Source organism: Mesorhizobium humile (assembly GCF_033977215.1).
GTDB classification, from domain to species: domain Bacteria; phylum Pseudomonadota; class Alphaproteobacteria; order Rhizobiales; family Rhizobiaceae; genus Mesorhizobium; species Mesorhizobium humile.
In genome coordinates, this window is record NZ_JAVIIV010000017.1 from 1 (window position 1) to 111,457 (window position 111,457).

Annotated in this window: 108 protein-coding genes and 1 tRNA gene (1 of these 109 cut by a window edge); 58 read left to right on the forward strand and 51 right to left on the reverse strand. The window is 63.9% G+C overall.

The window, feature by feature from the left end; all coding sequences use genetic code 11:
• Positions 1-154: 154 nt before the first annotated feature.
• From RFM52_RS22895 to RFM52_RS22905, 3 genes are all read right to left on the reverse strand, one after another.
• Positions 155-397, reverse strand: coding sequence for an AbrB/MazE/SpoVT family DNA-binding domain-containing protein (locus tag RFM52_RS22895; RefSeq protein ID WP_320294877.1), 243 nt, complete (start codon positions 395-397; stop codon positions 155-157).
• A 61-nt stretch (positions 398-458) separates the two neighbouring features.
• The gene (gene scpA, locus RFM52_RS22900) at positions 459-2,582 is read right to left on the reverse strand and encodes a methylmalonyl-CoA mutase (protein WP_320294878.1); all 2,124 of its coding nucleotides are present in this window, start codon (positions 2,580-2,582) and stop codon (positions 459-461) included.
• Positions 2,579-4,021, reverse strand: coding sequence for a methylmalonyl-CoA mutase subunit beta (locus RFM52_RS22905; protein ID WP_320294879.1), 1,443 nt, complete (start codon positions 4,019-4,021; stop codon positions 2,579-2,581). Before RFM52_RS22905 ends, scpA begins: the two co-directional genes overlap by 4 nt.
• 250 nt (positions 4,022-4,271) lie before the next feature.
• Between RFM52_RS22905 and RFM52_RS22910 the strand changes: the two genes are divergently transcribed.
• Entirely contained in the window at positions 4,272-5,795 is a 1,524-nt protein-coding gene (locus RFM52_RS22910; protein WP_320294880.1) for a helicase HerA-like C-terminal domain-containing protein, read from the forward strand.
• Between the two features lie 25 nt (positions 5,796-5,820).
• Here RFM52_RS22910 and RFM52_RS22915 read toward each other — a convergent pair whose 3' ends face one another.
• The 6 genes from RFM52_RS22915 to RFM52_RS22940 all read right to left on the reverse strand — a co-directional run bounded on the left by RFM52_RS22915 (position 5,821) and on the right by RFM52_RS22940 (position 11,014).
• The gene (locus tag RFM52_RS22915; protein ID WP_320294881.1) at positions 5,821-6,738 is read right to left on the reverse strand and encodes a MurR/RpiR family transcriptional regulator; all 918 of its coding nucleotides are present in this window, start codon (positions 6,736-6,738) and stop codon (positions 5,821-5,823) included.
• A gap of 9 nt (positions 6,739-6,747) precedes the next feature.
• Entirely contained in the window at positions 6,748-7,806 is a 1,059-nt protein-coding gene (locus RFM52_RS22920; RefSeq protein WP_320294882.1) for a C45 family peptidase, read from the reverse strand.
• Complete coding sequence (glnQ, locus tag RFM52_RS22925; protein ID WP_320294883.1) at positions 7,796-8,524, reverse strand: glutamine ABC transporter ATP-binding protein GlnQ; 729 nt, start codon at positions 8,522-8,524, stop codon at positions 7,796-7,798. The genes RFM52_RS22920 and glnQ overlap by 11 nt, the downstream gene beginning before the upstream one ends.
• Positions 8,521-9,177: a glutamine ABC transporter permease GlnP gene (gene glnP, locus RFM52_RS22930; RefSeq protein ID WP_320294884.1), complete on the reverse strand. Its 657-nt coding sequence runs from the start codon at positions 9,175-9,177 to the stop codon at positions 8,521-8,523. Before glnP ends, glnQ begins: the two co-directional genes overlap by 4 nt.
• Before the next feature lie 94 nt (positions 9,178-9,271).
• Positions 9,272-10,024 (reverse strand): glutamine ABC transporter substrate-binding protein GlnH, encoded by a 753-nt coding sequence (glnH, locus tag RFM52_RS22935; RefSeq protein WP_320294885.1) that lies wholly within the window; start codon positions 10,022-10,024, stop codon positions 9,272-9,274.
• Positions 10,025-10,186: 162 nt separating this feature from the next.
• Positions 10,187-11,014, reverse strand: a complete 828-nt coding sequence (locus RFM52_RS22940; protein ID WP_320294886.1) for a beta-keto acid cleavage family enzyme — start codon at positions 11,012-11,014, stop codon at positions 10,187-10,189.
• 79 nt (positions 11,015-11,093) lie between these two features.
• Here RFM52_RS22940 and RFM52_RS22945 point away from each other — a divergent pair, with 79 nt between their 5' ends.
• Positions 11,094-11,984: a MurR/RpiR family transcriptional regulator gene (locus tag RFM52_RS22945; RefSeq protein WP_320294887.1), complete on the forward strand. Its 891-nt coding sequence runs from the start codon at positions 11,094-11,096 to the stop codon at positions 11,982-11,984.
• Positions 11,981-13,306 carry an aspartate aminotransferase family protein gene (locus tag RFM52_RS22950; RefSeq protein WP_320294888.1) on the forward strand — a complete coding sequence of 442 codons (1,326 nt, stop codon included), beginning with the start codon at positions 11,981-11,983 and terminating at the stop codon, positions 13,304-13,306. Before RFM52_RS22945 ends, RFM52_RS22950 begins: the two co-directional genes overlap by 4 nt.
• 21 nt (positions 13,307-13,327) lie before the next feature.
• On the opposite strand, the gene RFM52_RS22955 is transcribed toward RFM52_RS22950, so the two are convergent.
• Entirely contained in the window at positions 13,328-13,978 is a 651-nt protein-coding gene (locus RFM52_RS22955; protein WP_320294889.1) for a LysE family translocator, read from the reverse strand.
• Positions 13,979-14,003: 25 nt separating this feature from the next.
• Positions 14,004-14,627 (reverse strand): FMN-binding negative transcriptional regulator, encoded by a 624-nt coding sequence (locus tag RFM52_RS22960; protein ID WP_320294890.1) that lies wholly within the window; start codon positions 14,625-14,627, stop codon positions 14,004-14,006.
• Between the two features lie 77 nt (positions 14,628-14,704).
• On the opposite strand from RFM52_RS22960, the gene pdxR reads away from it, so the two are divergent.
• Positions 14,705-16,132 carry a MocR-like pyridoxine biosynthesis transcription factor PdxR gene (gene pdxR / locus RFM52_RS22965; RefSeq protein ID WP_320294891.1) on the forward strand — a complete coding sequence of 476 codons (1,428 nt, stop codon included), beginning with the start codon at positions 14,705-14,707 and terminating at the stop codon, positions 16,130-16,132.
• 14 nt (positions 16,133-16,146) lie between these two features.
• Here pdxR and RFM52_RS22970 read toward each other — a convergent pair whose 3' ends face one another.
• Complete coding sequence (locus RFM52_RS22970) at positions 16,147-16,968, reverse strand: L,D-transpeptidase (protein WP_320294892.1); 822 nt, start codon at positions 16,966-16,968, stop codon at positions 16,147-16,149.
• Between the two features lie 172 nt (positions 16,969-17,140).
• The gene (locus RFM52_RS22975; protein ID WP_320294893.1) at positions 17,141-17,806 is read right to left on the reverse strand and encodes a haloacid dehalogenase type II; all 666 of its coding nucleotides are present in this window, start codon (positions 17,804-17,806) and stop codon (positions 17,141-17,143) included.
• 152 nt (positions 17,807-17,958) lie between these two features.
• Here RFM52_RS22975 and RFM52_RS22980 point away from each other — a divergent pair, with 152 nt between their 5' ends.
• Both RFM52_RS22980 and RFM52_RS22985 read left to right on the forward strand, forming a co-directional pair.
• Entirely contained in the window at positions 17,959-18,837 is an 879-nt protein-coding gene (locus RFM52_RS22980; RefSeq protein ID WP_320294894.1) for a branched-chain amino acid aminotransferase, read from the forward strand.
• Positions 18,838-19,047: 210 nt separating this feature from the next.
• A complete protein-coding gene (locus tag RFM52_RS22985) occupies positions 19,048-19,650 on the forward strand; it encodes a superoxide dismutase (RefSeq protein WP_217576125.1) in 603 nt (200 codons plus the stop codon).
• Here the strand turns inward: RFM52_RS22985 and RFM52_RS22990 are convergent.
• Entirely contained in the window at positions 19,604-19,894 is a 291-nt protein-coding gene (locus RFM52_RS22990; protein ID WP_320294895.1) for a hypothetical protein, read from the reverse strand. The genes RFM52_RS22985 and RFM52_RS22990 overlap by 47 nt on opposite strands.
• 12 nt (positions 19,895-19,906) lie before the next feature.
• Here RFM52_RS22990 and RFM52_RS22995 point away from each other — a divergent pair, with 12 nt between their 5' ends.
• A complete protein-coding gene (locus tag RFM52_RS22995) occupies positions 19,907-20,344 on the forward strand; it encodes a c-type cytochrome (RefSeq protein ID WP_320294896.1) in 438 nt (145 codons plus the stop codon).
• 9 nt (positions 20,345-20,353) lie between these two features.
• Entirely contained in the window at positions 20,354-21,301 is a 948-nt protein-coding gene (locus RFM52_RS23000) for a cytochrome c (RefSeq protein WP_320294897.1), read from the forward strand.
• A gap of 28 nt (positions 21,302-21,329) precedes the next feature.
• Here RFM52_RS23000 and RFM52_RS23005 read toward each other — a convergent pair whose 3' ends face one another.
• Together RFM52_RS23005 and RFM52_RS23010 are read right to left on the reverse strand one after the other, a co-directional pair.
• The gene (locus tag RFM52_RS23005) at positions 21,330-21,719 is read right to left on the reverse strand and encodes an SET domain-containing protein (protein WP_320294898.1); all 390 of its coding nucleotides are present in this window, start codon (positions 21,717-21,719) and stop codon (positions 21,330-21,332) included.
• A gap of 97 nt (positions 21,720-21,816) precedes the next feature.
• A complete protein-coding gene (locus RFM52_RS23010; protein WP_320294899.1) occupies positions 21,817-23,928 on the reverse strand; it encodes a S9 family peptidase in 2,112 nt (703 codons plus the stop codon).
• A gap of 119 nt (positions 23,929-24,047) precedes the next feature.
• On the opposite strand from RFM52_RS23010, the gene RFM52_RS23015 reads away from it, so the two are divergent.
• The 3 genes from RFM52_RS23015 (at position 24,048) to RFM52_RS23025 (ending at position 25,235) form a co-directional block, all read left to right on the forward strand.
• Positions 24,048-24,392: an SH3 domain-containing protein gene (locus tag RFM52_RS23015; RefSeq protein ID WP_320294900.1), complete on the forward strand. Its 345-nt coding sequence runs from the start codon at positions 24,048-24,050 to the stop codon at positions 24,390-24,392.
• A 151-nt stretch (positions 24,393-24,543) separates the two neighbouring features.
• Positions 24,544-24,852 (forward strand): hypothetical protein, encoded by a 309-nt coding sequence (locus tag RFM52_RS23020; protein ID WP_320294901.1) that lies wholly within the window; start codon positions 24,544-24,546, stop codon positions 24,850-24,852.
• Positions 24,810-25,235 carry a Ros/MucR family transcriptional regulator gene (locus RFM52_RS23025; protein WP_027164827.1) on the forward strand — a complete coding sequence of 142 codons (426 nt, stop codon included), beginning with the start codon at positions 24,810-24,812 and terminating at the stop codon, positions 25,233-25,235. Before RFM52_RS23020 ends, RFM52_RS23025 begins: the two co-directional genes overlap by 43 nt.
• A 79-nt stretch (positions 25,236-25,314) precedes the next feature.
• Here RFM52_RS23025 and RFM52_RS23030 read toward each other — a convergent pair whose 3' ends face one another.
• Together RFM52_RS23030 and RFM52_RS23035 are read right to left on the reverse strand one after the other, a co-directional pair.
• Positions 25,315-25,743 carry a SufE family protein gene (locus RFM52_RS23030; protein ID WP_320294902.1) on the reverse strand — a complete coding sequence of 143 codons (429 nt, stop codon included), beginning with the start codon at positions 25,741-25,743 and terminating at the stop codon, positions 25,315-25,317.
• 239 nt (positions 25,744-25,982) lie between these two features.
• The gene (locus RFM52_RS23035) at positions 25,983-26,375 is read right to left on the reverse strand and encodes a DUF5330 domain-containing protein (RefSeq protein ID WP_320294903.1); all 393 of its coding nucleotides are present in this window, start codon (positions 26,373-26,375) and stop codon (positions 25,983-25,985) included.
• A gap of 556 nt (positions 26,376-26,931) precedes the next feature.
• Between RFM52_RS23035 and RFM52_RS23040 the strand changes: the two genes are divergently transcribed.
• Both RFM52_RS23040 and RFM52_RS23045 read left to right on the forward strand, forming a co-directional pair.
• Positions 26,932-28,668, forward strand: a complete 1,737-nt coding sequence (locus RFM52_RS23040) for a sensor histidine kinase (protein WP_320295039.1) — start codon at positions 26,932-26,934, stop codon at positions 28,666-28,668.
• Positions 28,643-29,434: a peptidoglycan-binding domain-containing protein gene (locus RFM52_RS23045; RefSeq protein ID WP_320294904.1), complete on the forward strand. Its 792-nt coding sequence runs from the start codon at positions 28,643-28,645 to the stop codon at positions 29,432-29,434. The genes RFM52_RS23040 and RFM52_RS23045 overlap by 26 nt, the downstream gene beginning before the upstream one ends.
• A 22-nt stretch (positions 29,435-29,456) precedes the next feature.
• On the opposite strand, the gene RFM52_RS23050 is transcribed toward RFM52_RS23045, so the two are convergent.
• Both RFM52_RS23050 and RFM52_RS23055 read right to left on the reverse strand, forming a co-directional pair.
• Complete coding sequence (locus RFM52_RS23050) at positions 29,457-29,747, reverse strand: type II toxin-antitoxin system RelE/ParE family toxin (protein ID WP_320294905.1); 291 nt, start codon at positions 29,745-29,747, stop codon at positions 29,457-29,459.
• Positions 29,740-30,000 carry a type II toxin-antitoxin system ParD family antitoxin gene (locus RFM52_RS23055; protein ID WP_320294906.1) on the reverse strand — a complete coding sequence of 87 codons (261 nt, stop codon included), beginning with the start codon at positions 29,998-30,000 and terminating at the stop codon, positions 29,740-29,742. Before RFM52_RS23055 ends, RFM52_RS23050 begins: the two co-directional genes overlap by 8 nt.
• 140 nt (positions 30,001-30,140) lie before the next feature.
• On the opposite strand from RFM52_RS23055, the gene RFM52_RS23060 reads away from it, so the two are divergent.
• Positions 30,141-30,488, forward strand: coding sequence for a DUF1491 family protein (locus tag RFM52_RS23060; RefSeq protein ID WP_320294907.1), 348 nt, complete (start codon positions 30,141-30,143; stop codon positions 30,486-30,488).
• A 5-nt stretch (positions 30,489-30,493) separates the two neighbouring features.
• Here the strand turns inward: RFM52_RS23060 and RFM52_RS23065 are convergent, their stop codons facing one another.
• The 5 genes from RFM52_RS23065 to RFM52_RS23085 form a co-directional block, all read right to left on the reverse strand.
• Entirely contained in the window at positions 30,494-31,501 is a 1,008-nt protein-coding gene (locus RFM52_RS23065; RefSeq protein WP_320294908.1) for a DUF2336 domain-containing protein, read from the reverse strand.
• A gap of 401 nt (positions 31,502-31,902) precedes the next feature.
• Positions 31,903-32,451: a DUF1254 domain-containing protein gene (locus RFM52_RS23070; RefSeq protein ID WP_320294909.1), complete on the reverse strand. Its 549-nt coding sequence runs from the start codon at positions 32,449-32,451 to the stop codon at positions 31,903-31,905.
• A complete protein-coding gene (locus tag RFM52_RS23075) occupies positions 32,444-33,028 on the reverse strand; it encodes a DUF1214 domain-containing protein (RefSeq protein WP_320294910.1) in 585 nt (194 codons plus the stop codon). Before RFM52_RS23075 ends, RFM52_RS23070 begins: the two co-directional genes overlap by 8 nt.
• A gap of 80 nt (positions 33,029-33,108) precedes the next feature.
• The gene (locus RFM52_RS23080; protein WP_320294911.1) at positions 33,109-35,265 is read right to left on the reverse strand and encodes a transglycosylase domain-containing protein; all 2,157 of its coding nucleotides are present in this window, start codon (positions 35,263-35,265) and stop codon (positions 33,109-33,111) included.
• A 169-nt stretch (positions 35,266-35,434) separates the two neighbouring features.
• Complete coding sequence (locus RFM52_RS23085; protein ID WP_320294912.1) at positions 35,435-36,073, reverse strand: TetR/AcrR family transcriptional regulator; 639 nt, start codon at positions 36,071-36,073, stop codon at positions 35,435-35,437.
• 110 nt (positions 36,074-36,183) lie between these two features.
• On the opposite strand from RFM52_RS23085, the gene RFM52_RS23090 reads away from it, so the two are divergent.
• The 3 genes from RFM52_RS23090 (at position 36,184) to RFM52_RS23100 (ending at position 40,705) form a co-directional block, all read left to right on the forward strand.
• Complete coding sequence (locus RFM52_RS23090; RefSeq protein WP_320294913.1) at positions 36,184-38,595, forward strand: GcvT family protein; 2,412 nt, start codon at positions 36,184-36,186, stop codon at positions 38,593-38,595.
• 12 nt (positions 38,596-38,607) lie between these two features.
• A complete protein-coding gene (locus RFM52_RS23095) occupies positions 38,608-40,161 on the forward strand; it encodes a trimethylamine methyltransferase family protein (protein WP_320294914.1) in 1,554 nt (517 codons plus the stop codon).
• A gap of 157 nt (positions 40,162-40,318) precedes the next feature.
• Positions 40,319-40,705 (forward strand): DUF3168 domain-containing protein, encoded by a 387-nt coding sequence (locus RFM52_RS23100; RefSeq protein WP_320294915.1) that lies wholly within the window; start codon positions 40,319-40,321, stop codon positions 40,703-40,705.
• 82 nt (positions 40,706-40,787) lie between these two features.
• Here RFM52_RS23100 and RFM52_RS23105 read toward each other — a convergent pair whose 3' ends face one another.
• Positions 40,788-41,174 (reverse strand): ester cyclase, encoded by a 387-nt coding sequence (locus tag RFM52_RS23105; RefSeq protein ID WP_320294916.1) that lies wholly within the window; start codon positions 41,172-41,174, stop codon positions 40,788-40,790.
• 253 nt (positions 41,175-41,427) lie between these two features.
• On the opposite strand from RFM52_RS23105, the gene RFM52_RS23110 reads away from it, so the two are divergent.
• The 13 genes from RFM52_RS23110 to RFM52_RS32970 all read left to right on the forward strand — a co-directional run bounded on the left by RFM52_RS23110 (position 41,428) and on the right by RFM52_RS32970 (position 56,848).
• The gene (locus RFM52_RS23110) at positions 41,428-41,727 is read left to right on the forward strand and encodes a hypothetical protein (protein WP_320294917.1); all 300 of its coding nucleotides are present in this window, start codon (positions 41,428-41,430) and stop codon (positions 41,725-41,727) included.
• Between the two features lie 64 nt (positions 41,728-41,791).
• The gene (locus RFM52_RS23115; protein WP_027164846.1) at positions 41,792-42,457 is read left to right on the forward strand and encodes a response regulator transcription factor; all 666 of its coding nucleotides are present in this window, start codon (positions 41,792-41,794) and stop codon (positions 42,455-42,457) included.
• Between the two features lie 22 nt (positions 42,458-42,479).
• A complete protein-coding gene (locus tag RFM52_RS23120; protein WP_320294918.1) occupies positions 42,480-43,868 on the forward strand; it encodes an ATP-binding protein in 1,389 nt (462 codons plus the stop codon).
• A 128-nt stretch (positions 43,869-43,996) separates the two neighbouring features.
• Positions 43,997-44,434: an RT0821/Lpp0805 family surface protein gene (locus RFM52_RS23125; protein WP_320294919.1), complete on the forward strand. Its 438-nt coding sequence runs from the start codon at positions 43,997-43,999 to the stop codon at positions 44,432-44,434.
• A gap of 116 nt (positions 44,435-44,550) precedes the next feature.
• Positions 44,551-45,687 carry a c-type cytochrome biogenesis protein CcmI gene (gene ccmI / locus RFM52_RS23130; protein WP_320294920.1) on the forward strand — a complete coding sequence of 379 codons (1,137 nt, stop codon included), beginning with the start codon at positions 44,551-44,553 and terminating at the stop codon, positions 45,685-45,687.
• A gap of 4 nt (positions 45,688-45,691) precedes the next feature.
• Positions 45,692-46,135 (forward strand): cytochrome c maturation protein CcmE, encoded by a 444-nt coding sequence (ccmE, locus tag RFM52_RS23135; protein ID WP_320294921.1) that lies wholly within the window; start codon positions 45,692-45,694, stop codon positions 46,133-46,135.
• 62 nt (positions 46,136-46,197) lie between these two features.
• The gene (locus RFM52_RS23140) at positions 46,198-48,183 is read left to right on the forward strand and encodes a heme lyase CcmF/NrfE family subunit (protein WP_320294922.1); all 1,986 of its coding nucleotides are present in this window, start codon (positions 46,198-46,200) and stop codon (positions 48,181-48,183) included.
• The gene (locus RFM52_RS23145) at positions 48,180-48,644 is read left to right on the forward strand and encodes a cytochrome c-type biogenesis protein (RefSeq protein ID WP_320294923.1); all 465 of its coding nucleotides are present in this window, start codon (positions 48,180-48,182) and stop codon (positions 48,642-48,644) included. Before RFM52_RS23140 ends, RFM52_RS23145 begins: the two co-directional genes overlap by 4 nt.
• 415 nt (positions 48,645-49,059) lie before the next feature.
• Positions 49,060-50,616, forward strand: a complete 1,557-nt coding sequence (locus RFM52_RS23150) for a Do family serine endopeptidase (RefSeq protein ID WP_320294924.1) — start codon at positions 49,060-49,062, stop codon at positions 50,614-50,616.
• 367 nt (positions 50,617-50,983) lie between these two features.
• Positions 50,984-51,658: a response regulator transcription factor gene (locus RFM52_RS23155; protein WP_040991372.1), complete on the forward strand. Its 675-nt coding sequence runs from the start codon at positions 50,984-50,986 to the stop codon at positions 51,656-51,658.
• 132 nt (positions 51,659-51,790) lie between these two features.
• Positions 51,791-53,269 carry a sensor histidine kinase gene (locus RFM52_RS23160; RefSeq protein ID WP_320294925.1) on the forward strand — a complete coding sequence of 493 codons (1,479 nt, stop codon included), beginning with the start codon at positions 51,791-51,793 and terminating at the stop codon, positions 53,267-53,269.
• 115 nt (positions 53,270-53,384) lie between these two features.
• Positions 53,385-56,360 (forward strand): bifunctional [glutamine synthetase] adenylyltransferase/[glutamine synthetase]-adenylyl-L-tyrosine phosphorylase, encoded by a 2,976-nt coding sequence (locus tag RFM52_RS23165; protein WP_320294926.1) that lies wholly within the window; start codon positions 53,385-53,387, stop codon positions 56,358-56,360.
• A gap of 311 nt (positions 56,361-56,671) precedes the next feature.
• Positions 56,672-56,848: an exopolysaccharide production repressor protein gene (locus RFM52_RS32970; RefSeq protein WP_488253812.1), complete on the forward strand. Its 177-nt coding sequence runs from the start codon at positions 56,672-56,674 to the stop codon at positions 56,846-56,848.
• 279 nt (positions 56,849-57,127) lie between these two features.
• Here the strand turns inward: RFM52_RS32970 and RFM52_RS23170 are convergent, their stop codons facing one another.
• Positions 57,128-59,449, reverse strand: coding sequence for a PAS domain-containing sensor histidine kinase (locus tag RFM52_RS23170; RefSeq protein WP_320294927.1), 2,322 nt, complete (start codon positions 59,447-59,449; stop codon positions 57,128-57,130).
• Between the two features lie 297 nt (positions 59,450-59,746).
• On the reverse strand, positions 59,747-62,392 hold the full coding sequence (pepN, locus tag RFM52_RS23175; RefSeq protein ID WP_320294928.1) for an aminopeptidase N: 2,646 nt from the start codon (positions 62,390-62,392) through the stop codon (positions 59,747-59,749).
• A gap of 154 nt (positions 62,393-62,546) precedes the next feature.
• Here pepN and RFM52_RS23180 point away from each other — a divergent pair, with 154 nt between their 5' ends.
• A complete protein-coding gene (locus RFM52_RS23180) occupies positions 62,547-63,494 on the forward strand; it encodes a DMT family transporter (protein ID WP_320294929.1) in 948 nt (315 codons plus the stop codon).
• A 4-nt stretch (positions 63,495-63,498) separates the two neighbouring features.
• Here RFM52_RS23180 and RFM52_RS23185 read toward each other — a convergent pair whose 3' ends face one another.
• The 3 genes from RFM52_RS23185 to RFM52_RS23195 all read right to left on the reverse strand — a co-directional run bounded on the left by RFM52_RS23185 (position 63,499) and on the right by RFM52_RS23195 (position 66,013).
• The gene (locus tag RFM52_RS23185) at positions 63,499-64,311 is read right to left on the reverse strand and encodes a helix-turn-helix domain-containing protein (protein ID WP_320294930.1); all 813 of its coding nucleotides are present in this window, start codon (positions 64,309-64,311) and stop codon (positions 63,499-63,501) included.
• A 90-nt stretch (positions 64,312-64,401) separates the two neighbouring features.
• Positions 64,402-65,328, reverse strand: a complete 927-nt coding sequence (locus RFM52_RS23190; RefSeq protein WP_320294931.1) for a uracil-DNA glycosylase — start codon at positions 65,326-65,328, stop codon at positions 64,402-64,404.
• A gap of 46 nt (positions 65,329-65,374) precedes the next feature.
• Complete coding sequence (locus tag RFM52_RS23195) at positions 65,375-66,013, reverse strand: hypothetical protein (RefSeq protein ID WP_320294932.1); 639 nt, start codon at positions 66,011-66,013, stop codon at positions 65,375-65,377.
• A 251-nt stretch (positions 66,014-66,264) separates the two neighbouring features.
• Here RFM52_RS23195 and RFM52_RS23200 point away from each other — a divergent pair, with 251 nt between their 5' ends.
• Together RFM52_RS23200 and RFM52_RS23205 are read left to right on the forward strand one after the other, a co-directional pair.
• Complete coding sequence (locus RFM52_RS23200; protein ID WP_320294933.1) at positions 66,265-67,944, forward strand: electron transfer flavoprotein-ubiquinone oxidoreductase; 1,680 nt, start codon at positions 66,265-66,267, stop codon at positions 67,942-67,944.
• A gap of 143 nt (positions 67,945-68,087) precedes the next feature.
• Positions 68,088-68,690: a DUF922 domain-containing protein gene (locus RFM52_RS23205; protein WP_320294934.1), complete on the forward strand. Its 603-nt coding sequence runs from the start codon at positions 68,088-68,090 to the stop codon at positions 68,688-68,690.
• A 30-nt stretch (positions 68,691-68,720) separates the two neighbouring features.
• On the opposite strand, the gene RFM52_RS23210 is transcribed toward RFM52_RS23205, so the two are convergent.
• The 5 genes from RFM52_RS23210 to RFM52_RS23230 form a co-directional block, all read right to left on the reverse strand.
• Positions 68,721-69,725, reverse strand: a complete 1,005-nt coding sequence (locus RFM52_RS23210; RefSeq protein WP_320295040.1) for an endonuclease/exonuclease/phosphatase family protein — start codon at positions 69,723-69,725, stop codon at positions 68,721-68,723.
• 128 nt (positions 69,726-69,853) lie between these two features.
• Entirely contained in the window at positions 69,854-71,311 is a 1,458-nt protein-coding gene (locus RFM52_RS23215) for an AMP nucleosidase (protein WP_320294935.1), read from the reverse strand.
• Positions 71,312-71,648: 337 nt separating this feature from the next.
• Positions 71,649-71,843 carry a hypothetical protein gene (locus tag RFM52_RS23220; RefSeq protein ID WP_320294936.1) on the reverse strand — a complete coding sequence of 65 codons (195 nt, stop codon included), beginning with the start codon at positions 71,841-71,843 and terminating at the stop codon, positions 71,649-71,651.
• 65 nt (positions 71,844-71,908) lie between these two features.
• Entirely contained in the window at positions 71,909-72,043 is a 135-nt protein-coding gene (locus RFM52_RS23225; RefSeq protein ID WP_320294937.1) for a hypothetical protein, read from the reverse strand.
• 197 nt (positions 72,044-72,240) lie between these two features.
• The gene (locus RFM52_RS23230; protein WP_140807574.1) at positions 72,241-72,582 is read right to left on the reverse strand and encodes a DUF2147 domain-containing protein; all 342 of its coding nucleotides are present in this window, start codon (positions 72,580-72,582) and stop codon (positions 72,241-72,243) included.
• Positions 72,583-73,019: 437 nt separating this feature from the next.
• Between RFM52_RS23230 and RFM52_RS23235 the strand changes: the two genes are divergently transcribed.
• Both RFM52_RS23235 and RFM52_RS23240 read left to right on the forward strand, forming a co-directional pair.
• Entirely contained in the window at positions 73,020-73,286 is a 267-nt protein-coding gene (locus RFM52_RS23235) for an SEL1-like repeat protein (RefSeq protein ID WP_320294938.1), read from the forward strand.
• A 416-nt stretch (positions 73,287-73,702) separates the two neighbouring features.
• Entirely contained in the window at positions 73,703-74,824 is a 1,122-nt protein-coding gene (locus RFM52_RS23240; protein ID WP_320294939.1) for an ABC transporter substrate-binding protein, read from the forward strand.
• A 124-nt stretch (positions 74,825-74,948) separates the two neighbouring features.
• Here the strand turns inward: RFM52_RS23240 and RFM52_RS23245 are convergent, their stop codons facing one another.
• The 3 genes from RFM52_RS23245 to RFM52_RS23255 form a co-directional block, all read right to left on the reverse strand.
• Entirely contained in the window at positions 74,949-76,913 is a 1,965-nt protein-coding gene (locus tag RFM52_RS23245) for an acetyl/propionyl/methylcrotonyl-CoA carboxylase subunit alpha (protein ID WP_320294940.1), read from the reverse strand.
• A 142-nt stretch (positions 76,914-77,055) separates the two neighbouring features.
• Positions 77,056-77,586 (reverse strand): O-acetyl-ADP-ribose deacetylase, encoded by a 531-nt coding sequence (locus RFM52_RS23250; RefSeq protein ID WP_320294941.1) that lies wholly within the window; start codon positions 77,584-77,586, stop codon positions 77,056-77,058.
• 2 nt (positions 77,587-77,588) lie between these two features.
• Positions 77,589-79,196: a carboxyl transferase domain-containing protein gene (locus RFM52_RS23255; protein ID WP_320294942.1), complete on the reverse strand. Its 1,608-nt coding sequence runs from the start codon at positions 79,194-79,196 to the stop codon at positions 77,589-77,591.
• Positions 79,197-79,292: 96 nt separating this feature from the next.
• On the opposite strand from RFM52_RS23255, the gene RFM52_RS23260 reads away from it, so the two are divergent.
• Entirely contained in the window at positions 79,293-79,547 is a 255-nt protein-coding gene (locus RFM52_RS23260; protein WP_320294943.1) for a type II toxin-antitoxin system HicA family toxin, read from the forward strand.
• Entirely contained in the window at positions 79,544-79,912 is a 369-nt protein-coding gene (locus RFM52_RS23265; protein WP_320294944.1) for a type II toxin-antitoxin system HicB family antitoxin, read from the forward strand. The genes RFM52_RS23260 and RFM52_RS23265 overlap by 4 nt, the downstream gene beginning before the upstream one ends.
• Here RFM52_RS23265 and RFM52_RS23270 read toward each other — a convergent pair.
• From RFM52_RS23270 to RFM52_RS23280, 3 genes are all read right to left on the reverse strand, one after another.
• Positions 79,909-81,072 (reverse strand): isovaleryl-CoA dehydrogenase, encoded by a 1,164-nt coding sequence (locus RFM52_RS23270; RefSeq protein ID WP_320294945.1) that lies wholly within the window; start codon positions 81,070-81,072, stop codon positions 79,909-79,911. The genes RFM52_RS23265 and RFM52_RS23270 overlap by 4 nt on opposite strands.
• A 49-nt stretch (positions 81,073-81,121) precedes the next feature.
• A complete protein-coding gene (locus RFM52_RS23275; protein WP_320294946.1) occupies positions 81,122-81,769 on the reverse strand; it encodes a TetR/AcrR family transcriptional regulator in 648 nt (215 codons plus the stop codon).
• 581 nt (positions 81,770-82,350) lie between these two features.
• Complete coding sequence (locus RFM52_RS23280; protein ID WP_320294947.1) at positions 82,351-82,632, reverse strand: acylphosphatase; 282 nt, start codon at positions 82,630-82,632, stop codon at positions 82,351-82,353.
• Positions 82,633-82,779: 147 nt separating this feature from the next.
• Between RFM52_RS23280 and RFM52_RS23285 the strand changes: the two genes are divergently transcribed.
• Entirely contained in the window at positions 82,780-83,268 is a 489-nt protein-coding gene (locus RFM52_RS23285) for a MarR family winged helix-turn-helix transcriptional regulator (protein WP_320294948.1), read from the forward strand.
• A gap of 66 nt (positions 83,269-83,334) precedes the next feature.
• Here RFM52_RS23285 and RFM52_RS23290 read toward each other — a convergent pair whose 3' ends face one another.
• Complete coding sequence (locus tag RFM52_RS23290) at positions 83,335-84,447, reverse strand: pyridoxal phosphate-dependent aminotransferase (RefSeq protein ID WP_320294949.1); 1,113 nt, start codon at positions 84,445-84,447, stop codon at positions 83,335-83,337.
• A 920-nt stretch (positions 84,448-85,367) separates the two neighbouring features.
• On the opposite strand from RFM52_RS23290, the gene RFM52_RS23295 reads away from it, so the two are divergent.
• The gene (locus tag RFM52_RS23295) at positions 85,368-87,044 is read left to right on the forward strand and encodes a tetratricopeptide repeat-containing sulfotransferase family protein (protein WP_320294950.1); all 1,677 of its coding nucleotides are present in this window, start codon (positions 85,368-85,370) and stop codon (positions 87,042-87,044) included.
• Positions 87,045-87,345: 301 nt separating this feature from the next.
• Here RFM52_RS23295 and RFM52_RS23300 read toward each other — a convergent pair whose 3' ends face one another.
• Positions 87,346-88,503, reverse strand: a complete 1,158-nt coding sequence (locus tag RFM52_RS23300) for a porin (protein WP_320294951.1) — start codon at positions 88,501-88,503, stop codon at positions 87,346-87,348.
• Positions 88,504-88,952: 449 nt separating this feature from the next.
• Between RFM52_RS23300 and RFM52_RS23305 the strand changes: the two genes are divergently transcribed.
• The 4 genes from RFM52_RS23305 to RFM52_RS23320 all read left to right on the forward strand — a co-directional run bounded on the left by RFM52_RS23305 (position 88,953) and on the right by RFM52_RS23320 (position 91,874).
• Positions 88,953-89,043, forward strand: a tRNA-Ser gene (locus RFM52_RS23305).
• Between the two features lie 94 nt (positions 89,044-89,137).
• Entirely contained in the window at positions 89,138-89,389 is a 252-nt protein-coding gene (locus RFM52_RS23310) for a GIY-YIG nuclease family protein (protein WP_320294952.1), read from the forward strand.
• Positions 89,390-89,487: 98 nt separating this feature from the next.
• Complete coding sequence (locus RFM52_RS23315) at positions 89,488-90,552, forward strand: porin (protein WP_320294953.1); 1,065 nt, start codon at positions 89,488-89,490, stop codon at positions 90,550-90,552.
• Between the two features lie 245 nt (positions 90,553-90,797).
• Positions 90,798-91,874, forward strand: a complete 1,077-nt coding sequence (locus tag RFM52_RS23320; RefSeq protein WP_320294954.1) for a tyrosine-type recombinase/integrase — start codon at positions 90,798-90,800, stop codon at positions 91,872-91,874.
• Positions 91,875-91,973: 99 nt separating this feature from the next.
• Here RFM52_RS23320 and RFM52_RS23325 read toward each other — a convergent pair whose 3' ends face one another.
• Positions 91,974-92,849, reverse strand: a complete 876-nt coding sequence (locus RFM52_RS23325; RefSeq protein WP_320294955.1) for an alpha/beta fold hydrolase — start codon at positions 92,847-92,849, stop codon at positions 91,974-91,976.
• 224 nt (positions 92,850-93,073) lie between these two features.
• The gene (locus RFM52_RS23330) at positions 93,074-95,113 is read right to left on the reverse strand and encodes a lytic transglycosylase domain-containing protein (protein ID WP_320294956.1); all 2,040 of its coding nucleotides are present in this window, start codon (positions 95,111-95,113) and stop codon (positions 93,074-93,076) included.
• 253 nt (positions 95,114-95,366) lie between these two features.
• On the opposite strand from RFM52_RS23330, the gene dapA reads away from it, so the two are divergent.
• The 3 genes from dapA to RFM52_RS23345 all read left to right on the forward strand — a co-directional run bounded on the left by dapA (position 95,367) and on the right by RFM52_RS23345 (position 97,669).
• The gene (gene dapA, locus RFM52_RS23335; RefSeq protein WP_320294957.1) at positions 95,367-96,248 is read left to right on the forward strand and encodes a 4-hydroxy-tetrahydrodipicolinate synthase; all 882 of its coding nucleotides are present in this window, start codon (positions 95,367-95,369) and stop codon (positions 96,246-96,248) included.
• Between the two features lie 151 nt (positions 96,249-96,399).
• Positions 96,400-96,879, forward strand: coding sequence for an SsrA-binding protein SmpB (smpB, locus tag RFM52_RS23340; RefSeq protein ID WP_127877696.1), 480 nt, complete (start codon positions 96,400-96,402; stop codon positions 96,877-96,879).
• Between the two features lie 46 nt (positions 96,880-96,925).
• Positions 96,926-97,669 carry a glycoside hydrolase family 25 protein gene (locus tag RFM52_RS23345; protein ID WP_320294958.1) on the forward strand — a complete coding sequence of 248 codons (744 nt, stop codon included), beginning with the start codon at positions 96,926-96,928 and terminating at the stop codon, positions 97,667-97,669.
• Here the strand turns inward: RFM52_RS23345 and RFM52_RS23350 are convergent.
• Positions 97,638-98,294 carry a uracil-DNA glycosylase gene (locus RFM52_RS23350; RefSeq protein WP_320294959.1) on the reverse strand — a complete coding sequence of 219 codons (657 nt, stop codon included), beginning with the start codon at positions 98,292-98,294 and terminating at the stop codon, positions 97,638-97,640. The genes RFM52_RS23345 and RFM52_RS23350 overlap by 32 nt on opposite strands.
• A gap of 12 nt (positions 98,295-98,306) precedes the next feature.
• Positions 98,307-98,888, reverse strand: coding sequence for a LabA-like NYN domain-containing protein (locus RFM52_RS23355; protein ID WP_042637844.1), 582 nt, complete (start codon positions 98,886-98,888; stop codon positions 98,307-98,309).
• 305 nt (positions 98,889-99,193) lie between these two features.
• Here RFM52_RS23355 and rpoZ point away from each other — a divergent pair, with 305 nt between their 5' ends.
• From rpoZ to RFM52_RS23375, 4 genes are all read left to right on the forward strand, one after another.
• Positions 99,194-99,595 (forward strand): DNA-directed RNA polymerase subunit omega, encoded by a 402-nt coding sequence (rpoZ, locus tag RFM52_RS23360; RefSeq protein WP_320294960.1) that lies wholly within the window; start codon positions 99,194-99,196, stop codon positions 99,593-99,595.
• A 124-nt stretch (positions 99,596-99,719) separates the two neighbouring features.
• Positions 99,720-101,951, forward strand: a complete 2,232-nt coding sequence (locus RFM52_RS23365) for a RelA/SpoT family protein (protein WP_320294961.1) — start codon at positions 99,720-99,722, stop codon at positions 101,949-101,951.
• 102 nt (positions 101,952-102,053) lie between these two features.
• Entirely contained in the window at positions 102,054-102,632 is a 579-nt protein-coding gene (gene pyrE / locus RFM52_RS23370) for an orotate phosphoribosyltransferase (protein WP_320294962.1), read from the forward strand.
• Positions 102,633-102,707: 75 nt separating this feature from the next.
• Positions 102,708-103,091, forward strand: coding sequence for a VOC family protein (locus RFM52_RS23375; protein ID WP_320294963.1), 384 nt, complete (start codon positions 102,708-102,710; stop codon positions 103,089-103,091).
• Here RFM52_RS23375 and RFM52_RS23380 read toward each other — a convergent pair.
• Positions 103,084-103,599, reverse strand: a complete 516-nt coding sequence (locus tag RFM52_RS23380) for a GNAT family N-acetyltransferase (protein WP_320294964.1) — start codon at positions 103,597-103,599, stop codon at positions 103,084-103,086. The genes RFM52_RS23375 and RFM52_RS23380 overlap by 8 nt on opposite strands.
• A gap of 213 nt (positions 103,600-103,812) precedes the next feature.
• Here RFM52_RS23380 and RFM52_RS23385 point away from each other — a divergent pair, with 213 nt between their 5' ends.
• The 6 genes from RFM52_RS23385 (at position 103,813) to RFM52_RS32860 (ending at position 107,532) form a co-directional block, all read left to right on the forward strand.
• Entirely contained in the window at positions 103,813-104,400 is a 588-nt protein-coding gene (locus RFM52_RS23385) for a DUF2062 domain-containing protein (RefSeq protein ID WP_320294965.1), read from the forward strand.
• Positions 104,397-104,810, forward strand: a complete 414-nt coding sequence (acpS, locus tag RFM52_RS23390; RefSeq protein ID WP_292315576.1) for a holo-ACP synthase — start codon at positions 104,397-104,399, stop codon at positions 104,808-104,810. The genes RFM52_RS23385 and acpS overlap by 4 nt, the downstream gene beginning before the upstream one ends.
• Positions 104,811-104,889: 79 nt before the next feature.
• On the forward strand, positions 104,890-105,639 hold the full coding sequence (gene lepB / locus RFM52_RS23395) for a signal peptidase I (RefSeq protein ID WP_320294966.1): 750 nt from the start codon (positions 104,890-104,892) through the stop codon (positions 105,637-105,639).
• Positions 105,626-106,360 carry a ribonuclease III gene (gene rnc, locus RFM52_RS23400; protein ID WP_430699242.1) on the forward strand — a complete coding sequence of 245 codons (735 nt, stop codon included), beginning with the start codon at positions 105,626-105,628 and terminating at the stop codon, positions 106,358-106,360. Before lepB ends, rnc begins: the two co-directional genes overlap by 14 nt.
• Positions 106,345-107,277 carry a GTPase Era gene (gene era / locus RFM52_RS23405; protein WP_320294968.1) on the forward strand — a complete coding sequence of 311 codons (933 nt, stop codon included), beginning with the start codon at positions 106,345-106,347 and terminating at the stop codon, positions 107,275-107,277. Before rnc ends, era begins: the two co-directional genes overlap by 16 nt.
• Positions 107,278-107,319: 42 nt before the next feature.
• Positions 107,320-107,532 carry a hypothetical protein gene (locus RFM52_RS32860; protein ID WP_430699237.1) on the forward strand — a complete coding sequence of 71 codons (213 nt, stop codon included), beginning with the start codon at positions 107,320-107,322 and terminating at the stop codon, positions 107,530-107,532.
• A 21-nt stretch (positions 107,533-107,553) separates the two neighbouring features.
• Here the strand turns inward: RFM52_RS32860 and RFM52_RS23415 are convergent, their stop codons facing one another.
• Both RFM52_RS23415 and RFM52_RS23420 read right to left on the reverse strand, forming a co-directional pair.
• Positions 107,554-109,080, reverse strand: coding sequence for an AMP-binding protein (locus RFM52_RS23415; protein WP_320294969.1), 1,527 nt, complete (start codon positions 109,078-109,080; stop codon positions 107,554-107,556).
• 17 nt (positions 109,081-109,097) lie between these two features.
• On the reverse strand, positions 109,098-109,934 hold the full coding sequence (locus RFM52_RS23420; RefSeq protein ID WP_320294970.1) for a p-hydroxycinnamoyl CoA hydratase/lyase: 837 nt from the start codon (positions 109,932-109,934) through the stop codon (positions 109,098-109,100).
• Between the two features lie 276 nt (positions 109,935-110,210).
• Here RFM52_RS23420 and RFM52_RS23425 point away from each other — a divergent pair, with 276 nt between their 5' ends.
• Entirely contained in the window at positions 110,211-110,675 is a 465-nt protein-coding gene (locus RFM52_RS23425) for a MarR family winged helix-turn-helix transcriptional regulator (protein WP_320294971.1), read from the forward strand.
• Positions 110,676-110,798: 123 nt separating this feature from the next.
• Positions 110,799-111,457, forward strand: partial view of a DNA repair protein RecO gene (gene recO / locus RFM52_RS23430; protein WP_320294972.1) — the 5' portion only. It continues 100 nt past the right edge of the window; only the first 659 of its 759 coding nucleotides appear in the window; the start codon lies at positions 110,799-110,801; the stop codon falls past the right edge of the window.

Here is a 111,457-nt window from a genome sequence, read left to right on the forward strand (position 1 = left end):
GTCTGCGCGCGTCGCTTCGCTCCTTGCTCCGCCCTGGAATGACGAGGTTCAGGAGCCTTCAGCTCATCGCCAGCGCTTGCGCTGACTTACCCCAGCGGACGTTGATAGCCTTGCCCGACAAGCCTGCAATCTTTCAAATCACTGTGTTGAGGAACTAGCCGTTAGCCACCGTTGCAAGCTTCCGTAGCTCAGCTTCGTACTTGTCCATGACAACGCGAGCGGCGTTCATTTGCCGTTCGCGGCTGTCGTGGCGGACTGGCCTTAGAATGAGGCCGTCGTCGGTTTCAATGATCTGGAACTCATCGCCAACCTGAAGGTTCAAGCTGTCGAGCATTTCGCGCGGCAGCAGTACGGCTCCTGATCCGCCCTCAAGTCCATGGATGATTGTCTTAAACACCGTCGCGCCCTGGTTGTGTCGATTGCTATAGAACAACCTTTCAGGCAAATCGGCAAGAGCCTCACCGTTCGGCCAGCAGCCGATCCATCAGCCGGTTCGCCGCTTCCGGGATGACGGTCCCCGGCGGGAAGATCTCCGCCGCGCCTGCCGCCAGCACCGCGTCGTAATCCTGCGGCGGGATGACGCCACCGGCGACGATCAGCATGTCGGCATAGCCGAGCTTCTTCAGCGCTTCTTTGAGCTCGGGGATCAGCGTCAGGTGCCCGGCGGCCAAGGAGGAGGCGCCGATGATGTCGACGTCATGCTGCACCGCAAGCTTGGCGATCTCGTCCGGCGTTTGGAACATCGGCCCGACGGTGACGTCGAAGCCGAGATCGGCAAAGGCGCTGGCGATCACCTTCTGGCCGCGGTCGTGGCCGTCCTGGCCCATCTTGGCGACCAGGATGCGCGGCTTGCCGCCGGATTTCTTCTCGAACGCGTCGATCTTCTCCTGCAACCGCTCAAGTGCCGGATTGTCGCCGAGCGCGTCGCGATAGACGCCCGAGATCGTCTGCACCGCCGCCGTATGGCGGCCGAACACTTTTTCCAGCGCCAGCGAAATCTCGCCGACCGTGGCGTTGGCGCGCGCCGCGCGGACAGCGAATTCCAGCAGGTTCTCATTGCCCTCGGCGGCATGGGTCAGCGCCGCCAGCGAGTCCTCCAGCGCCGCGACGTCGCGCGTGCCCTTGAGCCGCTGCAGCTTCGCCAGTTGCCGGGCCTTCACCTCGGCATTGTCGATCTTCAAGACATCGACTTCGATATCGGCCTCGGGACGATGCGCATTGACGCCGACCAGAATTTGCTCGCCGGAATCGATTCGCGCCTGGGTGCGGGCGGCGGCTTCCTCGATGCGCAGCTTTGGAATGCCTTGCTCGATCGCCGCCGCCATGCCGCCGAGGCTCTCGACTTCCTCGATATGGGCAAGCGCGCGCGCCGCCAGGTCATGCGTCAGCCGCTCGACATAGGCCGAGCCGCCCCACGGATCGATCATGCGCGTGGTGCCGGATTCCTTCTGCAGGATGAGCTGCGTGTTGCGGGCGATGCGCGCCGAATGGTCGGTCGGCAGCGCCATCGCCTCGTCGAAGGAATTGGTGTGCAGCGACTGGGTGTGTCCCTGCGTCGCCGCCATCGCTTCGATCATGGTGCGGGTGATGTTGTTGTAGGGGTCCTGCGCCGTCAGCGACCAGCCCGAGGTCTGGCAATGGGTGCGCAGCGACAGCGAGCGCTCGTCCTTCGGCGCAAAATTCTTCTTCATCAGGCTCGACCAAAGGAGCCTTGCTGCCCTGAGCTTGGCGACCTCCATGAAGAAGTTCATGCCGATCGCCCAGAAGAAGGAGAGGCGCGGCGCGAAGCGGTCGATGTCGAGGCCTCCCGCAACGCCCGCGCGCGCATATTCGATGCCGTCGGCGATCGTGTAGGCAAGCTCGAGATCGGCGGTCGCGCCGGCTTCCTGCATGTGGTAGCCGGAGATCGAGATCGAGTTGAATTTCGGCATATGCCTGGAGGTGTAGGCAAAGATGTCCGACACGATCCGCATCGAAGGTTTCGGCGGATAGATGTAGGTGTTGCGGACCATGAACTCCTTCAGAATGTCGTTCTGAATGGTGCCAGTGAGATCCTTCTGCGCGACGCCCTGCTCCTCCGCCGCGACGATGTACAGCGCCATGATCGGCAGCACGGCGCCGTTCATGGTCATCGACACCGTCATCTCGTTCAGCGGAATGCCGTCGAACAGCTGGCGCATGTCGAGGATGGAATCGATCGCCACGCCCGCCATGCCGACATCGCCGGCGACGCGTGGGTGGTCGCTGTCATAGCCGCGATGCGTGGCGAGATCGAAGGCAACCGACAGGCCTTTCTGGCCGGCGGCGAGGTTGCGCCGGTAGAAGGCGTTGGATTCCTCCGCCGTCGAGAACCCGGCATATTGCCTTATTGTCCAGGGTTGCTGGACATACATGGTGGGGTAGGGGCCGCGCACGAAGGGCGGCATGCCCGGATAGGTGTCGAGATTGGCGAGCCCCTCGAGGTCGCCTTGGCCGTAAAGATGTTTTACGGCGATGCCTTCCGGCGTCATCCGCTGGCCTTTGAGCTCGACCTGCGCGCGACGCGGCGCCGACCAGCCGATCTGGCTGAAATCCGGGATCATGATCCGGCTCCGATCGACTGATCGATGCGCACCGGAAACAGCGGCTCGCAGGTCGCAACGCCTTCGGTCAGGGCCGGACACCGCTCCTGCGGCAGAGTCTCGACCGGGCGCTCCGTTCCGACGCGGTAAAGCGTCGTGCCGACAATGCCGCGTTCGCCCGACCGGTAGGCGCCGTTGCGCTTGGCGGCGGCGGTTTGCACGCGGTTCTGGATATAGCCCTGCTGCAGGCTGGCGAGCACGCCGCCTTCGGCCTCGATGCGCTGGAATTCTTCCCAGGCCGCAGCGCAGAGACCGTCGGTCAGCGCCTCGACCGCGCCCGAGCCGCTGGCGGGGTCGACAACATGGCCGATATGGCTCTCCTCTGCCATGATGAGCTGCGCATTGCGGGCGACGCGGCGGGCAAAGCCGGCCGGCAGCCCATGCGCGATCGTGTGCGGCAGGATCGAGATCGAATCGGCGCCGCCGGTTGCCGCCGCGAAGGCCGCGATCGCCGTGCGCAGGATATTGGTTTCCGGGTCGGCCATCGTCATCATGCGATATGAGGTCTCGGCATGGACGCTGGCGGTCGAGGCCGGGATCGAGCAGGCTTCCTGGATGCGCGCCCACAGCTTGCGCAGCGCCCGCACCTTGGCCATCGACAGGAACTGGTCCTGGTCGACGCTGAGCGCGAAGCCGATATGGGGTGCTGCATAGACGAGCGGCTGGCGCGCCTTCTCGAACATCCTGAGATAGGACACGACGGACGCCATCATCGTGCCGAGCTCCTGCGCCTCGGTGGCGCCGGCATTGTGGAAGACGCGGCCGTCGGCCTCGAGCAGCACGCCCGGCACGCCCATCGAGAAGAAATGCGCCAGCGATTGCGGCATCGATTCCTGCAGCGCCTCGATCGAGGTGCGCAACCGCCCGGTGCCGGCGAAGATCGCCGCCGGGTCGATGCCGAAGGAAAGGTTGAGCTTGGTCGGATCGGAGCGGCGGCGGCTCAGGAAAGCGAGCAGCCAGTCGGCCACCGCGCGGCTCCAGGGATGCGCGTCGATGCGCACCTGCACGCGGTTGAGCGGCACACCGTCGAGCACTCTTTCCAACGCTTCCGCGGTGCGCGGCAGGCCGTAGCCGAAGGCATTCGGCGCGCCCTCGAAAACCAGCGACAGGCCGGTCGCTCCCTGCTCGATGTCTTCCAGGGCTTGCGCGCCGGCTCGGGCAATGTCCGGGTCGTCGACGCGCTGGCTGACGATCCAGGGCGCGGTCGGATTTGTACGCGGCAATGGCTCGGCGGATGTCGAACGTTGGCTGAGCGGTTCGATACGGATGCCGTCATCGGTGTGGGAGACGAGTTTTTCCTCGAAGGAACCGCCGGCAAGCGCCTTTTCCGCCAGCGCCTGCCAACGCTTGGCGTCCGGGTTCGGAAGGTCGACATCCCTGGTCAAGGCGCCGGCGCCCATCGCTCTCCTCGCTTCTCGGCCGCATCAGCCGGTCCAGCCAATCTAAGGTCAGGAACCGGATATCACAATGCGTCATCCGGCCGGGTTCTCTCGCGGCCTGCCAACCGATTGCCAAACATGCGCGCAATCCGCAAGCGCCAAAGGCCAAATTCGCTGCGCCCCAAATCGATACCGGGCATTGCCGCATGCGGCTGGCGTTACTATACCTCGGGTTGAGGCCTTTGAGCGGAACAGATTGCGGAGACCAGATATGGTTGACGAGACCAGCATCTTCATCGGTGCCAGCCGCAAACCCGACGATTCCTACCAGCGCGCCGAAGAGTTGCTGCTGCGTTACGGCAACCGCCACGGCCTTGTCACCGGAGCCACGGGCACCGGCAAGACCGTCAGCCTGCAGATCCTTGCCGAGGGCTTTTCGAATGCCGGCGTGCCTGTCTTCTGCGCCGACATCAAGGGCGACCTTTCCGGCATATCCATGATGGGCGAGGCCAAGGATTTCCTGGTCAAGCGCGCCGGAGAGGTGAAGCTCGATCCCTATCAGTTCCAGGAATTCCCGGTCATCTTCTGGGATCTGTTCGGTGAGCAGGGCCACCCGATCCGCGCCACCATCTCGGAAATGGGGCCGTTGCTTTTGTCGCGGCTGATGAACCTCACGGAAGCGCAGGAGGGCGTCATGAACATCGCCTTCCGCATCGCCGATGAAGAGGGGCTGCTGCTGCTCGATCTCAAGGACCTGCAGGCGCTGCTCGCCAACATGGCCGATCGCGCCGACCAGCTCAGCGCGCGCTACGGCAATGTCACCAAACCTTCGGTCGGGGCCATCCAGCGCACGCTCCTGGTGCTCGAGAGCCAAGGCGCGGCGAACTTCTTCGGCGAGCCGGCGCTGCGCATCGCGGACATCATGCGCACGACACGCGACGGCCGCGGCGCAATCAGCGTTCTGGCCGCCGACAAGCTGATGATGAATCCCAGGCTCTACGCCACCTTCCTGCTGTGGCTGATGTCGGAGCTGTTCGAGGAACTGCCCGAAGTCGGCGACCTCGACAAGCCGAAGCTGGTCTTCTTCTTCGACGAGGCGCATCTGTTGTTCGAAGACGCGCCGAAAGTGGTGATCGACCGCGTCGAGCAGGTTGTGCGGCTGATCCGCTCCAAGGGCGTCGGCGTCTATTTCGTCACCCAGAACCCGCTCGATATTCCCGAAAAGGTGCTCGCCCAGCTCGGCAATCGCGTTCAGCATGCGCTGCGCGCCTATACGCCGCGCGAGCAGCAGGCGGTGCGCACGGCCGCCGAGACGTTCCGGCCCAACCCCGATTTCGACTGCGCCACCGCGATCACCCAGCTCGCCACCGGCGAAGCGCTGGTCTCGATGCTGGAGGACAAGGGCGTGCCGGCCATGGTCCAGCGCACGCTGATCCGCCCGCCGTCCTCACGGCTCGGCCCGATCAAGCCCGACGAGCGCCGCAAGATCATCGCCGAGAGCCCCGTCGCCGGCCAGTACGACCAGGTCGTCGATCGCGAATCGGCCTTCGAAATGCTGCAGAAGAAGGCCAAGGAGGCGCAAGATGCCGAGGCGCAGGCAAAGCAGCAGAACAGCGGCGGCTCGCGCTGGACCATTCCCGGCTTCGACGATGTTTTGGGAACAGGCAACCGGCGGTCTTCCAACCGCCAGACCGTGGCCGAAGCCGCCATCAAGTCGGTGGTCCGCTCGGTCGGCTCCTCCGTCGGCCGCGCCATCGTGCGCGGCATCCTGGGGAGCCTGGCCCGGGGGCGGTAGGGTCGCGTCGCAACCAGGGCGGCGCTCAGCCGATCTCGATGTTCATCTCGGCGATCAGCCGCTCGCGCCCGGCCAGCGAGTTCAGCGCCTTGTCGCCCAGCTCGCGGGCGACAAGGTTGAGCAGCGCCTCGCAAAACACGACATAGGCGCCCATGCTGTTCGAATAGAAGCTGCTGGCATGCGGAATGAAGAAGGCATGCTCGGCCGGAGGTACGAGCGGCGAGGATCGGGAATCGGTGATCGCGATCACGCTCTGGCCGTTTGCCGCGGCAACGCGGCCGACCTCGGCGACGCTGCGCGTATAGGGCGCGCAACTGGCGATGATGACGACGTCGCCCGGCTCAAGCTGTGACAGGGCTTCGGCGACGCCGAGGCGCGGCGCGTCCAGAAGCGCCACGTCCGAGCGCACCATGCCCAGGCAATAGGTGAGGAAGCTCGCCAGCGAATGGAACTGGCGAACGCCGTGGACGCGCACGCGGCGCGCGCTGGCCAGCAGCGCGGTCGCGCCCTTCAGCGAGGCGCTGTCCAACTGGCCGAGGAAGCCGTCGACATTCGCCGCCGTTTCGCGCGCCAACTGCTCGAAGACCTCGATTTCGGCGCCGCCCGCCGATGGCGTCGCCATCAGCCTTCCGGCCTGGCGGCTGTAGAAATATTGCTGGTCGTTGGCGATGGCCTTGCGGAAGACCGCCTGGAAATCGCTGAAACCTTCGAAGCCGAGACGCTTCGCCAGCCTGGTCAGCGTCGACGGATTGATGCCGAACTGATCGGCGAGTTCCGAGATGGTGCGGACGGCCGATTGCTCTGGCGCCTCGACCAGCTTGGCGAAGACATCATGCGCCTTGGAGCCGAGGGAAAAGCCTGCTTCGTCGCGGCCGACCGAGAGCGCCAGTGCCCTCAGATCCTCGATGGTGCGCGGCGGCTCCGCAACGGCTTCCTCTGGCATCGTTCCTGCTTACCCCGCGACAGGGACCAGCCCCTCCCGCATCTCAAAGCGCGCTGCTTCGTATGCTGCATCGTAGACAGCCCACTCGACCTTGTCAGCCCCGACGCGGAAGACAGCGCTGGCAAGCGTGTTCTCGACATCGCTATCGGCGGGGTCGGTGCGATAGATCGGCAGCTCCGGGTCGGCCGCGTCCCACAATATGCCGAGCGCGCGGCCTTGCGGTTCAGAGTGAGGCGTCTGATCCAGCAGCGCTTCGCCTCGGCGCTGGCGCACGCCGGACGAGCCGGTGACGATCTGCGACATTCGCCCGGTGTCGGCATGGATGAGGTGGTTCGAGTGGACACGCGCCGCTTCGACGCGATCGATTGACAGGGCTTGGGCGGTGAACTCGACGCTGAGCAGCCGCTCGTCGCCCGCCTGCGCCAGGGTCAGGTGAAAGGCGCCGGCGCGCGGCGCCGATCTGAGCAGGGCCATCGCCGCGTCGAGGTCCGGTGCGTCGAGCACGGCGCGGGCGAGCACCATGCGCGGCACTCCCGCGCCGCCGGCCAGCGGCCTGATGTTGTTGACCGTCTGCAGCAGCCCCGCCGATGTCGCCGCGAACGTATGCCCGGGCAGCGAGCCGGGATAGACGAAGGCGGTGAACTGATTGCCGCCCTCGGACGTCACATGGGCCAGCGCGCAGTGGCCGGCGAAATCAGGGTCGCCATCCTCATTGTGGCCGATGACATGGGGTGAGCCAGGCAATTGCACGGTCGTGCAGCCATCCGGCGCCATTGCCCAGATGTCGCCGCGGCAGTTCCACAGGAAGACGTCGTCGAAAGCCAATTCGAGCCCGGCGGCGAGGCCCTTTAGTTCGGCCCAGTATCGTGGAAACCGTTCCCGCACGATCGTCGCCATCGTGCCGATGCGCGGATCGGCGCGCCGCGTGCTGAGCTCGCGCCATGCGGCCGACGTCTGGAAATGGTCGTTGAGCGCCGTCCGGCCGAAGCGCCCGAGGGCGGCCCCGACATCATAGGGCGACCCCGCGACATCGATGAAGGAAAGCCGGCGGCCGGCATCATGCGACATGCTGGAGAAACTCTTTCAAGCGCGGATTTTGCGGGTTTGCAAGCAGCTCCCGCGGCTCGCCGTCGACGGCGATCTTGCCGCCTTCCATGAAGATCAGCCTGGTTCCGACCTTGCGGGCAAAGGCCATCTCGTGGGTGACGACGATCATCGTCATGCCTTCCTCGGCCAGCGCCTGCATCACGCGCAGGACCTCATGCCGCAATTCGGGGTCGAGCGCCGAGGTCGGCTCGTCGAACAGCATCAGCTTCGGCTTGACGGCAAGCGCACGCGCGATGGCAACGCGCTGCTGCTGGCCACCGGAAAGCTCGCTCGGATAGTGATGCGCGCGATCGGCAAGGCCGACCTTGGCAAGCATTTCCAGCGCCTGCTTGCGTGCCTCCTGCCGCGTTTCGCCACGCACGCGGCGCGGGCCGAAGGCGACGTTCTCGATCGCCGTCATCTGCGGAAACAGGTTGAACTGCTGGAAGACCATGCCGGCTTCCTGGCGGATCAGGCGGACCTTGCGGCCGCCGGACTTGACGCTGATGCCGTCGACGACGAGGTCGCCGCCATTGATCTCCTCCAGCGCATTGATGCAGCGAAGTAGCGTCGATTTGCCGGAGCCGGAGGGACCGATCAGGACGACCTTCTCGCCGGGCTCGATCGACAGATCCACCTGGTCGAGTATGGTGACCTGGCCGAAGCGCTTGGTGACTTTCTCGAACGCCACGATGCTCACAGGATGCGCATCCTCTTTTCGGTCAGCCTGAGGATGAGCGTAAGCGTGCCGGTCATGATCAGGTAGAACATCGCCACGGCCGACCAGATCTCGACGGCGCGGAAGTTGGCCGCCATGATTTCCTGGCCTTGCCGGGTGAGTTCGCCGACGCCGATGACGATGAACAGCGAGGTATCCTTCAGGCTGACGATGAACTGGTTGCCCAGCGCCGGGATCATGCGGCGGAAGGCGAGCGGACCGATAATGTAGAAAAGCACTTTCCAGAATGGCAGGCCGAGCGCCAGGCCTGCCTCGCGCAATCCGCGATGCACCGAAAGGAAGGCGCCGCGCACGATCTCGGCGATATAGGCACCGGCATTGATGATGATCGCCATGATGGCGGCGGCCAGCGGGTTGATGCGGACATCCGCCAGGATCGGCAGCGCGAAATAGATGAACATCACCTGCACGATGATCGGGGTGCCGCGAATGATCTCGACATAGATCATGGCGATGGCGTTGAGCACGATGTTGCCGTAGGCGCGCGCCAGCCCGGCCGCAAAGCCGATCACCAGCCCGCCGGCGAGCCCGGCGAGCGCGATCAGCACGGTGAGGCGGGCGCCTTTAAACAACTCCGGCAGGGCCTGCCAGATGACGGACCAGTCGAAATCCATGAGAGCCATCCTTCAGGGAAGGCACGCCGGCCATGCCGGCGCGCCAGGAGATCCAGGGAACCCCGGTGATCAGATCCAAGGGGAACCCTTGTGATCAGCTCTTCGGCGGCTCGGCGCCGAACCACTTCTTGTAGATGTCGGCGTAAGTGCCGTTGGCCTTCAGCTTGGTGATCGAGGCATTGACCTTGGCGACGAGCGGGCTGCCCTTCGGGAAGGCGATGCCATATTGCTGCGCCATCATCTGCGGGCCGACGGTCTTCACTTTCCCCTGGCCGTTGGTCTTGATGTAGTAGAGCACGTTTGGCGTGTCATGCATGGCGGCGTCGGCGCGTCCGGTCGCGACCTCGAGATAGGCGTTGTCGCTGTTCGGGAACAGGCGCAGCTCCGTGCCCTTGAAGTGCTCCTTGGCATAGTCGGTCGCCGACGTGCCGGTCTTCACGGCAAGCGTCTTGCCGACGAGATCATCCGGACCCTTGATCGTGCTGTCGACCGGCACCATCAAAAGGAAGCCGCTGTCGTAATAGCCGTCGGAAAAGTCGATGACCTTCTTGCGCTCGTCCTTGATGGTGATGCCGGCCAGCCCGACATCGACCTGCTTGGTCTGCAGCGCCGGGATGATGCCGTTGAAGTCCATCGGCTGCAGCGTGTAGGTCACGCCGATATCCTTGGCGATCGCGGCCCACAGGTCGATGTCGAAGCCGACATATTTGTCGCCTTCCTTGAATTCGAACGGAACGAAGGCGGTGTCCGTTGCCACGATCAGGTCGTCGGCAAAGGCCGGCTGGCCGAACGCCAGCGTTGCCGCGAGCGCCGCGGCGGCGGTCAGGCTTGCAAGTGCGAACTTCATTTTCGGGTTCCCCTTTTTGTTGGAATTGCCTGGGAAGCGTAACACCGCCAAGCCAGTATCGCAAATTGAAAATGCATTTTTAAACAGAATGCATTTGATATTTGCAAAACGTGGCAATGGAGTGAGCCAGCCGGCGATGCCCGTCAGCAAACTTCAGATGCTTCAGGCGCCGCCCCACTGGCCTCTAAGCGTGTCTGCGCTGGCGAGGGGGAGTCCGCAGGCTTCGACTGTCCGCCTTGTGGCCGCTACGAGATCCTGATTTCCGGCAGCCAGGACTCCGTCGGGCAGGAAAAGATTGTTCTCGAAGCCGACGCGCGCATGTCCGCCGAGCAGCGCGGCTGCCGTCACGCAGGCCGTCTCCTGGTCGCCGAAGGCGCAGGCCATCCAATGGCCGAAGGACGGACTGCCGGGCGCCAGGAACGGCAACAGGTCGGCGGGGGAGGATTTCTGCCCGACCGTGTAGCGGCCGAGCACATAGAGAACCGGCAGATTGTCGAAGGGGATGTGGCCGCGCTGCTTGAGCGTCGCCAGATAGGTCGCCTCCTCGGGCGTATAGAGGATGATCTGCGGTGCGACCTTCTCTTTGCGCAACTGTTCGAGGAAGGCGGCGAAAGCCGCTTCATGCGTTTGGTCAGGCACGAGCTCGCGCAAGGCCAGCGAAACCGCTTCGGGGCGTACTTCCAGCACCACCCGCATCTGCTGTTCGGGCCGATAGAGACCCAAGGCCTCGCTGGTGATCTGGAGGACGAGCCTGTCGCCGACACCCGTCCTGATCGCCGCTATCGCCGCCCGGTAGGCCTCGGCATCGAGCAGGTGGCGTCCGTCGCGGTCGCGGACATGGACATGGATCATGGCGGCGCCGGCATCGAGCGAGGCGGCCGCCACATGCGCCAACTCGTCCGGGCTGATCGGCAGGGCAGGATGGTCGGCCTTCGTGCGTCGTCCGCCGTTCGGCGCCACGGCGATCGCGACCCGATTTTGATCCGGCATCGATTGCTCCATTTGTTGCAAAGATTCAATATATGCCACATATATTGCATGATCCTGCATATGCGTCTATGGTTGCGGCATGATCCGCGCGCCGCTCACCGATGCCATTGTCGAGGTCTTCGAAAGCTTGCCCTCGCAGTTGCAGGGCGCTGCCCGCTATCTTCTCGACAATCCCGAGGACGTCGCGCTGTTGTCGATGCGCGAGCAGGCGCGCCGCGCCGGCCTGCAGCCCTGGACGATGGTGCGCCTGGCCAAGCGGCTGGGCTTCGACGGCTACGAGCCGCTGCGCTCGCTTTACGCCAATGCCATGCGGCAGGGCGAGCTTGGCTTCGCCGGCAAGGCGGGCACACAGCTCGCGCACCAGCAGGAAGTTGGCGACCGGGCGTTGGCCGGCGAGATGGTGCGGTCGCTGGCGGAGCAGATCGCAAGGCTTGGCGAACCCGAACAACTCGACACGCTTGCGGCGGCGGCAGAGCGGCTCCACGCGGCGCGTCGGATATTCTGCCTCGGGCTGCGCTCCAGCCACCCGGTCGTCGCGCATTTTTCCTACGTCATGTCCTTCCTCGGCGAGAAGGCGGTGATGCTGGACGGTGCATCGGGAGCCGGCACCGACGCCATTCGCCTCGCGACCGCCGAAGACGTCCTGTTCGTTGTCAGCGTCGCACCCTACACCAGGCTGACCGTCGATCTTGCCCGCCGCGCGGCGGCTGGTGGTGTGCCGGTGATCGCGCTGACCGACAGCGCCGTGTCACCGCTCGTCGGCTTGGCTGCCCTGTCGGTACTCGTGCCCACGGAAAGCCCGTCCTTCTTCCATGCCATGGCGCCGGCCTTTGTCGTCGGCGAGATCCTGGCGGCGCTGATCGCCGGCAAGGGCGGGGACAAGGCGCTTGCCGCCATTCGCCGCACCGAGGATCAGCTCTCCCAACTCGACATCCACATCTTGCCGCCGCGCGGCCGGAGGAAATCATGACCCATATCCTGCATCGCCAGATTAACGCCGTGCTCCCCGTCGCCAGCGGCGGCAAGGGCATCGAGCTCTTCGACGGCAATGGGCGCGCCTATATCGACGCCTCCGGCGGCGCCGCCGTTTCCTGCCTCGGCCACGGCCATCCCGATGTCATCGCCGCCATGCACCGGCAGGCCGACACGCTGGCCTACGCCCATACCAGCTTCTTCACCAGCGACGTCGCCGAAGCCTTGGCCGACCGGCTCGTCGCCGACGCACCGGCCGGCATCAGCCATGCCTATTTCGTTTCCGGCGGCTCGGAGGCGGTCGAGGCGGCGCTCAAGATGGCGCGGCAGTATTTCGTCGAGGTCGGCCAGCCGCAGCGTCGCAACGTCATCGCGCGCAAGCAGAGCTATCACGGCAACACGCTCGGCGCGCTCGCGACCGGCGGCAACGAATGGCGCCGCGCCCAGTTCCGGCCGCTGCTCATCGAAACCCATCACGTCGACCCATGTTTCGCCTATCGCTTCCAGGAAGCCGGGGAGACCGATGAAGATTATGCGGCTCGCGCGGCGCAGGCGCTGGAAGACAAGATCATTGAGCTCGGACCGGAGACGGTCATGGCCTTTGTCGCCGAGACGGTGGTCGGCGCGACGGCGGGCGCCGTGCCGCCGGTGGCGGATTACTTGCGCCGCATCCGCGACATCTGCGATCGTTACGGCGTGCTCCTGATCCTCGACGAGGTGATGTGCGGGATGGGCCGCACCGGAACGCTGCATGCCTGCGAGCAGGATGGCGTCGCTCCCGACCTGATGACGATCGCCAAGGGCCTGGGCGGCGGCTATCAGCCGATCGGCGCGGTGCTGCTCAGCCGGAAAATCTTCGACGCCTTCGCCAATGGCTCAGGCCTCTTCCAGCACGGCCACACCTATATCTGCCATCCGATGGCCTGCGCTGCGGCGCTCGCCGTTCAGGAAGTCATTGCCCGCGACAGGCTGCTCGACAATGTGAGAGCCATGGGCGCGCATCTGGCGCGCCGGCTTGGCGAGCGCTTCGGCAACCATCCCCATATCGGCGACATTCGCGGCCGCGGCCTGTTCATGGGCGTCGAATTGGTCGAGGACCGTTCGACGAAGCAGCCTTTCGATCCGAAACGGAAGCTGCATGCGCGCATCAAGAAGGCCGCCATGGCGAACGGTCTTCTCGTCTATCCCATGGGCGGCACGATCGACGGAGCCAACGGCGATCACGTGCTGCTCGCGCCGCCCTTCATCTGCGACGTCGCGGCCATCGACGCGATCGTCGAACGCCTCGACGACGCCGTCAGCGAGGCTTTGCGCAGCTAAAGTATCAGCGTGGCCAGGCAATCAGAGGGCAGGGCGCTTGGCTATGGCGAGACCAATGCCAAGCGCGATCATCGCGCCGCCTGACGCCTCCCGCAGGCGGCGGATCGCGCCTGAGCGCCCGGTCGCGCTTTCCCGGATTCGGCTCGCCGCAAAAGCGACCACGACATCGGCCAGCGTGTTGAGCGTCACCGATATGAAGCCGAGAACCATGAACTGCAGGGCAACGTGGCCGGCGCCGAGATTCACGAACTGCGGAATGAAGGCCAGGAAGAAGGCGGCCGTCTTGGGGTTCAGTGCCTCGACCAGCACGCCTTCGCGAAACGCGCGTCGCGCACCGACGGCGGGCGTCGGCGTCCCGCCTTCCAGCATCGTCTTCGCCTCGCGGCGCGCGGCCTGGAACGTGCGAAAGCCCAGCCAGACGAGGTAGACGGCGCCGATCAGCTTCAGCGCCGTGAACAGCTCCGCGCTGGCAAGCACGATTGCCGAAACGCCCAGGCTGCCGGCCAGCACATGGACCATGCCGCCCAGGCCGGTCCCGAAACTCGAGGCAATGCCTTCGGCGCGACCTCCGGCCAGCGTGCGTGCCGCGACATAAAAGATGCCCGGGCCGGGCGTGATCGCGAGCAGGAATGCCGCGGCGAAGTACAAGGCGAACTGGCTAAAATCCGGCATGACGAACTCGTCAGGGAATAGGGTTTCACAACGGAATGAGCGGCGCGACCTCGCGGTCCGACGGACGGTCGCTCGATGACAGGCCGGACACGACACCGGCGCGATCGGCCTCGTTGCGGTTCTGGCTCATCTTGCGCTTGCCTTCGAGCCGCGTGATCGGCATGCGCAGGCCGACAATGCCCTTCAGCTGCGACTGGATGAAATCCGCCGGCGCATCCGCCACGGCCCAGGGCGCGGCGCGCTCGCCTTCATGCAGGTTGGTCAGGCGGGTGACGACCTCGAGCAGCCTGTCGGCATCGTCGAAGAACTCGATCGGCCCGTGGGCATGGACGGCGACATAGTTCCAGGTCGGGACGACCTTCCCGGTCTCCTGCTTGGTCTGGTACCAGGCTGGCGTCACATAGGCATCCGGCCCCATGAACATCGCAAGGGCCTCGCCCACCGGGGGCACCCGCCAATGCGGGTTCGCCTTAGCGACATGGCCGTAGATCACGCCATGCTCGCCCTCGTTCTCATCCAGCAAAAGCGGCAAATTCGTCGCCAGCGGCCCTTCCGCCGTGGCCGTGACCAGAATTGCCAGCCGTGCCGCGCGGATCGTGGCCCTGAGACTCCGGAGATCGTCGTCGCGAAAGGCGGGCGGTGTGTACATTGGCGAAACTCCTTGCGTTGCAGGAAAAGATGCCGGATGTCTGGCTTGCTTGGAATATCCAGTTTTGAAGGTTTTGTGTGGTCCAGTTGGAGCAGGATGGTGTCGCGCGGCAGATCATCGCGGCGATCAAGGAGCAGATCCACAGCGGCACCTATCGGCCCGGCGATCGGCTGCCGTCGACACGGGCCTTTGCCGCCGAATGGGGCGCCTCGCGGACCACGGTCACGGCCGCCTACAATCAGCTCGACGCCGAAGGCTATCTGATCATACGGCATGGCCAGCGCGCCGTCGTTGCCCCGGGGCTGGAGCGGAAGTCTGGAAAGGCGCCTGTCGCGACCATTTCGCCGCGCAACCTCTCGGCCTTCGCACAACGGTTGCTGACCCTGCCTCCGACGGCGTTGGCGCAGCCGGCCAGGATTGCGGATTTCCGCTACGGTGACTTGTCCGGGGCGGACTTCCCGGTGCTGGCCTGGCGGCGGGCGTCGAGCAAGGCCATCCTGCGGCGCCCCGCCCGGCTGCGCTATGGCGATCCTCAGGGGGCTTCCGTTCTGCGCAACGCGCTCCAGGCCTATCTCTGGCGGGCGCGCGGCATCAATTGCACGACCGACCAGATCGTCATCGTCAACGGCTCGCAGCAGGGGCTGGACCTCTGCGCGCGACTGCTGCTCGATCCCGGCGACCCCTTCGTGATCGAGAACCCGGGTTATCTGCTGGCACGCCACGCCTTTGTGGCGGTGGGAGGCATTGCCGTCCCCGTTCCTGTCGACGCGGATGGGCTAAGGACGGACGCGCTGCCGCCGGCCCGTCTCGCCTATGTGACGCCTTCGCATCAGTTTCCGCTCGGCGGCGTGCTTTCGGCAACGCGGCGGCGGGCGCTGCTGGCCTGGGTAGCCGGCGCGGGGGCCTATGTGGTGGAGGACGACTATGACGGCGAATACCGTCACGACATCAGTCCCATCCCGCCGCTGCAGGCGCTCGACGCGGATAGCGTCATCTATGTCGGTACGCTGTCCAAGACGCTCTCGCCGACCTTGAGGCTCGGCTATCTCGTCGTCCCCGCTAGCTTGCGCCGGGCGTTCGCCGAGGCCAAGCGCCTGACCGACCGGCACGCGCCGATGCTGGAACAGGACGTGCTGGCCGAGTTGCTGGCGAGCGGCGCCTACGAGCGCCACGTGCGCAGCATCCGCAGGAAGAACGCCGAGCGCAGACAGGTCTTGCTGCAGGCTTTGACTGAACATCTGGGGCCAGGGGTCACCGTCGCGGGAGCCGATACCGGCCTGCATGTCGTCGCCTGGATGAACGGTATCGATGCCGGACGTGAACCGGCTATCATCGCCGCGGCGCGCGCGGCGGGGATAGGCCTCTATCCCGTGTCGCCGCTTTACGATCCGAGCGGGCCGCGACCGGAAACGGCCGGCTTCATTCTTGGCTATGCCGGGCTGGACTCGGATGCGTTGCGCCGCGGCGTTGCGGTGCTGGCCGCCATATTGGCCGAGCACCGCTGACGAAACCGACAGGTTCAGAAAATCTCGTTGGTGAGCCGCTTCACCGGACCGAGCAGGATCGAGCCGGTCGGCACGCCATTGTCGATCGGGATCGCCTTGCGCTCCGGCATGTCCTCTTCCGGCGCGCCGACATTGGCTGTCACGATGACTGGCGTCTTGGTCGGCACGCGGTCGTAGAGGTCGATGATGTCCTGGTTGATCAGGCGCACGCAGCCCGACGACACCGACTTGCCGATCGACCACCATTCGGGCGAACCGTGTAGGCGGTAAAGCGTGTCCTGGTTGCCCTGGAAGAGATAGAGCGCGCGCGCGCCGAGCGGGTTCTTCAGACCACCCGGCATGCCGCCATTCTTGGCGCTGTATTGCGTCAGTTCCGGTTGGCGCGCCACCATCTCGTCCGGTGGCGTCCATTTCGGCCACTTCTGCTTCCACTGCACGACCGCGTCGCCCGACCATTCGAAGCCGGCGCGGCCGAGGCCGACGCCGTAGCGGATCGCCTGGCCGCCCTCGCGCACCAGATAGAGGAAATGGCCGGTGGTATCGACGACGATGGTGCCTGGACGCTGTCCGGTCGGATCGGGGACGATCTGACGCAAGAATTTGTGATCGATCTTGTTCACCGGGATGGCCGGCAGGTCGAAGCCATTGTCCGACATCGCGCCATACATCGTCTCGTAGTCGCCGAGCGGCGGCTCGACATAGGCGGGCGGTGGCGGCTGGACGGGGGCTGGGGCGGGACCGGTGGTGGCGCACGCGGATACGGCGGCCGAAGCAGCACCGAGGGCTGTGAAATTGAGGAAGCCACGGCGGCTGATGCGGAAGGAAGCGTCTAACATGGTTGCCTTTTCTAGGTCTTAATTCGCAAGAAAGCATGAATCCGAAGGCTCATCGCCGGCGGCATCCATAACAGTCGGCGGCGATAGGCGGTTCCAATTCTGGCCTGAGGGTGGACAGAAAAAGGCGAAGCTGTGACCGCGCCACAGCTGTTGCGCTGCAGCAACAGCAGGCTCAGACGCCCGCCAGGAGACCTTCGAGCGAAGGCAGGATCAGCCCCGGCTGGAGGTCGCGGTATTCATCCGGCTGGTTGGTCCGGTTGATCCAGACCGTACGGAAACCGAACTTTGTGGCGCCGGCGATGTCCCAGCGGTTCGACGACTGGAACGACACCGCGCCCGGATAGAGCCGCCAGCCGGTGACCACCATGTCGTAGACCGACGGGTCGGTCTTGAAGCGTTTGACCTGGTCGACCGAGAACACGTCGTCGAGGATCTGGTCGAGCGCCGCGGACTTGACCGCCGCATCGAGCATTTCAGGCGAGCCGTTGGATAAGATAGCGAGCTTCGCGCCCGAGGCCTTGAGCGCCTTCAGCACGGCGGGCACCTCGGGGTAGCAGTCGAGCCGCCAATAGGCTTCGAGCAGTTTCGTTCGCAGCGCCGGATCGGCCGATGGAACCTTGCGCAACGCAAAATCGAGCGCCTGCTCGGTCAATTGCCAGAAATCGGCGTAGGCACCCCCCATCAGCGTCCGCACCCAGGAATATTCGAGCTGCTTGGCGCGCCAGATCTCGGAGAGAAGCTGGCCGTCCGGGCCGATCTCGCCGGCGTGGCGGCGCACGGCGGCGTGCACGTCGAACAACGTGCCGTAGGCGTCGAAGACATAGGCCGCATGATGCATATCTCAAGTTTTGCGGCGACAAGGCGCGCCGTGCAAGCGCTGATTGTGCCTAAGTATCGCTGGCCTCAACGATTTTCTGGCCATGTCGGTTGACGCCAACCGTCAAAGCGTCGTCCTATGGCAGTCCGAAATCACTCATTTGGACGGCGAACATGACACTGGCGGCGGCGGCGCAAACCGCGACTTGGACCTATGTGGACGGCGACTGGTACGAGGGCAACGTCGCTATTCTCGGGCCGCGCAGCCACGCCATGTGGCTGGGCACCAGCGTCTTCGATGGTGGCCGCTGGTTCGAGGGCGTGGCGCCAGACCTCGAGCTTCACTCCGCCCGCGTCAACGCCTCGGCGACGGCGCTTGGCCTGAAGCCCACCATGACCGCCGAGGAGATCGTCGGCCTGACCCGGGACGGCCTGAAGAAATTCGACGGCAAGACGGCGGTCTATATCAGGCCGATGTATTGGGCCGAGCATGGCGGCTATATGGGCGTGCCGGCCGATCCCGCCTCGACGCGCTTCTGCCTCTGCCTCTATGAATCGCCAATGATCCCGCCATCCGGCTTTTCGGTCGGCGTTTCGCCGTTCCGGCGCCCGACCATCGAGACCATGCCGACCAACGCCAAGGCCGGCTGCCTCTATCCCAACAACGGCCGCGCCATCCTGGAGGCCAAGAACCGCGGCTTCGACAATGCGCTGGTGCTCGACATGCTGGGCAATGTCGCCGAGACCGGAACCTCCAACATCTTCCTGGTCAAGGACGGCCATGTGATGACGCCGGCCCCGAACGGAACGTTCCTCTCCGGCATCACCCGCTCGCGCACCATCAACCTGCTCGGCGACTACGGTTTCAGGACCACCGAAAAGACCCTGTCGATTCGCGATTTCCTCGAAGCCGACGAGATCTTCTCGACCGGCAACCACTCGAAGGTGGTTCCCATCACCCGCATCGAAAACCGCGACCTGCAGCCCGGACCGGTGGCCAAGAAGGCGCGCGAGCTCTATTGGGAATGGGCGCATTCGACGTCCGCCGCCTGATCCATTCGAGCGTTTCACCGTTTCACGCAAACGGCGAACGGCTCCGCCTCGTTATTTTTGCGCAATTTTGGGCGGAAAACCGTTTCGCACTTTTCCCGGAATTGCTCTAAAAAGTCGCTCGGCGCTCCATTGTGGAGTTGCCCTGACCCATTCCAGACCTATCTTAGCTCGGTAATATCACCGGACTTTTTCCTCGAGGGAGTACCATCCATGGCTTTTGAGTTGCCCGCCTTGCCTTATGACTACGAGGCCCTGCAGCCTTACATGTCTAAGGAGACGCTGGAGTATCACCACGACAAGCACCACAAGGCCTATGTCGACAACGGCAACAAGCTGGCGGCCGAGGCCGGAATGGGCGACCTGTCGGTCGAAGAGGTCGTGAAGCAGTCCTTCGGCAAGAATGCCGGGCTCTTCAACAACGCGGCCCAGCATTACAACCACATCCATTTCTGGAAGTGGATGAAGAAGGGCGGCGGCGGCAACAAGCTGCCGGGTGCGCTGCAGAAGGCGGTCGACAGCGATCTCGGCGGCTACGACAAGTTCAAGGCGGATTTCATCGCCGCCGGCACCACCCAGTTCGGCTCCGGCTGGGCCTGGGTCTCGGTCAAGAACGGCAAGCTGGAAATCTCCAAGACGCCGAACGGCGAGAACCCGCTGGTCCATGGCGGCTCGCCGATCCTCGGCGTCGACGTCTGGGAGCACTCCTACTACATCGACTACCGCAACGCGCGGCCGAAATATCTCGAAGCTTTCGTCGACAGCCTGATCAACTGGGACCACGTCCTGGAAATGTATGAAAAGGCTCGCGCATGACGCCGAAAATCGAGATCGATTTTCGGAAAGGATCATGCGCAGAATCAAAGCGTTGCAGCGTCTTTTGCGCGCCGAAAGGCGCGCGGCGCTGTAATGGCTGAGCGATTGTGATGAAAAGCCCCGGCACGCCGGGGCTTTTCTTTTTCGGGCAAGGAGAAGCCACGAGGAGCCCGGCATAATCGTCGCGGCGAAAGGGAATAATCCCGCTGCGACGCCCGTTAACATCGAGAACTCTCTTCACCATGGAGCCAATTGAATGAGAAAGCTTGTCCTCGCCATCTCTATGCTCGCCTTTGCCGGCTCGGCCGCCTTTGCCGATCCGATTCAGGATCGCCAGGCCCTGATGAAGGAGCGCGGCAAGCTGGCCGGCCAGTTGTCGAAGGTCGTCAAAGGCGAGGAGGATTTCGACGCGGCCGCCGTGCTGACGACGCTGAAGGCCCTGCAGGCCAATGCCGAGAAGTTCGATACCGAAAAGCTTTTCCCGGCCGGCTCGGACCAGGGCGACACGACGGCCGCGCCGAAGATCTGGGAAGATATGGCCGGCTTCAAGGCTGCCGAGGACAAGTTCCTGACCAACGCCAAGGAAGCGGTAGCCTCCCCGCCGGGCGATGTCGATGGTCTGAAGGCGCAGCTCAACACCCTTGGCGGCGATTGCGGCGCCTGCCATCAAAGCTACAGGGTCAAGAAGGGCTGATCGCCCGAGATGGCCTGGCTGAAGAAGCTCGTCGGCGCCGTCATCGTGCTTGGCGGCGCCGCGGCGACGGCCGGCTGGGTCCTGTCGGCGCCGGCCAGGCTTGACGCTGCGGCCGTCGCCCAGCTCGGCCCCGGCGACGCCGCCAAAGGCAAGCGCATCTTCTACGCCGGGGGCTGCACCTCCTGCCATGCCAAGCCGGGCGCCCAGGGCGACGCCCGCCTTGAACTCGTCGGCGGCCTGGAGCTCAAGACGCCGTTCGGCACCTTCGTGCCGCCCAACATCTCGCAGGACCGGAAGGACGGCATCGGCGCCTGGAGCGAGGAGGACTTCGCCAACGCCATGCTGAAAGGCGTGTCGCCTTCCGGCGAGCATTTCTATCCGGCCTTCCCTTACGCGTCCTACGCGCGCATGAAGCCGGCCGACATCGCCGACCTCTACGCCTTCATGAAGACGCTGCCGGCGGTTGCCGGCAAGGCGCCGGATCACAGGCTTTCCTTTCCCTTCACCATCCGCCGCGGCATCGGCCTGTGGAAGCGTCTCTATCTCAGCCCCGAGCCCGTGATAGCGCTGCCCGACGGCACGCCGGACAAGCTGCTGGCCGGGCGTTATCTGGTCGAGGGGCCCGGCCATTGCGGCGAATGCCACACGCCGCGCGATTTCGCCGGCGGTATCAAGAAGGGCGAGTGGCTGGCGGGCGCCGTGGCCGCCGAAGGCTCGGGCGTCGTGCCCAACGTCACCCCGGACGGGAAGAGCATCAAGGACTGGTCCGAGGCCGACATCGCCAACTATCTCGAGACCGGCTTCACGCCCGAGTTCGATTCCGTCGGCGGCGCCATGGTCGATGTGCAGAAAAACATGGCGCAGCTGACGGCCGACGACCGCGCCGCGATCGCCGCCTATCTCAAGGCCGTCCCGCCGCATCCGAATGGCTACCCGGCGCGCAAGCCGGCGAGTTGACCTCGCTTACGCTGCCGCTACCCCATTTTTACAGGTGGCGGTCGCCCAGGAAATCGAAGCCGTCTTCGAAGAAGTGGTTGTAGTTGCAGGTCAGTTCCTCGCCTGGCGCGATGTCGCGCAGCGCGTAGGTCTCCTCGGGCGAGGAGACGTCGCAGTTCGGATTGTCGTCGTGGTTCATGTAGCGCGCGTCGTCGGCCTCGAAGACGATGAAGCTCGGATCGTGCCGGTCCGGGTAGGAATAGCGGTCGAGATAGGATTTCACCGGGCCGATCTGGGCCTCGTAGGTGTCGACTGGGATCCGGCGGTCGAACCTTGGGTCGAGCTTCCAGACCAGCGTACCCTTGGCGATGTGGCTCCTGGCGAAGACGCCGATGCCCTGGATGGCGGATTTGTCGAGATACGTGTCGACGAGCAGCATGAGGATCCTTGCGAGTGAATGGTCGCGGCCGGGAGAAGCCATGTCGAAAAAGGGCGGCATTGGGTAGCGCGCGCCCTTGCCGATTGCGAGTGGAAAATCAGGCCTTGCCGGTCACTTTCAAGGCATAGGCGTAAATGTAGGCGATCTCCTCCAGCCGCGAGAAGCGGCCCGACGCGCCGGCATGGCCGGACTCCATGTTGATCTTGAACAGCACCGGATTGCCGCCTGCCTTGCGTTCACGCAGCCGCGCCACCCATTTCGCCGGCTCCCAATAGGTGACGCGCGGATCGGTCAGGCCCGCCAGCGCCAGGATGGGCGGGTAGTCGTGCCCCGCGACATTGTCATAGGGCGAATAGGCCGCGATCGTCTCGTAGTCGGCGGCTGACGCGATCGGGTTGCCCCATTCCGGCCATTCCGGCGGCGTCAGCGGCAGGCTGGCGTCGAGCATGGTGGTGAGCACGTCGACGAACGGCACCTCCGCGACGATGGCGCCGAAATGTTCCGGCGCCATGTTGGCGACCGCTCCCATCAGCATGCCGCCGGCGGAGCCGCCCTGCGCCACGATGCGGTCGTGTTTTGTGTAGCGCTCGGCGACGAGATGGCTGGCGCAGGCGATGAAATCGGTGAAGGTGTTCAACTTTTTCGCCCGCTTGCCGTCGTCGTACCAGCCATAGCCCTTGTCCTTGCCGCCGCGCACATGCGCGATGGCATAGACGAAGCCGCGGTCGACCAGCGACAGGCAGTTGGTGTTGAAGGCGGAAGGAACGGTGATGCCGTAGGAGCCGTAGCCGTAAAGAAGGCAGGGCGCCGAACCGTCCAGCGGCGTGTCGCGATGATAGAGCAGCGAGATCGGCACCAGCTCGCCATCGGCGGCGGGCGCCATCAGCCGGCGCGTGACATAGTGCTCGGGATCGTGGCCCGAGGGCACTTCCTGCGTCTTCAGGAGCACGCGCTCGCGACTGCGCATATTGTAGTCGAACACCTGCGCCGGGGTCGTCATCGACGAATAGGTGAAGCGCATCACGTCGGTGTCGTATTCGTAGGAACCGGAAAGGCCGAGCGAGAAAGCCTCCTCGTCGAAGGAGATGAAATGCTCCTCGCCGCTGGCGCGCTCGCGCACGACGATGCGCGGCAGGCCGTCCTTGCGCTCGAGCCGCACCATATGATGCTTGAAGCCGAGCACCGAGAGGATCAGCCGGCCTGGCTCGTGCGGCACCAGTTCCTGCCAGTTGGCGCGCACCGGGTTGCCGACCGGCGCGGTCATGATCTTGAAGTCCTTGGCGCCGTCGGCATTGGTCAGGATGAAGAAGATGTCGCCGCCTTCTTCCAGGTCGTATTGCAGGCCGGTCTCGCGCACCGCCACCAGCTTCGGCTCGGCCGATGGATCATTGGCGGGCAGCAGGCGGTATTCCGACGTCTCATGGTCGTTGATGCCGATCATGATCCAGTCGTTGGCGCGCGTGCCGCCGACATCCATGAAGAAGCCCGGATCGGTCTCCTCGTAGATCAGGCGGTCGTTCTCGGGTCTGTCGCCGAGCGCGTGGAAGAACACTTTCGACGGGCGATGGTTGTTGTCGAGACGGGTATAGAAGAAGCCGCCATCGCCGGCGTCCCATACCCCGCCGCCGCCCGTATCCGGGATCTGGTCGGCAAGTTCCGTGGCGCTGGCAAGATCGCGCACGCGCAGCGTAAAGAACTCCGAACCCTTGTCGTCGAAGGCCCACAGCAGCTTCCTGTGGTCGGCCGAATGGTCGACGCCGCCGAGCCTGAAATAGGCTTTGCCCTCGGCTTCCGCGTCGCCGTCGAGCAGGATCTCCTCGGCGCCGCCGTCGCGCGGCGTGCGGAAATAGCGCGGCTGCTCGCCGCCGAGCTTGAATGACGAGCCATAGGCATAGGGGCCATCCTTCATGGGCACCGTCGAGTCATCCTCCTTGATGCGCCCCTTCATCTCGGCAAACAGCTTGCCGCGCAGGTCCGCGGTGCCGGCCATCAGCGCGGCCTGATAGGCGTTCTCGGCCTCGAGATGGGCGCGGATGCGGCCGTCGAGCAGGGAAGGGTCCCGGAACACGGCCTGCCAGTTGTCGGCCCGCATCCAGGCATAGTCGTCGCTGCGGGTGATGCCGTGATGCGTGTCGGAAACCGGGTGTTTCTCAGGGGTCGGTGGGTTGGCGGCCGGGAAGGCGGAAGTCAAGGCGGAAGCTCTGGTCATTACGTCTCGCTGCGGAATTTGCTTGAATGACGAATGAACACGCCGCTCGGCGGCGGTTCAAGGTGGCCTACAGAAGCTAAGTTGAAGGGGGAAAGATGAAATCCTGTGTTTCTACCGCAATGTCTGTTGCCGTCGTCGCGGCAGGTCTGGCTTTTTCCAGCCAGTCTCATGCAACCGTCTTTGCCGCCTGGCAAGTGGCGGGCGTGCCGTTCGGCGATACGCTCACTGCGCGAAAGTATCCGTCCAACGCATCGCAGAAACAGGCGGCGTATCCGAAAGGCACCGTGCTGCAGATGACCGGTCGCTGCACCGGCGGCGTAAACCTGCTCGATATCGCCCGCCAGCCGCAATGGAAGCAGCGCCAGGCGATCCGCTATCGCTGGTGCGAGATCTGGCACGACCCGGCGCAGAATGGCCATTTCGCCACTGGCTGGGTCTACGGCAAATATATCGCGCCTTACTGAGAGACCGGTCGCGCCGCCTTGTCGGGCCCGGCCGGCAAGGCTGCGTCCTTGGGCGCTGTGGCGCACAGGATTCATCGTGCCGGCGCAACAGGCATCCAAGCATTGGCCAAGCATTGAGTGCCGTGTCGAGTGGCCATCGGATGTCTAACATATGCATGACGCAACGTCACGCCATGCTGGTCTGGCCAGAAAAATCTCGCGAAGTTACACGGTGCACGAATTTTTGAAGCTGAATCAGCAATATTTGATGAATATCGGCGAATATAAGTCAACATTCGAATTGACTTACTTGCAATGCGGCGTCATTAAGATAAGGCGATGCGAATCGCAGGCTTTCCTGCATGAAATTCGCGCGATGCCCGATCCCAGAAAAAAGGGCGCAGTTTTAGAAACAACTCTCGTTGGGGCCTTAGCACTATGGAAATCGTCGAAACACCTTCGAAAAACGGTGATGCGCTGATCGAGCTGACCGCCGATGTCGTCGCCGCCTATGTCAGCAACAACCCGGTGCCGGTTGGGGAACTGCCGAACCTCATCGCCGACGTCCATGCAGCGTTGGGCCGCGTCGGAGGCTCGCCGGAGCAGCCGTCGGCCGAGAAGCAGAAGCCGGCCGTCAATCCGAAGCGCTCCGTCCATGACGACTACATCGTCTGCCTTGAGGACGGCAAGAAGTTCAAGTCGCTGAAGCGCCACCTGATGACCCACTACAATCTCACGCCGGAAGAGTACCGCGAGAAGTGGGGCCTGGACGCCAACTATCCGATGGTCGCCCCCAATTACGCGGCCGCCCGCTCACAGCTCGCCAAGAAAATGGGCTTGGGGCGCAAGCGCAAGGGCCGTTGACAGGTCTCAGCTCGTCAAGCAGTTCGACGGCGCCCTCGCGGCGCCGTTTTGCTTTTTGGTGGGAGCGATATCGGCCGGATCAGGCCGTCTGCTTCAACGCCGCTTCGGCGTCGCGCTTGATGCGCTTGACCATCGAGCGCAGGCCGTTGGCGCGCTGTGGCGACAGATGCTCGTCGAGGCCGAGTTCCTTCAGCGTCGCCTCGGCGTCGGTGTTCTGGATTTCGCTTGCATGCCTGCCGGAAAACAGCGCCAGCATGATGGCGACGAGGCCGCGCACGATATGGGCATCCGAATCGCCCTGGAAGCTGATCACCGGGTCGGCGCCCGCTCCCTGCTCGGTGGTGAGCCACACCTGGCTCACGCAGCCAGGCACCTTGTTGGCGGCTGTGCGCTCCTCCTCCGGGAAAGGCGGCAGGCCCTCGCCGAGCTCGATCACATAGCGATAGCGGTCCTCCCACTCGTCGAGCAGGGAAAAGTCGTCGCGGATGGTCTGCATCGGGGTGGTCATTGCCCCGCATATAGTGACCCGGCCCGGCCGCGTCACGGAAAAAGAAAGACGCCGCGGGCGTCGAGAGGTCGGACGGGCCCGCGGCGTTAGAGCAATTCCAGGAAAAGTGCGTAAGCGGTTTTCCGCCCGGAATTGCGCCAAAACGAAAAGAGAGCAATTCCAGGAAAAGTGCGTAGCGGTTTTCTGTCGTTGGGAATTGCGCCAAAACTGAACAGTCGAGCGAACGGCTGAAGAAGGTCTCAGTTCTTTGCCGTCAACATCACCGGAATGTTGACCTTGGCGGGCAGCACGATGTCCTCGGAGACGCTGCCGGTGGTCGTGACGGAGCCATCCGCGACCTTCGCCTCGGCCGCGCCTGCCTGCCCGGACTGCTGGTCGTCGATCATGGCTGCGGCGATCTTGGCCGTTTCCTTGGCGCGAACGGTGATTGTGTACATGGCCGATTTGCCGGTTTCGCAGACATCGGGCTTGCGCTCGCACAGCTCCGCAATGTCGCCGACTGCCTCGCGCGCCGCAAACAGCGCCTGGATCGGTCCGACGCTCTGCTGGCCGTCCTCGCCCGGGCCGACGCCGAGCGGCAGCGCCAGGAGCACCAGCGAGAACCAGAAAGCCATCCTGATCAGAAAGCCCATCTTACTTGCCTCTCATCCGGGATGGATGACGCATCCATCCGTGACGGATCATGCATCCATCGGCATGACCTCTTTTATGGGCACGATAATGGCACGGTCACGCAAAGGACGGCTTGCATCGAAGCCGCGAATTTTCCTCAAATTTTAGGCAAGTTCGAAAGGAATTGGTTTTGAAACGGACTTGTCTCGAATCTCATCGACTTCATTAACTTTACGATAACCATATATCTCATTGTTATTAAACGATTTTATTCATGGTAGATGTTAGCCGGATCGGATTTCGGTCCGTTTTGGCCCAGGCCTCACAGCTAACCCGCCGTTTACCATGGCGCCAACTCGGCGTGCTTTGCCGGCCCGGCATCATAATATTTGCCCTGGGGCGGTCGCCGGCTTTGCCAGCCTTATCCATTCCTTAAACGCTGGATGCGAGTTTCAAGCCAATTGATGAGTCACCTGCCAGGCAGGGCGTTTTTTACCACCGGGTACGCGTGCGTTGAGTTCTATTTCAGCCAGATACGTTCAATTGCCTGGCGCGGTTGCCGCCGGCTGCGAGCGCATGGTTCACCCGACCGTGACGGGTGAGGCCGAACGCCTGCGCCAGCGTCGCTTCATCGGCGTCATGCTCGCCGCGCCCTTTCTTGCCGCGGGTGCCGCGGTCACGCTCGTCACCGCGAGTCTTGGCGCCGCCGTCACGGTAGCGGCGATCTTTGCCGCTTTCGGCCTGTGCTGGTTCGCAGCGCTCCTGGTGGCGGCCACCGGCCACATGGCGCTCGCCGGCCGCATGGCGGTCGCGCTCGGCGGCCTCGCCCTTGCCGGTGTCATCGCGGCGGCGGGCGGATTGGCCTCGCCGGTCACGCTGCTTGCCGTCGCATTGCCGGTCGAAGCCTGGTGGGTCTCGGGGTCGCGGCGCGGCGCGCTGTCGGCAGCAGTGGCGGCGCTTGCCGCCATCGTGCTGCAGCCTTTTGCCGGGCAGTTCCTGCCGCTTGGCGAAATCGCCGCGTGGCATTGGCTGCTGCCGTTGGCCTGGGCGCTGATGCTGGTGCCGCGGGCCGCCGCCTTCGCCAACCCGGCCGGCTTGCGGCTGGCGGAGCCTGCCGGCGATCGTCTCGAGGACGTCATCGACGCTGTCGTGCTGCGCGCCGGCCACCAGGGCGAAGTGCTCGACGCGTCCGCCAGGGCGCGGGCGACCCTCAAATTGGCGCCGGAGCTGCTGCTCGGCACCGGCCTTTTCGATCGCGTCCACCTTTCCGATCGCGTCGCCTATCTCACCGCTTTGGCCGACATGCGCGAGGGCGCGCCGAAGCGCCGGCTTGATCTGCGCATCCGCTTGCCGCGCGAGGGGTCTGGCGCGGCCGACAATTTCCGCCCGTTCAGCCTCGAGCTGCTGCGCGGCGAGGTCGACCGCGACGTCTTCACCCTGGTCCTGCGCGAAAACGACGATGTCGCGGCGCTGCGCGAGGAGCTTGCGGAAGCGCGGGACGCGGCCGCGGCCGCCGAAGTGGCCAAGGGCCGCTTCCTGGCGGTGGTCAGCCACGAGCTGCGCACGCCGCTCAACGCCATCATCGGCTTTTCCGACATGCTGCTGCATGAGATGTTCGGCGCCTTCAGGGATCCGCGCCAGAAGGAATATGTCGGCCTGGTGAGGGAATCCGGCCAGCATCTCCTGTCCGTGGTCACCTCGATCCTCGATGTCTCGCGCATCGAGGCGGGCGCCTACGCGACCGAGCTGGAGCCGTTCCGCTTCGTCGAGGCCGTCGACATGTGCCGTTCGATGATGCGGCCGCTGGCCGACGCCAAGAGCATAGTTCTTGCCACGCAGATCGCCCCGGATGCGGGCGAGATCAATGCCGACCGCCGCGCCATACAGCAAATCCTGATCAATCTCGCCTCGAACGCGGTGAAGTTCACGCCGGATGGCGGCTCAGTGGTGATCGGCGCCAAGCGCGTCGGCTCGCGCCTGCATTTCTGGGTGAGCGACACCGGCATCGGCATCGCCGAGGAGGACATGGCCAATCTTGGTAAGCCGTTCATGCAGATCCAGAACGACTACACGCGCCGTTTCGAGGGAACCGGGCTCGGCCTGTCGCTGGTCAAGGGTCTCGTGGCGCTGCACGAAGGCACGATGTCGATCGAGAGCGCGCCGGGAGAGGGCACCACGGTGACGATCGGCCTGCCGGTGAACGGGCCGAAGCGGCGTTCCGGCGCGCCATCCGGCGTGCTGGCCATGCCGGCGGCCAAGCCGAAGGGGGATGCAGATGGGGAGAGGAATGGCTCGCTCCGCAAAACGGCCTAAGGTGGTCGAACCCGAGCGCGGGGTCCTTGCCGAGGGCGCGGTGGCCGTCGGTCAGCTGATCGCGAGCAATCCGGTTCTGGTCGGCGGTTCGACCGCCTTCCTGGTGACGCTGTTCTATGTCTCGGCCAACGCGCTCTGGTATCAGCCTTTTCCGCACACCAGCGCTTTCTTCGCCACCCGAAGCATCGTGAATTTCCCGCATACCGTCTCCGACGAACCGGAAACCACCATCAACATCGTGCGTCAGGCGCCTGTGCAGCCTGCGCCCAAGCCGGATCCGGTCGTCCAGCAGGTGCAGGGCATTCTGAAGGATCTCAGCTTCTACGACGGCACGGTCGATGGTCTCACCGGGCCGGCCACGCGCAAGGCCATCCAGGCCTATCAGTTGAAAGTCGGGCTGCCGGGCTCGGGCGAGATCGACACGGCGCTGCTCGACCAGCTTGGCGCCCGCCAGACCACGGCTGCCATCCCGCACCCGGCGCCGCGCCCGACCGACACGGCGGCCGCAACGCCGTCGGCCAAGCCATCGGTCATTCCGGTCTCGGCGCCGGCCGGCGACCCCACATTGTCTCCCGACGCCCGCATCGTCAGGATCCAGGCCGGCCTTAAGGCTTTCGGCAACAATGACATGCAGCTCGACGGCAAGGTCGGCGCCCGCACCAAATCCGCGATCAAGGAATTCCAGGCCCTCTTCGGCCTGCCCGAAACCGGCGAGCCGGACGAGGCCGTCTACGTCAAGATGCGCGAGATCGGCCTGACCAACTGAGCGTCGGCGTCCGAAAACTGGGTTACTCGAGCCAATGCTCGGGATCTCGCATCCCATGAACAATTGCTACTGCTAAGAGGCCGTAGTCCATGGGCTCGTAGATAACGACGTATCGACCCTCTAAGAGGACACGTGCAGTGGCGCTCAACTCTGGCCGGGCAACACCCATCTTTGGATGATTGCAGGCGAGTTCCAGCTTGTCGAAAATTCGCCCGATGAGGCTGTCCGCCGCCCGTTCGTTGTCGGTCGCAATACGGCGCCAGATGTTCTTGAGGTCTTGTTCCGCGCGAGGTGTAAGTCGGTAGCTAGCCACGTTCCGTGCGCTCGGCTTTCAGAGCGCGGAGGAAGGCGCGGCGATCGACTTCCTGGCCTTCGCCACTCGCCATTCCTTCGTCGTAGGCCTGCTTCATTTGTGCGAGTTCTAGCACGCGAAGCTCCTCGCGGTGCTCCCACAGCCTGAGGGCCTCTCTGACGATTTCGCTGTTCGAGGCATAGTCGCCACTCTCGACCGCATTCTGCAAACGGGCGGCCTGCTTCGGCGTTAGCGATATCGTGAGCGTGCGCATTGCTTGGCTTTTCATCACTCATTTATAGCGTTTCTCACAAATCCTAACAAGATTTGTTAAAAAAGCCTTCTCTCGCACCAAGCGCTCGCGTGCATAGCTGAATCTCGCTAGACAACCTGAATGCCATCCGGAACCTTGCCATGCGCGTGACCACCGATCTCTGGGTCTCGGCCCTTGTCCGCCGCGTCTTCGGCGCCGGCGGCTTTGCCGCTATCGTCAAGCGCGGCGCGACCGAAGCGGGCGCCGTCTTCGTGCTGTCGCGCGGGCGTCTGGGGGAGGTGACCTTCTACGGGCCAGCACCGCAGACCAGCTACGATTCGGCCAAGCCCGACGATCGCTTCTTCGCCGTGCTCGGTACGAGCGATGACAGCTCGGCCTTCGATGCGCGGCTGGAGCGGGAGAAGAAATTCGATCCCGACATCTGGGTGGTCGAGATCGAGTGCGGGACCGTTCCCGCCGAGGAGCTGCTTTCCGTGAAGGCGGAGTGACCGCGTCAGGACGCCCTGAGGCCGGCGCTCGCCCCGTCGCTGTTCGAGGCTTCGCGGCTCTCCATGTCCACCGCATCGGCAGCATTGCCGCGGATCGCCCGTGAAAGCGCCTCGGCCTTCCAGGCGCGCACCTTGTCGAGCGCCGCCTCACGATGCAGCAGCCGATAGCGGTCGAGGAACAGGCGGATCGCCTGCGGATGCGGGAACTCGCCGGGATAGACCGCGACCGCGATCAGGAATGCCCTGTCTTCGCTGAGGTCGAGGGCCCGCAACGCCGCAAGCAATGCGGCATAGCTCGACTGCGCGGTCACCGAGCGGGCCGTCGCGAAGTCGATCTCCAGAGCGTCGGCCAACGCGGTCTGGAAGAAGGCCGCGTTCCCTGTCAGCGCCGTCTCACGCAACTTCACGTAGGCCGGCTGGCCGAGGAAGGTGTTGATGTCTGCGGTGTCACCGGTCGGGCGCATCATCGAACGCAGGCGGCGCCGCGCGTTCTCCGTAGCTTCGCCGGGCGCTGGGCGGTCGGCGTCCGCCTTGGCCTTGGCCTCCGGTTTCGGCGCAAGCCTAGTCACCGTCTCCGGCGGCCGCGTCTTGACCAGCGTCGGTCTTTCCAGCGCGCGGATCAGGTCGGCGATCGTCGGGTTGAGCTCCTTGCGGCGCGCAATGGCGCGTGCGTGCGGCAGCCCATGCCGGCCGATCAGCGCGATCAGATCGATGTCGCTCAGCGCGTCGGAGCGGGCGAGCAGGGGCGCTGCGATCTCGACCGGCTCTTCAGCCAGCCGCCGCACCAGGGCTGTCGGCGCGTAGTCGCATTCGGAAAGGGCGGCGGCGACATAGCGGCGCGACTCGACCGAGACCTCGTCGAACAGCGGCAGCGTCAGGTCCTCGAGCTGGGCGATCTCGCGGCGCGAAGGGCGCGTCAGCGAGCAGAAGGCGGACACGGCGGCGCGGAACAGCCTTTCGGCCTTTCCCGCTTCGGTCCGGATAGCGATTTGCCTGAAATCCGAAGATGACACGGAGGATACGCCCGATACTCGACACCATCCCGAACCCACGCAATCCGGCCCGGCCGGTTTCGCAACTCCAGGAAAAACAAACATCAAATTAGCCGCGATCCGTTAGCGCTCCGTTAACCCTCTAGCCCCCTTAATCAACTTTGGAGGCGTTGCGTTGTTGCTCCGGTCAAACCGAGAGGGAATGCGCGAACCATGGGCATGGTCCTGTCTTTTGTGCCGCGAGCGGCACCTGTAAATCGAGCAAGTCACGACACCAATACGGCGGCGGCGGTCATCATTTTCCCCGGCGTCCGTTATGAGTTGCATCCGCAGGCCGATGAGGCGCGGCGCGGTGATGGCGGTTCCGACAGGCCGCGCTCTCCGCCACCTGCCAAGCCGCATCACTGAATGGCTCGCCTTCCTCAGTAGTCCTGCAATTCGCAGGCGCTCTGATCGAGGAAGCGTGACACGATTGGCTTCCAGCTCTCGTCCGGCACGAAGGCGCGGACGACGAAGATGCCTTCCTCGATCGGCGCCTCGACGAAGATCGCGCCCTGCAGATCCTCCGGAAGGTCGCGCCGCACGTCGATCATCTGCGCCGGCGTCAGCACCACGGCATCGAGCTTCTCGCCATTGGCGTTGTGATCGTTGAAGGAATAGATGTTGTGGCCGTTGCGGTCATAGACCGAGGCCGACCAGAACGGCACGTCGCCAGGCGCCCTGATCCGGACCAGCCCGTCCGTGAGATCGAATCGGCAGGCGGCGGCATAAAACAGGGGGTCGACCGATTTCACCACCGGCGCGCCGCCGGCCTCGGCGTCGAGCCGCGTCATCTTGTAGAGGTCCGAAGCCATCGCCAGCCGCGACCAGGCATCGCGTTCGGAAAATTCCGGCACCAGGAACAGCACGACGATGTGCACGATGCCGGCGCCGAGCAGGCCAAGGATCAGGGCGTGCAGCAGGCTACGCATTGCAGCCCGCCTTCAGGATGCGCGGCAGCGTGACGTCCGAGAGGCCGGTGCTCGAGGCGATCGGCGTGTCATAGAAGGTCAGCACGAAATACATCTTGCCGGAGCCGCCGGTCAGCAGCCAATTGCCGGGAGCCGGGCGATTGCCGACGGAGATGACGACGGAATTGTCGGGCCGGCGCAGCACTTCGTAGGATTGCAGCGCCGACCGCCTCGCCTTGCCCGTGTCGATCACGCCAAGCGACTGGTCGGCGGCATACAGCGTCCAGAAGCGGGCGGTGGGATAACCGCCTTCGATCGTGTAGGCGCATTCGCGCTTCAGCGGCTCGCCGGCATCGTCGCGCTCGGCGACGAAGGCATGCCCCTCGGCCTGGCCGAGCGCCAGCACGCCCTCGCGTGCCACGCGTGCCTTGGAGTAGGGGTCGGCGGCTAAAGTCCCGACTTCGGGGAAAGCGGTCCATTGGCCGATGCGGATCGCGCCGACGCCGTCCTGCGCGTTGAGCGCATACCAGACGCTGTAGCCGCCGAGCCCGATGGCCATGGCAAGCGAAAGCAGCGTCAGGATGGCGTTCTTGAGCATGAGAGCCGCAAACAGAGGAGGTTGCCCGGGATATCGCGACGCGGGGTGCCGTGGCAAGCCGGCTTCACGACACGGCGGTCTTAAAGCGCCGAAAGCGTCTCCGGCAGAGCGGGCGCATTGAGCACCGGCGCGGCCTGGAAAGTCTTGGTCATGTCGCGCAGCGTCTGGCTGGTGCGGCTGGAAAGCACTGGCGGGCGTTCGGCTTCGGCCTGCGCCGCCGCCGCGTCGGCTTCCTTCTTGGCCGCTTCCTCGGCCTTGGCCGCGACCTCCGGATCGATGAATGGATGATCGAGGCCGGGGATCGGCTTCAGGTCGATATTCTGGTGCGCGTAGACCATCAGCCGCTGCCAGACCATCGCCGGCAGCGAACCGCCGGTCATCTTGTTGGTCGCGGTGAAGTCGTCATTGCCCAGCCAGACGGCGGCCGTGTAATTGCCGGTGAAGCCGACGAACCAGGCGTCACGATAGGATTGCGTCGTGCCGGTCTTGCCGGCGACGACGATGTTGGGCAACTGCGCGCGCCGCGCCGTGCCGATCACCGGCACCGCCGCCAGCATCGTATTCATGTATTTCAGCGCCTTTTCCGACAGCACGCGGTGCGGCGGCGGCGCATCCTTGGCCCAGTCATAGACCACCTCGCCGGTGCGGGTGACAAGCTGGGTGATGCCGTGGCGTGAGCCTACGAAGCCGTTCTGGGCAAAGACGCTGTAGCCCGTCGCCTGGTCCATCACCGTCATGCCCGATGTGCCGAGCACCATGGTCTTATGCGCTTCCAATGGTGATTCCACGCCCATCGATTCCGCCATCGCCTTGATCGGACCGATGCCCAGGTAATCCTTGGCGAGCCGCACCGGCACGGTGTTGATCGACTTGGCGATCGCTGTGAGCAGCGTGACATTGCCGGCTGACCCGCCGCTGTAATTGTGCGGCGACCAATTGCCCCAGCTGACCGCGCCGCCCGAGACCACCGAATCCGGGGTGAAGCCGTGCTCCATGGCGGTGGCGTAGACATAGGGCTTGAACGACGACCCGGTCTGGCGCAGCGCCTTGGTGGCGCGGTTGAACTGGCTGGCGCCGTAATCGCGGCCGCCGACGATGGCCCGCACCGCGCCGTTGGTCTCGATCACCACCACCGCGCCTTCGGTGACGTTGTATTCCTTGCCGAACTGGCGAAGATGGAACTCGACCGACTCTTCCGCCGCCTTCTGGATGTTGGCGTCGAAAGTGGTGTGGGCGACCAGCGAGTGCTGGCCTGGCTTGGCGATCTTCTTGACCTCGTCGAACGCCCAGTCGAGGAAATAATCCGGGCTCTTCAGCTCGCCGCGGTCGACGACGTCGGCCGGATGCAGCCGCGCCTGCAGCACCTGGCCCTCAGTCATGAAACCGGCGTCGACAAGGTTGGACAGCACGACATTGGCGCGGGCGCGGGCCGCCGGCAGGTTGATATGCGGGGCGTATTTGGTCGGCGCCTTGAACAGGCCGGCCAGCATCGCCGCCTCGGCAAGGCTCAGGTCCTTGACGCTCTTGCCGAAATAGAAATCCGCCGCCGCCTCGATGCCGAAGGTGCCGCCACCCATATAGGCGCGGTCGAGATAGAGTTGCAGGATCTCTTTCTTGGAAAGGTTCGCTTCCAGCCATAGCGACAGGAAAGCTTCCTTGATCTTGCGCTCGAAGGTGCGCTCGTTGGACAGGAACAGGTTCTTGGCAAGCTGCTGCGTGATGCTGGAGCCGCCCTGGACCACGGAATTGGCGCGCACATTCTCGAAGATCGCGCGCGACAGGCCGAGCACATCGATGCCGTAATGCTCGAAGAAGCGCCGGTCCTCGGTCGCCAGCACCGCCTTGATGACGATGTCCGGCATCTCGTCGACCGGCACGGAATCGCGCTGGATGATGCCGCGCTGGCCGATTTCATTGCCGTAGCGATCGAGGAAGGTCACGGCGAAGTCGCCCTGGCTGCGCCAGTCGCCGGCGGTGATGTCGAAGGCGGGCATGGCGAGCGCTAGCAGCACCACGAAGCCGCCGGCGCCCATGGTGAAGCCTTCGCTCAGCACCTCGATGATGGCGCGGCGCCAGCCATGCACGCGGAAACGACGGGAAAAGATGGTCGCCGCTTCCCAGAATTCGCGCGCCTTGAAACCGATCTCGTACAGCGAGGAATCGAGCCAGGCGTCCACGGCGAGCAGCGCCGACGCGATCCGGCCTCTTCTCTTGCTTGGTTTCGAAGGACTCGCCATTCCAGACTTCCGCCCCAATGCACTTTCGCCCGGAAACTGCATGGGCAGTTCCGAGCGCCACCCCTGCAAGACTAATCGACCATTTTAGCACTGCTCACAAGGGCAGCGAAGCAACAGCACAAGCTTTGTTGATTGGTGGCGCCCTCGCCGCCGCGAACGGCCGACTATATCACCGCGCCGCGATGAAGCGCATGAAATGCGCCACGTCCGCCTCGCTCGGCTCCTGGCCGGTGAAGGAGCGCAGATAGGCGGCAAGATGGCTGACGCGTGCCTCGACAGGTTCCTTGAGGTCGAGCACGTAATAGCCGATCTGCATGTAGTAGAGGACGCGGGCGCGGATGAAGGCATCCTCGCCGTCATAGCCGTGCCGGCGGTACATGTCGCGGATGGCGCTAAGGCGCTCGTCGTCGGCCCGGTCGATCATGCGCCGCACGTCGTCCGAGCGCCTTGCCCATTCGCGGACAGCGAAATCGAGCCGCGGGTCGAACAGGCGCTCGTCGGCCCAGCATTCGAAGACGTTCATCACGCCCATGATGATGGTATCGGCCGGGCGGCGGGCACGCTCGACGATCGCGGCGGTGTTGGTTTCGTGCCAACGCGCAAGCAACTGGTCGAGCAGGTCCTGCCGGCTTTCGAAATACCAGTAAAAGCTCGAACGCGAGACGCCGAGCTTCTGTCCCAGCGTCAGCACGCGCACGCTCTCGATGCCGTCGGAAATCAGCGTCTGCAGCGCGAGATTGATCCAGTCGGCTCGGGTCACCTTGATATTGCCGGGCGCCGGCTCGTCCTGGGGAACGGTCATGGTCATGACGAACAAGTGGCACGGCGCGGAGCGGTGCGCAAGCTCTGGACAGAAGTGTCTAGACACATGTGTACGGGGCATGTATCTTGAGAGCTTCCAACGAGAGGGAGAGGCTCGTGAAATCGCATTACCGGGCAGTCGTCATCGGGGGAGGCGTGGTCGGCGCCTCGGTGCTCTACCATCTCACGCGGTTCGGCTGGAGCGATGTGGCGCTGATCGAGCGCGCCGAGCTGACGGCGGGCTCGACCTGGCATGCGGCGGCCGGATTCCACGCGCTCAATGCCGATCCCAATGTCGCGGCGCTGCAGGATTACACGATAAAACTCTACCGCGAGATCGAGGCCGAGTCCGGCCAGAATGCCGGGCTGCACATGACCGGCGGCGTCAACATGGCGAGCGACCCGCAGCGTTGGGAATGGCTGAAATCGGCCTGGGCGGTGTTCCAGTCGGTCGGCATCGAGACGGCCAGGCTGGTGACGCCCGAGGAGATCAAGGAGATCTGCCCGATCGTCGATGTCAGCGACGTGCTCGGCGGCCTCTATGATTCCAACGAGGGCCATCTCGACCCTTACGGCACCACGCACGCCTATGCCGGTGCTGCGAAGAAGCGCGGTGCCGAAATCATCCTGCGCAACCGCGTCGTCGAGCTGAAGCAACGCGCCGATGGCGCTTGGGACGTGGTCACCGAGAAGGGCACGATCGTCGCCGAGCATGTCGTCAATGCCGGCGGCCTCTGGGCCAAGCAGGTCGGGCTGATGGCCGGCGTCGACCTGCCGGTGACGCCGATGGAGCATCATTATTTCGTCACCGAGGACATTCCCGAAGTCGCCGCCCTCGACAAGGAGCTGGGTCTCGCCGTCGATCTCGACGGCTTCTCCTATCTTCGCCAGGAGCGTAAAGGCGTGCTGCTCGGTGTCTACGAGCAGAACCCGAAACACTGGAACATGGACGGCGCGCCCTGGGATTACGGCATCGAGCTCATTCCCGAGGACATCGACCGCATCAGCCCGGAGCTTTCCAGGGCCTATCAGCGCTTCCCCTGCCTGGCGAAGGCCGGCATCCGCAAATGGGTCAACGGCGCCTTCACCTTCACGCCGGACGGCAATCCGCTGGTCGGCCCGGTGCGCGGCTTGAAGAACTACTGGGTCGCCTGTGGCGTCATGGCCGGCTTCAGCCAGGGCGGTGGCGTCGGCAAGTCGCTGGCCGAGTGGATGATTTACGGCGAGCCGCAAGCCGACATCTTCGGCATGGACATCGCCCGCTACGGCGCCTTCGCCGCCAACCGCGAGTATCTCAAGCAAACCACGGGCCAGTTCTATGCCCGTCGCTTCGTCATGACCTTCCCCAACGAACGACTGCCTGCCGGCCGGCCGCTGAAGCGTCCGGGCGCCTATGACGGCATGAGCGCCGCAGGCGCCGAGTGGACGGCGTCCTGGGGGCTGGAGATCCCGGCCTATTTCGCGCCGATGGGGTTCCGCGAGGAAACGACGCTGAAGCGCTCCAACGCGTTCGAGATCGTCGGCGACGAGGTGCTGCAGGTGCGCCGCGCCGCCGGCCTCGTCGATACGACGGCCTTCTCGCGCTATGCCGTGTCAGGCCCCGCCGCCGAGGCCTGGCTAGACCGGCTGCTCGCCTGCCGGCTGCCCAAGCCCGGCCGCGCCAAGCTGGCGCCGATGCTTGGCTCCGACGGCCGGCTGAAGGGCGATCTCACCGTGCTCAACTGGGGCGGCGGCGAATACTGGATTATGGGCTCCTACTATTTGCGCGAATTCCACATGCGCTGGTTCGAGGCGCATATGGCCGAAGGCGTCTCCATCACCGACATTTCCGATGCGATGTCCGGCTTCCTCGTCACCGGACCGAATGCACGCCAGATCGTCCAGCGCACCACGCATCAGGACGTCTCGGCGGCAGCCTTGCCGTTTATGGCTTGCGGCGCGTTCGACATCGGCATGGTGCGTGCCCGGGTGGCCCGGCTGTCGATTGCCGGCGAGCTCGGCTTCGAGATCAACTGTCCGGCCACACTGCATTCGACCCTGCGTGAGACGCTGCTCGCCGCCGGCGCAGACCTCGGCCTGACCGAGATCGGCTACTACGCGCTGAATTCGCTCAGGCTGGAAAAGAGTTTCGGCATCTGGTCGCGCGAATTCACGCAAGGTTACACGCCCGGCCAGACCGGACTCGACCGCTTCATCGCTTTCGACAAGGGCGATTTCATTGGCCGCCAGGCCGTGATCAAGGAGCGCGAGGCCGGCGTGTCGCGACGGATCGTGACGCTTGAGGTCGACGCGGTCGACGCCGATGCCAGCGGCTTCGAGCCGGTCTGGTCCAAGGGTCGGCGCGTCGGCTTCGTCACCTCCGGCGGCTATGGCCACACGCTCGGCAAGAGCGTCGCCCTGGCGTTGCTCGATGACGATTTCGCCGGGGAGGGGACGGAACTTTCCGTACACATTGTCGGGGTCGAACGGCCGGCGCGCGTCATCGCCGCCTCGCCTTACGACGCCGAAGGCAAGGCAATGCGGCAATGAGGAGGAACGGTCATGGTTGAGCAGGCCGCACGCGATCTCAGGCGCGAACGCCGCCGCGGACGCACTGGCGAGGCCGGCAGCGAGTCGAGCCGTCGCCCGAATTACCATTCGCTGAAGAACTCGTTCGCGCCGCAGCCGGTCTTTTCCGCCGACCAGGTCGCCGCGATCCACGATACGGCGCTGCGCGTGCTGGAGGAACTCGGCATCAAGGTGCTGTTGCCGGAAGCGCGGGCCATCCTTGCCCGGGCCGGCGCGCTGGTCGACGAGGACAGCCAGATGGTCAGGATCGGCCGCGATATCGTGACGGCAGCGCTTGCCTCGGCGCCGCGATCGATCCCGGCGCTGGCCGGCGACCGTTCCCGCGATCTCGACCTCGAGCTCGGCACGATGACGTTCCTCGCCGGCTGCGGCGCCCCCAATGTCACCGATCTCGAGCGCGGCCGCCGGCCGGGCACGCTTCAGGCCTTCGAGGATTTCATTCGGCTGGTGCAGCATTTCGACGTGCTGCATATGCTCGGCCCCTGCGTCGAGCCGCAGGACGTCGACACGCGTTTTCGCCACTATGCCACCGGCCGTGCGCAACTGACGCTGTCAGACAAGGTGCCTTTCGTCTTTGCTCGCGGTACGCCGCAGGTCGAGGACAGTTTCGAGATGATCCGGCTGGCGCGCGGCCTGTCAGAAGATGAGTTTGCCAGCGGCGCCCATAGCTACACCGTCATCAACACCAACTCGCCGCGGCAGCTCGACATCCCGATGGCGCAGGGCATCATCGACTTCGCCCGCGCCGGCCAGATATCGATCATCACGCCCTTCTGCCTGGCAGGCGCCATGGCGCCGATCACGGTCGCTGGCGCGCTGACGCTGCAGCACGCCGAAGCGCTGGCCGGCCTGACGCTCGCCCAGGTCGCGCGCCCCGGCGCGCCGGTGGTCTATGGCTCCTTCTCCTCCAATGTCGACATGAAGTCGGGCGCGCCTGCCTTCGGCACGCCGGAGCATGTCAAGGCCACGCTCGGCGCAGGCCAGCTTGCGCGTTTCACCGGCCTGCCATGGCGCTCCGGCGGCGGCAGCGCCGCCAATATCTCCGACGCGCAGGCAGCACACGAGACGCAGTTCGCGCTGTGGGGCTCGGTGCTGGCCGGCGCGACCGTCTGCATCCATGCCGCCGGCTGGCTGGAAGGCGGCTTGAGCGTTTCCTTCGAGAAGCTGATCACCGACATCGAGGCCTTGCAGACGGTCGCCGAGCTTTGCGCGAAGACCCCGGGTGACGAGGATGCGATCGGCTTCGAGGCCATCGCCGAGGTGCAGCCCGGCGGCCATTTCTTCTCGGCGGCGCATACCATGACGCGCTACCGCACCGCCTTCTATGAACCGCTGGTGGCCGACTGGTCGAATTTCGGCAATTGGACGCAATCGGGTTCGAAGACGGCCACGGAGCGCGCCACCGGCATCTGGAAGCGGGTCCTTTCCGATTTCCAGCCGCCGGCCTCCGCTGCCGCCACCGCGGGCGTGCTCGACGCGTTCATTGCCAGGCGCACCGAAGAGGGCGGCGCGGCTCCGGTCTCATGATTTGACGAAAACGTAATAAATTCGAGACCTTCGCCATTCACGTTATAGTCAAAACGATTCGCGATCTGGCATCGGATCGCGAGCGCGGCTACGGTATCGGGCCGCAGCGCGGAGACATGTTGGTGATGGACGGTAGATGACGGCGCCTGGGGATTTGATGCAGGCCTTGTTTATGAGGCTGAAGACCGATGCGTCGTTATCGGCGCTGCTCGGTGGCGCCGGCTTGCTCGAGCAGGCGAGCGACAAGGCGGCCTTTCCACACGTGACCTACGGCCGCACCAGTGCCTTCAACCTCGACACCGGCGCCGACAATGATGGCGATCAATTGATCACCTTGCATGTCTGGTCGAAAGCTCAAGGCGAGGCCGAGACACGCCTCATCATGGACAGCATCAAGGCGCGCCTCGATGGCGCAGCACTTTCCATCGGCCCGCGCGGCCAGACGCGGCTGTCGCTGGAATTCGCCGAGGCGCGTTATGACGAGGACCTTGCGGTCCATCATGGACTGCTGCGCTTCCGCGCCTTGACGCAGGAAGCCGCCTGATCCGAACATGATCCCGAACCGAAGGTCAGCGCAGCAAAAAGTGGGAACCGGTTTCCGGAAAAGATCAGGCGCCAACAAAGAATCAAAGCTGTGCCTGGATGGCGGCCTTGTCGATGACCGACCAGACCTCGCGAATCCGCCGGTCGTGGAATTCGTAGAAGACGTTCTCGGCGAAGCTGATCCGTTTGCCGTGGACCGGCAGGCCGAACAGCACACCCTTGGGCCGGCAGTCGAAATGCAGCCGCGCCGCCACGCGCGGCGGCTCCGAAATCAGAAACTCGATGTTGAAACGCAGGTCGGGAATGGCCTCGAAATCGCCTTCCAGCATGCGGCGATAACCTGAGAGCCCGATCGTCTCGCCGTTGTACTGCACCTCCTCGCCGACGAAGCGGCCGAGATTGTCCCAATCCTGGTCGTTCAGGCAGGCGATGTAGCCCCGGTAGAGATCGGCAATTTCCTCGCGCGTCATCGCGTGCTCCCATGGTCGTCCGTCGTCCCTACACTAGCTAGGGCTGGATGGAGAATCCGCACCCGAAAAGCGTAGCGGGCCGATTGATTTTCCGGCTATGAATTTGCACCCGGGGCCCGAGGGGGCCTGGGCGCCCAAACTGGCGCCCACAGGGGTGTATTCATTTGTCTCGCGCAGTGGGAATGGCGGGCATGGATTTTCGACTGTTCACCGTTCATTTCACGTTCAGCCCGTATGCGTTAGAACCGTGATCATGAAAAACCTTGGCTCCCATCTTCGCAAAGCAGTGCTGGCGCTTGCCGCAGCCGGCCTCTTTGCGTCGCAGACGACGGCAATGCCGGTCATCGACCCGTCGGTCGATCAGCCGGTGGTGCTCGCCGCCGGCGATTGCTACGCCATTGGCCAGCAAGTCGCCGCGCAGAATGGCGGCACGCTCGCCAAGGCCTCGCAGGCGACGCGGGGCGGCCAGCAGGTCTGCGTCATTGTCGTGCTGGTCCCCGGTAAGGACGGCCAGCGTCCGCGTCGCTCGGAAATCGTCGTCCCGTTGGGCTGACTTCACTCGTTTCCCCGGCCGGCGGAATCGGCCTATAGGTCTATCCAGCAACAGGTTTCAACCCATGCGCGTGCTCGTCGTCGAGGATGACAAGGATCTCAACCGGCAGCTGGCCGACGCGCTGGTCGACGCCGGCTATGTGGTCGACCGCGCCTATGACGGCGAGGAGGGGCACTTCCTCGGCGACACCGAGCCTTACGATGCCGTGGTGCTCGATATCGGCTTGCCGCAGATGGACGGCATCAGCGTCGTCGAGCGCTGGCGCCGCGGCGACCGCAAGATGCCGGTGCTGATCCTGACCGCGCGCGACCGCTGGAGCGACAAGGTGGCCGGCATCGACGCCGGCGCCGACGACTATGTGACCAAACCGTTCCACATCGAGGAGGTGCTGGCGCGGGTGCGGGCGCTGATCCGCCGCGCGGCGGGTCATGCTTCGTCCGAGCTCACCTGCGGGCCGCTGCGGCTTGACACCAAGGCGTCCAAGGCCGACGTCAATGGCGTGCCGCTGAAGCTCACCTCGCACGAGTTCCGGCTGCTCGCCTATCTGATGCATCATATGGGCGAGGTGGTGTCGCGCACCGAGCTGGTCGAGCATCTCTATGACCAGGATTTCGACCGCGATTCCAACACGATCGAAGTGTTTGTCGGCCGGCTTCGCAAGAAGATGGGCATCGACATGATCGAAACCGTGCGTGGCATGGGCTATCGCATGCGTGAGCCGGAGGCGTGAGGCGGAACCGCTGAGGCCAACGATGGGAACGTGGCTTTCAAGGCTGCGGCTTTGGCCGCGCTCGCTGACCTTCCGCGTCATCGCCTTGTCCACCATCTGGGCGATCCTGACGCTGGTCGTCATCTTCACCCTCATCACCACGCTTTACCGCCAGGCCAGCGAACGCGGCTTCGACAGCCTGCTTTCGGCGCATCTGTTCAACCTGATCGGCTCCGTCGGCATTTCCGACAATGGCGCGCTGACCGGCTCGCCCGACCTCGGCGACCTGCGCTTTTCCGAGCCCAATTCCGGCTGGTACTGGTCGGTGGAGCCCGCCTCCGAAGGCGTGCATGGCGAAATCCATTCCTCCTCGATGACGACTTCACTCCTGTCGCCGAGCGTCGCGGAAGTGCCCTTCAACGCGAACTTCCAGCGCAGCTACTCGATGGAAGGCATCAAGGGCGAAAAGCTCGAAGTGTTCGAGAGCGAGTTCGTGCTGGACGCCAAGAACCGCGCGGCCCGCTTCCGCGTCATGGGCAATCACAGCGAGCTCGAGCAGGAGATCGCCAGCTTCCAGCGCCGCCTGCTCACCTACCTCTCCCTGTTCGGCGTCGGCATGATCGCCATCAACGCCATCGCCATCCTCTTGGGTCTTCAGCCTTTGCGCCGGGTCCGCAATGCGCTGGCCATGGTGCGCGAAGGCACCGCGCAGAGGCTCGACGGCAGTTTCCCGGCCGAGATCGAGCCGCTCGCCAACGAGACCAATGCGCTGATCGAGAACAACCGGCGCATCGTCGAGCGCTCGCGCACCCAGGTCGGCAACCTTGCCCATTCGCTGAAGACGCCTTTGGCCGTGCTGATCAACGAGGGCAGGGCGCTTGGCGGCGCCAAGGGCCAGTTGATCGCCGAGCAGGCCGCCTCGATGCAGAAGCAGGTCGACCACTATCTGCAGCGCGCCCGCGTCGCCGCGCAGCGCGACAGCGTCGTCTTCCGCACGCCGGTCTCGCCGCTGGTCGAGCGCATGGTGCGCGTGCTGCGGAAACTCAACCCGCAAACCAGGCTGACGCTTTCGCCGCCGCCGGCGGAGATCGTCTTTGCCGGCGAGCGCGAGGATCTCGAGGAACTGCTCGGCAATCTGCTCGACAATGCGATGAAATGGGCGAAAGGCACCGTCGCCGTGACGATCGCCACTATTGCGGGAAGCGGCAACCTGTTTGAAATCGTTATAGAGGATGACGGCCCGGGCATTCCCGAGGACAGCGCGCGGGAGGTGTTGAAGCGTGGCAAGAGACTGGACGAGACGAAGCCGGGAACGGGGCTCGGGCTCGCCATTGTCGCCGACCTCGTCAACGAGTATGGAGGCTCGCTGGCGCTGGAACGGTCCGGCATGGGCGGCTTGAGGGCGGTGGTGAGATTGCGGAGCCTTCAATGATGTTCTTTATCGATTTGCGAGCAGGGGCTGGCGGCCAAATTTCCGACAAATATCAACACTATGGCCTCGATATCCTCCCCGATAACGCAGCCCCCAGCTCACCCCGCTCAAGAGAAACGGTTGTTGGCATGAAGATCCGCGTCGCGCTCGTTTCCGCCCTGCTCGCCGTTTCCGGCTGCACGACACTGAGCAGGGGCGGTCCAACCTCTCCTGTCACGCCAGTTTCCACACCGCCAACCGGCGGCAAGGTCTCGACCGGCATCGTTTCGGCCATGAATGGCGGACTTATCGGTGGATCGATCGGCTCGGGCCTCAGCGACGCCGAAAAGCGCAAGGGCCTGGAAGCGGAGTACAAGGCGCTGGAATACAACACCAGCGGCCAGAAGGTGACGTGGAAGAGCGACAATTCCTCGCATTATGGCGAGGTCGTCGCCGCCCAGCCCTACCGGGTCGGTTCGCAGGATTGCCGCCAGTACACCCATACCGTCTATACCAGCGGCGCGGGCGTCACCGCGCGCGGCACCGCCTGCCGCAACGCCGATGGCAGCTGGACGCCGCTGACCTGATTTAGGTAACAGCCGGCCCGTTTGATATAGATCAAGGTAGACCGGGCCGACTGCCGTCAAAGCGTCGCAGCAAGCCTGTGTTGGCAGGGCAGGGCTCTGCCTTTATTGGAAGAACCATGCTGTTCTGGGTCATAGCCGCAATCCTCACGCTGGGCGCCAGCCTGGCGGTGCTGTTGCCGCTTACCGGCGGCATGAAGGGCGCGTCGCCTGCCGGCGACCACGACCTCGAAGTCTATCGCGACCAGCTTTCCGAGCTCGACCGCGACATGGCGCGCGGCCTGATCCAGCCGGGCGAGGCCGAGGAGGCGCGCGCCGAGATCGGCCGCCGCATCCTGCGTCTCAGCGCGGCTATGCAGCCCGGCGCGGCAACGCCCAGGTCCGCGCGCGGCGCCAGATGGGTCGCCAGCGTGGCCGTGCTTGCGGTTCCCCTGCTGAGCTGGGGGCTTTACGGCATGCTCGGCTCTCCCGATCTGCCTTCACAGCCGCTGGCCGAACGTCTGGCCAAGAACCCGGCCGATTCCTCGGTCGACGAACTGGTCGCCCGCGCCGAGGCCCATCTCGCCGCCAACCCGTCGGACGGCAAGGGCTGGGACGTTCTGGCGCCGATCTATCTTCGCCTGCAGCGCTTTCCCGATGCGGTGACCGCCTATCGCAACGCCATCAGCCTCGACGGCGACAGCGCCGTGCGCCAGTCGGGCCTCGGCGAAGCGATCGCAAGTGCCGCCGGCGGCATTGTTTCGGCCGACGCCCAAAAAGCCTTCGAGGCAGCGCTGAAGCTCGATCCGGCCAACGCCAAGGCGAATTTCTACTTGGGCGTCGGCCTCGCCCAGGAAGGCAAGAAGGCAGAGGCCGTCACCGCGTGGCAAAAGATGCTCGGCCAACTCGCGCCGGATTCGCCCTGGCGCAGCGCGGTCCAGCAGGCGCTTGCCGAGGCGGGCGCGCCGGCTGTCGCCGGGGCCGCGCCGGCAAACGGGCCGGACGCACAACAGGTAGAAGCCGCGCGGCAGATGTCGCCGCAGGACCGGCAAGCGATGATCGAGACCATGGTTGCCGGCCTCGACGACAAATTGAAGCAGAATCCCCGCGACGAGGAAGGATGGATGCGCCTCATCCGTTCCTATGTCGTGCTTGGCAAGGCCGACCAGGCGCGCGCCGCGCTCGGCCGCGCTGTCGCCGCCTTTGGAGCGGACAGTGAACAGGCCAGGAAATTCACCGCCTTCGCCGCCTCGCTCGGCGTAACGGCGACGGAGTAGGGCAATGACGCGCAAGCAGAAGCGATTGTCGGTGATCGTGGCGGGGCTGGCCTTCCTCGCCGCCGCCGCCGGACTCACCTTCTACGCGCTCGGCCAGAAGGCCTCCTATTTCTACATGCCGGCCGAACTGGCCACGGCAAGCGTCCAGCCTGGACAGCGCATCCGACTTGGCGGTCTCGTCGAGAGCGGCACCGTCGTGCGCGGCAATGGCGCAACCGTGGCCTTCTCGGTTACCGACACGCAGAAAGCGGTCAAGGTGACCTATACCGGCATCCTGCCCGATCTCTTCCGCGAGGGGCAGGGTGTCATAACCGAGGGCGCATTCGGTCCGGATGGAGTTTTTGTCGCCGACAGCGTGCTCGCCAAGCATGACGAGCGCTATATGCCGAAGGAAGTCGCCGACGGCCTGAAGGCCAAGGGCGTCTGGGTGGAAAGCAAGAGCCAATGAGCGGGTTCCGCAAAAGTGCAACGCGGTTTTGCGACCAGAAACCTGCGGGAAACAGGTGATCCTTGGTTGAGACCGGACATTTCGCCCTCGTGCTTGCCTTCGCGCTGTCGCTGGTGCAGATGCTGGTGCCGCTCGTGGGCGCCCGCACCGGCAACCAGCGGCTGATGGCGGTCGGCGGTCCGGTGACCGTCACCGGCTTCGCGCTGACCGCGCTGTCCTTCGCCGCCCTTGCCAGCGCCTATGCCGGCTCGGACTTCTCGGTGGCGAACGTGTGGGAGAATTCCCATTCGCTGCAGCCGATGATCTACAAGATCACCGGCACCTGGGGAAACCACGAAGGCTCGATGCTGCTGTGGGTGCTGATCCTGACCTTCTTCGGCGCGCTCGTCGCTGTCTTCGGCAACAATCTGCCGGCAACGCTCAAGGCCAATGTGCTGGCCGTGCAGGGCATGATCGGCGCGGCGTTCTTCCTGTTCATCCTGACGACGTCCAACCCGTTCATCCGCCTCAATCCGGCGCCGGTCGAGGGGCGCGACCTCAACCCGGTCCTGCAGGACCTCGGCCTCGCCATCCATCCGCCGCTGCTCTACCTCGGCTATGTCGGCTTCTCGGTCTGCTTTTCCTTCTCGGTCGCGGCTCTGATCGAAGGCCGCATCGATGCCTCCTGGGCGCGCTGGGTGCGGCCATGGACGCTGGTCGCCTGGATGTTCCTCACCGGCGGGATCGCCATGGGGTCCTACTGGGCCTATTACGAGCTTGGCTGGGGCGGCTTCTGGTTCTGGGATCCGGTCGAGAACGCTTCCTTCATGCCCTGGCTTGCCGGCACCGCGCTGCTCCATTCGGCCATCGTCATGGAGAAGCGCTCGGCGCTGAAGATCTGGACGCTGCTGCTTGCCATCCTCACTTTCTCGCTGTCGCTGCTCGGCACTTTCCTGGTGCGTTCGGGTGTGCTGACTTCCGTGCACGCCTTCGCCACCGACCCGGCGCGCGGCGTCTTCATCTTGTGCATCCTGACGCTGTTCATCGGTGGCTCGCTGGCGCTGTTTGCGCTGCGTGCGTCGCGGCTGACGGCCGGCGGCCTGTTCCATCCGATCTCGCGTGAGGGCGCGCTGGTCCTCAACAACCTCTTTCTCACCACCGCCACCGCGACGGTGCTGGTCGGTACGCTCTACCCGTTGGCGCTCGAAGCGCTCACCGGCGGCAAGATCTCGGTCGGCGCGCCCTTCTTCGACCTGACCTTCGGTCCGCTGATGCTGCCGCTGCTGGCGATCGTCCCGTTCGGCCCCTTGCTTGCCTGGAAGCGCGGCGACGTCATTGCCGCCTCGCAGCGGCTGATGGCGGCCTTCGCCGTGGCGATCGCCGCGATGCTGGTCACCGGTCTGTTCATCGACGGCGCCTCTGTTTTCGCCTCGCTTGGTGTCGGCCTCGCTGTCTGGCTGGTCGCCGGCGCGCTGACCGACCTTGCCGTCAAATCCGGTGCCGGCTCGGTGGCGCCGGCTATCATGCTTCGCCGCTTCGCCGGCCTGCCGCGGTCGGTCTTCGGCACGGCGCTTGCCCATCTCGGCCTCGGGCTGACCTTGCTCGGCATCGTCGGCACGCTCTGCTTCGGCACGGAGAAGATCCTCTCCATGCATCCCGGCGAGACGGTGGAACTCTCCGGCCACACGCTGCGCTTCGAAGGGCTCTTCCCGCAGAAAGGTCCGAACTTCACCGAGGATCGTGGCCGTTTCCTCTTGATAGACGCCGACGGCAACGCCGATGGCGCGATCACCTCGGCAAAACGCTTCTATCCGGTGCGCCAGATGGTGACGACCGAGTCCGGCATCAGGACGCTCGGCTTCAGCCAGCTTTATCTGTCGCTGGGCGACGAGAACAAGGACGGCTCCGTCGTCGTGCGCCTCTGGTGGAAGCCGCTGGTGACGCTGATCTGGGGCGGCGGACTGGTGATGATGGCGGGCGCGGCCATGTCGCTGGCCGACCGCCGCCTGCGTGTCGGCGCGCCGGCAAAGCGGCGAAAGCTGGCCGCGACCCTGGCGACCCCGACATGAAAGCGAGATTTTCGCTCGCCCCGCTGGTCCTGCTGCTGGCTCTGGTCTTCGCAGGCGCGGCGCAGGCGGTGAAGCCCGACGAGGTGTTGCAGGATCCGGCCTTGGAGGCGAGGGCCCGCGCGCTGTCGGAAGGCCTGCGCTGCATGGTCTGCCAGAACCAGTCGATCGACGAATCCGACGCCGACCTCGCCCGCGACCTGCGCATCCTCGTGCGCCAGCGCCTCGTCGCCGGCGACACCGACCAGCAGGTGATGGACTATATCGTCTCGCGCTATGGCGAATTCGTGCTGCTCAAGCCCCGCTTCAGCCTGCGCAACGCGCTTCTGTGGGGCACGCCAGTGCTCCTGCTGCTGGTCGGCGGCTTGTTCATCGTGGTGAGCGCCCGCTCGCGCCGCCCGGCATCGGGCAGCACCCTGAGTGCCGAGGAGCAGGCGGCGCTCGATAAGATGCTGTGCGACTAGCTCCATCGCTGGCGTAGACAATTGGCTGCGACCGCTCGCGATTCGTCATTCTATGGCGGAGCAAGGAGCGAAGCGACGCGCGCAGACCATAGAATCCATTCCGTTCCGCTGACGCGCTGCCAACGGCGCAGAATTCTGCTCTGCTGCGCCCTTCGATCAAGGTCACGGCATGGATTCCAGGGTCTGCGCGCGTCGCTTCGCTCCTTGCTCCGCCCTGGAATGACGACGTCGCGGAGGTTTCAGCCAATCTCCAAAGGCGGCATGCCCTCACACTTTGCGTGTCCGCTCGGCCTCCACCCCAACATTACAAAATTTTCATGTACCGGAAATGGCGCCGTAATGTGCGGCTCTCTAATCCTCTTGCCCGAGGATGCTTCGCCTGAGCGCATCCGCGTCGATAGAGGACAAGAAACCCATGAATAATGCCCCCAATTCATTTTCGAGCACCCGCAAGCGCCTGATGGCCGCCGTCGCTTCCCTGGCCGTTGTCGGCACGGCTGGCGCCGGCATGCTCGCAACCGGCACCGCCCCCGTGCTGGCTGATGCCGTGCGCGTCGAAGCCCCGCAGATGCCGAGCTTCGCCGATGTCGTCGAACACGTCTCGCCGGCGGTCGTCAGCGTCAAGGTCAAGGCCAAGATCCAGCCGACGGCCGATGACGGCTCCGACGACCAGAACGGCTTCGACAACCTGCCCGACAATCCGCAGCTGCGCCGCTTCTTCAAGGAATTCCGCGGTTTCGGCGACCAGGGCCAGGGCGGTCAGTTCGGCATGCGCCGCTTCAACCACCGCGACCACGGCAATGGTGAGCCGCGTCCGGTCGCTCAGGGCTCGGGCTTCTTCATCTCGGAAGACGGCTATCTCGTCACCAACAACCATGTCGTCTCGGAAGGCTCGGATTTCAGCGTCGTCACCAATGACGGCAAGGAACTCGACGCCAAGCTGATCGGCACCGATCCGCGCACCGATCTTGCCGTGCTCAAGGTCGATGGCGGCGGCAACAAGTTCACCTATGTCGACTTTGCCGATGACTCCAAGGTTCGCATCGGTGACTGGGTGGTTGCGGTCGGCAATCCCTTCGGCCTCGGCGGCACAGTCACCGCGGGCATCGTCTCGGCTCGCGGCCGTGACATCGGCGCTGGCCCCTATGACGACTTCATCCAGATCGACGCTTCGGTCAACCGCGGCAATTCGGGCGGTCCGACCTTCAACCTCAACGGCCAGGTGATCGGCATCAACACCGCCATCTTCTCGCCGTCGGGTGGCAGCGTCGGCATTGCCTTCGACATCCCGGCCTCGACCGCCAAGCAGGTCGTCCAGGACCTGATGAAGAGCGGCTCCGTGCAGCGCGGCTGGCTCGGCGTCGAAATCCAGCCGGTCACCTCCGACATCGCCGAGTCGCTCGGCCTGAAGTCGGACAAGGGCGCGCTGGTCTCGAGCGCCCAGGACGCCGGTCCGGGCAAGAAGGCCGGCATCGCCGCCGGCGACGTCATCACCCAGGTCGACGGCAAGGATATCGACTCGCCGAAGGAACTCGCCCGCACCATCGGCGCCTATTCGCCGGGCAAGTCGGTCGACGTCACCGTCTGGCGTGACGGCAAGTCCCAGACGGTCAAGGTCGATCTCGGCACACTGCCCGTGAGCGACAAGCAGGCCTCGAACGACGACAACAGCAAGCAGCCGGCCCCCGCCGCCAAGCCAGACACGCTTGCCGATCTCGGCCTGACCGTCACCAAGGCGGAAAACGGCAAGGGCCTCGTGGTGACCGACGTCGATCCCGACAGCAATGCGGCCGACCGCGGTATCCAGCCCGGCGACGTCATCACCTCGATCAACTCGAACGAGGTGAACACCACCGACGACGTCTCCAAGGCGATGGCCGATGCCACCAAGGCCGGCCGCAAGGCCGTGCTGATGCAGATCACCCGCGACGACTCGAACCGCTTCGTCGCGCTGCCGGTCGGCAAGGGCTGAGATATCAGCGTTCGGATTTTCCCTGCGGCGGTATCAACACCCCCGAGCCGCCGCCGGGAAAACATGGGGCCGAGCACGTAAGTCAGTCACCGTGTTTCGCGCCTGGCGGCAGCGGGTTTCCCATCACCCGCTGCCGCTTATCGCATGTCGCCCATAAGTGGGCACCGGTTTTGGGATCACGACATGCGGAACGGAATGTATGTCGCCCAAAAGTGGGCACCGGTTTTGGGATCACGACATGCGGAACGGAATGTATGTCGCCCAAAAGTGGTTGCCGGTTTTGGGAAGAAGACATGCGACTAATGAATGCAAGGCATGAACAATGGCTGCCCCTCAAACTTCAGGTGAAATCGCGTATAACGGCTCCATGAAGATTCTCGTCATGGAAGACGATCGCGAGGCAGCGGACTACTTGCAGAAAGCCTTTGCCGAAGCGGGCCACACCGCCCATGTTGCTGGCGACGGCGAGACCGGCTTCGCGCTCGCCGATGCCGGCGACTATGACGTGATGGTCGTCGACCGCCTGATGCCGCGCCGCGACGGCCTGTCCGTGATTGCCGCCCTTCGCTCGCGCGGCAACACCACGCCGGTGCTGATCCTGTCGGCGCTGGGCGAGGTCGATGACCGCGTCACGGGGTTGCGCGCCGGCGGCGACGATTACCTCACCAAGCCTTACGCCTTTTCCGAATTGCTTGCCCGCGTCGAAGTGCTGAACCGTCGCGCCAGCGCCCGCGAGTCCGAGACAGTCTACCGCGTCGGCGATCTGGAGCTCGACCGGCTATCGCATTCGGTCAAGCGCGCCGGCCGCGAGATCACGCTGCAGCCGCGCGAGTTCCGCCTGCTTGAATATCTGATGCGCCATGCCGGCCAGGTGGTGACGCGCACCATGCTTCTGGAAAATGTCTGGGACTATCATTTCGATCCGCAGACCAACGTCATCGACGTCCACGTCTCGCGCCTGCGCGGCAAGATCGAAAAAGGCTTCGACAAGCCGATCCTGCACACGATCCGCGGCGCCGGCTACATGCTGAAGGGCGGGTAGAGCATGATCCCGAACCGAAGGTCAGCGAACGCAAAAAGTGGGACCCGGTTTTCGGAAAAGATCATGCGTCAACAAAGGTTTAGATCAGGATGGACGATTCAACAAATCGTCATCCTGATCTAAGAGCCGACCATGGCTCTTTCCCTGCCGGCCATCATGAAGACGACGGCGGCCAGGCTTTCGGCGCTTTATCTTCTGCTTTTCGCGCTCTGCGCGGTGCTGCTCGTCCTGTACATGACGTCGCTGTCGGCGCGCATGCTGACCGCGCAGACGCAGGAGACCATCAATGACGAGGTGCTGGGCCTTGCCCGCGCCTATCAGCGCGGCGGCCTGCCGGTGCTGGTGCGCGTCGTCGAGGCTCGCTCGCGCCAGCCCGGCGCCAATCTCTATCTGATCGCCGACGCCAACGGCCAGATCCTGACCGGCAATGTGCAGAGCCTGGAGCCGGGGGTCATCGAGACCGAGGGCTGGACGACGGAACCGTTTTCCTATCAGCGCTTCGGCGAGGGCGAGCTCGATCGGCTGCGCAGCGGCGGTTCGGACCAGTCCGCGCCTCCGGCCAGCGAGGGCAACAATCCCCAGTCCACGGGGGAAAAGGGCCACAACGCCATCGCGCTGGTGCTGAGGCTGCCCAACCAGATGATCATGCTGGTCGGCCGCGATCTCGGCGAGCCGGAACGCTTCCGCGCCGTCATCAGCCGCGCGCTGACCCTGGCGCTCGGTATGATGGGCCTTGGCGGCATCCTGATCTGGTTCTTTGTCGGGCGCGCCGCGCTGAAGCGCATCGACAGCGTTTCGGACGCCAGCCGCCGCATCATGGGCGGCGATCTCAGTGGACGGCTGCCGGTCACCGGCGCCGGCGACGAATTCGACCGCCTGTCGGAAAACCTCAATTCGATGCTGGCCAGGATCGCCAAGTTGAACGAGGGGCTGAAGCAGGTCTCCGACAACATCGCCCATGATCTGAAGACGCCGCTGACGAGGCTGCGCAACCGCGCCGAGGCGACGCTCGCCGGCAGGCACAAGACGGAAGATTACCGCCAGGCGCTGGAAGGCACGATCGCGGAGTCCGACCAGCTCATCAAGACGTTCAACGCCATCCTGATGATCTCGCGCCTGGAGGCTGGCTATTCCTCGGAACAAACCGGTCCCGTCGACCTCGCCGCCACCGTGAGCGACGTCGTCGAGCTCTACGAGCCGGTGGCGGAAGAAGCGGGCGTAGCACTGGAAACGACCGTGCCCGAGGCCTTCACGATCAACGGCAACCGCGAGCTGATCGGCCAGGCGCTGTCCAACATCGTCGACAATGCCATCAAATACTCGACCGACGCCGCCGAGGCGCCGAAAGTACGAGTGGCGCTGGAGCGCCTCGGCAACGAGATCAAGCTTGCCGTCTCCGACAACGGCCACGGCATTCCGGACGACGCCGATCGCGCCCGGGCCACCGAACGCTTCGTTCGCCTGGAAAAGAGCCGCTCGCAGCCGGGTTCCGGCTTGGGTCTCAGCCTCGCCAAGGCAATTATGACTTTCCACAACGGCAGGCTTGATCTTTTACCCGCCAATCCCGGATTGTCCGTGGTCATGAGTTTCCCGTTGCGGGAGACGCATTAAAGAAGGTCGCGTGAAAAAGGATTCACGCGCCCTGCTTCAAGGTTTTGATTTTAAGCATGTCTTTGTCCCGAAACCGGGCCCACTTTCGGGAGACATGCCTTGATGGCGCGGATAAATGGCGAAGAAGAAAATCGAATCCGAATTCCGGCTTAGCCCGACACTGGCGCTCCGCCCCCTGGGCGCGAAGCACGCCCGGCGCGAATTGTCGGAAATCGCCGATGCCGCCGAGGAAGAAGGATTTTCCCGCCTCGCTGCGTTCCTTGCGGGCGAGGGGCCGCTGCAAGATTTACTGGCGGCCGTCTTCGACCTCTCGCCCTTCCTGCGCGATGTCGCCCGTCGCCGGCCGGAGATCCTCGACACGCTGTTCGATCAAACGATCGAAGCGCGGCTCGATGCCATCGGCGAGGCGGTCGGCGGCGCGGCCAAGGCGGAAGACGCTTCGGAAGGGAGCCTGATGATGGCGCTCAGGCAATGGAAGACCGAAGCGCATTTCCTGATCGCGCTGGCCGATCTGTCGGGCGAGGCGGAGGCTTCCGCGACGGTGCGCCGGCTCAGCGATCTTGCCGACGCCTGCACATGCGCCGCCGTCGATTTCCTGCTGCTCGACGCGAACCGGCAAGGCAAGCTCAAGCTGCCGCGTCCGGCGGAACCGGCAAGAGATTCTGGCTGGATCCTGCTCGGCATGGGCAAGCTCGGCGCGCATGAGCTGAATTTTTCCTCCGATATCGACCTCGTCGTCTTCTTCGATCCGGAGGCGCCGGCCGTGATCGATCCGCTCGACGCGACCGAGCTGTTCTCCAGGCTCACCCGCCGTCTCGTGCGCATCCTGCAGGACCGCACCGAGCACGGCTATGTCTTTCGCACCGATCTGAGGCTTCGCCCCGATCCGGGCTCGACGCCGCTGGCGATCCCCGTTGAGGCAGCGCTTCGCTATTACGAGGCGCGCGGCCAGAACTGGGAGCGCGCGGCCATGATAAAGGCGCGGCCGGTTGCCGGCGACCTTGCCGCGGGCGCCGCCTTCCTCAAGGAATTGCAGCCCTATGTCTGGCGCAAATACATGGACTATGCGGCGATCGCCGACGTGCATTCGATCAAGCGCCAGATCCATGCTCATAAGGGCCATGGCGAGATCGCGGTGAAGGGCCACAACGTCAAGCTCGGCCGCGGCGGCATCCGCGAGATCGAATTCTTCGTCCAGACCCAGCAGCTCATCGCCGGCGGCCGCTTCCCGGAGCTGCGCGGCCGCGAGACAGTGCCGATGCTCGCAGCGCTCGCGGCCCGCGGCTGGATCACCGCCGATGCGCGCGATGCGCTTACGCGGCAATACTGGTTTCTGCGCCGTGTCGAACACGCCATCCAGATGGTGGCCGACGAGCAGACGCACATCCTGCCGGACAGCGACGAGGAGCTCAAACGCATCGCGCTGATGCTGGGATTTGCCGGCGAGGCGGAATTCACGGCGGCGTTCCGCGCTTCGCTGCAGCAGGTCGAGCGCCACTATGCGGCGCTGTTTGAAACCGCTCCCGAACTCTCGGCCGGCGTCGGCAATCTGGTCTTCACCGGCGATGTCGACGATCCCGATACGCTGCAGACATTGCATAGCCTGGGCTTCCAGCGGCCGAGTGACATCTGCCGCGTCATTCGCGGCTGGCATTTTGGCCGCTATCGCGTCACCCAGTCGGCGGAGGCGCGCGAGAGGCTCACCGAGCTGACTCCGGCGCTGTTGAAGGCCTTCGGCCAGACGCGGCGCGCCGACGAGGCATTGATGCGCTTCGACGAGTTCCTCGCCGGGCTGCCGGCCGGCATCCAGCTTTTCTCGCTGCTGCAATCGAATCCGGCGCTGCTCAAGCTGATGGCGACCATCATGGGCGCGGCGCCACGGCTGGCGGCCATCATCACCCGACGCCCGCACGTCTTCGACGGCCTGCTCGACCCTGCGCTGCTCACCGAACTGCCGGACCGCGCCTATCTTTCGGCGCGGCTTGCCGCTTTCATCGAGGGCGACCGCGCCTATGAGGATGTGCTCGACCGCCTGCGCATCTTTGCCTCCGAGCAGAAATTTCTGATCGGCGTGCGCCTGCTTGCCGGCTCGATTGATCCCGCGCGCGCCGGCCGCGCCTTCTCCGATCTCGCCGATCTCACCATCGAGGCGGCGCTTAACGCGGTGATCGCCGAATTCGCGCTGCGCCATGGCAGGATCGGGGGCGGCAGGGTGGCCCTGCTCGGCATGGGCAAGCTCGGCAGCCGCGAGCTCACCGCGGGTTCCGATGTCGATCTCATCCTGCTCTACGATCATGACGGCGATGCCGAGGACTCCGACGGCGACAAGCCACTGGCGCCTTCGCACTACTACACCCGCATGACGCAGCGCCTGATCGCCGCCGTCTCGGCGCCGACCGCCGAAGGCGTGCTCTATGAGCTGGACCTGCGCCTACGTCCTTCCGGCAACAAGGGGCCGGTCGCCACCCATATCGACGCGTTCAAGAAATATCAGCGCCAGGACGCCTGGACCTGGGAGCACATGGCGCTGGCACGCGCCCGCGCCATCGGCGGCGACGTCGAGCTTTGCGCCGAACTCGAGACCGAAGTGGCGGCGGTTCTGGCGCAGCCGCGCGATGCCGCCAAGGTGAAAGCCGAGGCCTCGGACATGCGCGCGCTCATCGAGAAGGAGAAGCCGCCGCGCGACCTCTGGGACATCAAGCTGCTCCCCGGCGGGCTCATCGATCTCGAATTCATCGCCCAGGTCGCGGTCATCACCGGCAATGTCGAGCCCGGCCGCCGGGTGACGGCGACGGCGGACATTCTGGCGCGACTAGCCTCCGGTTTCGCGGGGGGCGATATCCGCGAAGAGCTTGGCGAAGCTTACAGGCTCTATCTGGCGCTGACCCAGATGATCAGGCTTTGCCTTACCGGCGAGTTCCAGCGCGACGATGTCCCGCCGGGGCTTTCGGACCTGCTTCTGGCGGTCACCGACCTGCCGGACTTCGCTGTGCTGGAAGCGCATCTTAAGGAGACGTCGCGGAAGGTCAGGAGAGATTTCGACCGTCTGCTTCGTGCGGGAGCGTCGACACCAACCGCATCGTCGCCATGAGATTCCCCGGGTGGCACATTAGCCACAGTTAATATTAATCGGCGATCCGGTCTTGCGCCATTGGCAGAGGTGTCCCGTAATGGGTCAATGGGTCTGGCACCGCAATTGCACGGTCAGCAATGCCGGGGTCAATCATCACCCCGACGAAGGGGGGCCTCGCCGCTTCGCAAATGGAGCGGCGGGTTCTTTTAACGGCTGACTTGAAAGCCCCCCAAATGGCCAAAACCTGGGGGCGCTGGGCAACTATGGATCTTCGGAAATTCTTGGTAGGCATGTTCGCAGCGTCATTCATGGTGGCGATCTGGGCTGACATGGAAACTGGTTCCGTCTGGACGGCGCTCGGGTGGGCAATGCTGGCCATGGTCATTCTGCAGGTCGGATATTTCGGTCTCGTCGTCGGCTTGGTCTATAGACGGCCATCGAAAGGCGCCGAGGCAAGCCCGGCGTCGGCAGCCGTAAACGATCTAAACCCCACTGGCTCAGTTTAGCGGCCCGACAGTTCGTTGGGGTGAGTTCGGTCGACCGCCGAGCCTGACCGGCGCGGCGGCAAGCCGGCTGAGTCAATCGTAATATTAGCAAATTTGCGATAAAACCCGGGAGCGGACGTTTTCTCGTGTTTTGGGCGGCACGGCGGGCGCTGGCCCGCCGGTGAACCGCTCTAACCTAATGCATGTCGCCCAAAAGTGCGCAGCGGTTTTGGGACAACGACATGCGTAAAAACAACAACCTAAAGCGCGCCGCATGAGGCCGTTCCGACGCGACGCGATTTAGGCCGCCGCCTTCACCGTAGGCGGTGCTTTCTTCAGCGGAATGCGCACCGATACGATGGTGCCGACGCCTTCGGTCGAGCGGATCTTCAGCGCGCCGCCCTGCAACTCGGCCAGCGAGCGCGAGATGGCGAGCCCGAGGCCCGAACCGGTGTGGTTCTTGGAGAACTGGTTCTGCACCTGCTCGAACGGCCGGCCGAGCTTGCTCAGCGCCTGCTTGGGAATGCCGCAGCCATTGTCCTCGATGGTGAGCAGCAGGGCGCCCGACGTGTTGCGCGCCCTGACCGTGATCTTGCCGCCCTGTCCGGTGAACTTCACCGCGTTGGAGAGCAGGTTGATGGCGATCTGCTTGATCGCGCGGCGGTCGGCGTAGAGCCGCATCGTATCGGCGATGCGCGTCTCGACATTGATCGACTTTTCCGCCGCCTGCAGCGAGATCACCCGCACCGTCTCCTTGATGAGCGGGCAGAGGTCGATCTCCTCGCGGTCGAGCGAGAACTGACCGGCTTCGATCTTCGACATGTCGAGTATGTCGTTGATGACGCCGAGCAAATATTTGCCGCTGCCGTTGATGTCGGTTGCGTATTCCTCGTAGCGCTCCGAGCCGAGCGGTCCGAACAGGCCCTGCTGCATCAGCTCGGAGAAGCCGATGATGGCGTTGAGCGGCGTGCGCAACTCATGCGACATGTTGGCGAGGAATTCCGACTTGGCGCGATTGGCCGCCTCGGCGCGCTCGGTTTCCTTCATGTATTTGCGGTTGAGCTCGACCAGTTCGCTGGCGCGTTCCTCTTCGGCGCGCCGGGCAAGGCTGAGGTCGTGGATCGTCGCCATCAGCCGGCGCTCGCTGTCGACCAGCTTTTCCTGATGCAGCTTGATCTGGGTGATGTCGGAGCCGACCGAGACGATGCCGCCGTCGCGGGTCCTAAGCTCGTTCACCTGCAGCCAGCGGCCGTCGGCAAGCTGGCGCTCGAGGGTAATGCCGCCATGTGGCCCGTTGGCATTGGCGAGCCTGCGCTCCGAAGCGAAGGCCAGCATCCGCTCCTCCACCGCGTCGCGAACGATGCCCGGCACGACGTCGCGGTCCGACAGCCCGTTGTCCTTCTGGAACTTCGAATTGCACATGATCAGCCGCTCGGCGGCGTCCCACAGCACGAAGGATTCGTTGATGTTCTCGATCGCGGTCCTGAGCCGCATGTCGGCCGCTTCCGAGCGCAGCGCCAGATGCCGCTGCTCGGTGACGTCGACGGCGATGCCGATCAGCTGGATCTCAGGCGCCTCCGGGTCGATCACCTGGGCGCGGGCGCGCATCCACACCCACTGCCCATCGGCATGGCGCATGCGAAAGACCTGGTCGATATGGTCTATCTCGCGTTCGACGATGCGGTTGGCGAGCTCGAACAGGTCGCCGTCTTCCGGGTGGATGATCTCGTCGACCTCGCCGAAGGAGAGCATCGTTTCGCAGGGCTCGTAGCCCAGCATGTCGTACATCGAACGCGACCAGTACATCTTGCCGCGCACCATGTCCCAGTCCCACAAGCCGCAGCGGCCGCGCACCAGCGCCATGTCGATGCGCTGATGCGCCTCGAGATAGATGCGGTCCGCCGCCTGGGCGCGCGCGGCCTGGCCGAAATAGGCGTAGAGGATGACGATCAGAACGCCCGCCGTCAGCACGAACAGCGTGACGTTGAGCGACATCGACTTGCGCCAGCTGTCGAACACCGCTTCCTGCGGCACCAGCACGGCGGCTGCATGTTTGCGGTCGCCGCTGAGGCTGACGGCCGCGAACCAGTCCTGTCCTGAGATGCTGACATCCATCACGCCGGCGCGGTCGCCGAACATGAACAGCGGCTGGCCGCCGAGCACCAGACTGTCGAGCGTGCGGCCCTGCCAGCCCGTCGACAGCGGCGAGACGGCGATGACCTTGAAGTTGGCGTCGGTGATGGCGAGCACATGGGCGCGGCTCATGGCGCCCTGGCGGCTGGTGTTTTCCAGGAGGCTTACGGCATTGGCGCCGGCAGAGCTTGGGTCCGCGGTGATCGCCTGCGCCATCTGGCCGGTGGCCAGCGCCAGCACCGCCTTGGCGTCGCGCTCTATCTCGTCATGCTCGTTCATCAGCGACAGGAAGCGCAATGCCGCGATGACGATCAGGAAAATGACGATCAGCGCCGGGATCGAACGGCGCAGAAAAGGCTCGGCGGCCAGGAGCCGCTGATAAGTGGGTTCGGCGATGAGGCGCGTATTGCCGGCAAGTCCATCGCTCCTTGCCTTGCGCCGCGCAAAAGCCTTCCCACCGGGCGCGCCCCACGCGTCCGCCTTGGCCATAAATGGCACTCCCCGATCTGCCGTATACTGGATGATCCGGATACGCCGCACGCCCGAATCGCCATTAAAGAATCAAAGCTGATTCGCCTTGTCCAGTGGCGCGGTCGAAAAAGATTAAAAGTTGATTGAAATCTGCTCTTTTTCCCTTCTCCCCTTGTGGGAGAAGGTGGATCGGCGCGCAGCGCCGAGACGGATGAGGGGTGTTCCAGCGGAGTGAGACGCTGGCTTTCCCTGGAGCACCCCTCATCCGTCGCCTGCGGCGACACCTTCTCCCACAAGGGGGGAAGGAAGAGCGCCCTAGGCCAGCGTCCGTTCCACTATGTCGCGCAGATCCGCCGACAGGTTTTCGGCCTTGGCCATATCGAGCAGCGCCTGCCTGGCTTTGGCTTGCCGCCCGGGCTCCAGCGAGCGCCAGGACCGCAGCGCCGTCGCCAGCCGTGCCGCCACTTGCGGGTTGCGCTTCTCGACCTCCAGCACCGTCTCGGCGAACAGGCGGTAGCCTTCGCCATCGGGGCGGTGGAAGCCGGTCTGATTGGCGCTGGAGAAGGTGCCGATCAGCGAACGCACCCGGTTCGGGTTGGCGATCGAGAAAGCCGGATGCCGCATGAGCTCGCGCACCTTCACGACGGTCTTCGCGCCGGGCACGCCGGCCTGGATCTGGAACCATTTGTCGAGCACCAGCGCGTCGCCGCGATAGCGGGCCTCGAAGGCGGCCAGCGCCTCTTCGGCTTCGGCCGTGCCAGAATGGCGATGCGCCAGCACGGCAAGCGCCGCGGCGCGGTCGGTCATGTTGGTGGCGGTATTGAAATGCCGCGCGGCGAGGGTGGCACCGCCCGGCAGCAGCGAAAGATAGTCGAGCAAGGTGTTGCGCAACGCCCTGCGTCCGGCGCTCGCCGCGTCCGGGCTGAACGAACCCCTGTCGGCAAGCCTCTCATAGAGCGTGGCGAAGGTCTCGCGGTTTGCCTCGGCGATCGTCCGCGCCAACGCTTCGCGCGCGGCGAATATGGCGTCGGGGTCGATGCCCCTGCCGATGTCGCGGGCAATGTCGGCTTCGCCCGGCAGCGCCAGCGCCAGCGCCCGGTAGGCCGGCTCGAGCGCCTCGTCGCCGGCGATCCTGCCGGCAAGCTCGCCGAGCCGTGCCGCAAAGACCGGCTCCTTGCCGCCGAGGATCTGGCGGAAGGCGGCGATCAGCGCGTCGGTCAAGAGCGTGTTGAACGCCTGCCAGCGCGAGAAGGCGTCGCTGTCATGCGCCGCGAGAAAGAACTGGTCGTCTGCTTTCTGCTGCACGGAAAGCGTGATCGGCGCCGAGAAGCCGCGGTTGAGCGACACCGAAGGCCGTTGCGAAACGCCGGAGAAGCGCACCGTGTGCCGGCGCTTGCGGATATGGATGACGCCGTCATCCACTGCCGCGCCCTCGACCGAGTCCCAAGCGACCGGCTTGCCGTCGGCGCCGACAAGTCCGAACGCAAGGGGAATATGCATCAGCCGCTTGCGGCTTTCCGACGGCGTCGGCGGCACCGACTGCTCGATCTCCAGGGTGAACTCCTTGGCCGCCGCATTGTGCGCGGAGCTCACCGTCAGGTTCGGCGTGCCGGCCTGATGGTACCAGAGCGCGAATTGCGCCAGGTCGCGTCCCGAGACGTCCTCGAAGACTTTCAAAAAATCCTCGATCGTCGCTGCCTCGCCGTCATGCCGCTTGAAATAGAGGTCCATGCCAGCGCGGAAGGTTTCCGGCCCGAGGATGGTGCGGATCATGCGCACCACTTCCGAACCCTTCTCGTAGACGGTCGCCGTGTAGAAGTTGTTGATCTCGCGGTAGCGCCGCGGCCTGACCGGATGCGCCAGCGGCCCCTGGTCTTCCGGGAACTGGTGCGCGCGCAGCGTGCGCACCTCGGCGATGCGCTTGACCGCCCGCGAGCGCTGGTCGGCGGAGAATTCATGATCGCGGTAAACCGTCAGCCCTTCCTTCAGGCAGAGCTGGAACCAGTCGCGGCAAGTGATTCTGTTGCCAGTCCAATTGTGGAAATACTCATGCGCGATGATCGCCTCGATATTGGCGAAGTCGGCATCCGTCGCGGTCTCCTCGTCGGCCAGCACATATTTGTCGTTGAAGACATTTAGGCCTTTGTTCTCCATGGCGCCCATGTTGAAGTCCGACACGGCGACGATGTTGAAGACGTCAAGATCGTATTCGCGGCCGAAGGCCTCCTCGTCCCATTTCATCGAGCGCTTCAGCGCATCCATCGCATAGCCGGCGAGCCGCTCCTTGCCTGGCTCCACATAGATGCCGAGCTCGACCTCGCGGCCGGACATGGTGGTGAAGCTGCCAGCCACCTTGCCCAGCGCCCCCGCAACCAGCGCAAAGAGATAGGAGGGTTTGGGGAAAGGGTCGTGCCAGATCGCATAGTGCCGGCCATTGGCGAGCGCGCCGCGTTCGACGGGATTGCCGTTTGAAAGCAGCAACGCAGCCTCGTTGTGCGTTGCCTCGACGCGCACGGTGTAGACCGACAGGATATCCGGACGGTCGAGGAAATAGGTGATGCGGCGAAAGCCCTCGGCCTCGCATTGGGTGCAATAGACATTGTTGGAACGGTAGAGTCCCATCAGCGCCTCATTGCGCGAAGGTGCGATCTCCGTCTCCAGGCGAAGCTCGAAGCGCGCCGCCGCCGGGGGCTTCAGGATCGTCAACTTGTCCGGTGTCACCTCGTAGTCGCCAGCCGCGAGCGCTCGCCCATCTATCGCCACGCCGAGCAGCGTCAGCCCGTCGCCGTCGAGCACCAGCGGCGCCGAGGCGGCGACGCCCTCGCGCCGTTCGATGGTAAGCAGCGCTGTGACATGGGTCGCGTCCGGCGACAGGCGGAAGTCCAGGCTGGTCGTGGGGATGAGATAGTCGCTGGGGCGGTAGTCTTCGAGCTTGAAGACATGGCCGGTATCGGTGCGCATTCCTTGGACTTTTCCTGTCGATTGAGGGCGGACAGCCAGTCTGGCTGGTCCAAGAATTTTGAGGTGCGCGCTCTTTACACGAAACGGCCACTCGACAAAACTGCGCAGAGGCCTCATTTGCGGCTTCGTTTTCCGACCATCAACACGAGGCAAGATGACCGTCGATCACGCCGTCGGCCACGACACGCTGCGCGGCATCGCGCTGAAGATCGTCTCGGTGACGGTCTTCGTTGGCATGCAGACCTGCATCAAGGTGGCCGGCGACGTGCCCGCGGGGCAGATCGTCTTCTTCCGCTCCTTCTTCGCCATCTTCCCGATCATCGCCTTCCTGGCCTTCAAGAGAGAGCTCGCCACCGCATTCACCACGAAGCGGCCGTTCAACCACATCGCGCGCGGCGTGGTCGGCGTCGGCGCCATGGGGCTCGGCTTCTTCGCGCTGACCAGGTTGCCGCTGCCGGAGGCGATCACGCTGAACTACGCCCAGCCGCTGCTGGTCGTGGTTTTCTCCTCGATCTTCCTCGGCGAGACGATCCGCATCTATCGCTGGAGCGCGGTCGCGGTCGGCCTTGCCGGCGTGCTGATCATCTCCTGGCCCGAGCTGACTCTGCTCAACTCCGGCGAGGGCCTCGACGACCAGGAGGTGCTGGGCGTCATGGCCGCGCTCATCGCCGCGGCCATCTCGGCCGTCGCCATGCTTCTGGTGCGCAATCTCGTGCAGACGGAGAAGACGGCGACCATCGTGCTGTGGTTCTCCTCGACGGCGTCCGTGCTGTCGCTCTTCACGCTGCCCTTCGGCTGGCAGGCGCTGACGCCGATGCAGGCCGCGCTGCTTGTCTTCGCCGGCTTCTGCGGCGGGCTCGGCCAGATCCTGATGACGGCGGCCTACCGCCATGCCGAAGCCTCGGTCGTGGCGCCTTTCGAATACACCTCGATGATCCTCGGCGTCGTCGTCGGCTATCTGGTGTTCGGCGACGTGACGTCGCTCAACACCCTCGTCGGCGGCATGATCGTGGTCGCCGCCGGCATCTTCATCATCTGGCGCGAGCGGCAACTGGGCCTGGAGCGCACGCGCACCAGGACGGCCGCGCCGCCGCAGGGGTGAAGGCCTACGAAGCGGTGGCCCGCTCTTTCGCCAGCCGCACCAGCACTGCCCTTGTCTGCTCGTCGGCCGGGAAAAAGGATTCGATCGCCAGCTCAGACAGTGTGACGTCCAGCGGCGTGCCGAACACGGTGATGGTGCTGATGAAGGACAGCACCTGATCGCCATGCGCGAGCTTGAGCGGATGCACGATGCCGCTCGGTTCGACCGGCGCGGGCCGGCTGTTCTTCAGCCCGGACGGGTAGGTGCGCAGCTCGCGCTCCAGCTCGATCAGTACCGGGTCGCCGGTGGCGTCGTTCTGGTGCTTCAGCCGCTCCAGCAGATGTGCGCGCCACACCGTCAGGTTGACGATGCGCGGCGCAACGCCGCCCGGATGGAGGCTGAGCCTGAGCACGTTGACAGGCGGCGCGAGCAGCGACGCTTCGGAGATGTCAGCGAGGAACGGCGCAATCGCGGTGTTCGCAGAAACGAGGTTCCAGTGCCGGTCCACCGCCAGCGCCGGAAAGGGTTCGTGGCCCTTGAGCACGGTCTCGACCGCGGCGAACGCCGGCGCCAGCGTTGCATCGGTGAGCGGCTTCTCGCTGTAGCTCGGCGCGAAGCCCGCTGCGAGCAGGAGCTGGTTGCGCTGGCGGAGCGGAATCGCCAGTTGCTCGGCCAGATGCAGCACCATGTCGCGCGACGGCTGGGCGCGGCCGCTTTCGACGAAGGAGAGATGCCGCTGCGAGATGTCTGCTTCCATGGCAAGGTCGAGCTGGCTCATGCGCCGCCGCGTACGCCATTCGCGGATCAGGCTGCCGGCGGAAATGTCGGATGTGGTCATGGGGGATGAGTAGGGCGGCGAGGGGAGTAATTCAATTACCTGGGAGGTTATAGCTCCACCTTCTCCCGCAAGAGGAGAAGGGAAGAGCGCTCACGCCAACCCCCTCAGCTTCGCCTTCACCTCGAGAAAATCCCGCCACGCCAGTTTCTTGTGCGCCGGCGTCCTCAAGAGATAGGCCGGGTGCAGTGTCGGCATCGCCGGAATGGCGATCCCCGAAGCGGTCGTGTGCGCCCGCCAATTGCCGCGCAGGCGCAGGATCCCCTCGGTCGTGTTGAGCAGCGTCTTGGCCGACGGGCCGCCGAGATTGACCAGCACTTTTGGATTGACCAACTCGATCTGCCTTTCGATGAAGGGTCGGCAGATTTCGGTTTCGTGCGGCGTCGGCGTGCGGTTGCCCGGCGGCCGCCACGGAATGACATTGGCGATATAGGCCGAGTTGCGGTCGAGGCCGATCGCCGCCAGCATGCGGTCGAGCAGTCGGCCGGAGCGGCCGACAAAGGGCAGGCCTTCGAGGTCCTCGTCGCGGCCCGGCGCCTCGCCGACCAGCATCAGGTCGGCGTTCGGATTGCCGTCGGCGAAGACCAGGTTCTTCGCGGTGAATTTGAGGTTGCAGCCGTCGAAGGCGGCCATGTGCTGGCGCAACTCATCGAGCGTCGTCGCGCGGGCCGCAAGCTGCCGCGCCGCGGCCGCCTGTGCCTCGTCGGGGACGGCGGCGGCCGGCACGCGTGCCGGTGCGTCTGGAATATTGCTCGCGTCGAGGCCGGATAAGGGCGCCGGCGGGTTGGGTGTCTTAGCTGGTTCCGGAGTCCGCTCGGGTGTCGTTGGGCTCTCGGGCCTGGCTTCACGGCGCGGCGCGGCTGGCGCCCGCTCGGCCGGCCTGCGTTCGGCCGACTTCGCCGCCGCTTCGGCAAACCGGTTGATCGGCGCGTCCTCAAGCGCCTCGTCGACGCCGGCGCTGGCATAGAAGGCAAGCAGTTCGGCGATCTCGGCTGGTGTGCGGGGCGAGGCGGCAGTCATGGCGCCACCATCGTCCGCGCGGCCTCGATTTGCAACCGCGATCAGATCATCCCGTCGGTATGCGCGGGTCCTGCACGATGTAAAACGTCCAGCGCGGCGTGTAGTCGGTGATCAGGAAATCGAACGTCGCCGTCTTCAACGGGTCGACCTTGCCGTTCCTGAACAGAAGCTGGTCGTAAGGTTCGAACTTGCGTTCGAAATCGGCGAAGTTGCTCGACCAGATGTTGTCCGGCGTCTTGTTGCGCTGATCGAAGGACAGGCCATCGCCGAACACGCTTGGCTGGTCGAGGATTTCCTGCAGCTCGAACTGGAACTCCACCCAGGGCAGGGCGCTGTTGTTGAGCACGTCGATGCGCATGTACATCACGCCGTTGGCGACCTCGCCTGCCTTGCCGAACGGCTCGATCGGCTTGGTCGCGCGGATCGTCAGCGTCACCGGGGTCGCTGTGTTCAGTTCCTCCTTGATGATCAGCGGGTCTTCCTTGGTGCCGATGCCGGAAGCGCCTGTGATGCGGAAGCCGCCCAGCTCGTCGGAGAAGGAATAGGCGCCGGTGGTCCAGACCTTCACCGGATCCGCCTGCGCCTGCGCGGTCAAAAAGAGGAGCGGAAGAACCGCGCGCCAGGCCAAGCCTGGCGTGAAGAGTAAGCGCTTCGATGGAAAGCCGGACGGCTCTGGACTGCGCATGGCTTGAAGTATTGCCGATAACCAAGCCGCCGAACAATTAAAAACATGCCGTTACCGCCTGGCCTTCCAACCAAATGGCGCTGGCCTATGCTTGGCCATGGCCTGCGCGGCAGCCTTTTCGTAGGGAAAACCGCGACTTTTTGTCGAAATCGGCGTTGTCACGTCCACGCCGGTTTCGCGTCGCGAATTGATGCGCTATGCAGCGCATGAGCCAGCACAATGCGAGAATGCGGCAAGCTATAGAGGGGTCGATGAGCGAAATCGAACGCGAGAGCATGGAATTCGACGTGGTGATCGTCGGCGCAGGTCCCGCCGGCCTTGCCGCGGCTATCCGTCTGAAGCAGCTCAACGCCGATCTTTCCGTGGTCGTCCTGGAGAAGGGCGGCGAGGTCGGCGCGCATATCCTGTCCGGCGCGGTTGTCGATCCGATCGGCATCGACCGACTGCTGCCAGGCTGGCGCGAGGAGGGCGATCACCCGTTCAAGACCCCGGTCACCGACGATCATTTCCTGGTGCTTGGCCCCGCCGGCTCTTTCCGCCTGCCGAACTTCCTGATGCCGCCGCTGATGAACAATCACGGCAACTACATCGTCTCGCTCGGCAATGTCTGCCGCTGGCTGGCGACCAAGGCCGAGGCGCTGGGCGTCGAGATCTATCCGGGTTTCGCGGCGGCAAGCCTCGTCTACAACGAGGCCGGCGCCGTCACCGGCGTCATCACCGGCGACATGGGCGTCGAGAAGGACGGCACGCATGGCGCGGCCTACGCTCCGGGCATGGCGCTGATGGGCAAATATGTGCTGATCGGCGAGGGCGCACGCGGCTCTTTAGCCAAGCAGCTCATCGCCAAATACAAACTCTCGGAAGGCCGCGAACCCGGCAAATATGGCATCGGCCTCAAGGAACTTTGGCAGGTCAAGCCCGAGAACCACAAGCCGGGCCTCGTGCAGCATTCCTTCGGCTGGCCGCTCGACATGAAGACCGGCGGCGGCTCCTTCCTCTACCATCTGGAAGACAACCAGGTGGCGGTCGGCTTCGTCGTCCACCTCAACTACAAGAACCCCTATCTGTCGCCCTTCGAGGAGTTCCAGCGCTTCAAGACCCATCCGGCGATCGCCGGCACATTCCAGGGTGCCAAGCGCATCGGCTATGGCGCGCGCGCCATCACCGAGGGTGGCTGGCAGTCGGTGCCGAAGCTGTCCTTCCCGGGCGGCGTGCTGATGGGCTGTGCGGCGGGCTTCGTCAACGTTCCGCGCATCAAGGGTTCGCATAATGCGGTGCTGTCCGGCATGCTGGCGGCCGAGCATGTGGCCGAGGCGATCGCCGGCGGCCGCGCCAATGACGAGCTCGCTTCCTATGAAGACGCCTGGCGCGGCACCGACATCGGCAAGGACCTGAAGAAGGTCCGCAACGTCAAGCCGCTCTGGTCGCGCTTCGGCACCATCGTCGGCGTCGGCATCGGCGGCCTCGACATGTGGCTGAACACGCTGTTCGGCTTCTCGCCCTTCGGCACGCTGAAGCACGGCAAGGCCGACTACGCGACGCTCGAGCCGGCGGCGAAGCATCAGAAGATCGCCTATTCGAAGCCGGACGGCGTGCTGACCTTCGACCGTCTGTCCTCGGTGTTCCTGTCGAACACCAACCATGAGGAAAATGAGCCGGCCCATCTGATCGTCGGCGACATGGCGCTGCAGCAGCGCTCCGAGCACGACGTCTTCGCCGGTCCTTCGACCCGCTACTGCCCGGCCGGCGTCTATGAGTGGGTGGACAAGGACGGCAACGCCGCCGCCGATCCGTCGGCCAAAGACGTGCGCTTCGTCATCAACGCGCAGAACTGCGTGCACTGCAAGACCTGCGACATCAAGGATCCGAACCAGAACATCAACTGGGTACCGCCACAAGGCGGCGAGGGCCCGGTCTATCAGGGTATGTGAGCCGCGCTACGGGCCGGGCGTCTCGACCGCCGTTCGGCAACGTCCCGCGGTTCGGGCCGGCCCATAACGGCGTTTCAAGCGCTCAAGCTTGAAATTGCACCCGGCTTATAGTTCCTTCTCTGCGGATAGGGAGCAAATGGGCCATGCGCCTGGCGGTTCTTACATACCTCGTCGTGCTCGGCGGGCTGTGCGGCATCGCACCGGAGGCCGTGGCCGGCACCAAGGTGCTGGTCACGACGCGCAGCTATGACATCGCCGGCGCGACGGGGGCTGCCCTGGTCGAGGCGATGAACAGCAAAGGTCCCAAGCACGGCTTTATGACCCGCGCCATCGCCGACACCAGCTATGTGGTGAACTGGAAACTGGACGTGGATCGCGACGACGGCGTCTGCAGGTTGCGGGGCGCCGACGGAACGATGGAACTCACCTACACTTTTCCCCGTCTGGCTTCGCCGCCGACAGCTAGGCTCGAGCGGCGCTGGCGGCGCTTCCTCGCCGGTGTCCATGCTCACGAGCACCACCATGGCCGCATCGCCAAGGCCATGATGCGCGCCACCGACAAGTCCATTGCCGGCCTCGCGCTTGCCGACAATTGGTTCTGCAGCGCCACCCATCGCGAGGCCAGGCGCCGGATCGACGCCGTCTATGTGCAATATGAGGCCAAGCAGAACGCCTTCGACGCGCGTGAGCATCGCGACGGCGGCCATGTCGACCGGATGGCCCATGCGCTGATGGGGAGGAACTGAACTCCAGCCCGCTCGCCTGCCAGGCGGGCGTCAGCCTCGCGGCTTGCCGGGCCCTTCATTCGCCGCCAGCGCCGACTTGTGCTCGTCATCGGGCGCCTCGGGCCGCAGCGTGAATTCGACCAGCACGGGCAGATGGTCGGAGCCGGTATCCTCCAGTCGGGCCGAGGAGAGGATCGCCACCCCGCCCTTGCTGAACACCTGGTCGATCGGCAGGCCCGCGTAACGGCGCAGGAAATCAGGCAGCGTGCGGTGGATCCAGGTCGGGCCGGCCGACGGCATCAGCGTCATGCCGCCAAGCCGCGCCACCCGCCGCACCGCCGCGCTCCACGGCACGGCGTTGCAGTCGCCGGCCATGATGGCGGTTTCGCCGAGCGCGCCCAGCGGTTCCGCCAGTTCACCGATCTGCCAGTACTGCTCCTTCGGCCACGGCCAGCTCAGATGGATCGCTGCGACGTCGACCGGAACGCCGTTGAAATCGATCGTGGCGGTCGCCATCGCGCCGCGCGGCTCGCAACGCGGTCCGGTGCCGGCAGCGAAGGGACGGCGCGAAAGCAGCGCGACGCCGAATATGCCGTTGGGATAGTCGCAAAGGATGCGATAGGGATAAGCGCTGCCAATATAGCCAAGCTCCTTCGCCCACATGCCGGACACTTCGTCGAGCGTGATGACGTCCGGATTGGTCCGGCCGATCAGCGACAGCACCTTCTTCGGCGTCGGGTTGTTGAAGCGCAGGTTCATCTGCAGTAGGCTGTAGGTGATCCGGTCGGCCGGCTTTGCGATTGCCTGCTGCGTCGACAATCTGGGCAGCGCGCTCGTCGTTGTCGCGAAGCAGGCGATGGCGAAGACCAGCGCCGCGACGGCTTGCAGCCGGTAGGAACCGGCAAGCAGTACCAGCGCGAGCAAGGCCGTCAGCAGGCTCAGATGCATGCGGAAATGCGAGAAGGAATCGAAGGCCGGGTGCAGCGTGCCGAAGAACCCGGCCAGCAGCGCTGCCAAGCATGCCATCATCGCAAGGAATGTCAGCTGAGCCATCATGCTCAAGCGCGCACCGCCCGTTGTCATTTGCTCCGACCGCCCCAGCCTTCCATCCGGACCGCTTATCGGCCAAATTGCGGCCCAAGCAAGACGACCGATTGCCTCGCCAGCGGTTGGCCGGCACGCGCCTACTGGAACGCCGTTTCGGAAAAGCTTCTGAGCTTGCGCGAATGCAGCCGCTCCATCGGCATTTCGGCCAGCTTCTCCATCGCCCTGATGCCGATGGTGAGATGCTGCGCCACCTGCCGCTTGTAGAACTCGGTCGCCATGCCGGGCAGCTTCAGCTCGCCATGCAGCGGCTTGTCGGAGACGCACAGCAGCGTCCCGTAAGGCACGCGGAAGCGGAAGCCGTTGGCGGCGATGGTGGCCGATTCCATGTCGAGCGCGATGGCGCGCGACTGCGACAGGCGCTGCACCGGTCCGCGCTGGTCGCGCAGCTCCCAGTTGCGGTTGTCGATGGTGGCGACGGTGCCGGTTCGCATGATGCGCTTGAGATCGTAGCCGGAAAGCCCGGTCACTTCGGCGACCGCTTCCTGCAGCGCCACCTGGATTTCGGCCAGCGGCGGGATCGGCACCCAGACCGGCAGGTCGTCGTCCAGCACATGGTCCTCGCGCACATAGGCGTGGGCCAGCACGTAGTCGCCCAGCGCCTGCGTGTTGCGCAGGCCCGCGCAATGGCCGAGCATCACCCAGGCATGCGGACGAAGCACTGCGATATGGTCGGTGATCGTCTTGGCGTTGGAAGGGCCGACGCCGATATTGACCATGGTGATGCCGCCATGGCCGGGCTTCTTCAGGTGGTAGGCCGGCATCTGCGGCAGACGCTGCGGCGGTGTGCCTTCGGAGGCCGTTGCCCCGTTGCGGGTCACGACATTGCCGGGCTCGACGAACTCGACATAACCGCTGTCGCCATTGGCCATCAGCTCGCGGGCCCGCGCCACGAACTCGTCGATGTAGAACTGGTAGTTGGTGAACAGCACGAAGTTCTGGAAGTGCTGCGGGCTGGTCGCCGTGTAATGCGTCATGCGGTGCAGCGAATAATCGATCCGCTGCGCGGTGAACGGTGCCAGCGGCCTTGGCTCGCCGAACGCCACCTCGAAAGTGCCGTTGGCGATCTGGTCGTCGGTGCCGTCGAGATCCGGCACGTCGAACAGGTCGCGGATCGGCCGCTTTATGCGCTCGGCGTCTGCGCCGTCGACATAGGTGCCTTCCAGGAAGGCGAAATGCAGCGGGATGGGTGTCGTCGATTCCGCCACCGTCACCGTCACGCCGTGATTGCGCATGATGAGCCTCAACTGCTCGATGAGATAGTTCTCGAACAGTTGCGGCTGCGTGATCGTGGTGGCGAAGTGCCCCGGCGTCGGCATATGGCCATAGGCCTGGCGCGAGTCGACCTGGCTGAACGAGGTCGTGGTGACGCCGATCTGCGGATAGAAGGCCCGGTAGCGCTTGCTCTCGTCGCCGCCCGCGGCAAGCGCGGCGAAGGAATCGCGCAGGAATTTGGTGTTGCGGTCGTAGAGCGCCTGCAGCGCCGCGACGGCTCTTTTTGCGTCGTGGAAGCTCTGCTTGCCGAAGGGCTCCGGCATGACGACAGATTCGATGGCTTGGGGGTAGATTCGCTTTTCCATGGCTCAATATAGAGATTTGGAAGAGCGGTTGGGAGGGGTCGGCGGGGTGAACGGCAATCTAGGTCGAGATTTTTTGTCGCTCAGATTCAAGGTGTGTTGAGATTCAGGTCAGGCCGCGTTGAAAATGGTGGGTTCCGAGAACCGGCCTACGCCGGCCATAGCCTCCATAGAGCGGAGACACTTATGAGGGCTTCGGCCGGCGAAGGCCGGAGCGGAGCGTACTTTTCGTACGTGAGCACCGGAAGCGCAGGAAGCCGCCATTTGCAGACCGGCATCACCTGAATATCGGCACACCTTACCCGCGCTGCAGGCTGATCAGCAACACGAAGCCTAAGCCGGTGTTCTTTTGCGGCGGCGCTTCGATCGTGTTGCCCGTGCCGGCGCGCATCATCGGCACGGCCAGCACCGGGGCGGCGAGCAGCATCAGGATGAGCGTCGCCCGCGGCAGCAGCCTCAGGGTCTTCGTTGCGGTGGTGGTGAGGCGGTTCATTTTGGTGGTGTCCCGAATTTCAGCTTGGTCGCTTTCAGCTTTGTCGTTTCAGCGCTTCACTTGGTTCACGGAGCCGAGAATGAAGCCGTCGGCCGTTCCCACGAGCGGGTCGAGTGACCGGCCTCCGCCACCAGGATGGCGAAGAACATGCCGAACAGGCTCATCAGCAGGCAGACGATGGTGAAGCGGCGGGCAAGCATTTCTCTCTCCTTTAATGCGGGAGAGAATGCCGGAATGCCTCTGAACCGGTTCTGAGACCAGTATTCATCTGCGGTTCAAATTGATTGACGAGGTCTTGAACAGGTGTCGATGCCAGAGCGCGGCTCCGGGGGGCGCAGCCGCTCCAAAAGAAAACGGGGCCGTTCGGCCCCGTTTCGGATGGGTCTGGAATTGGCGATCAGAGCTTGTGCCAGGTCTGGCTCTTGCAGATCAAGCCGCCGAGCACGCAGCCGCTCATCTTGAGCGTCGTGCCCGTAAGCGTCGCCTTGCCGGAATAGGTCTTGTCGTTGGCCGGGTCGGTGATGTTGCCGGCATATTTGTTGTCGCCGGCCGCCTTCAGCGAGCCGATCGTCTTGCCGGCATATTTGCCCGTCTTGAGCGTGATGGAGAATGAGCCGCCGCCGCCGATCGTCGCCGTCTCGCCCGATTGCGTCTTCCAACTGCCTTCGATCGGGTCGGCCCACGCGGCACCCGCCATGATCAAGGTGGCCGCCAGGGCCAAGCTCATCTTTCGAAACATCTTGTCCACCTCCCTATGGGTCGTGGCGGGCTCCGGTCCGCCTTCCTGCCCCTTACGCAAAGGTAAAGCTAATCCAGCTCCCGCCAAAACAAAAGCGGTGCCGCGACGGAAGGTTGCAAGGATTTTCGTGGCCGCCATGGCCCGGAATAAACGAAACTCGAAAAGCGCTTCGGTTTCCGTGGTTAGCGAAGTCTTGATTCCGGGCTCGGCAATTTTCATCGAATTTGAAGCAAAATGGCTGAAACGCTGGATTCCCATGCTTAACGATTTTCCGCGTTTACCTCTTGTTTTAGCTTTGTTTTCCTCAAATTAAGCAAGCCATTTAACGACGGATTCAAGGCCAGCCGTCATCCTCGAAAGCATCGAAAGAGCAGCCCGCCCCGAGGGACACCAAGGGAAAAAGGAGGCGGCTCTCGGGAGCCAGACAGGGGATTGAAATGGCACGCTTTCAAATGCTCGAAGACGGCTTCGGCGCCATGGGGGCAACTGCCCAGGCCGACATTCTTTTCGAACTGGGCATGATGTATGCGACCGGCCGCGATTGCGAGACCGATGTCGTTGCCGCCCACAAATGGTTCAACATCGCCGCGATCAAGGGCTCGGCCCGCGCCGCCGAACTGCGCTCCGAGCTGTCGGCCACGATGTCGAAGGCTGACATCGCCAAGGCGCTGCGCGAAGCGCGCGAATGGATGACGATGCACTGATCCCGAGGATCGGTGCGAAGAGTTCAGGGAACAAGGCCGCAACAAGACGGCCGTTAGACAAGACCAAGAACGCGGCAGGCCAACAAGCCAGAGCCGCGCCGACCATGATCCCGAAAAGTGGGTCCGGTTTTCGGATGAGATCATGGTCCACTAGATACAGGGAAGCGAGCGGGTTTCGGGCGCGGGGGCGTCTGGAGAGCTCGACTGCAAAAGCCGCGACCGACCGAAACAAGGTCGGCGCGGCTTTTTGCATTACGCTTGGTAATCGGCCGTGTGGCCCAAGAAATCCCCGCCTAAATGAACCAAAACCTTCCGCATTGTGCTCTCGACAGTTTCGGCGAAGGGTGAAATTGTCCCGGCTCTGTGGAAGAAGCGCGGCCGGAGCGGCGCGCGCAAGTGGAGGAGTTCTTATAGTCATGAAAAAATTGGGTATTTTGAGCGCGGCCGCATTTGGCCTGATGATGAGCGCCCCGGTTGCCTTCGCCGACGACATCACCATTTCGGTGGTCGGCCCGATGACCGGCCAGCTCGCCACCATCGGTGACCAGTTCAAGCAGGGCGCGAAGGCTGCCGCCGACGCGATCAATGCCGCCGGCGGCGTCAACGGCTCCCAGATCAAGCTCGACATCGAGGACGACCAGTGCGATCCGAAGCAGGCGGTGTCGGTGGCCAACCGCATCGTAGCCAACGGCATCAAGTTCGTCGACGGCCATGCCTGCTCGGGCTCGAGCATTCCGGCCTCGGCCGTCTACGCCGAAGCCGGCACGCTGATGATGAGCCCGGCATCGTCCAACCCGGTGCTGACCGACGCCGCGGCCAAGTCCGGCTGGCCGACGATCATGCGCCTCTACACGCGCGACGACGCGCAGGGCGCCTTCATCGGCCCGTGGATCGCCAAGAAATACGCCGGCAAGAACGTTGTCGTCCTGCACGACAAGAGCGCCTACGGCCAGGGCGTTGCCGATGCCGTCAAGGCGACGATGAATGCCGGCGGTCTGAAGGAGGTCGATTATGAAGGCATCAATGCCGGCGAGAAGGACTATTCGGCCTTGGTCACCAAGCTGAAGGAACTGAAGGCCGACGTCGTCTATTTCGGCGGCTACCATCCCGAGGCTGGCCTGATCCTGCGCCAGGCGGCCGAGCAGAACGTCAAGTTCCAGCTGATCATGCCGGACTCGATCGCCTCGCCGGAATTCTGGCAGGTCGCCGGGCCGGCCGGTGAAGGCACCATGTTCGTCTTCCCGTCGGACCCGCAGGCCAAGCCCGAAGCGAAGGACGCCGTCGCCAAGATCAAGGCCGGCGGCTTCACGCCGGAAGGCTTCACGCTGTTCTCCTACGCCGTGATCCAGGCTGTCGCCGAGGGCGTCAAGCGCGCCGGCAGCGACGATCCGGCCAAGGTCGCCGAGGCGCTCAAGGACGGCAAGCCGATCAGCACCGTCGTCGGCGACGTCATCTTCGACGAGAAGGGCGACCTGAAGAACGCCAGCTACGACATCAACCAGTGGCACGACGGCAAATACGCGCCGATCAAGCCGTAAATTCGGTTAGGTAATTTATGAAGATGGCCGGGCTCGTCCCGGCCATTTTCGTTTTGGCGCGCGGGCTTGAGCGTATGGGTCGGCTCTCTACGGCGCCCCCCTCTGTCCCGTCGACGCTTTGGTGCTAGCTACCCTCTGTATCGGCGAACCGCACCAGCACCGTGCCGTCGCTGACCTGCGCGCCCTCGGTCGCGATTTCGGCGATCACGCCGTCATGCGGGGCGGCGATCATGTGCTCCATCTTCATCGCTTCGAGGATCAAGAGCGGCTGGCCCTTGATCACGGCATCGCCCGCCACGGCGCGCACCAGCTTGACAAGCCCCGGCATCGGCGCGCGCAGGCTGCCAGAGGCCGCTCCCGCCTCGTCGGCCTTGGCGAGCGGATCGGGAACCGTAAACGTATAGCCGACCGCACCCTCGAAGACGGTGACGTGGCCAGGCCAGCGGACGGCATGCGGCATGGTCCTCAGATCATGCGTGTTCACCGCATCGTGCGGAGCCTCCAGCGCCACCTGGAAGCGGCCGTCCGGTCGTGCCGAAACCCTGGCCAGGATGTTCTCCTCACGATAGTGCAGGCGGATGCGGCGCGCGAGCGCGTGGAAATGCGCATAGCCGGAAAGCGTGGACCATGGATCGGCCGCTGGACCCGGCGCACCGGCGTCCGTCGCGGCAAGCGCCGCGGCTGCGATCGTCTCGTCGCCCGGCGCGGGAATGGCGGTGAGCGCCTCCTGATGCCGGCCGATCAAACCGGTATCGACGTCGCCCGCCGCGAAATCGGCGTCGGCCGCGAGCGCCGCCAGGAAGGCGGTGTTGACGGTCGAGCCGGCCACTTCGGTCCGGGCAAGCGCCTCGCGCAGCGCGCCGAGCGCCGTGGTCCGGTCCTTGCCGTGCACCACCAGCTTGGCGATCATCGGATCATAGAAAGGCGAGATCGCGTCGCCGGCACGCACGCCGGTCTCGATGCGCATGGCGGCGCCTTCCGTCGCAGCGTCCGGGAATTTGAGATGATGCAGCGTGCCGGTCGCCGGCAGGAATCCCTTCGCGGCGTCCTCGGCATAGAGGCGCGCCTCGAAAGCGTGGCCGGCAAGCGCGATGTCGCCTTGCGTTTTCGGCAGTTTTTCGCCGGACGCGACGCGAAGCTGCCATTCGACCAGATCGACGCCGGTGACCATCTCGGTAACAGGGTGCTCGACCTGCAGCCGCGTGTTCATCTCCATGAACCAGAAGCGGTCGGCCTTGAGCCCCTGGGAGGCATCGACGATGAACTCGATCGTGCCGGCGCCCGAATAATTGATCGCCTTGGCGGCCTTCACGGCCGCCTCCGTCATTGCCTTGCGCAGCGCGGGCGTCATGCCCGGGGCGGGTGCCTCCTCGATCACCTTCTGATGGCGGCGCTGCGCCGAGCAGTCGCGTTCGTAGAGATGCACCGCATTGCCGAAATTGTCGCCGAACACCTGGACTTCGATATGACGCGGCTTGTCGACATATTTTTCCACCAGCACGCGATCGTCGCCGAACGCCGCTTTCGCTTCGCGCCGCGCTCCGGAAAGCGCTTCCGAGAAATCGTCGGGGTGGTCGACCCGCCGCATGCCCTTGCCGCCACCGCCGGCGCGCGCCTTGATCAGGACGGGGTAGCCGATCTCGCGCGCCTTGGAGGCAAGCAGCACGATCTCCTGCGCCTCGCCGTGATAACCCGGCACCACGGGCACGCCGGCCGTTTCCATCAGCCGCTTGGCGGCGTCCTTCAATCCCATGGCGCGGATCGAGGCGGCGGAAGGGCCGATGAAGACGAGGCCCGCCGCCGTCACCTGGTCGACGAAGTCGGGGTTTTCCGACAGGAAGCCGTAGCCGGGATGGATGGCTTCTGCGCCGGTGGCGAGTGCCGCCGCCACGATCTTGTCGCCGCGCAGATAGCTCTCGCCGACGGGTGACGGGCCGATCTGCACCGCCTCGTCGGCCATCTCGACATGCAGGGCCTTGGCGTCCGCATCGGAATAGACGGCCACGTTGCGCACGCCGAGCTTGCGGGCGGTGCGGATGACGCGGCAGGCAATCTCGCCGCGGTTGGCGATCAGGATCTTGCCGAACATGGAGCCTCCGCAGCTAGAGTGTGCTTCGCGGCAAGGGGGGCGCTGTCCCGCCGGCGCATTCGTTCAACATCATGGACCTCTCCCTTACCAAGGGAGTGCTCTACCGAGGTCATCTCTTGAGCAGCCTTTTTGGTCATCAAGGTCAGCCTTCACCAATGGCAGCAACGGCCCGCCGGTATAGCTCCGCCATTGGCTCATCGAAGCAGCAAAAGGTAACCGTATCAGGCGCTGCATTCTGTTGCAGGAAGCCGCTTACGGCGCCAACGGCGATTTCCGTCGCTTGATCTTTCGGATAGCCGTAGATGCCGGTCGAGATCGCCGGAAATGCCACCGTCCGACAGTCATGGCCGAGTGCGATTTCGAGCGAGCGCCGGTAGCAGGAGGCGAGCAGTTCGGCTTCGCCCTTGCCGCCGCCTTGCCAGACCGGCCCGACCGTGTGGATGACGTAGCGCGCCGGCAGCCGATAACCTTTGGTCAGCTTGGCATCGCCGGTCTTGCAGCCGTTGAGCATCCGGCATTCGGCGAGCAGCTCCGGCCCGGCGGCGCGGTGGATGGCGCCGTCGACCCCACCGCCGCCGAGCAGTGAGGAATTGGCGGCGTTGACGATGGCGTCCACCGAAAGCCTGGTGATGTCGCCGGTGTGGATGCGGATCCTGTCGCCAAGAGTGCTCATCGTCACATCCTGAACACGCCGAACTTCGTCTCCTCGACCCCGGCATTGAGTGCCGCCGAAAGGCTGAGCGCCAGCACCTCGCGCGTCCTGGCCGGATCGATGATGCCGTCGTCCCAGAGCCTTGCCGAGGAATAGAGCGGGTGGCCTTCATGCTCGTATTTCATCAGGATCGGCTTTCTGAACTTCGCTTCCTCCTCGGCGCTCCATTCACCGCCCTTGCGCTCGATGCCCTCGCGCTTGACCATGGCGAGCACGGTCGCCGCCTGCTCGCCGCCCATCACCGAGATGCGCGCGTTCGGCCACATCCACAGGAAACGGGGCGAATAGGCGCGGCCGCACATGCCGTAGTTGCCGGCGCCGAACGAGCCGCCGATGATCACGGTGAGCTTCGGCACCTTTGCTGTGGCGACCGCCATCACCAGCTTGGCGCCGTCCTTGGCGATGCCGCCGGCCTCGTATTTTCGCCCGACCATGAAGCCGGTGATGTTCTGCAAGAAGACCAGCGGAATGCCGCGCTGGCAGCAAAGCTCGATGAAATGCGCGCCCTTCAGGGCGCTTTCCGAGAACAGCACGCCATTGTTGCCGATGATGCCGACCGGCATGCCATGCAGATGCGCAAAGCCGGTGACCAGCGTGGTGCCGTAATTCTGCTTGAACTCGTCGAACTCCGAACCGTCGACCAGCCGCGCGATCACCTCGCGCACATCGTAGGGCTGGCGCAAATCCGTCGGCACGACGCCGTAAAGTTCCTGCGGATCGTAGAGCGGTCGAATCGACTTCTGCAGATCGAGACTTACGGCCTTGTGCCGATTCAGGTTCCTGATGATGCGCCGGCAAATGGCCAGGGCGTGTTCATCGTCCATGGCGTAGTGGTCGGCAACACCGGACAGCCTGGTGTGCACATCGGCGCCGCCGAGCTCCTCGGCGCTGACATCCTCGCCGGTGGCGGCCTTCACCAACGGCGGGCCGCCGAGAAAAATGGTCGCCTGGTTGCGCACCATGATCGTCTCGTCCGACATCGCCGGCACATAGGCGCCGCCGGCAGTGCAGGAGCCCATGACGCAGGCGATCTGCGGGATGCCGGCCGCCGACATGTTGGCCTGGTTGTAGAAGATGCGGCCGAAATGCTCGCGGTCGGGGAAGACCTCGTCCTGGTTTGGCAGGTTGGCGCCGCCGCTGTCGACCAGATAGATGCAGGGCAGGTTGTTCTGCAGCGCGATCTCCTGCGCCCTGAGATGCTTCTTCACCGTCAAAGGATAATAGGTGCCGCCCTTCACCGTGGCGTCGTTGACGACGACCATCACTTCCCGGCCCTCGACGCGGCCTACGCCGGTGATGATGCCGGCCGACGCAATGTCTTCGCCATACATCGACCAAGCCGCGAACTGGCCGACCTCGAGGAAGGGCGAGCCGGTGTCGAGCAGTTGCGCCAGCCGTTCGCGCGGCAAAAGCTTGCCGCGTGAGACGTGGCGTTCGCGGGCTTCATCGGAGCCGCCGCGCTCGACGCTTGCCGCCTTCTCGGCGATATCGGCGACCAGCGCCCGCATGCGCTCGGCATTGGCGCGGAAGGTGTCGGAGGAGGGGGAGATCTGAGAGGCGAGGGCGGGCATTGACGAACCTCAAATGGTATCATATTTTAGTATCACTTCGGGCTCTCGCCCCAACCCCGAGAGGAATTGTATTCGATATTGGGAGGGGGGAAAGTCATGAAGACAGCGCATCGGCAGACGCTGGATAAGATATTTGCAAATCCGGTCAGCGTTTCGATCAAATGGCGAGATGTTGAGGCTTTGCTGGTTGCGCTCGGCGCGCGAGTGTCCGAAGGACGCGGCTCGCGGGTCCGATTCACATTGAATGGAATAACGCTTCGATTGCATCGGCCGCATCCATCGCCAGATGCGAAAGCATACGTGATCCGAGAGGTCAGGACTTTCCTGATAGATTCAGGTGTTGAACTATGAAGCCTTACAAGGGATATTTGGGAACGATCGAGTTCGATGAAACCGATGTTGTGTTTCACGGTCGTATCGTGGGTATTCGCGACATCTTCACATACGAAGCCAATTCGGCAAAAGAATTGCTGACGGCTTTTCGTGAATGCGTCGACGACTACCTCGAATTTTGCGCTGAACAGGGCAAGGAGCCAGAAAAACCATTTTCTGGCAAACTCGCTCTGCGCACCACGCCGGAAGTCCATCGTCTTGTGAGCCGAGCGGCCTCCAGCGACGGCAAGTCGATCAATCAATGGGTGTCGGACACGCTCGCCGAAGCGGCCCGTAAGCGGATCGACGAAGGTTCGACGAAGGTGTCGACCCGCGCGCATTAAACCCCCTCCGCCATGATCTCGCGGCCGATCAGCCAGCGGCGGATCTCGCTGGTGCCGGCGCCGATCTCGTAGAGCTTGGCGTCGCGCAGCAGCCGCCCGGTCGGATAGTCGTTGATATAGCCGTTGCCGCCGAGCAGCTGGATGGCGTCGAGCGCCATCTGCGTTGCTTTCTCGGCCGCGAAAAGCACGCAGCCGGCGGCATCCTTGCGCGTGGTCTCGCCGCGGTCGCAAGCGGCGGCCACCGCATAGACGTAAGCGCGCGCGGCGTTCATCGTCGAATACATGTCTGCGAGCTTGCCCTGCACCAGCTGGAACGTGCCGATCGGCTGGCCGAACTGCTTGCGCTCATGCACGTAAGGGACCGCCACGTCGAGGCAGGCCGCCATAAGCCCGATCGGGCCACCGGAAAGCACCGCGCGCTCATAATCGAGCCCCGACATCAGCACCTCGACACCGCGCCCTTCCTCATGCAGCACATTCTCGAACGGCACCTCGACATTTTCGAAGACGAGCTCGCCGGTGTTGGAGCCGCGCATGCCGAGCTTGTCGAGCTTCTGCGCGACTGAAAAGCCCGCCATCGTCTTCTCGACGATGAAGGCTGTGATGCCGCGCGAATGGCGTTCGGGATCGGTCTTGGCGTAGACCACCATCGTTCCGGCATCGGGGCCGTTGGTGATCCACATTTTCGAGCCGTTGAGCACATAGCGGTCGTTGCGCTTTTCGGCGCGCAGCCTGAGCGACACCACGTCCGAGCCGGCGCCTGGTTCCGACATCGCCAGCGCGCCGACCGTTTCGCCCGAGCAAAGGGCAGGCAGGTACTTTTCCTTCTGCGCCGGGGTGGCCCAGCGGTTGATCTGGTTGACGCAGAGGTTCGAATGCGCGCCGTAGGAGAGACCGACCGAGGCCGAAGCGCGCGAAATCTCCTCCATGGCCACGACATGCGCGAGATAGGTCATGCCGGTCCCGCCGAAATCGGGGTCGGCGGTGATACCGAGCAGGCCAAGCGCGCCGAGCTCGCCCCAAAGATGCGCGGGAAATTCATTGCAACAGTCGATCTCGGCCGCGATCGGCGCGATCCTGTCCTGAGCGAAGCGCCGCACGGTGTCGCGCAACGCTTCGATGTCGGGATCAAGTCCGAAGTTCAGCGTTTTCGTGTACATGCCGTTCCTCCCTGCGCACGCCCCGGTCTTCGCGGAGATCGTGCCCGTATCAGAGTACCACGGCGTCCCTGGCGCGCCCCGAGGGACGCGCGGTGCCATGGCTGATTGTCGCGCCGACCAGGCGCATTGTCATCGAAAGATATGTCGTGGTGACTTCCGCGATCGACAGTCGTTCGCCCGGCCGGAACCAGACGATGACGCCGGTCATCATCTGGATCAGTGCCATGGCCGTGAGCCCGGTGTCGTCGACCTGAAAGACACCGGCCTCCGCGCCGTCGCGCAGGATGGTGCGCAGTTCCTTCTCATAGGCCGTGCGCATCTTGAGGATCTGTGTCAGCCTTTCATGCGAGAGGCTGCGCAATTCCATGTTCGAGACATGGGTGGCGTGGCGCCGCCCGATATGGAAAGCGATGTGGTTTTCGACATAAGCGGCGAGCCGGCTCTCCGGGTCGGCCGTGGCCGGTCGCGCCACGCCCCAAGCTTGCAACAGGCCTTCCATATGCTCCCGCATCAAGGTGAAAAGCAGGTCTTGCTTGGTCGGGAAATAACGATAGAGCGCGGCCGCCTGCACGCCGACCTCCGCCGCCAGCTGCCGCATCGACATCGCCTCATAGCCGAGGCGCGCGATCAGGTTGACCGCCGCCTCGCGGACGGCCGCTTCGGTCTTTTCCCCGTCGGAGCCTGTGGTGCGTGCCATGTTCGCCTCCAACGGCAATAATAAAACGAACGTTCAATTAATTCAAGATGCATCGTATACCCATTCCTTCCTTGGTTTGCGAAGACAAGATGAGACTAAAGCATGTCTCCCGAAAGTGGGTCCGGTTTCGGGACAAAGACATGCTTAAAATCAAAAACTTAAAGCAGGTCGCGTGAATCCTTTTTCACGCGACCTGGTTTAGTTCCTCAACACAGAAGTTTTGACCGGTTGGCTCGTGTGCGTTGGCAGATCCTCTGCCTTGGCGATTGGCCGAGACACCTATCGTGGTCGTCATCCACGGGCGGAGCAAGGAGCGAAGCGACGCGCGCGGACCCGAGGATCCATGCCGTGACATGAAAGCGCCGCGGCGGCCCAGAATTCTGCACCGATGCACACTTCGGTCTCGGTAACGGCATGGATTCCAGGGTCTGCGCGCGTCGCTTCGCTCCTTGCTCCGCCCTGGAATGACGAGGTTCAGGAGCCTTCAGCTTATCGCCAACGTTTTGCGCTGACGACTCCAACGGACGTTGATGACCTTGCTCGACAAGCCCGCAATCTTTCAAAATCACTGTGTTGGGGAACTAGGTGACGATCCTGAAGTCCATAGGCGCGTCGTCGGTCGCTTCCTCGATCTCGACCTTCGAGACGAGCGCGCCCCGCGGCCCTTGCCACAGGCGTTCGATCATCGCCGTGACGGCGGCATCGGCGCCGGCAATCAGCGCGGCGACCGAGCCGTCGCGCTCGTTGCGCACCCAACCTCTCAGCCCGAGACGCGTGGCCTCGCCGCGCGTCCAGACACGGTAGCTCACACCTTGCACCGTGCCGAAAACGCGCGCCCGAACGGCTCTTTGCTCACCTTCCATCGTCTGCTCCAGAACCTTCGCCCATCAATCTGGAGCACGAAAGGTCAAATGCAACCAGTTTGAGGGATAGGTGGTCTGGTGATTAAATAATTGACTAAGTCAACTAATGAGGAAATTGTCGGCTGCAGTGTCCCCAAGGAGGTCGGCATGCCGCACGAAGCCCTGGTCCATGAGATTCGTCGCTTCAACCGGTTCTATACCGGGCTGGTCGGGCTGCTTGACGAGACCTTGATGCAGAGCCCTTACACGCTGGCCGAAGCCCGCGTGCTGTTCGAGCTCGGGCGTAAGCCCCGACCAAGCGACGGACGGGTTGGTTTGCTGGCGCGCATGTTTCATCTCGATCTCGCGTCCGCGGCGTCCGAGCTGGCCGGCGAACTCAGCCTCGCCCCTGCCTATCTCATGAGGGTCCTTCGAAAGTTCACCGCCATGGGACTGGCTGAAATGCGCGATGGCCCGGAGAACGGCCAGCCCGTTCTCATCCTGACCGAGCGGGGCAAAGCCGCGCTGGTCGATCTCGAAGCGGCGACGAACCGCGATCTTGCCCGCCTGATCGTCAAACTCGGGGACAAGGAAGCCGCGGAGCTTTCCGATGCGCTGAACCGCGTGACGCGCCTGCTGGCAGCCGCCGGAATGTGAATTGCCGATCTGCTCCGGGAAGCACATTCTGCTCCCCGGAAAGCAGGCATAAAGGCCAGGGTTCGGTCAGTTCCCCCGCGCCGCCGCGAGCGCGCCCGGCAATTCCTCGGCGAAGATGTCGAGCTCATGGTCGAGGCCGACGCTCACCCTTATGCAGCGGTCGAGCACCGGCACCATCGGCTTGCGGATGAACACGTCGCGCGACAAAAGGTTCTGCATCACCTTCAGCGCGAAGGAGCCATCGCGGCCACAGTCGATGGTGACGAAATTGGTTGCCGACGGCAGCGGCTTGAGATCGTTCTGTCTGGCGATAGCTGAAATGCGCTCGCGGCCTGCCGCCACCCGCACCACCACCGAGCACAGGTAGTCCTGGTCGGCCAGCGCTTCGAGGCCGGCGATCTGCGCCATGCGGCTGACGCCATAATGGTTGCGGATCTTCTCGAAGTCGCGGATCACCTCCGCCTCCGCCACGGCGTAGCCGCAGCGTATGCCGGCAAGGCCGTAAGCCTTGGAGAAGGTGCGCATGCGGATGACGTTCGGCCGCGCGACGTCGATCGCCGGCAGCGCCGAGGCCGGCCCCAACTCGCCATAGGCCTCGTCGAGCACCAGCATGGTGGTTTCCGGCAGCGCCTCGATGAAGCGCACGACATCCGGCGCCTCCCACCAGCTTCCCATCGGATTGTCGGGATTGGAGAGATAGACCAGCGGCGCCTTTTCGCTCGCGACCTTGGCGAGAAGCCCGTCCAGGTCTTCCTTGTCGTTGGCATAGGGCACCGTCACCAGGCGGCCGCCAACGCCGGCGATGTGGAAATTGAAGGTGGGATAGGCGCCGAGCGAGGTGACCACGGCCTCGCCTGGGCCGACATACATGCGCGCCACCAGGCCGAGCAGGCCGTCTATGCCTTCGCCCACGACGACGTTTTCGACGGCCACGCCGTGATGCGCGGCGGCCGCCACCTTCAGTTCGTAGTTGTCGGGGTCGCAATACATCCACTGGTCGCGGGCGACGCTCTCCATCCGGGCGATGACGCGCGGCGAAGGCCCGAAACTGCTTTCATTGGCGCCGATGCGGGCGCGGAACGGCCGCCCGCGCTCACGCTCCTGCGCCTCAGGGCCTACGAACGGCACCGTGGTGGGAAGCGCACCGATGATCGGCGTGAGGGAAGGGCGCTGGCGCATGGCAAAAGCTCGCGTGGAGGGAGCGTTCTTGCTAGCGTGGCCGCTTGGTCAACGCAAGTTGCCGCCTGCTTTCGTGGCAGAATACTCCCGCGCCGTTTGCCGCCCGCCCGGGCAGAGCAACCTCAAGACCGAAGCCTCGTCAAAGGCGGCACAGCTGAAGGCTTCGCCAGCCGAAGGCCGGCCCGCCTCGCAGATTCGCTACGACTTTATCGATGGTTCACAACGAAAGCCTTGCAAGCAGGCGATAACTGCCCGATCTTGCTTTGAAGATCGCACCTGCCGATCGGCATCCTTGGGCAAAGCCGGGTATAGTCGCTCCGGCATGTCTTGCCCCCGAAGGTTTTGAATGACTTTAGCTGCTTTGTGGTTCCGCTTGCCGGAAGACTGGTTGTGATGGGCGCATCGTTGCCGCCTTTGCCTCTCCCGCCGCCTCTTGCGGACGCCAAGCCAATGGCACCGGCCACTACGAGAATGGCACTCAGCATGGAAACCAATGCAAGTCGTGATGCAGACATTGTTGAACTCCCCCGAGTTAGGACTGACAGCTTTTCAAATCGACGATCTTGGCACCCAAACAGACCCCTGTAGCCTAGCACAAACCCCGCAGGGTTCATCGATCAAATGGATGACATCTATATTAGCTATCGCTTGACGAAGCAGTTGGCCGCGCCAGAGTCTTGAGCATGGCCCCCGCATGAGAGCCACATTCCCCAGCCTGCTTGCCCAGTGCGCCCTTCTTTCCGCGATGTAATTGGAAAGGCGACGACGTATGCGAAGGCTCGTCGAAGAGGGTCGTTGTGGAGGAGGGCGATGCGGCTAACGCCTGACTGGAGCACCGTCAACGCGGCTGTGTCGTCCAATTTCGCCTGCGCAAGCCTGCTATACTGGATTTGGCAATTTTTTTTTGCTAGCGACAAGCCATGAATTCTCGATTGCCGCCCGCTTGGGCAAAGCACCTCAAAACTCAACCTGCCGCGAAGGCCATACCGCCCAAAGCTGCGCTACCGGAATCCAAGCTGCGGGCCGCCCGACCTCGCAATCAAGCCGACGACATGCTGTTGCGGCAGGCGCTCGTGCTTCAGAAAGCTAAGCAACTACCAGAGGCCGAAGAACTATGCCTTCGCGTTCTGAATAGGACGCCAAACCATCCGCTGGCGATGTATATGCTGGGGACCCTCGGCGTTGGATACGATGACGAGAAGTCCTTGCGGTATTTTGCCAGGGCTGTCGGCGAAGAGCCTGGAAACCCCTACTACCACCTGAGCCTCGGCGAAACTTACCTAAGGCTCAGCGAATTTTCTCTTGCGATCCAGCACATTCAGCACGCCTTGGAGTTGAAGCCGGATCTGGTGGAAGCACTGTGCAGCTTGGGCGACGCCTATAATGCATTTGACAAGGGGGAAATGGCGCTGCCGCTGTTCGAGAAGGCGCTCAAGATCAACCGAGATCATCCCGCGGCCCGGTTGGGACTGCCTCACACGCTCGCAAGCCTCGGTCGTATGGACGAAGCCGGGGCTCTTCTGAAAGAGACAATAGAAGAGCGCATCGCGGTACCGACCGCGTACAGCGCGCTTGTACAAACACGCAAATTCACGGCGGAGCCATCGGAACTCGCGGCAATCCTGAAGGAGCTTCGAGACCCGAGCCACGGGTCGGAAGGAGCCGCAACGCTCCATCATGCTGCCGGAAAAGTCCTCAATGATCTCCGCCGCTATAAGGAGGCGATGGATCACTACAAGGCAGGGAATCAAGCCGGGGGTCTTAAATTCGATCTGGAAGCATATCGTCGCTGGGTCGACGCCATGATCGAAACGTTCACCCCGGAACTGTTCGCTTCAAGGGCCGCTTATGGCAATCCCTCGGAGTTGCCCGTATTCGTTCTGGGCATGCCTCGTTCGGGCACGACGCTGACAGAGCAGATCTGTGCCAGCCATCCCGATGTTCATGGCGCCGGCGAACTCAGCAAGCTCAGACGAGTCGCCAATGGGATCGGCTTCGCGAAACGCTCCAACGCGAATCTCGGCGAATCGATTGCGACGATTACCCCCGATTTGGCCAGGATTTTGGCCGAGGAGCACCTTGCTTATTTGCGCGAGCGGGCTCCTGGCGCGCTTCGAATCGTCGACAAGATGCCGCACAATTTCGAGCTGATCGGCCTGATCTGCCTTCTCTTCCCCAACGCACGCGTAATTCATTGTCGCCGCGATGCCATCGACAATTGCATCTCCTGTTTCGTGCTACAGTTCAATGAAGCGCACAGCTACAGCGCCGATCTTGAGACGCTTGGGCTTTACTACCGCGAATATGATCGCCTGATGCGGCATTGGGACAAGGTTCTTCCGGGCCGCATCTTCGAAAATCGATATGAAACATTGATTGAAAGCCAAGAGGAACAATCGCGCCGCTTGATAAACTATCTCGGATTGCCTTGGGATGACGCCTGCCTACGGTTTTTCGACAGAGATGGCTCGGTAAATACCTTTAGCAAATGGCAGGTTCGCCAGCCGATTTACAAGTCATCCGTTAAGCGGTGGAAGAATTATGAAAGCGAGATTCGGCCACTGATCGATGCCCTGGGCGATCTGGCTGAGGTTTGATCGAACAAATCGATTCGCAAGGGCTGGCGCCAGCAGCCAATCTCGCCGAACTACCGGTTCGTCGAGCAGATTGATTAAGCTTCTATGTGGGCATTCCCGATGTGATGGCTTCCAAAGGCCGTCCATATTTGAACCGTGCCCGGCTAGACAGCCGCCCCAGCATCCCATCAATTGTTCGGCCGAACGTGGAGAGGGGCACCAACCCGCGGATTCAAGGCTGGCCATGCCTTAGGCCGTGGCAACAAAAAACAAAAACCCGGCGGTCGCCCGCCGGGTTTCTTTTTCAAAGGTATCTTGTGCCTTAGAAGTCGCGCTGGAAGCGAAGGAGGCCGCCGACGCTGTTCTTCTTGTCGGCGTTGGTCCAGTTGCCGAAGGGGGTACCATCGTCAAAGTGACCGAAGTGATCGTAGTCAACTTCGGCCGTGACCGTGAGGCCGGGAACAACGGTGTAGGCGACGTTCGCCGCGACGCCGTAGTTCTTGTCCTGGTCACCCGATACCTGGAGGTTGAACGCGGTCTTCTCGTTGAACTTGTAGGTGCCGCCGGCCCAGAACGCCCAGTGTCCGCCCCACTGCTTGTAGAAGCCGCGGCCGTGCACGTCGACGAAGTTGCCAGCGTCGTCCAGCAGGTGCTTATCGGAACCGTAGCCGAACATGGCAAACAGCGACAGTTCGCTCGTGACATTGAAGTCGCCGCGGATCTTGCCTGCCCATTCTTCATAGTTGCTGTCATAAGCAACCACGCCAACGATGTCACCCCAGCCCTGCGTGTACTTCACGCCGCCGACGACGTGCGGAACGTAGCTGTCGATCGTCTCCTTGCCGGAACCTTCTTCGAGCGAGACCACAGCCGAGAAGCCGTTGCCGGCATCGAAGTAGTACTGGACGACATTGGTGTCGAAGTTGCCGTAGGGAACCAGCGTATCCTGGATGACGTTGCCGGCGTAGCCGATGAACGTATCGAAGGCCGATTCATCCTTACCGACGCGGAGGCCACCGAGCTGAATCCAGGCGAAGTTCAGCGAAACGCCCTTGTTGTGGGCGCGATTGAAGGCGTCGCTGGTGGTGATGGCGTAGTCGTTCTTGTTGCCGAAGTTGAAGCGGGTCTCGGTGTAGGTCTTCAACGTGCCGAGCTCGGTTTCCTGGCCGGTCCAAGTCTTCAACGTGAAGCGGGCATTCTTGGACCAGTTTGACTGCTCCTTGCCGGACCGCACGTCGAAGGCCTTCGAACCGTCGAACGAGCCGACGTCGCCGAGGCCGATGTCGTAGCGGACGTAGCCGCCGATGCGCAGGCAGGTTTCGGTGCCCGGGATGTAGAAGTAGCCGGCGCCGTACACGTCGCAGATCTTGACGTATTCGGCCGGTTCCGGCTCGGCGACGGTCACCGCGTCCGCGGCGCGAGCACCGGAAACTGCGATCAGGGCCGCAGCTGAGCCGAGAAGAAGGCTCTTGATGTTCATTTTCTGACCTCCAGTCAAAAGTTAAAAAACGGGTCTGGGTATTTTTTGCTGAAGGACAGCGTTCCCTGCCCCATCCCCACTACCGAAAAAGATGCGCACCGCGCCGCTCCTTCGAAGCTGACATTACCCATGAGCCTGCGCCGTTCAACCACGATCGTACCGTCGCGAGGGCTGTCCGGGCGCTATCCCCGAGGGTTGTTGCACAAATGACACGATTTGGCCTCACTCAGAAAGCTCTCGTTAACCATCGAGGTCCGCATGCCGGTTGAATCCGCCCGAATCCGGCAAAGGACGGACTGAAATGCGGCAGGCGGCTGAGTCGACCGCCAGGCGATTGCCGCAGAATCGCCACCTGAAGCGGCGTGAACGCGCGGGCCAGCTGATTTTTCGCTGATTATGGCGCGGGCTTGTTGATTGTGCCGGCGCTTTTCTTTATCCAGCGGCGCGACGGAGAGGTGGCCGAGTGGTCGAAGGCGCTCCCCTGCTAAGGGAGTAGAGGTCAAAAGCTTCTCGTGGGTTCGAATCCCATCCTCTCCGCCACCCTACGCCCTGCGGGCTTCGGGTGGCAGGCCACCCGGAGCCGCATTTGGGCGTAGGAGTGTCGCCCGAAGCTACGAAGTAGCGTAGGGGGACCATGTGGTACGTCTATTTCCTGCAGCTCCATAACGGCGATGTCTATGTCGGATCGACAAACGATCTTCGACGTCGTTTCGAATCGCACCAGTCAGGCCAGGTGACTTCTACCAAGGCTTATTTGCCTGTCGCCTTGAAGGCCTATATCGCGGTTGAAACCGAGGCCAACGCCCGGCAGCTCGAGCAATATTTCAAGACCGGATCCGGAAAGGCCTTCGCCAGCAAACGATTTTGGCGCCTGGTGCGCGATTGATGGCAATTGAAGTTATCCTATTGAAGTGAAAGTGAAAATTAGCGGAACGAACTGCTTTCGCCGACCTCCTCCGTTCGATTCTGACTGGAGGTCAGAAAATGAACATCAAGAGCCTTCTTCTTGGCTCAGCTGCGGCCCTGATCGCAGTTTCCGGTGCTCGCGCCGCCGACGCGGTGACCGTCGCCGAACCGGAACCGGCCGAATACGTCAAGATCTGCGACGTCTACGGCGCCGGCTACTTCTACATCCCGGGCACCGAAACCTGCCTGCGCATCGGCGGCTATGTTCGCTATGACATCGGCGTGGGCGACCTTAACGGTCACGCGGATGTGCCCGACCGTATGGGTGACGGCACTCACGATACCTATCACAAGCAGGCCCGCTTCACGCTGAAGACCTGGACCGGCCAGGAAACCGAGCTCGGTACGTTGAAGACTTACACCGAGCAACGCTTCAACTTTAAAGATGGTTGGGATGATGAGTCCGGCAGCAGCTGGTCGCTGAACTTCGCCTGGATCCAGCTTGGTGGTTTCCGTGTTGGTAAAGACGAGACGGCCTTTGACACGTTCAGCGGTTACGCCGGCAACGTCATCAGCGATTCGATCGTCGGCTACGGTGGCGATTTCGACACCAACGTCGTCCAGTACTACTTCGACGCCGGCAACGGCTTCTCTGCCGTGGTGTCTCTGGAAGATGGGCAGGGCGCTAACACGATTGACAGCTATATTCCGCACGTCGTCGGCGGCGTGAAGTGGACGCAGGGCTGGGGTGGAATCAGCGGCACTGTCGCATATGACAGCAATTACGAAGAGTGGGCTGGCAAGGTCCGCGTCGACGTGAACGCCTCCGACGCGATTGCGCTGTGGGCCATGGTGAATTACGGCTCCGAGGACAACGTCGTCCACAACTTCTTCAAGAACTGGGACGGCAACTGGGCTGTCTATGGTGGTGGCACCTACAAGTTCAACGAGAAGACCTCGTTCAATGCCCAGCTTTCCTATGATGAAGGCAAGACTTTCGGGTTGGCAGCGAACGTCGCCCATTCCCTGGCTCCTGGCTTCACGGTCATCGGCGAACTCGATTACATGAATGCTTCTGCCAGCGATTATCACGCCAAGTCCGACGGCTTTGGGGGTTGGGTCCGCTTCCAGCGCGACTTCTAAGGGCTGGAATTTGTACAGCTGAAATAAAGCCCGGGCGCCAAAACGCCCGGGCATCTTTTGTTCTGATGCTGGGCAGGGACAAAACGCAGGAAAAAAGGGGGTTCGATAGCTGAACGAGAGTCTGCGATGACGATTTCGTGGGATCCGCAGCCGCGGATGAGGTCGTTATTGTCCGACTTATAACTCTTGAAAGGACGCTTCCAAGCGGTTAGCTGTGTCTATCCACTCGGGGGTGTGGTCCAAAAATGTCGAACGAAGCAATTCAAGAGGGGGTGCCCTCTGACTATTTTGCGGTGTTTTCTTCTCAAAATTCGAACTTTCGATACACTTACAACAAGATAAGAGAAGTAAAATCGTATAGGGTTGGAGAGCTTTTCGCAGCATATCGAGATATACTCTGGGATGATGGGCGGCATAAATACAATGTCAGCTCTTTCATCGGTGAGATAGACGAGATCCTTTTAGGAGAGCGTTTCAGCACCTTTGACCAGAATACCCTGGACAGCCTGATCGGCACCTTGCGCCAGCGCGGCAACAGCAATGCAACCATCAATCGCAAGATGGCTGCCCTCAGCAAATTGCTGCGTAAGGCGCATAAGATGGGAGATATCCACAGCTTGCCGGAGTTCCGCCGCCAGAAGGAGCGGGCGGGACGGATTCGTTTCCTCGAAAGGGACGAAGAGGCGAGGTTGTTCGCGGCGATCAGGAACCGCAGCGAGGATGCCTACAGGCTTTCCGTCTTCCTGGTCGATACTGGCTGCCGCCTCGGCGAGGCGCTCGGCCTGATCTGGAACGACATCCAGGAGCATCGCGTCTCCTTCTGGATCACCAAATCCGGCCGCAGCCGCACCATTCCGATGACCGAGCGCGTCAAGGAAGTCATCAAGCTGCCGCCGAACACGGAAGGGCGCCGGCCGAAAGGCCCGTTCACCAAGCTGACACAGGCGCAGTATCGCGCGATCTGGAACGAAGCGAAGACGGAAGTCGGTCTCGGCGCCGATGAACAGGTGGTGCCGCACATTCTGCGTCACACTTGCGCTTCACGTCTCGTCCAGGGCGGTATCGACATAAGGCGCGTCCAGATGTGGCTGGGCCACCAGACATTGTCGGTGACCATGCGTTACGCGCATCTGGCCACCAACGATCTCGATGGCTGTGTCGTCGTTCTGGAAAAGCCGCGCGGCGATGAAGCCTCGCCGCGGTCGGCCGGGAACTCCGTGTTCGCGTCGCCCCTCACCGCGCCGACCCCCGCCACATCGTCTCGGAAAGCGAGAGGGCCGAAACCGGTCAAGGCGTCCCGCAAGCGCTCGAAAGGCGAATAGATCGAGCGGATCGGACCCGCCGGCCTGCGCAAAACTATATTTCAGCGGTGAAGCCCGAGACTGACAAAGTCTCGGGCTTTATTTGATTTCTACACGATATTAGACCCGATCGAGGAACGCGGCAATCTTCCCAGGCAAGTCGCCGGTTTCCAGGAAGGGCGCATGGCCTTGGTCTTCAACGGTGATCTGTTCCATGCCGGGATGCCGCTCCTGCATCTCTTGAAGTGTTGCCGTGGAAAGCAGTTTCGAGTTAGCGCCGCGAATGGCGAGCAATGGAATGGCGGCGAGCGCGTCGAACTGCGGCCACAGGTCCGGCAGCGGCTTGCTGAGATCGATGCCGGCCAGCGTGTCGACCAGGGCCGGATCGAAATCCGGCACCCAGCCGGCCTCCGTCTCGCGGCAGATTGCCCGTACCATGCGCGCCCAGTCGGCGCCCGTGAGCGCCGGGAAATCGGCGCCATGCACGCGCCGCTGGGCGTCCACCGCCTCGGCGAATGTCTTCGGTTTCGGCGCACGGTGGAGATAGGAGCGGATATGGGCAAGGCCCTCCGCCTCGATCACCGGGCCGATGTCGTTCAGCACGATGGCTTTCAGCGCGGCCGGCTTCAGCGCGCCGAGCACATGGATGATCAGTCCGCCGCGCGAGGTGCCGATGAAGGCCGCTTCTTCGATGCCGAGTGTCGACAGTCCGGCAAGCACGTCACCGGCCTCGACGCCGACATTATAGTGGCCGATATCCGGATCGTGGTCGGATTGGCCGCGGCCCCGGTAGTCGCAGGCAATGACCTTGCGCGAGCTCGTGGCCTTGCTGGAAAGGTGGAGCGCCAGTTCGTGGAAGTCGCGGGCATTGCGGGTGAGGCCGGGCAGGCAGACGACCGGCAAGCCACCGGCATTCGCTTCACCATAGATACGGGCATGGAGCTTCAGCCCGTCGGGTGCGGCATAGAAGAAGTCGGAGAAACCGTCGCTGGCCATCGCAATCCCGCTCCTCGTTGAGGTGACCGACAGCTACAGGCGAGGGTAGGGATCGTCAAATGGGAGTTCTTTCCTTCTCCCCTTGTGGGAGAAGGTGGCCTCGCGAAGCGAGGTCGGATGAGGGGTGCTCCAGGGAAAGCCAGCGTTTCACTTCGCCGGAACACCCCTCATCCGACCGAGCTTCGCTCGGCCACCTTCTCCCACAAGGGGAGAAGGAGAAGCGCTCAGCCCCGTCCGTTCACGAGGTCGCCCACGATGTCGTATTTGCCCGAAATACGCATCTTGTAGACCTCGTAGTTCTCCATCACGCGCTGAACGTAACTTCTTGTTTCCGTGTAGGGAATCCGCTCGATCCAGTCGACGACGGCGTCCACGTCCTTGCCGCGTGGGTCGCCGTATTTCGCCACCCACTGGGCGGCGCGGTTCGGGCCGGCATTGTAGCCGGCGAAAGTCAGCACATAAGAGCCGCTGAAACGGTCGAGCTGCTCGCCGAGAAAGGCCGAGCCGAGCGCCGCATTGTAGCCGGCATCTGTCGTCAGCCGCGCCTGCGAGAAGGTCATGCCCGCCTTCTTCGCCAACTGCCTGGCCGTGCCCGGCATCAACTGCAGCAGGCCGCGCGCGCCGGCGCTGGAAACGGCGCCGACGTTGAACTCGCTTTCCTGGCGGGCGATGGCATAGGCGAGCGCCTTGCCGGATCCCGAAATATTGGCCGAATCGGGAATGACGCCCAGCGGATGAGACAGCGCGCCGACATCGATGCCGCGCTGGGCGGCAATCTTGCCGACCTTCAGCGCCATGAAATGGTTGCCTTGCTTTTCGGCAAGCACCGCAAGCAGTGCCAACTCGCCCGGACTGGTCAGCTGTCCGGCAAGGTCGCGGTAGAGCGTCTCGGCATAGCGGTCGTAGCCTGCTTCCTGCAGCCGCTTGATCGCGCCGACCGCCTCTCGGTTGTCAAAGCTCAGTCGGTCGGCGGCACTCGGTTTCGGGTAGGCGATGTTGAGCGTTCTCAAACCCACGCGTTCGCCGGCGAGCTGGCCGTAGAAGGTCGTGCCGTAGCCGGCCGCGCGCGTGAAATAATCCTTGGCGTTGCCTGGGCCGCCGACTTCCGCCGCGCGGCCGAGCCAGTAATAAGCGCGCGACAGCGACACCGGTCCCTGGGCGAATTCGGTGATGCGCGTGAAATGCCCTGCGGCGGTCGCCGGGTCGTTGAGGCCGCGCAATGCATACCAGCCGGCGTGGAATTCGGCTTCGGCGGCATTCAGCGAGCTCTCGGCGGCGTGCATGGAGACGATTTTATAGGCGGTCTTCATGTCGCCCTGGTCGACCAGCTCGCGCGAGAGCACGCGGCGCTCAACCCACCAGGCATCGGGATCGACCAGCGAATCGCGATCGGCCGGCGCCTTCATCACGACAGCGGCGGCATCGGAGAATTTCTGCTGCTTGCGCAGATATTCCGCCTCGGCGAAGAAATAGCCGGCGGAGCGCTGCGCCGCAGGCACCGCCTTCAAGAGCTTGGCGGCGTTCTTGTCGCCTTTGTCGGCCGCCGCCCAGGCATCCGCCAGGGGCTGTGCGCCGGCGAGGCCGGCGACCCTCAGCGCCGAGGACGGCCGGTCGGCATAGAACATGCGCTCCATGCGGTAGCGATGGTCGGCCGCCGGGATCAGCGTGCCGAACTCCTTGATGACGGTCGCCTCGTCCTTTGCTTCCAGCTTCTCGGTGCGCCAGAACGGCACCAGCACCGCGCGCGCCGCGGCCTGGTTGCCCAGCGCCATGTGCGAGCGGGCAAGGATGATCACACCCTCGGGCGTCAGCGGCTGGCTGCGGCCGAAGGCCTGCACCACCATTTGCGGCGGCGGGGCCTCGCGATAGAGCGCGCGCTCGCTGTTCTTGCGCAGCGCGATCGTGCCGGGCCATCCGGGCAGCATCTTGGCCGCGTCGGCAATCTCGCCGCTCGGCACCTGGTCGCCACCGTAAAGCGCGATCGCCCAGGCGAGGATGTGCCGGTCGAGCGAGGTGGCGGGCAGCGTGTCGCGCGCATTGCGCGCGCCGGCGATGTTGTTGGCGGCGAGCGCATCGAGCCCGCTCTTCAGTTGCGCTATGTCGGGGGACAGCGCAGTCGACGTCTGCCCGGGCGCCTGCGGTGTGTCGGGCGCCGGGATGGCAGCCGTCGCGCGCACGTCGACGCTTCCGCCGATCGCCACAGTGGGCGTCAGCGCGACGATCGCTCCCAAGAGCGCGAAGAAATGAGGCCGCCTCGTCGGCATGTTCAATCCTGGCACATCGTCAGCGGGTACGGCCTTGAAAGCCTAAACAGACTCTAAACTTAGGTGGTGAAGGGCTCGTAAACAAAAGGTTATCGAGGCCGTTCGAATTGCCCCCGCTGGCACTATTGCCATGCTTGCCGCCGAACCATGTCGAGACTATGGTGCGCGGCTTCGCTTTCCGCTAGAAGGCGCGCAAATAAACCGAACGCTAAAACCTGATACGTTCCCGATAGTTCCAAGGAGTTTGGACGACATGCTGAGAGGCTCGCTCACCGCGCTCGTGACACCGTTCGAAAAGAGCGGGCGCTTCGACGAGAAAGCCTTTCGCGCATTTGTCGAATGGCAGATCGCCGAGGGCACCAAGGGTCTGGTACCCGTCGGCACCACCGGCGAGTCGCCGACGCTGTCGCATGACGAGCACCGTCAGGTCGTCAAGGTCTGCATCGAGGTGGCCAAGGGCAGGGTGCCGGTCGTGGCCGGCGCGGGCTCCAACAACACCGAGGAAGCCGTCGGGCTGGTGCAATACGCCGAAAAGGCCGGCGCCGATGCCGCCCTTGTCGTCACGCCTTACTACAACAAGCCCACCCAGCGCGGCCTCTACGAGCATTTTGCCGCCGTCGCCAGGGCGACCAGGCTGCCGATCATCATCTACAACATCCCGCCACGTTCGGTCATCGACATGACGCCGGAGACGATGGGCAGGCTGCGCCACGACTTCAAGAACATTGCCGGCGTCAAGGACGCGACCGGCAAGGTCGAGCGCGTCTCCGAGCAGCGCATGACCTGCGGCAAGGATTTCATCCAGCTTTCCGGCGAGGATGCTTCCGCGCTCGGCTTCAACGCTCATGGCGGTGTCGGCTGTATTTCGGTCACCTCGAATGTCGCGCCGCGCCTCTGTTCCGAATTCCAGGAAGCCACGCTTTCCGGCGACAGCGCCAAGGCGCTCGAACTGCAGGACCGGCTGCTGCCGTTGCACAAGGCGATCTTCATGGAGCCCGGCGTTTCCGGGTCGAAATACGCGTTGTCGAAGCTGGGCAAGGTCGAGAACGTGGTGCGTTCGCCGCTTGTGGCGGTCGAGGCTTCGACCGCGGAAAAGATCGACGCGGCGCTCAAGCACGCCGGCTTGATTAATTAGCGAGCCCGTTTGGAAACTCTACTCCTGCGGCCATCTGAAGGCGCCACCTGCGCTTCCGGTGCTCACGTACTATATGTACGCTCCGCTCCGGTTCTCGATGACGCCATCATCTGACTCGCAGGAGCGAGTTTCGAAACGGACTCTGGACGTCATGAATCAAGTCAAGAAAGCCGACCCCAACAACAGGACGGTCGCCGAGAACCGCAAGGCGCGCTTTTCCTACGAGGTGCTCGACACGATCGAGACCGGCTTGGTGCTGACCGGCACCGAGGTCAAGTCGCTGCGCCAGGGCCAGGCCAACATCCAGGAGAGCTACGCCTCGGCTGAAGGCGGCGAGATCTGGCTGATCAATTCCTACCTGCCGGAATATCTGCAGGCCAACCGCTTCAACCACGAGCCGCGCCGGCGCCGCAAATTGCTGGTCTCCAAGCGCGAGATGGCCAAGCTCTCGCAAAGCGTCGAGCGCGAAGGCATGACGCTGGTGCCGCTGAAGATCTATTTCAACGACCGCGGCCGCGCCAAGCTGCTGCTCGCCGTTGCCCGCGGCAAGAAGCTGCACGACAAGCGCGAAACCGAAAAGCAGCGCGACTGGTCGCGCGAGAAGGGCCGGCTGCTGAAGGAGCGCGGTTAAAGACTATCGGTGATAGATCCAGGCAAGGCGAGCAGGGGGCCAAGGCTTGAGGAACCGGCTGATTGTCCTGGCTCTGGCTTTCGTCTTTCTGGCGCTTGCGGTCGGGATAGAGAGCTTTTTGCGGCCCCGCGCCTTTCCACCGGATCGTGCCAAGTTCCCCATAAGAGGCGTCGACGTTTCGCACCATCAGGGCAAGATCGACTGGCAGCGCGTTGCAGCCGACGATGTGACCTTCGCCATCATCAAGGCGACCGAAGGCGGCGACCATGTCGATGATACCTTTGCGACCAATCTGCGTGAGGCGCGCGCCGCCGGGCTCGCGGTCGGCGCCTATCACTTCTTCACCTTCTGCCGCCCGGGCGCCGACCAGGCGAAGAACTTCATCTCGGCCGTGCCGAGCGGCGAGCAGCTTTTGCCGCCGGTCGTCGATATCGAGTTCCATGGCAATTGCCCGCGACGCCCGTCACCCGCTGAGCTGAACGCGGAACTCGTTGCATTCCTGGCCCCGGTCGAGGCGGCCTTTGGCAAGCCGGCCATCATCTACATCACCGGCGAGGCGGCGCCGGCCTATTCCGCTCATATAGCGGTTCGCGAACGCTGGCTGCGCTCGCTGGCAATGCCGCCGAAAGAGGAGGATTGGGTCTATTGGCAATATCTCGATACCGGCCGCGTCGACGGCATCGACGGCGATGTAGACCTGAACGTGTTGAAGGGGGGACCGGCGAGGCTGAGCGAACTGTTTGGCGCTGCGCCTGAATCTAGTTCTTCAGGAACGCCGCAATCTCCTTGAACACATTGACGAACATCTCTTCCGTCAGCACGCCCGTATTGGTGTTGTAGCGCGAGCAGTGATAGCTCGAAAACAGCGCGATGCCGCCGGCCTGCTGCCGGCCGCCATGACGGAATGGAATGGCCGCGGCGCGCTCGCCGAGTGCCCGCACCGTCGACTGGTGCGCGATCGAGCCCAGCGTCAGTATGGCGCTGAGATTGGGGAAGCGCGCGATCGTCGGTTTTAGAAAAGTCCGGCAGGTGGCGATCTCGGCGCCCACCGGCTTGTTCTCCGGCGGCACGCAGCGCACCGCATTGGTGATGGCGGTGCCGACAAGCGCGAGCCCGTCATCCGGCCTTGCCTTGAACTCGCCGCGCGCGAGGCCGTGCGCGATCATCGTGCCGTAGAGCAGGTCGCCGGCATAGTCGCCGGTGAAGGGGCGTCCCGTGCGGTTGGCCCCGCGCAGGCCGGGCGCCAGCCCGACGATCAACAGGCGGACCGAATCTTCACCCTCCGGCGGCAGGAAGGTCGGCACCGGCGCGTTGAACCAGCCGGGCTCGCGCTCGCGCCAGGCGGCGATGAAATCATGCAGCCGCGGGCAGAGCGGGCAGTCATGGCTGGGTTCGGGGGAGGGCGCGGCGCTCAAGGCCGCCGCCTGTCAATAATCGTCCTCGTCGACTTCGGCGGGCTCCGGCCGGCGCGCGGGCCGCTCGGATGGGTCGCGGCCGACTTCGCTCTTCAGCGTCATCAGGTCGATGAAATGATCGGCCTGGCGGCGCAGGTCGTCGGAGATCATCGGCGGCTGCGAGGCCATGGTCGAGATGATCGACACCTTGCGGCCGCGTCGCTGCAGCGCTTCGACCAGCGTGCGGAAGTCGCCGTCGCCGGAAAAGATCACATAGTGGTCGACGACATCGGCGAGCTCCAGCGCATCGACGGTGAGCTCGATGTCCATATTGCCCTTGATCTTGCGGCGGCCGGTCGAGTCGGTGAATTCCTTGGCGGGCTTCGTCACCACCTTGAAGCCGTTATAGTCGAGCCAGTCGATCAGCGGCCGGATCGATGAATATTCCTGATCCTCGACCAGCGCGGTGTAATAGTAGGCGCGCAGCAGGTAGCCGCGCTTCTGGAAGCTCGACAGGAGCTTGCGGTAGTCGATGTCGAAGCCCAGCGCGCGGGAAGTGGCGTACAGATTGGCGCCGTCGATGAAAAGAGCGATCTTTTCACGGGGATCGAACATTGAAAAACATCCCTTTCGAAAATTTCTGTCGTCTAAAAGTGTTTGACGAATAGGTCCGACAAAATGGGCCTCGGTGCCGTCACATCCGAGATAACGCGCAATTTGTGGATATCCAAGGGCAGGCCGCTGCATTGCAAGCAATTGTGATCGCGACTATGTGAGCCGCATCATGGCGTGGCGAGATGATGAGCCGGGCAAAGGCCCGCAAAGCTGACGCGGCCGCCATAAAGCTTGTATTTCGGCCGCGCCCGCGTTATGGAGCGCGCCAGCTTTCCATCAAATCCATCGCATGAAAGGGGCAGTCCATGGCCCGCGTAACCGTTGAAGATTGCATCGACAAGGTCGACAACCGTTTTGAACTCGTGCTGCTCGCCGGCCATCGCGCCCGCCAGATCAGCCAGGGCGCGCAGATCACCGTTCCGCGCGACAATGACAAGAACCCGGTCATCGCGCTGCGCGAGATCGCCGACGAGACGCTTTCTCCCGACGACCTCAAGGAAGACCTGATCCACTCGCTGCAGAAGCATGTCGAGGTCGACGAGCCGGAAGCCGAGGGCGAGGCGATCGCCGACCAGACCGGCGCGACCGCTGTTGCAGCCGACACGGACGACGCCGAGGAAAACATCACTTTCGACCGCATGAGCGAGGAAGACCTGCTCGCCGGCATCGAAGGTCTGGTGCCGCCGGAAAAGAGCGACGACTACTAAGAGCTTTTGTCCCGGTTGGATCAACCATCCAGGACTTCCGTATCTTAGGTTTCGTGGCTATCTATGAGATGCGTCGCACACCAGTGCGGCGCATCAATCATTTCAGCACCGCGAGATCCCGCCCATGATGCGTCAGTATGAGCTTGTCGAGCGCGTCCAGCGCTACAAGCCTGACGTCAACGAAGCGCTGCTCAACAAGGCTTACGTCTATGCCATGCAGAAGCATGGCCACCAGAAGCGCGCCTCGGGCGATCCCTATTTCTCGCATCCGCTCGAAGTCGCCGCCATCCTCACCGACATGCATATGGACGAGGCGACCATTGCCGTCGCGTTGTTGCATGACACGATCGAGGACACGACCGCGACCAGGGCCGAGATCGACGAGCTCTTCGGCCCCGAGATGGGCAAGCTGGTCGAGGGGCTCACCAAGCTGAAGAAGCTCGATCTGGTCTCGAAGAAGGCCGAGCAGGCGGAGAACCTGCGCAAGCTGCTGCTCGCAATCTCCGAGGACGTCCGCGTCCTGCTCGTCAAGCTCGCCGACCGCCTGCACAACATGCGCACCCTCGACCATATGCCGGAGGCCAAGCGCCTGCGCATCGCCGAGGAGACGATGGACATCTATGCGCCTCTGGCCGGGCGCATGGGCATGCAAGGCATGCGCGAGGAACTGGAGGAAATCGCCTTCCGCTACATCAATCCGGAGGCTTATCGCGCCGTCACCGCGAGGCTCGCCGAGATTTTCGAGCGCAACAAGGGCGTCCTGCAGGAGATCGAGACGGCGCTGTCGGGCCTGTTCGACAAACACGCTATCAAGGCGAGCGTGAAGAGCCGGCAGAAGAAGCCGTGGTCGGTGTTCCGCAAGATGGAGGCCAAGGCGCTCTCCTTCGAGCAGCTCTCCGACATCTTCGGCTTCCGCGTCGTCGTCGATTCGGTCGACGATTGCTACCGCGCGCTTGGCGCCATCCACACCACCTGGTCGATGGTGCCCGGCCGCTTCAAGGATTACATCTCGACGCCGAAGCAGAACGACTACCGGTCCATCCACACCACCATCGTCGGGCCGTCGCGCCAGCGCGTCGAATTGCAGATCCGCACCAGGGAGATGAACAAGATCGCCGAATATGGCGTCGCCGCGCATTCGATCTACAAGGACAGCGGCGGCAAGATGAATGGCGCCGCCCATGCGATCTCCAGGGAAACCAACGCCTATGCCTGGCTGCGGCGCACCATCGAGCAACTGGCCGAAGGCGACAATCCGGAGGATTTCCTCGAGAACACCAAGCTGGAGCTGTTCCAGGACCAGGTGTTCTGCTTCACGCCCAAGGGCATGCTGATCGCGCTGCCGCGGGGCGCCACCCCGATCGACTTCGCCTATGCCGTCCACACCGATGTCGGCGACACCTGCGTCGGCGCCAAGGTCAATGGCCGCATCATGCCGCTGATGACGGAACTGAAGAATGGCGACGAGGTCGAGATCATCCGCTCCAAGGCTCAGGTGCCGCCCGCCGCCTGGGAATCGGTCGTGGTCACCGGCAAGGCGCGGGCCGCCATCCGCCGCGCCACCAAGAATGCGATCCGCAAGCAGTATTCTGGCCTCGGCGCCCGCATCCTGGAGCGCGCCTTCGAGCGCGCCGGCAAGACTTTCACCAAGGAGAGCCTGAAGCCGGTGCTGCACCGGCTGGCGCGCAAGGATATCGAGGACGTGTTGGCCTCGGTCGGTCGTGGCGAGCTGAGCTCCACCGATGTCATGAAAGCGGTCTTCCCCGACTATAAGGACGAGCGTGTCACAGTCGCGCCGCCCAAGCAGCGCGAGGAGGGCTGGTCGAAGATCCGCAACGCCGCCGGCATGCTGTTCCAGATGCCCGGCACTCGGGCTGCGCGCAAGGACAAGGACCAGCCGCGTGATGGCGCTGTGCCGATCCGCGGCGTGCGTGGCGACCTGCCGGTGCGTTTCGCGCCGGAAGGTGCGGTGCCCGGCGACCGCATCGTCGGCATCATCCAGCCGGGAACCGGCATCACCATCTATCCGATCCAGTCGCCGGCGCTGCAGGCCTTTGACGATCAGCCCGAGCGCTGGATCGACGTGCGCTGGGATATCGACGAACGCACCAAGGAACGTTTCCCGGCGCGCATCTCGGTCACCGCCATCAATGCGCCGGGTTCGTTGGCCGACATCGCTCAGGTCGTCGCATCCAACGACGCCAACATCCACACGCTGTCGATGATACGCACGGCGCCCGATTTCACCGAGATGCTGATTGACCTCGAGGTCTGGGACCTGAAGCATCTCAACCGGCTGCTGTCGCAGCTGAAGGACAATTCGAGCGTCAGCGATGCGCGGCGTGTGAATGGGTGAATAGTGAATAGTGAATAGTGAATAGTGAATAGTGAATGGAAGATGCTCTCACTACCATTCACCATTCACCATTCACCACCCGCCATGGGCATGGAGCAAACAATGAATACCGACGAAGTGCTGGGCATTTTCCGTGAGGCCGGCGCCGTTCTCGAAGGTCATTTCATCCTGACGTCCGGCTTGCGCAGTCCGGTCTTCCTGCAGAAGGCGCGGGTCTTCATGCATGCCGACAAGACCGAGCGCCTGTGCAAGGCGCTCGCGCAAAAGATCCGCAAGGCGGTGCCGGGACGCATCGATTACGTCGTCGGCCCGGCGATCGGCGGCCTGATCCCGGCCTATGAAACTTCGCGTCATCTCGGCGCGCCGGCCATCTGGGTCGAGCGGGAGGGCGGCGAATTCAGGCTCCGCCGCTTCGAGATCGCCGAAGGCTCGCGCGTCGTCATCGTCGAGGACATCGTCACCACCGGCCTGTCGATCCGCGAGACCATCGACTGCCTGCGCGAGCTTGGCGCCGAGGTGGTGGCGGCCGCTTGCATCATCGACCGCTCCGCCGGCAAGACCGATGTCGGCGTGCCGCTGATCGCGCTTGCCGAATATGAGGTGCCGGCCTATCCCGCAGACCGCTTGCCGCCGGAACTCGCCGCCATTCCGGCCGTTAAGCCTGGAAGCCGCAACATCTGACGTCGTGATGTGCAAAAACAAGCGCTTGAGCGCGCGGCTTGAATCTCGCTGCCAGCGGCGTATGTCGAGATCGCGATGATAGCAGGCATCGACCATTTCGTGCTGACGGTCCGCTCGGTGGAAGCGACCTGCGACTTCTACGGGCGGGTGCTCGGCATGCGGCGGCTCGATGAACCGAACCGGCCGACCGCGCTTCTGTTCGGTCCGCAGAAAATCAACCTGCACGAAGTCGGACGCACATTCGAGCCAAAGGCAAGGACGCCGACGCCGGGTTCCGGCGATTTCTGCCTCGTGGCGGCGGTGCCGCTTGCCGAGGTCCAAGCCAGTCTCGAGGCCCATGGCGTCGCGATCGAAGTCGGTCCGGTCGAGCGCATCGGCGCGCGCGGCCCGTTGATGTCGGTCTATTTCCGCGATCCCGACGACAATCTGGTCGAGGTCAGCGAGTATCGGCTTACCTGAGGTCGAGCCGCATGGCGCAGCGCTGGTCCGAGGGCATGCCGTGCTCGGCCTCGTCGGCGAGCAGGCCGGCCAGCCGTCCGTCGATCTCGACGCCTTCCAGGGCGCGAAATCCGAACTTGCGATAGAAGGGCGCGTTCCAGGCGACGGCGCGAAACGTGGTCAGCGTCACCGCCGCCAGTCCGCGCCGCCTGGCGTCCGCGACCGCCCGTTCAAGCAGCGCGCGGCCGATGCCTTGGCCCTGCCGGTCGAGGCTCACGTCCAATTCCCAGATGTGCAGCACATCGTCCTCGATCCCGGCGCTCAGGAAGCCGACCGGCCGGTCCTTCCCGTCGGCGGCGACCCAGCATGCGCCCGCGGCGATCAGCGCGCAGTGCCGCTCGACGCTGACATTGTCGCCGTCGGCGAGCCACGCCAGTTCGGGAATGGCGCGGAACGCTTCCCCGGCCGACTGCTCGATCTGCGGCAGTACCTCGGCGTCCTCGGCCTGCGCCGGTCGAATGGTGATCATCGGCTCCGCATCCTGGTTGTTTTCCTCAGTTTCGCCAGAATGACGTGGTTGTTACAGCCTGCGGCAGACCATCGCGGCGGCGTTTCGTTGTTGCGCGGCCTGGTCGTCGCTATATCAGAGTCTTGTTGCCTTTCTGCGCCATCGAAGCGCAAGATGTGTTGGCGCGTCCCGGTGGGCAGGGGCAGCGCGTGTTGGACCGGGAACTGGAAGAGAGTGCTTTTTCGACGCCGAGAGCCTGATGGCCTCCTGGAGCGGGTGCGTACTTATCTATGGCCGCGCCGCTCGTTCTCGCGTTCCGTGCAGTATTTCTCCAAGCGCATCCTGCGGCTGAAGGCGACGCCGCATTCCGTCGCCGCCGGCGTCGCCGCGGGCGTCTTTGCCTCCTTCTTCCCGCTTGGTTTCCACTTCATCGTCGCCGCCGTGCTGTGCTGGATCATCGCCGGCAACCTGGTCGCGGCCGCACTTGGCGCTGTGTTCTTCGGCAATCCGCTGACCTTCCCGCTTTTGTGGGGGGCGTCCTGGGAAACCGGCAAACTGATCCTGCATGAGCACCTGCCGAAGCACGGCCCGCCCGAGCATCTGGGCGAAATGATGCACAAGCTTTCCTTCGCGAAGCTCTGGCACCCGGTTCTGGAGCCGATGCTGATCGGCGCGGTGCCGCTCGGCCTCGTCTTCGGGCTGGTGTTCTACGCCATCACGCGCTGGGGCATGACCGTGTTTCGCGAGCAGCGCAGGAAGCGCATGGCCGAGCGCGCGGAGAAGAAGGCGCGGCAGGGCGGACGGGAAGTGCCGGCGGAATGATCATCGGCATCGGCAGCGACCTGATCGACATCAGACGCATTGAAAAATCGCTTGAGCGGCACGGCCAGCGCTTCGTCCAGCGCATCTATACCGAGGTCGAACAGGCCAAGTCGGAAAGACGCGCCGCCCGCGCCGCCTCCTATGCCAAGCGCTTCGCCGCCAAGGAGGCCTGCGCCAAGGCGTTGGGCACCGGCATGGCCGAGGGCGTGTTCTGGCGCGACATGGGCGTGGTCAACCTGCCGAGCGGCGCGCCGACAATGGCGCTGACCGGCGGCGCCGCGGCCAGGCTGGAGAAAATCCTGCCGAAAGGCCACCGCGCGCTCATCCATCTCACCATCACCGACGATTTTCCGCTTGCTCAAGCCTTTGTGATCATCGAGGCGGTGCCCGCCGAACAAGCGCCACATTGATTCCATCTGACCACGAGCGGCATGACGTTGCCCAGCGCCCGCCGAGACTCTATACAAACATCGCACAATCGAGGACGACATGAGCGTGGCTGAAAAATCGCAGAAGAAATCCGGCGGGCTTGGTGAAACCTTCTCCGTCATCATCCAGGCTCTGCTGCTCGCGCTCGTCATTCGCACGCTGCTCTTCCAGCCCTTCTCCATCCCGTCGGGCTCGATGCGGCCGACGCTGCTCGAAGGCGACTATCTCTTCGTCACCAAATGGGCTTATGGCTATTCGCGCTACTCGCTGCCATTCGGTCCCGATCTCTTCTCCGGCCGTATCTGGGGCTCGGAGCCCACGCGCGGCGACGTGGTGGTGTTCAAGTTCCCGCCGGATCCCTCGGTCGACTACATCAAGCGCGTCGTCGGCCTGCCCGGCGACAAGATCCAAGTGAAGAACGGCCAGCTTTTCATCAACGACGTCGGCGTGCCGCGCGTGAAGACCGGTCAGATCGACAATCCCGACGTCACCGAGGAAAACCGGCCGATCGACGTCTATCGTGAAACGCTGCCGAACGGCGTCAGCTACGACACGCTCGACATCAATTCCGATTCGATCGGCGACAACACGCGCGAATTCGTCGTGCCGGCCGGGCATTATTTCATGATGGGCGACAATCGCGACAATTCGTCCGACAGCCGCTTCGCCGTCGGCTATGTGCCGGCCGAGAACCTTGTCGGTCGCGCCAACCTCATCTTCTTCTCGATCGCCGGCAAGGCGAGCCCGCTCGAGATCTGGAAGTGGCCGTCGCTGATGCGCGCCGGGCGCCTGTTCCATTTCGTCCACTAGAGCGATGGCGGCCAGCAAGCGTTTGACCGCCGATGCCCTCGCCGAAGCGCTTGTCGAGCGTACCGGCCATGTCTTCGCCGACCGCCAGCGCCTGCAGCGGGCGCTGACCCATGCCAGCGCCCGTTCGACCCATGCCGGCGTCGACTATGAGCGTTTCGAATTCCTGGGCGACCGCGTTCTTGGCCTTGTCGTGGCCGACATGCTGCTCGCGGCCTTTCCCGATGCCGCCGAGGGCGAGCTGTCGCTGCGTCTCAACGCGTTGGTCAACGCCGAGGCGCTCTCGGAAATCTCCGAACAGATCGGCCTGCCGGAACTCGTCCGCGCCGGTTCAGACGTGCGCAACCTCGAGGGGCGCAAGCGCACCAATCTGCGCGCCGATGCGCTGGAATCGCTGATTGCCGTGCTTTACCTGGATGGTGGCCTTGAGGCTGCCCGTGCGTTCATCCACCGCTACTGGCAGCCGCGCTCGCAGGCGATCGGCGCTGCCCGCCGCGACGCCAAGACCGAATTGCAGGAATGGGCGCACCAGGCAGCCGCCGGCGCCGTACCGGCCTATCGCATCGACGGCCGCGAGGGGCCGGACCACGACCCGCTGTTCACGGTCAGCGTCAAGGTCGGCGCTTTCGCTCCCGCGACCGGCAGCGGCCGCTCCAAGCGCGAGGCCGAGCAGGCCGCGGCGGCTACCCTTTTGCTGCGCGAGGGCGTATGGAGCGCGGCATGACAGAAACGGAAACCTCTGAAGCTCCCGCGACGCGTTCCGGCTTCGTCGCGCTGATCGGCGCGCCCAATGCCGGCAAGTCGACGCTGGTCAACCAACTGGTCGGCGCCAAGGTGTCGATCGTCACCCACAAAGTGCAGACCACCCGCGCCATCGTGCGCGGCATCGCCACGCATGACAACGCGCAGATCGTCTTCGTCGACACGCCCGGCATCTTCAAGCCGAAACGGCGGCTGGACACCGCGATGGTGACGACCGCCTGGGGCGGCGCCAAGGATGCCGATGTCGTCGTGCTTCTGATCGATGCCGAGCGCGGCATCAAGGGCGACGCCGATGCCATACTCGACCGGCTGAAGGACGTCCGGCAGCCGATGCTTCTGGTCCTCAACAAGGTCGATCGCGTCAAGCCGGAAACGCTTCTTGCGCTGGCCGCGACCGCGAACGAACGCGTGCCGTTCAAGCGAACCTTCATGGTCTCCGCGCTCACCGGTTCCGGTTGCAAGGACCTGCTCGACTATCTCGCCGAGACGCTTCCACCCGGTCCCTGGTATTATCCGGAAGACCAGATTTCCGACCTGCCGATGCGCCAGCTCGCAGCCGAGATCACGCGCGAAAAGCTCTATTTGAGACTGCATCAGGAGCTTCCCTATTCCTCGCATATCGAGACGGAGAAGTGGGAAGAGAAGAAGGACGGCTCGGTGCGCATCGAGCAGGTCATCTATGTCGAGCGCGACAGTCAGAAGAAGATCGTGCTCGGCCACAAGGGCGAGACGATCCGCGCCATCGGGCAAGCCGCGCGGATGGAGATTGCTGCCATTCTCGAACAGAAGGTGCACCTCTTCCTGTTCGTGAAGGTGCGCGAGAACTGGGGCGACGACCCCGAGCGCTACCGCGAGATGGGGCTGGAGTTTCCCCATTGATGCCTGCCGCCCAAAAGCGCGAAGCGGCTTTGGGATAACGACATGGATGGCCCGCAACCGACCATAGATGGCGATCTCGTGCGCCGGCTGGTCGATACGCAGTTCCCTGAATGGAGGCATCTGCCGGTCAGCCCGGTCGCTTTCGGCGGCTGGGACAACCGCACATTTCATCTTGGCGACACCAACCAGGCCGAGGTGGAAAGGCAGCGCCAAGTGATCGGCGAGGTGCTGGCGGATCACGGGCGCCGGGCTTGAGGACAGCATGCACGGCGTGCGTCAGATGAAAGCGTCTGACCCTGCTTCTTCCCGCGCCCGCAGCACATGCTTCTGGATCTTGCCCGAGGCCGTGCGTGGCAGGGCGTCCAACGGACAGAAGGTCTTGGGCACCTTGTAACGGGCGATGCGCGCGGCGCAGTGGCTGGCAAGCGCCATCGCATCGAGGCGACGGCCCGGCTTCATCACCACATAGGCGCGGCCGACCTCACCCCACTGCGCGTCGGCTACGCCGATCACTGCAACCTCGGCAATGTCGGGATGATCGAGCAAGGCTGCCTCTGCTTCGGCCGGGTAGACATTTTCGCCACCTGAGATGAACATGTCCTTGCGGCGGTCGATGAGGGTGACGAAACCGTCCTCGTCCATGCGGCCGATATCGCCGGTGCGAAACCAGCCATCGGCGCTGAAGGCGTTCGCCGTCTCGTTGGCGCGGTTCCAATAGCCCGGGGTGACGTTTGGACCCGCGATCCAGAGTTCGCCCGGCTCGCCCGGTGCCACATCGCGTTCGTCAGCGCCAACAAGGCGCATCGAAAGCATGGGGGCCGCCAGTCCTGCCGATCCTGCTTTCGCGGCGATCACCTGCGGGTCGATCGGCATGCCGAGAACCGTACCTGCTTCCGTCATGCCGTAGCCGTCGACCATCAGGATTCCCTGATCGAGCCACCAGCGGATGTTGGCGGCCGGATTTGGCGCGCCGCCGGTGAATAGCGCGGTGAGCGACGTCCAGCGGGAGGGGGCGAAATCCGCTTGCTCCCTCAGCATTTTCGCCATTTGTGGCACGCAGAAATAGTGCGTCACCCCGAGTTCGGGGTCGGCGAGGCGCCTGTTCGTCACACCGGCATCGAAGCCGGGGGAAATCAGAACCGTCGCCCCTTGCAGCAAGGGCGGCCGCAAGCTGGTGATCAGCCCGATCACGTGAAACATCGGAGTATCGCACAGAAAGACGCTGCGATTGCCTACCCGCCCCAGCACGCCGAAGTTGATCGCCGTTGCGAGCGCGTTCCGCTCGGTGAGGATGACCCCTTTGGAGCGTCCCGACGTGCCGGATGTGTAAAGGATGATCGACGTCGCATCGACCGAGGGCAGGGCACGGCGAGGCGCTGGCGGTGCCGCGACGATGTCGGCAGCAAAGGCGCCGACCTCGACGGTGGCGCGACCTTGCCGCGGCGGCTGCCATGGCGCTGCTTCGTCGCGGACGAGCAGGGCCGGCTCGCAATCGTCGAGGACGGCCAGCTGCTCTGCCGATGAGAGCCGCCAGTTGACCGGCACGAAGATCGCGCCGATCCGCATGGCTGCCTGTTGCAGGATCAAAAGGTCCGCGCTGTTGCGCGCGATCGCTGCGATCCGCTGTCCCGCCGTGAGGCCGTATCCGTCGGCCAGGACCGTGATGGCGCTCTGGATCGCCGCATCCAGCGCCGCATAGGTCCAGCGGCGGTCCGTCGCCAGATCGACGCATGCAAGGCGGTCGGGTTGCGACCGAGCGTAAAGCGCCACGGGATCCGGAGTCGTCCAGTGCGGCATCGGCATCTCCTCCCCAGTGCCGGTCAGTCCTGCTTGGGTGTCTGGCTCCTGTCATAGGCGCCGAGCCCCGGCTTGTAGCTCTTCTCGTCGATGAACTGCCGAATGCCTTCCTTGCGGCCGTTATTGTCGTGGAAGTTCGCCGCTTCCTGAGCCCGCACAAGATAGTCCTCGGCATTGTCATAGGTCATCTCGGCAACGCGGCGGATGGCGTCCTTCGTCGCCTTGAGCGCAACCGGATTCTTATTCAGCAGCATTTTTGCCACCGCACTCACACGCGCCTTCAGATCTGCCGCAGGCAGGCTCTCATTGACAAGCTTCCATTCGGCCGCCTTCTTGCCGCCGATCAATTCGCCGGTCAGTGCGTGATACATCGCGTCGCGCATCGACAGCAACTCGACGACCACCTTGGTCGCCCCGCCGCCGGGCAGGATACCCCAATTGATCTCGGAAAGAGCGAACTGGGCTTCGTCAGCGGCGAAGGCGAGATCGCAGGCAAAGAGCGGACCATAGCCGCCGCCAAAGCACCAGCCATTGACCATCGCAATGGTTGGCTTCTGGTACCAGCGCAGGCGACGCCACCAGCCATAGGCCTCGGCCTGAGCGCGGCGCACCGCGCCAAACCCCTTGGCTTCGGTCTCGCGGAAATATTCCTTGAGGTCCATTCCAGCCGACCAGGCGCTTCCTTCGCCCGAAAGCACCAGAACGCCAACATCGTCGCGGAACTCCAACTCGTCCAAAACCTCCATCATGCGGCGGTTGAGAGCCGGGCTCATGCAATTGCGCTTTTCCGGCCGGTTGAAACGTACCCAGGCGATCCCGCTTTCCACGTCGAAGGCGACAGTCTCGATGGCAGAAGTCATTTGGCTTTTTCCCGTACAGTCTGTCCGTTCATCCGCTTTGACTGCGGGAACGCGTTCGTTGCCAATTCGGCGCGCGTAAGCGGGCGAGCGACGCCCGCTTTCGATTTGCAGGAAAGGCCGGGGGAAATCGCTGAATGCTGCACTGCCGGCTCCTCCCTGCCTTGCGCCAATTCGCTATGTCAGATAGCATTATTGCTATGGCACATAGCATGTTATTGCTATCTGTCATAGTCTTTTTTCTTGACGGGGAGCACCCTCGCGGCGAAACGGTAACGCATGGAAAAGATTGAGAGTCGGGAAAAATCCACAGCCGAGAGACGCGCCCTCGACAGTTTGGTTGGTTATAATCTGCGCCGTGCCTCGGTCGTCATGCTCAACGATTTCGAGGTTGAGTTCGCCGAAGTGCCGCTGCGTCCGACGACCTTCGCGATGCTGGCGACGGTGGATGAGAATCCCGGCATCAGTTCCGCCGATCTTGGCCGCTTGCTCGGCATCAAAAGCGCCAACATGGCGCCGTTGATTGCGGAACTGGCTAACCGCGGGCTGATCGAGCGCCGCGGCCATGCGGAGGACAAGCGGGTGCAGATCCTGTTCCTGACGGCCGAAGCGCGCAATGCCATGCCGAAATGGCGCCAGCAGGCGCTGAGACATGAGGAGAGGGTTCTTCTCGACCTGACAAGGAGTGAGCGCGCCACGCTGCTGCGCCTGCTGCGCCGCGTCTGGATCGGCAAGGGAGGCTGAGATTGTTATGCAATAATTGTGGCGCCCTTGATTTCGGGCGCCGCAATCATTTGCGGGCGGCAGATCGGCCGGCCCTTGGCCTTGTCTTGATTTCATCGCGCAACGGGTGAATAGCTCCCGTCCATGGAATGGCGCGACGAGGGAATCGTTCTCGGCACCCGCAAGCATGGCGAAACCAGCGCCATCCTCGAGGTGATGACGCGCGCGCATGGCCGCCATCTCGGCCTGGTGCGGGGAGGGCGCTCGCGCAGGCAGCAGCCGGTGCTGCAGCCCGGCAACCGCGTCGACCTCCTGTGGCGGGCACGGCTCGACGAGCATCTGGGCATCTTCCAGGCCGAGGCGATCGAGATGAACGCGGCTCGGCTGATGGACAGCGCGGTCGCCGTCTACGGCCTGCAGACCATGGCCGCGCATCTCAGGCTCCTGCCGGAGCGCGACGCTCATGGCGGTCTCTATGAGGCGCTTGCCGTGATGATCTCCCATCTGGGCGATGCCGATGCGGCGGGCGAGCTGGTCGCACGCTTCGAGCTGCTCATCCTCGATGAACTGGGCTTCGGCCTCGACCTCAGCCAGTGCGCGGCGACCGGCACCAGGCAGGATCTCGCCTATGTCTCGCCGAAATCCGGACGCGCGGTGTCGCGCGAAGCGGGTGCCGCCTGGCACGACAAGATGCTGGCGCTGCCGGCCTTCCTGCAGCGCGGCTCCGGCCTGCGCGCCGATGCGGCATCGCTCGAGGACGCGTTCCGGCTGAGCGGCTTCTTCTTTACCCGCCATGTCTACGA

Excerpts from the sequence above, each read along its gene's own strand:
- era (WP_320294968.1), top strand. The coding sequence starts at position 106,345 with ATGGAGCGCGGCATGACAGAAACGGAAACCTCTGAAGCTCCCGCGACG.
- RFM52_RS23300 (WP_320294951.1), bottom strand. The coding sequence starts at position 88,503 with ATGAACATCAAGAGCCTTCTTCTCGGCTCAGCTGCGGCCCTGATCGCA.
- RFM52_RS23100 (WP_320294915.1), top strand. The coding sequence starts at position 40,319 with ATGCAGGCCTTGTTTATGAGGCTGAAGACCGATGCGTCGTTATCGGCG.
- rpoZ (WP_320294960.1), top strand. The coding sequence starts at position 99,194 with ATGGCCCGCGTAACCGTTGAAGATTGCATCGACAAGGTCGACAACCGT.
- RFM52_RS23095 (WP_320294914.1), top strand. The coding sequence starts at position 38,608 with ATGGTTGAGCAGGCCGCACGCGATCTCAGGCGCGAACGCCGCCGCGGA.
- RFM52_RS23185 (WP_320294930.1), bottom strand. The coding sequence starts at position 64,311 with ATGACCACATCCGACATTTCCGCCGGCAGCCTGATCCGCGAATGGCGT.
- RFM52_RS23280 (WP_320294947.1), bottom strand. The coding sequence starts at position 82,632 with ATGGAAGGTGAGCAAAGAGCCGTTCGGGCGCGCGTTTTCGGCACGGTG.
- RFM52_RS23330 (WP_320294956.1), bottom strand. The coding sequence starts at position 95,113 with ATGCCGACGAGGCGGCCTCATTTCTTCGCGCTCTTGGGAGCGATCGTC.
- RFM52_RS23080 (WP_320294911.1), bottom strand. The coding sequence starts at position 35,265 with ATGGCGAGTCCTTCGAAACCAAGCAAGAGAAGAGGCCGGATCGCGTCG.
- RFM52_RS23160 (WP_320294925.1), top strand. The coding sequence starts at position 51,791 with ATGGCTCTTTCCCTGCCGGCCATCATGAAGACGACGGCGGCCAGGCTT.
- RFM52_RS23015 (WP_320294900.1), top strand. The coding sequence starts at position 24,048 with ATGTCTGTTGCCGTCGTCGCGGCAGGTCTGGCTTTTTCCAGCCAGTCT.
- RFM52_RS22985 (WP_217576125.1), top strand. The coding sequence starts at position 19,048 with ATGGCTTTTGAGTTGCCCGCCTTGCCTTATGACTACGAGGCCCTGCAG.
- RFM52_RS23085 (WP_320294912.1), bottom strand. The coding sequence starts at position 36,073 with ATGACCATGACCGTTCCCCAGGACGAGCCGGCGCCCGGCAATATCAAG.
- smpB (WP_127877696.1), top strand. The coding sequence starts at position 96,400 with ATGAATCAAGTCAAGAAAGCCGACCCCAACAACAGGACGGTCGCCGAG.
- RFM52_RS22910 (WP_320294880.1), top strand. The coding sequence starts at position 4,272 with ATGGTTGACGAGACCAGCATCTTCATCGGTGCCAGCCGCAAACCCGAC.
- RFM52_RS23190 (WP_320294931.1), bottom strand. The coding sequence starts at position 65,328 with ATGACTGCCGCCTCGCCCCGCACACCAGCCGAGATCGCCGAACTGCTT.
- glnH (WP_320294885.1), bottom strand. The coding sequence starts at position 10,024 with ATGAAGTTCGCACTTGCAAGCCTGACCGCCGCCGCGGCGCTCGCGGCA.
- RFM52_RS23165 (WP_320294926.1), top strand. The coding sequence starts at position 53,385 with ATGGCGAAGAAGAAAATCGAATCCGAATTCCGGCTTAGCCCGACACTG.
- RFM52_RS22960 (WP_320294890.1), bottom strand. The coding sequence starts at position 14,627 with ATGTACACACCGCCCGCCTTTCGCGACGACGATCTCCGGAGTCTCAGG.
- RFM52_RS23415 (WP_320294969.1), bottom strand. The coding sequence starts at position 109,080 with ATGCCGATGCCGCACTGGACGACTCCGGATCCCGTGGCGCTTTACGCT.
- RFM52_RS23155 (WP_040991372.1), top strand. The coding sequence starts at position 50,984 with ATGAAGATTCTCGTCATGGAAGACGATCGCGAGGCAGCGGACTACTTG.
- RFM52_RS22940 (WP_320294886.1), bottom strand. The coding sequence starts at position 11,014 with ATGCCGGATCAAAATCGGGTCGCGATCGCCGTGGCGCCGAACGGCGGA.
- RFM52_RS23275 (WP_320294946.1), bottom strand. The coding sequence starts at position 81,769 with ATGGCACGCACCACAGGCTCCGACGGGGAAAAGACCGAAGCGGCCGTC.
- RFM52_RS23420 (WP_320294970.1), bottom strand. The coding sequence starts at position 109,934 with ATGACTTCTGCCATCGAGACTGTCGCCTTCGACGTGGAAAGCGGGATC.
- RFM52_RS23045 (WP_320294904.1), top strand. The coding sequence starts at position 28,643 with ATGGCTCGCTCCGCAAAACGGCCTAAGGTGGTCGAACCCGAGCGCGGG.
- RFM52_RS23230 (WP_140807574.1), bottom strand. The coding sequence starts at position 72,582 with ATGTTTCGAAAGATGAGCTTGGCCCTGGCGGCCACCTTGATCATGGCG.
- RFM52_RS22970 (WP_320294892.1), bottom strand. The coding sequence starts at position 16,968 with ATGTTAGACGCTTCCTTCCGCATCAGCCGCCGTGGCTTCCTCAATTTC.
- RFM52_RS23040 (WP_320295039.1), top strand. The coding sequence starts at position 26,932 with ATGGTTCACCCGACCGTGACGGGTGAGGCCGAACGCCTGCGCCAGCGT.
- pyrE (WP_320294962.1), top strand. The coding sequence starts at position 102,054 with ATGAATACCGACGAAGTGCTGGGCATTTTCCGTGAGGCCGGCGCCGTT.
- RFM52_RS23060 (WP_320294907.1), top strand. The coding sequence starts at position 30,141 with ATGCGCGTGACCACCGATCTCTGGGTCTCGGCCCTTGTCCGCCGCGTC.
- RFM52_RS23125 (WP_320294919.1), top strand. The coding sequence starts at position 43,997 with ATGAAGATCCGCGTCGCGCTCGTTTCCGCCCTGCTCGCCGTTTCCGGC.
- RFM52_RS23375 (WP_320294963.1), top strand. The coding sequence starts at position 102,708 with ATGATAGCAGGCATCGACCATTTCGTGCTGACGGTCCGCTCGGTGGAA.
- RFM52_RS23425 (WP_320294971.1), top strand. The coding sequence starts at position 110,211 with ATGGAAAAGATTGAGAGTCGGGAAAAATCCACAGCCGAGAGACGCGCC.
- RFM52_RS23210 (WP_320295040.1), bottom strand. The coding sequence starts at position 69,725 with ATGATGGCTCAGCTGACATTCCTTGCGATGATGGCATGCTTGGCAGCG.
- RFM52_RS22920 (WP_320294882.1), bottom strand. The coding sequence starts at position 7,806 with ATGTCGCATGATGCCGGCCGCCGGCTTTCCTTCATCGATGTCGCGGGG.
- RFM52_RS23035 (WP_320294903.1), bottom strand. The coding sequence starts at position 26,375 with ATGGGCTTTCTGATCAGGATGGCTTTCTGGTTCTCGCTGGTGCTCCTG.
- RFM52_RS22990 (WP_320294895.1), bottom strand. The coding sequence starts at position 19,894 with ATGGTGAAGAGAGTTCTCGATGTTAACGGGCGTCGCAGCGGGATTATT.
- acpS (WP_292315576.1), top strand. The coding sequence starts at position 104,397 with ATGATCATCGGCATCGGCAGCGACCTGATCGACATCAGACGCATTGAA.
- glnP (WP_320294884.1), bottom strand. The coding sequence starts at position 9,177 with ATGGATTTCGACTGGTCCGTCATCTGGCAGGCCCTGCCGGAGTTGTTT.
- RFM52_RS23285 (WP_320294948.1), top strand. The coding sequence starts at position 82,780 with ATGCCGCACGAAGCCCTGGTCCATGAGATTCGTCGCTTCAACCGGTTC.
- RFM52_RS23235 (WP_320294938.1), top strand. The coding sequence starts at position 73,020 with ATGGCACGCTTTCAAATGCTCGAAGACGGCTTCGGCGCCATGGGGGCA.
- RFM52_RS23025 (WP_027164827.1), top strand. The coding sequence starts at position 24,810 with ATGGAAATCGTCGAAACACCTTCGAAAAACGGTGATGCGCTGATCGAG.
- RFM52_RS23055 (WP_320294906.1), bottom strand. The coding sequence starts at position 30,000 with ATGCGCACGCTCACGATATCGCTAACGCCGAAGCAGGCCGCCCGTTTG.
- RFM52_RS32860 (WP_430699237.1), top strand. The coding sequence starts at position 107,320 with ATGGATGGCCCGCAACCGACCATAGATGGCGATCTCGTGCGCCGGCTG.
- RFM52_RS23110 (WP_320294917.1), top strand. The coding sequence starts at position 41,428 with ATGAAAAACCTTGGCTCCCATCTTCGCAAAGCAGTGCTGGCGCTTGCC.
- RFM52_RS23200 (WP_320294933.1), top strand. The coding sequence starts at position 66,265 with ATGAGCGAAATCGAACGCGAGAGCATGGAATTCGACGTGGTGATCGTC.
- RFM52_RS23030 (WP_320294902.1), bottom strand. The coding sequence starts at position 25,743 with ATGACCACCCCGATGCAGACCATCCGCGACGACTTTTCCCTGCTCGAC.
- RFM52_RS22975 (WP_320294893.1), bottom strand. The coding sequence starts at position 17,806 with ATGCATCATGCGGCCTATGTCTTCGACGCCTACGGCACGTTGTTCGAC.
- RFM52_RS23250 (WP_320294941.1), bottom strand. The coding sequence starts at position 77,586 with ATGAGCACTCTTGGCGACAGGATCCGCATCCACACCGGCGACATCACC.
- RFM52_RS23255 (WP_320294942.1), bottom strand. The coding sequence starts at position 79,196 with ATGCCCGCCCTCGCCTCTCAGATCTCCCCCTCCTCCGACACCTTCCGC.
- RFM52_RS23215 (WP_320294935.1), bottom strand. The coding sequence starts at position 71,311 with ATGCCGGAGCCCTTCGGCAAGCAGAGCTTCCACGACGCAAAAAGAGCC.
- RFM52_RS23325 (WP_320294955.1), bottom strand. The coding sequence starts at position 92,849 with ATGGCCAGCGACGGTTTCTCCGACTTCTTCTATGCCGCACCCGACGGG.
- RFM52_RS22915 (WP_320294881.1), bottom strand. The coding sequence starts at position 6,738 with ATGCCAGAGGAAGCCGTTGCGGAGCCGCCGCGCACCATCGAGGATCTG.
- RFM52_RS23180 (WP_320294929.1), top strand. The coding sequence starts at position 62,547 with ATGACCGTCGATCACGCCGTCGGCCACGACACGCTGCGCGGCATCGCG.
- RFM52_RS23115 (WP_027164846.1), top strand. The coding sequence starts at position 41,792 with ATGCGCGTGCTCGTCGTCGAGGATGACAAGGATCTCAACCGGCAGCTG.
- RFM52_RS23320 (WP_320294954.1), top strand. The coding sequence starts at position 90,798 with ATGTCGAACGAAGCAATTCAAGAGGGGGTGCCCTCTGACTATTTTGCG.
- ccmI (WP_320294920.1), top strand. The coding sequence starts at position 44,551 with ATGCTGTTCTGGGTCATAGCCGCAATCCTCACGCTGGGCGCCAGCCTG.
- RFM52_RS23205 (WP_320294934.1), top strand. The coding sequence starts at position 68,088 with ATGCGCCTGGCGGTTCTTACATACCTCGTCGTGCTCGGCGGGCTGTGC.
- RFM52_RS23315 (WP_320294953.1), top strand. The coding sequence starts at position 89,488 with ATGAACATCAAGAGCCTTCTTCTTGGCTCAGCTGCGGCCCTGATCGCA.
- RFM52_RS23070 (WP_320294909.1), bottom strand. The coding sequence starts at position 32,451 with ATGCGTAGCCTGCTGCACGCCCTGATCCTTGGCCTGCTCGGCGCCGGC.
- RFM52_RS23105 (WP_320294916.1), bottom strand. The coding sequence starts at position 41,174 with ATGACGCGCGAGGAAATTGCCGATCTCTACCGGGGCTACATCGCCTGC.
- RFM52_RS23365 (WP_320294961.1), top strand. The coding sequence starts at position 99,720 with ATGATGCGTCAGTATGAGCTTGTCGAGCGCGTCCAGCGCTACAAGCCT.
- pepN (WP_320294928.1), bottom strand. The coding sequence starts at position 62,392 with ATGCGCACCGATACCGGCCATGTCTTCAAGCTCGAAGACTACCGCCCC.
- RFM52_RS23295 (WP_320294950.1), top strand. The coding sequence starts at position 85,368 with ATGAATTCTCGATTGCCGCCCGCTTGGGCAAAGCACCTCAAAACTCAA.
- RFM52_RS23240 (WP_320294939.1), top strand. The coding sequence starts at position 73,703 with ATGAAAAAATTGGGTATTTTGAGCGCGGCCGCATTTGGCCTGATGATG.
- RFM52_RS23120 (WP_320294918.1), top strand. The coding sequence starts at position 42,480 with ATGGGAACGTGGCTTTCAAGGCTGCGGCTTTGGCCGCGCTCGCTGACC.
- RFM52_RS22995 (WP_320294896.1), top strand. The coding sequence starts at position 19,907 with ATGAGAAAGCTTGTCCTCGCCATCTCTATGCTCGCCTTTGCCGGCTCG.
- RFM52_RS23005 (WP_320294898.1), bottom strand. The coding sequence starts at position 21,719 with ATGCTGCTCGTCGACACGTATCTCGACAAATCCGCCATCCAGGGCATC.
- RFM52_RS23145 (WP_320294923.1), top strand. The coding sequence starts at position 48,180 with ATGAAAGCGAGATTTTCGCTCGCCCCGCTGGTCCTGCTGCTGGCTCTG.
- RFM52_RS23075 (WP_320294910.1), bottom strand. The coding sequence starts at position 33,028 with ATGCTCAAGAACGCCATCCTGACGCTGCTTTCGCTTGCCATGGCCATC.
- scpA (WP_320294878.1), bottom strand. The coding sequence starts at position 2,582 with ATGATCCCGGATTTCAGCCAGATCGGCTGGTCGGCGCCGCGTCGCGCG.
- RFM52_RS23290 (WP_320294949.1), bottom strand. The coding sequence starts at position 84,447 with ATGCGCCAGCGCCCTTCCCTCACGCCGATCATCGGTGCGCTTCCCACC.
- RFM52_RS23260 (WP_320294943.1), top strand. The coding sequence starts at position 79,293 with ATGAAGACAGCGCATCGGCAGACGCTGGATAAGATATTTGCAAATCCG.
- RFM52_RS23245 (WP_320294940.1), bottom strand. The coding sequence starts at position 76,913 with ATGTTCGGCAAGATCCTGATCGCCAACCGCGGCGAGATTGCCTGCCGC.
- RFM52_RS22950 (WP_320294888.1), top strand. The coding sequence starts at position 11,981 with ATGACCCATATCCTGCATCGCCAGATTAACGCCGTGCTCCCCGTCGCC.
- RFM52_RS23310 (WP_320294952.1), top strand. The coding sequence starts at position 89,138 with ATGTGGTACGTCTATTTCCTGCAGCTCCATAACGGCGATGTCTATGTC.
- RFM52_RS22905 (WP_320294879.1), bottom strand. The coding sequence starts at position 4,021 with ATGGGCGCCGGCGCCTTGACCAGGGATGTCGACCTTCCGAACCCGGAC.
- RFM52_RS22955 (WP_320294889.1), bottom strand. The coding sequence starts at position 13,978 with ATGCCGGATTTTAGCCAGTTCGCCTTGTACTTCGCCGCGGCATTCCTG.
- RFM52_RS22945 (WP_320294887.1), top strand. The coding sequence starts at position 11,094 with ATGATCCGCGCGCCGCTCACCGATGCCATTGTCGAGGTCTTCGAAAGC.
- RFM52_RS23220 (WP_320294936.1), bottom strand. The coding sequence starts at position 71,843 with ATGAACCGCCTCACCACCACCGCAACGAAGACCCTGAGGCTGCTGCCG.
- RFM52_RS32970 (WP_488253812.1), top strand. The coding sequence starts at position 56,672 with ATGGAAACTGGTTCCGTCTGGACGGCGCTCGGGTGGGCAATGCTGGCC.
- lepB (WP_320294966.1), top strand. The coding sequence starts at position 104,890 with ATGAGCGTGGCTGAAAAATCGCAGAAGAAATCCGGCGGGCTTGGTGAA.
- RFM52_RS23020 (WP_320294901.1), top strand. The coding sequence starts at position 24,544 with ATGCATGACGCAACGTCACGCCATGCTGGTCTGGCCAGAAAAATCTCG.
- RFM52_RS23265 (WP_320294944.1), top strand. The coding sequence starts at position 79,544 with ATGAAGCCTTACAAGGGATATTTGGGAACGATCGAGTTCGATGAAACC.
- RFM52_RS22980 (WP_320294894.1), top strand. The coding sequence starts at position 17,959 with ATGACACTGGCGGCGGCGGCGCAAACCGCGACTTGGACCTATGTGGAC.
- RFM52_RS23170 (WP_320294927.1), bottom strand. The coding sequence starts at position 59,449 with ATGGCCAAGGCGGACGCGTGGGGCGCGCCCGGTGGGAAGGCTTTTGCG.
- RFM52_RS23195 (WP_320294932.1), bottom strand. The coding sequence starts at position 66,013 with ATGCGCAGTCCAGAGCCGTCCGGCTTTCCATCGAAGCGCTTACTCTTC.
- RFM52_RS23000 (WP_320294897.1), top strand. The coding sequence starts at position 20,354 with ATGGCCTGGCTGAAGAAGCTCGTCGGCGCCGTCATCGTGCTTGGCGGC.
- ccmE (WP_320294921.1), top strand. The coding sequence starts at position 45,692 with ATGACGCGCAAGCAGAAGCGATTGTCGGTGATCGTGGCGGGGCTGGCC.
- RFM52_RS23225 (WP_320294937.1), bottom strand. The coding sequence starts at position 72,043 with ATGCTTGCCCGCCGCTTCACCATCGTCTGCCTGCTGATGAGCCTGTTC.
- RFM52_RS23010 (WP_320294899.1), bottom strand. The coding sequence starts at position 23,928 with ATGACCAGAGCTTCCGCCTTGACTTCCGCCTTCCCGGCCGCCAACCCA.
- RFM52_RS23355 (WP_042637844.1), bottom strand. The coding sequence starts at position 98,888 with ATGTTCGATCCCCGTGAAAAGATCGCTCTTTTCATCGACGGCGCCAAT.
- RFM52_RS23270 (WP_320294945.1), bottom strand. The coding sequence starts at position 81,072 with ATGTACACGAAAACGCTGAACTTCGGACTTGATCCCGACATCGAAGCG.
- RFM52_RS23150 (WP_320294924.1), top strand. The coding sequence starts at position 49,060 with ATGAATAATGCCCCCAATTCATTTTCGAGCACCCGCAAGCGCCTGATG.
- dapA (WP_320294957.1), top strand. The coding sequence starts at position 95,367 with ATGCTGAGAGGCTCGCTCACCGCGCTCGTGACACCGTTCGAAAAGAGC.
- RFM52_RS23380 (WP_320294964.1), bottom strand. The coding sequence starts at position 103,599 with ATGATCACCATTCGACCGGCGCAGGCCGAGGACGCCGAGGTACTGCCG.